Origin of the sequence: Microbacterium sp. CFBP9034, from assembly GCF_034045255.1 — a bacterium.
In the GTDB taxonomy this organism is placed as follows: Bacteria; Actinomycetota; Actinomycetes; order Actinomycetales; family Microbacteriaceae; genus Microbacterium.
This window is the reverse complement of sequence record NZ_JAXCWC010000001.1, coordinates 1,963,072-2,076,773: the sequence shown is the minus strand read 5'-3', so window position 1 is coordinate 2,076,773 and position 113,702 is coordinate 1,963,072. Positions and strand designations below refer to the sequence as shown.

Genomic DNA, 113,702 nt, shown 5'->3' with positions numbered 1-113,702 from the left:
CGAGCGGCTCGGGTGGCGCAGCTTCGCCATCGTCTTCGACTCGATCTGACGGATCCGCTCGCGCGTGACGCCGAACGTGTCGCCGATCTGGTCGAGCGTCTTGGGCTGGCCGTCACCGAGGCCGAAGCGCATGCGGATGACGCCCGCCTCGCGCTCGGAGAGGGAGTCCAGGAGTGACTCGAGCTGTCGCTGCAGCATCGTGAAGCCCACGGCGTCGGCGGGAACCACGGCCTCGGTGTCCTCGATCAGGTCGCCGAACTCGCTGTCGCCGTCCTCGCCCAGGGGCGTGTGGAGCGAGATGGGCTCGCGGCCGTACTTCTGGACCTCGATGACCTTCTCGGGCGTCATGTCGAGCTCGCGGCTGAGCTCCTCGGGCGTAGGCTCGCGGCCCAGGTCCTGCAGCATCTGACGCTGGACGCGCGCGAGCTTGTTGATGACCTCGACCATGTGCACCGGGATGCGGATGGTGCGGGCCTGGTCGGCCATGGCGCGGGTGATGGCCTGACGGATCCACCACGTCGCGTACGTCGAGAACTTGAAGCCCTTGGTGTAGTCGAACTTCTCGACCGCGCGGATGAGGCCCAGGTTGCCCTCCTGGATGAGGTCCAGGAACTGCATGCCGCGGCCGGTGTAGCGCTTGGCGAGCGACACGACCAGGCGGAGGTTCGCGCCGAGCAGGTGGCTCTTGGCGCGCTGACCGTCACGGGCGACCCACTGCAGGTCGAGACCCATCTGCGAGGACTTCTCCGCCGCAGACATGTGCGACAGCTTCTCTTCGGCGAACAGACCCGCCTCGATGCGCATCGCGAGCTCGACCTCTTCGGCCGCGTTCAGCAGCGGAACCTTGCCGATCTGCTTCAGGTAGTCCTTGACGGGGTCGGCCGTGGCGCCGGTGATCATGGTCGAGTAGACCGGCACATCCTCGTCGTCCGACGAGGAGATGACGATGGCACCGGTGGGCAGCGGCTCGGAGAAGGCCGGCTTGGTCTCCGCCTCCTCGTCCTCCTCGTCCTCGGCGGCGGGGGCCGTCTCGGGCTCCTCGACGGGCTCTGCGGCCTTCTTCGCTCCTCGGCGCGCGGCCGGGCGAGCGGGTGCTTCTGTCTCGTCGGCGTCGTCGTCGAGCTCGACGTCGATCTCGACGTCCTCGTCCAGCTCCACGACGTCGTCATCGATGTCGCCGGCGGGCTTCGCCGTCTTCTTGGCGGAAGCCTTGGGGGCGGCCTTGGGGGCGGCCTTCGTCGTCTTGGGGGCGGCCTTCGTCGCCGTGCGGGGCTTCGCAGCGGGCTTGGCCGCGGACTTCGCGGGCGCCTTCGCCGGGGCCGTCGCCGTCGTGGTCTCGTCCGCCTCGGTGTCCTGGGCGGCCGAGCGGGCCTTGGTGTTCGTGCTCGAGGTCACGTTTCGCCTTTCACCAGGAGAGCGCGTACCGCACGCCCCCGGTAGATTTCGGACACTAGTAAGACCCTTGTCAAGTCCTCATTCCGCGGGAAAGGCCCCACGGAATCAGTTGACAACGGGTCAGAGCATCCAGTATCGCATACTTGGGATGCGGTGCCAGCACGCCTGGCGACGCGTCGCACCGCTCATACGGACAACGTCCGCGAGCGCGTCAGAATTCCGCTCAGGAGCCGCGCTTGTCCTCGTCGGCGCTCGGGCCGCTGGCGAGGAATCGCTCCAGCTCCGCAGCCAGCTCATCGGCACTCGGCAGATCGCCGGTGTGGATCATCGGCGTCGCGAGCGTCGAGCCTGCCATGTAGGCGTCGTACCGCTCCTCGAGACCTTGGACCATGCGAGAGAGCTCCTCGCTGTTCGCCACCTGATCCTGCACCTTGGCGAGATACTCGCGGTTCTCTTCGCGCAGCTCTTCCCCGGTGAAGACCAGTCCGGTGGCGACCGTGAGGCTGTCGAGAGCTGCGAGGGCCGCCGCCGGGTACTCGGTGTCGCCCAGATAGTGCGGAATCAGCAGCACGAAGCCGGCGACCCGAACCTCGGCCTCGGCCAGGCGGTACTCGAGCAGGTGGCCGGCGGTCGACGGCACCTGGGTGTGCGGCTGCCAGACCGAGTGCGCCTCGGTGAGGTCGGACCGCGTGCCGCTGACCGTCGTCCCGATCGGGCGGGTGTGCGGCACCGGCATGGGGATCGCGTGGACCCACGTGACGGTGGAGACGCCGTAGTCCTCGACGAAGGCGAGGACCGTGGCGGTGAAGGCGTCCCACCCGAAGTCCGGCTCATACCCGGCGAGAAGCAGGAACGGCTGGCCCAGCGCATCGTGGGCGAAGGAGAGCTCGAGCCGCGGCGGGCGGTAGTCGGTCAGGTGGTCCTGATCGAATGAGATGACGGGGCGACGAGCGCGGTAGTCCAGCAGCACGTCATTGGAGTAGATCACGAGCGGGGTCGGCACGAGATCGTCGCGGAAGTAGTCCACGATGCGGCTCACGGCGCTCCCCGCGTCGGTGAATCCGGTCAGGGCGACCACGAGCGGCAGACCTCGCGGAACTGGGGGCGCGGAGGCCGAACGCTCGAACAGCGGACCGGACAGGGGCATACCCCCATGCTACGAGCCCCGCCACGCCGCCGGGTCGCGGTCGTCCCGCTCAGAGCGAACACCTGGACCTCCCTAGGATGGAGACCATGTCGTTTCCCGACCTCGCGTACAGCGATGCCCCGATCCGAGAGTCCGACGCAGACGCCCTTCTGATCGCACTCCCCCCGCTCGACGGCGAAACCGCCCCCGACCTGACGGACTGGCCCGGCCTCCGAGAAGCTCTCGCCGCGACCGGGTTCACCGGATCCTCCGGTTCGCTGCAGCGTGTCTACGCCCCCGAGTCGACCGCGCTCCCGCTGGCCGTCGTGGGCACGGGTGCTGCTCCGGATGCCGCGGCCCTGCGCGACGCGGTGGGCTCGGCCATCCGCACGCTCACCGGCTTCGAGACGATCGCGGTCGCCGCCCCCTTCGCGGACGCTTCGCTGTGGACCGCCATCGCCGAGGGCGCGGGTCTCGGCGGCTATCGGTTCGACGGGTACAAGTCCGAGACGCCGAAGCCCCGGGCGTCGCGCGTCGTCGTCCACGGGTCCGTTGCGGCCGACGAGTCCGCGCTCGCCGCGATCACCGCCGCCGCCGACGCCGCTGCCCTCGTGAAGGACCTCGTCTCCATCCCCGCCGAGTGGCTCGGCCCGGCCGACTTCGCCGAGCGCGCGATCGCATCCGTCGCCGGACTCCCCGTCACCGTCGATGTGATGGACGAGACGGCGCTGCAGGCCGGCGGGTTCGGCGGCATCCTCGGAGTGGGTCAGGGGTCCGACCGTCCGCCGCGGCTCATCCGCCTCGAGTACGCACCCGAAGGGGCGTCACGTCACGTCGCGCTCGTCGGCAAGGGCATCACCTTCGACACCGGCGGCCTCTCCCTCAAGCCCGCCGCCTCCATGGTCGGCATGAAGTACGACATGTGCGGCGCCGCCACCTCGCTCGCCGTCCTCCGCGCCGTGGCGACGATCGGCGCTCCCGTCAAGGTCACCGCCTGGCTCTGCGTCGCCGACAACATGCCGTCCGGCCGCGCCACCCGGCCCGGCGATGTGCTGCGGATGCTGGACGGCACCACGGTCGAGGTGCTCAACACCGACGCGGAGGGCCGCCTCGTCCTGGCGGACGGCCTGGTCGCAGCGAGCCGAGAGCGGCCCGACCTGCTCATCGACGTCGCCACGCTGACCGGGGCGATCACGATCGCCCTCGGCACCCGGTACGCCGGCGTCATGGGCGACGATGCCGCCGTGACGGCCTACCTCGCCGCCGCCAAGGCCGAGGGCGAGTTCGCCTGGCAGCTCCCGCTCCCGGCCCACATGGTGGAGGACCTCGACAGCCCCATCGCCGACCTTCAGAATGCCAAGATCGGCGACCCCGCGGGCGGCTCTCTCTTCGCCGGACTCTTCCTGCGCCACTTCGTCGGTCGCACGGGCGACGAACCGGACGCTCCCCGGATCCCCTGGGTCCATCTGGACATCGCCGGCGTCGGCATGAACAAGGGCGGCGGCTACGGCTTCACCGACAAGGGCCCCACGGCAGCGACCGTGCGCAGCCTCATCCGTCTCGTCACGACAGAGGAGTCCTGATGACCGAGCACACCTTCGATCTCGTCGTCCTCGGCGGCGGCAGCGGTGGCTACGCCGCCGCCCTGCGTGCCGCCGAGCTGGGCAAGTCCGTGGCCCTCGTCGAGAAGGACAAGGTCGGGGGCACGTGCCTCCACCGCGGCTGCATCCCGACGAAGGCGCTGCTGCACGCCGCCGAGGTGGCCGAGACGGCACGGGATGCCTCGGCCATCGGCATCCGTGCGACGTTCGAGGGCGTCGACCCCGCCGGCGTGCGCGCCTACCGCGAGGGCATCGTGGCGAAGAAGTTCAAGGGTCTCGAGGGGCTCGTCAAGGCGCGCGGGATCACCGTCGTCGCCGGCGAGGGCCGCCTCGAGGCGGGACCGGCCGTCCGCGTCGGCGACGACCTGTACCGCGGCACCGATGTCGTCCTGGCGACCGGCTCGTACAGCCGGAGCCTCCCCGGCCTCGAGATCGGGGGGCGCGTGCTCACGAGCGAGCACGCGCTGGAGCTCGACGAGATCCCGGCTCGCGTCGTCATCCTCGGAGGCGGCGTCATCGGCGTGGAGTTCGCCAGCGTGTGGCGCTCCTTCGGCGTCGACGTCACGATCGTCGAAGCGCTCGACCACCTGGTGCCCAACGAGGACATCGCGCTCAGCAAGGCGCTCGAGCGTGCGTTCCGCCGCCGTGGGATCGCGTCCTCTCTCGGCGTGCGCTTCCAGGGCGTGACGCAGACCGCTGACGGCGTCACCGTGGCCCTCGAGGACGGCAAGACGTTCGAGGCCGACTACCTGCTCGTGGCGGTCGGTCGCGGGCCCGCGACCGCGGGTCTCGGGTTCGAAGAGGCCGGCGTCACGCTGGATCGCGGCTTCGTCGTCACCGACGAGCGCCTGCGCACCGGGGTCGACCACGTGTGGGCCGTCGGCGACATCGTCCCCGGACTCCAGCTCGCCCATCGCGGCTTCCAGCAGGGCATCTTCGTCGCCGAGGAGATCGCGGGCCTGTCGCCCGTCGTCATCCCCGACACGCACATCCCGAAGGTCACGTACAGTCACCCCGAGGTGGCTTCGGTGGGCCTCACTGAGGCCCAGGCAGCAGATGCGCGCGGGGCCGACGGAATCGTCGCCTACGAGTACAACCTCGCCGGCAACGGCAAGAGCGAGATCCTCGGCACATCGGGCATCGTCAAGGTCGTCCGCGTCAAGGACGGCCCGGTCATCGGCGTCCACCTCGTCGGCGACCGCGTCGGCGAGCTGATCACCGAGGGGCAGCTCGCGGTCGGCTGGGAAGCACACCCCGAAGACATCGCGCCCTTCATCCACGCGCATCCGACGCAGAGCGAGGCGCTGGGCGAAGCCTTCCTCGCGCTGGCCGGCAAGCCGCTCCACGCGCTCTGACGCTCGGGCTCCGCGGCATCACTAAGCTAGATCCGATATCCATTCTTAAGGAGACATCGTCATGAGCACTTCCGTGGTCCTCCCCGCTCTCGGTGAGAGCGTCACTGAGGGAACGGTGACCCGCTGGCTCAAGAAGGTCGGCGACACGGTCCAGGCGGACGAGGGTTTGCTCGAGATCTCCACGGACAAGGTCGACACGGAGATCCCGTCGCCCGTCAGCGGTGTCATCGAGGAGATCCTGGTCCAGGAAGACGAGACCATCGAGGTCGGCGCCATCCTCGCGAGGATCGGCGACGGATCGGGTTCGCCCGAGGCCGCACCGCAGCCCGAGTCGGCAGAGCCCGCCCAGGAAGCGGCGCCCGCTCCCGAGGCAGCCCCCGCCGAGCAGGCAGCGCCCGCCGAGCAGCCAGCGCCCGCCGAGCAGGCCGCTCCCCCGGCTGAGGCTGCTCCGGCCGCCGAGCCCGCACCCGCCGCTGAGGCCGCACCCGCCGCCGGTGGCAAGGACGTCGTCCTTCCCGAGCTCGGCGAGAGCGTCACCGAGGGCACGGTCACCCGCTGGCTCAAGCAGGTCGGCGATGACGTCGCCGTCGATGAGCCGCTCCTCGAGATCTCGACCGACAAGGTCGACACCGAGATCCCGTCGCCGTTCGCCGGCAAGCTGCAGGAGATCCTCGCCCAGGAGGACGAGACCGTCGCCGTGGGTGCGGTTCTCGCCCGGATCGGCGACTCCGCCGCCGCTCCCGCCCAGGAGGCCCCCGCACCCGCCGCTGCTCCGGCACCGGCACCCGCCGCTGCTCCGGCACCGGCACCTGCCGCTGCTCCGGCTCCCGCACCCGCCGCAGCACCTGCTCCGGCAGCGGCTCCCGCCCCGGCGCCCGAGCCTGCCCCTGCTGCGGCCGCCCCGGCGCCCGCGCCCGCCCCGGCCGCTGCAGCTCCTTCTGCCGCAACTGCCGCGGACGACTCCGACATCGTCTCCTATGTGACCCCGCTCGTTCGGCGCCTGGCGCAGCAGCAGGGCGTCGACCTCTCGTCGGTCACGGGCACCGGCGTCGGCGGCCGCATCCGCAAGGAAGACGTGCTCAAGGCTGCGGAGGCCGCATCCGCTCCCGCCGCAGCTTCGGCTGCGCCGGCCGCCCCCGCACCCGTCGAGATCTCGCCGCTGCGCGGTACCACCCAGCCGATGTCGCGCCTGCGCAAGGTGCTGGCAGAGCGTGCGGTCGCGTCTATGCAGTCGACCGCTCAGCTGACCACGGTGGTCGAGGTGGACGTGACGAAGCTCGCGAACTTCCGCGACAAGGTGAAGGGCGACTTCCAGGCGAAGACGGGCGACAAGCTGTCGTTCCTGCCCTTCTTCGCCCTCGCGGCCGCCGAGGCGCTGCAGTCGTACCCGGTCATCAACGCGACGGTCGACGGCACCGACATCGTCTACCCGCCGAGCGAGAACCTCTCGATCGCGGTCGACACCGAGCGCGGCCTGCTCACCCCGGTGCTCCGGGATGCCGCGGCCAAGAACCTCGCCCAGATCGCGCACGAGATCGCCGACCTGGCGGCTCGCACCCGTGACAACAAGCTGAAGCCGGACGAGCTCGCCGGCGGCACCTTCACGCTGACCAACACCGGCTCGCGCGGCGCCCTCTTCGACACGCCGGTGGTGTTCCTTCCGCAGTCGGCCATCCTCGGCACCGGTGTCGTGGTGAAGCGGCCCGGAGTGGTCTCGGTCGACGGCAAGGACGCGATCTCCGTCCGCTCCTACGTCTATCTCGCACTGTCGTACGACCACCGCGTCATCGACGGCGCAGACGCGGCACGCTTCCTCGGAGCGGTGAAGACCCGCCTCGAGACCGCCGCGTTCGAGGGCCAGCTCGGCATCTGACGCACCGACTCATGGCTGCTGCCCGACGTCGTGGACGTCGCGCAGCAGCCATGCGTCGTCTGAGCGCGCGATGATGACGAGCTGAGACGCCGCCGCTCCGTCGACGGCGTCGACCCGCAGCACGGCGACGCCCCCGAAGTCGTCGAGCAGTGACACTGCGCGGGCTTCGGCCGGCAGGTCGATCACGCCTGCCGTGAGCGCGGTGGCCGGATCGATCAGGAGTCCCGCCACGCACGGGGGTTCCTCACCGCATGCGCGTCGGCGGTCGAGCAGGTCCGCGGTGATCGCAGCGAGATCCGACCCGGGCGGGACGTCCGCGGTCTCGGCCTGTTCGGCGGTGGGCGCCGGTGCGGGCGGCGACGGGATCGCCGACGGTGTGCTGTCGCTGCTGGGTGCCGTGGACGCGGCGCCGTCCGCGGTCGCGACACCGGCGCCGCCGGCGGGCCACATCAGGCCGACGGCCAGCACCGCGATCGCCGTTGCACCGCCGACGAGCCAGGGGGTGCGGCGGGACTTCCCCGGGGCGCGCGAACGGCGCCAGATCGCCGTGGTGGTGCGCGACACGAGGTCAGCCAGGTCGCCGTCGACGTGACGTACGAGCGACTCCCAGAGCGGCGGGCGGCTCGGGGTCTCCGCCTCGGGCGGATCGGAGCGTTCGAACACCGCCAGTTCACGCGCGGTGCGGGACCCGCTGACCGATGTGGCGAGAGGCAGCGGGTCGCAGATGCGGAACAGCTCGTGCTCGGCGCGTTCGATGTCGGCCGAGGAGACCCGTGGCGATGCGACGGCCGCGATGGCGTCGTCCCAGGCCGAACGCCGCGGCGCGTCGGCGGCCAGCGCGGCGAGCAGTGACGCCGTCTCATCGACCGCGGTCCGGTCCGAGGCATCCGTCGCGAGCACCGGGCGTCCTGCGTCGGTGAGCCACCACTCCCCTGTCGCGCCAGAACGGCCGCCGAGCTGCCCGAAGCCGCGCAGCAGGCTCACACCGAGCGTGATGGATTCCCCCGGCTCCAGGGGCGCGCCCGCGGCCGCGCGTCGGGCAAGGAAGTCGGCGACGCGCTCGGGGCACACCGGAAGGGCGACGTCGTGCCCGTCGGCACGCCGCACGACGTCGAGTGCAGCGAGCACGTGGCCGTCGTGATCGGCGTCCCACCCGATCCAGGTGTCGCCCAGCGCCACCGCGTCGACCAGGACGCACCGCTCGCCGGACGGACGCCAGGTCAGCATGCCCGACCACGGCGCATCGGTCGGCGCGGTGACGGGACGCACCGCACGGTACGGCGCGCGCAGGCTGTCGTCGTCACGGGTCACAGCATCAGCGTCCCGTGAGCGGGATCGCGACGACGGAGGTTGCACGATTCGGTGCACGAGATCGCGGCCCCGGCGCCTGGGGAGGAGCGGATGTCATGCCCCTCGGAAAGGTAGGCTGGACCCCATGGCCGCTCGCACTTCCGCACCCGAGAAGCGCCCCGGGTTCTTCTCCCAGCTCCGCACCCTCTACACGTTCACGCACCAGGCATTCCCCTGGCTGCCATGGCTCCTGGTCGGCGTGCTGATCCTCGGTATCGCCGCCGGCGTCGGTGTGGGCTTCCTCATCCCGCCGGTCGCCCCGTGGAGCGTCGTGCTCTGGGGTGTGACGGGGCTCATGCTCGGCATCCTGGCCGGGCTCATGACCATGACGCGCCTGTCGACCAATGCGATGTACAAGAAGATCGACGGGATGCCGGGCGCTGCCGGCCACGTGCTCTCGACGTCGCTCGGCCGCAAGTGGCAGGCCGCCGACATGCCGGTGGGCGTCAACCCCAAGACCCAGGAGGCCGTCTACCGCGCGGTCGGACGCGGCGGCGTCGTCATCGTCGGCGAAGGCGCACGGGGCCGCCTCACGCGCCTTGTCAACGACGAGCGCTCCAAGGTCCAGCGTGTCGCCTCAGGCGTGCCGGTGACGGTGCTCTACGTCGGGCACGGTGAGGGCGAGGTGTCGATCGCGAAGCTCGCCCCGACGATCAAGGCCCTTCCCAAGACCGTCGACCGTGCGACGATGGCCGCCGTGATCAAGCGGATCGAGTCGGTGTCGCAGACGCTGACGTCCATGCCGATCCCGAAGGGCATCGACCCCACCAAGGTCCGGGCGCCGCGCCCCCGCTGATCCGCCTGGGCCGCCGTCCTGCGTGCGGGAGACGGCTGCGCTAGGCGCGGAGGAGGATCGTTCCGGCGGCCTTGTCATGAAGGCCCCGCTGGTCGACGTCCCAGATCGCCGCAGGAACGACGACGATGAGCAGCAGTGTGCGGAGAACGGGCCGCCACAGGCCGACCCACGCTCCGTCCGCCCGCACCAGGCGCAGTCCGAAGATCCGATGACCGGGACTCCCCTGCAGCGTAGGGATGAAGACGATCTGGATCGCCGCGAAGATCGCGAGGATCGCGAGCGGGTCCCACCCGAAGAACCCGGAGATCAGGTACGCCGCTCCATAGTCGAGGAACAGGGCTCCGACGCGTCGGCCGAGCCGGCCGATGGATCCGCTGCCCTCCCGGGGCAGTCCTAGTCGTTCACCGGGGTACTCGTGCGCGCTCTGGGTCACCTCCCCAGCGTATCCAGGCGCTCGTAACATGCCGGAAACAATGGTGTCACTGCCGGGCAATGCCCCACGGGTAGCGTCCACTGCAAGCGCGTACGCGCGCGGCAGTTCCCGATGCCCTACCTCTGGAGCCTTCATGTTCAAAGATTCATCCGAGGTGCTCAAGTTCATCAAGGACGAGGACGTCAAGTTCCTCGACATCCGTTTCACGGATCTTCCTGGTGTGCAGCAGCACTTCAACATCCCGGCCTCGACCGTTGACGAGGAGTTCTTCACGGTCGGCCAGCTCTTCGACGGCTCCTCGATCCGTGGATTCGCGAACATCCACGAGTCCGACATGCAGCTGATCCCGGATGTCTCGACCGCCTACGTCGACCAGTTCCGCGAGCACAAGACCCTCATCATGGTCTTCGACATCTACAACCCGCGCAACGGCGAGATCTACTCGAAGGATCCGCGCCAGGTCGCCAAGAAGGCCGAGAAGTACCTCGAGTCCACCGGCATCGCCGACACGGCCTTCTTCGCTCCCGAGGCCGAGTTCTACATCTTCGACGACGTCCGCTACGACGTGAAGCAGAACTCGAGCTTCTACAGCGTCGACTCCGAGGAAGGCGCCTGGAACACGGGGCGCTTGGAAGAGGGCGGAAACCTCGCCAACAAGACCCCCTACAAGGGCGGCTACTTCCCGGTCAGCCCGGTCGACAAGCAGGCCGATCTGCGCGACGACATCAGCCTGAAGCTGATCGAGGCCGGACTCATCCTGGAGCGCGCCCACCACGAGGTCGGGACCGGCGGCCAGGCGGAGATCAACTACCGCTTCGACACCATGGTGCACGCGGCGGACGACATCCTGAAGTTCAAGTACATCGTCAAGAACACGGCCGAGCAGTGGGGAAAGACGGCGACGTTCATGCCCAAGCCGCTGTTCGGCGACAACGGCTCCGGCATGCACACGCACCAGTCGCTCTGGCGCGGCGGCGAGCCGCTGTTCTACGACGAGAAGGGCTACGGCGGTCTGTCCGACGTCGCACGCTGGTACATCGGCGGCCTGCTCGCGCACGCCCCCGCCGTCCTGGCCTTCACGAACCCGACGCTCAACAGCTACCGCCGTCTGGTCAAGGGCTACGAAGCCCCGGTCAACCTGGTCTACTCGGCCGGCAACCGCTCGGCGGCCGTGCGCATCCCGATCACGGGCTCCAACCCGAAGGCGAAGCGCATCGAGTTCCGCGCACCCGACGCTTCGGGCAACCCCTACCTCGCCTTCGCGGCGCAGCTCATGGCGGGCCTCGACGGCATCAAGAACCGCATCGAGCCGCACGAGCCGGTGGACAAGGACCTCTACGAGCTTCCCCCCGAGGAGGCCAAGAACATCCCGCAGGTCCCGAACTCGCTGCAGGACTCGCTCGACGCCCTCGCGGCCGACCACGAGTTCCTGCTCGCGGGCGGCGTCTTCACGCCCGAGCTGATCGAGACCTGGATCGAGTACAAGATCGAGAACGAGATCAAGCCGCTGGCTGCTCGCCCGCACCCGTTCGAGTTCGAGCTGTACTACGGCGTCTAGCCGAAGCCCGCACGAATCCGTGGCTCGGTGAGCATCGAGTCCACAGAACGTCAGAGAGAGCCCGTCCCGGTCCGCCGGGGCGGGCTCTTTCGTCCCCGTCGGCCGGTCGGTCAGTCGGGTCTGCGCTGGTGACGCGCCTGCAGGATGAAACCGGCGATGAGGGCCGCGATACCCAGGACGAGGAGAGTCCAGAACCAGATGGTGAGCCCCACCAGGTAGCCGCAGTCTCTGTCAGACCCGCAGTCGCCATCGTCGACCCAGATGGCGATGGCGATGAAGACGAGCACACCGCCGGCGATCATCACGAGCGCCCACAGCTTCTGCATGGCGCACAACGTATCACCGAGCGGCTTTTGCGCGCGGCGGAGGCAGCCGACCCAGCATCCTGAGGTGGAGCATCGCTGAGAAGCGTGCGTCGGCATCGGCGAGGTCGATTCCCGACACCTCCGCGGCCCGCCGCAGCCGGTAGCGGAACGTGTTCGGGTGGACGAAGGAGGCCGCGGCGGCGGCACCGATGTCGCCGAAGTTGTCGAGCCAGGCCTGCAGGGTGTCGACGAGCCGGCCGTCCCCGCGGCGATCGTGCTCGACCAGCCGCCCGACGGGACCGCTCAACTCGTCGCCGCGAGCGGCGATGAGGTCGCGCAGCTCCAGGAGCAGGGACTCGGTCTGCACATCGGCGGCGCGGGCGACGCGGCGGCGCCCGGCGGTCGGGGCAGGCTCCCGCAGCACGCGCAAGACCCGCAGGGCAGCGGCACGCGAGCGAGCGATTCCGGTGATGTCGTCCGCGGGCGGACCCACGGCGACGACGGCGGGCATCCGGCTGCCCACGCGCTCGAGGAAATCTTCGACGACGCGCACCGACCGCTCCTCCGCGGCTTCTCCGGCGGCCGGGAGCAAGCCGTAGGCCGTGTCTCCGACGAGCGCCGTCGCCGACCCGTGCTGCACCGCGGACAGATGCACCGCGAGGGCATCGGTGAACCGCTCCCGCTCGGCGATCGTGAACTCATTCGGGTGCGGCGAGCCTGCCCGCGACTCCGACACGAGGGCCGCGGCGATGACGCACACGCGCTGGCCGGCGAGACTCAGACGGCCGAGGGCGTCTCCGGCGCCTGCTCCGCCTTCGAGCGCCGTGCCCACGAGCTCGGCGCGCAGGCGTCGCTGCACGTCGGCGCCGGCGCGGACACGCAGGAGATGGAGTGCCACGAGTTTCGCCGCATCCCGCAGCGTCGCCGTTCGCTCCGGGGTGAGAGGACCGTCCATCGCGGCCCAGATCGACCCCAGCACCTCGTCGCCCGCGCGGACGGCGATGGCGATGCGCTGCGTCGACACCCCTTCACCGAGTCGGATCGGGTCGACCACGACCGGCCGATCGTCGCGATAGAGGTCGCGGAACACGCCCATCTCGGTGAGGGCACGGGCATACCGCGCGGGCACCTGGCGGCCGATGATCGTCTCGGCGCGCGAGGCGTCGGCTTCCTCTTGACGCCCGGAGAAGGCGAGCACGCGGGACGAGCGGTCTTCGATCGTGATCGGGGCGTCGATGAGCGAGGCGATCGCATTCGCGACGGCGAAGAGGTCGCCGGACGGGAGGCCGCCGAGCGACTCGACCTGCGTCTCGCCGATGTCGTCCTCGGCGAGCAGCGAGCGCAGGAGCGCCGCGAGCTGGGTCCACGTCGCGCCGCGGGCGAGTCCCAGGACCGGGATGCCCTGCGCGTCGGCAGCGGCGCGGACGGCGTCCGTCACCTCGACGGGTGAACGGACCACGAGTGCCGTGACGTCGTGACCGCCGAGGTCGTCCAGCAGCGCGGCGAGGGCGGCCGCGCCCCGTGTGCCGACCCCGAGAACGATCGCGCCGGATGGATACACCGGTTCGTCGGCCGGATCGTGGATGACGACTCCGCCGACGTCACGATCGGGGTCGATGCGCCCGTGGGCGACCTCGAGGAGGGTGATGCCGAGGTCGTCGAGCACGCGTCCGAGGCTCGATCGAGCCAGTCCCCCCTCGCGGCCCGAACTCATGATGGGGAGCATAGCTTCAGACGGGAACCCACTCCACGGCGGTGGTCAGCTCGTCGAGGATCGCGGCGACGGGGGTCACGCCCAGACCCGGTCCGGTGGGCACGTCGAGGCGGCCGTCGCGCATCACGAACGGCTCGGTGATGTCCGTCTCGTAGAACCGCCCGCTCGCCGAGACGTCGCCCGGGAGCGTGAAGCCGGGGAGCGATGCGAGCGCGAGGTTCGCGGCGCGGCCGAGGCCCGACTCGATCATCCCGCCGCACCAGACCGGGATGCCGTGGGCCGTGGCGAGGTCGTGGATGCGGCGGGCCTCCAGGTAGCCGCCGACACGTCCCGGCTTGATGTTGATGACGCTCGTGGCGCCGAGACGGATCGCCGCCGCGGCCGTCTGGGCCGACGTGATCGACTCGTCCAGGCAGATCGGGGTCTTGACGACCTTGGCGAGCTCGGCGTGCCCGAGCACGTCCTCCTCCTCCAGCGGCTGCTCGATGAGGAGCAGGTCGAACGGGTCGAGCTTGGCGAGGTGGCGGGCATCCCCCAGGGTGTAAGCCGTGTTCGCGTCGACCTGCAGCAGCACGTCTCCGAATCGCTCGCGCACCGCGCGGACGACCTGGATGTCCCAGCCCGGCTCGATCTTGAGCTTGATGCGTGCGTAGCCCTCGTCGAGGTATCCCCCGACGGCATCGAGCAGCTGCGGCACCGACTCCATGATGCCGACGGACACTCCGCACGGCACGGAGTCGTGCACCGAGCCGAGCTCACGCGCGAACGAGCGTCCCTCGGCGCGCAGCTCGGCATCCAGCACCGCGGTCTCGAGGGCGGCCTTCGCCATGCGGTGCGCCTTGAACGGCTTGAGCACCTCTCCGATCGAGGTCGCGTCCGCGATTCCGGCCGCGGCGAGAGCCGGAATGAAGAAGCGCTTCATGACGTCGACGGCGCCGTCGGTGTACTCGGGCGAGTAGACGGGGTCAGGAAGCGTGACGCACTCGCCCCAGCCCTCCGCGGCATCCGTCACGGCTCTCACCAGCAGGATGTCGCGCGCCGTCTGCGTCCCGAAAGACGTGCGGAACGGCGAGACGAGCGGCATCGCCACCCGCCGAAGCTCGAAGCCCTCGACCTTCAACGGATGCCTCCGTCTGCGAGCCGCACGACGTACCCCGCGGACCGATCGAAGCCGACGACCTGCCCGCCGGCGCCGAGCAGCGCGGTGAACTGCTCACGCACGCGGCGCCGCCACAGCCGCGCGCTCGCGAGATCGTCGGCACGAAGCCGCTCGATGTCGGGCGGCACCGCGATGGCGACGTACCGGGGACCCGAGGCGTCGACGACGATCGGGTGCGCGGCCGCCGCGGCCTCGACCTCGCCGTCACGCAGCTCCCAGCGCACCAGCAGCCGGTCGGTCTCATCGTCGCCGTTGATCGCATCCCCCATCTCGCCGTAGAAGTTCGTCAGGTACTCCACGGGGCGCGCCCGGAGCTTCGCGACGTTGAAATGGGCGTTGCGGGCGACGAGCGGGTCGAACGTCCACTCGATCGCGTCGATTCCACGGGCGAGGGCCCAGCCGCGCTGATGCAGCTTCATGGCGAATCCGACCGAGCGACCGACGTGGGAAGCGGTGACCCCCGCGATGTGACTGTGCAGTGCACGTCGTTCGGGAGTCGAGTGGAACGCCACCGTCGCTCCGACGAGTTCGGAACCGGCGAACGCCCCCGCGATGTAGTTGCCCGCCTTTCCGAACGCGCGCAGCAGCTCGGGCGGCACCGGCGGATTGTCAGGGCTGCGTCCCCAGATGCTCGACAGCAGCCGGACGACCTCCGCCTGCTCCGAGATGCCGACGATCTCGCGCACCTCAACCCCGGCCGTCTGCGCCGCGCTCTCCGCGGCGGACACCGCGGTCGTGACGGCGGCGTCGGCGAACATCAGATCGGTCATGAGTCCCCCTGCTCATCGGCCGCGAGCTCGTGGATGAGCGCGGTCAGCAGTCGCGTGCGAGGGGCGAGCTCGGCGACGACGACGTGTTCGTGCTCGGCGTGGGCGCCCCCGCCGACGGCTCCCAGGCCGTCGAGGGTCGGCACGCCGATGCCGGCGGTGAAGTTCCCGTCGCTCGCACCCCCGACCGCGACGCCGTCCAACGGCGCCTGCCCGAGGCGCGCGGCATTCGCCTGCGCACGGAGGAAGAGGCTGGCGGATGCCGTGGCCTCGAGCGGCGGACGGTTGATGCCCCCGCGCACCTCGAGGACCGCGCCCGGAGTCACCGGCTCGAGCGCACGGAGTGCGGCATCCACCCGCTCCTGCTCGCCCGCGGTCCGCGCACGCACGTCGACCCAGAGCGACGCTCGCGCGGGGACGGTGTTGGTGGTGGAGCCGGACCCCGCGACGGTCGGGGTCACCGACGTGCCGATCGCGGGGTCCGCGAGCGAGGCCACCGCGAGCACCTTGTGGGCGAGCTCGACGGTCGCATTCACGCCCCTCTCGGGCTCGAGCCCCGCATGGGCTGCGAGCCCGTCCACCACCAGCTCGTAGAGCGAGACCCCCTTGCGCTCGAGCTTCAGGCATCCGCCATCGGCGGACGCCTCGAGCACGAGCACGGCGCGAGCCCCGCGAGCGGTGTCTTCGATGAGCTCCCGTGACCTCGGCGAGCCGATCTCCTCGTCGCCGGTCACCAGGATCGTGACGCCGTCCCGATCGGCGAGCCCCGCGACGGCGTGGAACGCCATCGCCAGCCCGGCCTTCATGTCGAAGCATCCCGGGCCGGAGAGGATCCCGTCGTGCACAGCGAACGGGATCCTCCCCAGCGTGCCGAGCGGCCACACGGTGTCGTGGTGCGCGAGCACCACCACCCGTGTCTCCGCCCCGAAGCGCCAGCGAAGATGCGTGACGCCGTCGACGACGATCCACTCCGGATCGCGGTCGAGGATCTCCCCCCCGATGGCCGCGACGGCGGCGGCGGAGCGCGCCACCGCGGCTCGATCGGCGGAGGGCGACTCGCACTCGACGAGGCGCCGGACAGTGCCGACGAGCGTGTCCGCCGTGACCTCGGCGGGGACGGTGATCATGCCGAGACCGCCACCTTCTCCAGCGTCTCCGCAGCGTCCTCCGTCGCCTCACCGGTCTCCGGCCCCGCAACCTCGCCCGAGATCTTCGGAGTCGCGCGGGCACCGAAGTGGACGTACTCCTCCCCCGTCGGCAGCGAGTAGAACGTGACGGTGATCCAGGTCTGCGTCCCGGGGGGGCGCACCGCGAAGAGGTGATCGTCGAGCGCGACGAGCGGGTATTCGTCGACCGGGTTCGGCTCGAGCTCGGCCAGCGGGCCGAGCAACGTGGTGCGCAGACGCGGCCCGTCCTCGGCCTGGAGCACCTCCATGCGCACGGAGGCGCGCTCGTACGTTCCGACGAACGGCGCGACGTCGACCTCGACCGGCGCGTCTGGGACCGCGACGGGATGCTTCATGTCGAGGCCCGACAGCTCCGCGAAGATCTCGCGATAGAGGTCCTCGTAGAAGTCGTGCGTGTGACCGCCGTTCGTGAGGAGCGTGACGGCGACCCCGGAACCGGGATGGATGCGGAGGAACGCCGCCTGTCCCAGCGTGTTGCCGTCGTGCCCGTACAGGCGCTCCCCGTTCCAGTCGAAGCGGATCCACCCCAGGCCCCAGGAGTCGCCGAGGATGTGCTTGTCGGGCACCTCAGCCTGGAACGCCTGCATCTCGGCGACGGTCTCCTCCCGCAGGATCCGGGTGCCGTCGGCTGCGACGCCGCCCGCCATGTGCAGGCGGGCGAACGCGAGGACATCCTCGGCGCGCGCCGTGATGAGCCCGGCGGGTCCGATTCCGCGCGGCAGCAGCCAGGCGGGCGTGACGATCTGATCGCCCTCGACGTCGACGTGCCCGACCGCCGCGCCATAGAGGATGGCGTCCTCCGGCAGCGTGACGGTGTGGGTCAGGCCGAGCGGCTGGTAGAGGAGCTCGCTCATCGCGGCATCCCACGTCTTGCCCGTGACGACCTCGATGATGCGCCCGAGGATCGAGTAGCCCGAGTTGCAGTACGACCACGTTGCGCCGAGCGGATGGTTCTTGCCGGCCGTGTCGAGCAGGTCGACGTACTTCTCGATGCAGTCGTCTCCGCGGCCGGTGTCGGTGAAGACGTCGCCGTCGAGGCCGCTCGTGTGGGTCAGGAGGTGCCGCACGGTGATCCCGTCGGTGAGCTCGTCGTCGCTCAGCCGGAACCCGGAGATGATGTCCTTGACCTTCGTGTCGAGCGCGATCCTGCCGTCGTCGACGAGCCGCATGACGACACTGGCGGTCCACACCTTCGAGATCGAGCCGATCTGGAAGATCGAGTCCTTCGTCACGGGCGCACCCGTGGCGATGTTCTTGTTCAGCGTGCCGTGGGCGGCGGTCACGACGTCGTCGGCGCGACCGTCGCTCAGCCTCAGGATGCCGAGCTGCGCGCCCGGCACCTTGTGCAGCGAGGCGAGCGCGTCGAGCCGGCGCTGCCAGTGTGCGGCGTCGATCGCCGCGGGGCGGGGGCCCGTGGCATCCGCCGCGTACTGCTCGACCCACTCCACCACACGGGTGTTGTAGTCGATCCGGTGGCTCGGGGTGCCCGTCAGCGGGAACAGGTGGCTGCCGTCGGGGTAGAGCACGAGTCGGGTCGGGATGCCCCGCTCACGCAGCGCGTAGTGCCACTGCTGCGCCTGCCCCACCGGGCATCGGACGTCGGCGCCGCCGTGCAGCACGAGCGTGGGCGTGTGCACCTGGTCGACCTTCGCGTACGGCGACATGGCGGCGAGGCGCTCGCGGTCTTCGGGCTTCCACGGCATCGCGCCGATCTCGAAGACGTTCATCAGGTGGGCCTCGTCGGTCGTCCCGCCCATGCTGGTCAGGTCGCTGACCACGCCACCCGCGACGGCGGCCGCGAATCGGTCGTCGCGGCTCGTGAGGTAGCAGGTCATGAATCCGCCGTAGCTGTAGCCGGTGAGCGCCAGGCGCTTCGGGTCGGCGGCGCCCTCGGCCACGAGCCGGTCGACCGGCTCGAGGAAGTCCTTGGCATCGACCTCGCCCCACCTGCCGTTGACGGCGGTGAAGAACTCCTCGCCGTAGCCGTCGCTGCCGCGCGGGTTCAGCATGAGGACGGTCCACCCTCGGGCCACCAGCTCCTGGTGGTACAGGTGCATGTCGTCGACGGCGCCGTTCCACGCGTTGTGCGGTCCGCCGTGCACGTCGACGAGCAGCGGGGACGGGCCCGCCGCGGGGTCGCGATCGGGGTCGCTCAGCAGCCAGCCCTGGACCGTGATCCCGTCGCTGATCTCGAACTCGCGCGACTCGCGGACGAAGAGCTCGACGTCGTCGGGCGCGGAGCCGTGGGCCGTCAGCACCTGTTCTTCGCCCGAGGCGAGGTCGAGGAGGACGATCTCGCCGAAGGACGTGGGCGTGGCGAGCGCGATGGCCGCGGCATCCCCCGCCACCGACAGCCCCGCGACCACGTTGCCGTCGCCGCCGTGCACGAGGCGCGGCCGGCCGCCCGCGAGCGGCACGGCGAACAGGTGCGTGCAGCCGCGGTCTCGCGCTGCGAAGACGACCTCGCCTGACCCGGAGACCTGCGGGACGCCGCCCGGATAGCCGGGACCGCCCGGCATGATGTTGCGGTCGAGGGATGCTGCGAGCTCGATGCTCTCGCCGGTCGCCACGTCGACGCGGTACAGCCGGGCGATGCCGGTGGGCTCGCCCTTCCAGCCGGCGACGACCATGCTGGTTCCGTCGGGCGTGTAGCCCACGGTCGCCGCCGCGCCGTCCGCGAACGCGACCACCTTCGCCGGCGCAGCCGGGTCGGCCGGGTCGATCACGTGCACGGCTGCGCGGAACGTGAGGTCGTCGACGCCCTTCGGCTTCGCCACGAAGGCGAGCCGCGAGGCGTCCGGCGACCACGCCGGGCTCGACGCGTGCGCGTCGGCGTCGGTGAGCTGCCGAACGTCACCGGACGCGACGTCGAGCACGTGGATCTGCATCCGCACGCCGCGGAGGAACCCTGTGCCGTCCGCCTGGTAGCCGACCTCGTCGATCACGACCGGGCCGCTGCCGCGCTTCGAGCGGTCGTCGTCCGACTCGCCGGCTCCCGCGAACAGGTCGACCGGGGCGGAGAACGCGATGGAGGTTCCGTCGGGGCTCCACACCGCGTCGCCGGCGGCGATCGGCAGGTGCGTGCGCTGCTCCGCCTCCCCGCCCGAGACGGGCAGGGTCCACAGCTGGCCGTCGCGCAGGAACGCGAGCGTCCCCCCATCGGGGGAGAAGACGGGCGCGCTGTCGGCCGCGCCCCGGGTGAGGCGCCGAGGTGCGTGCCCGCGCGCCGTCAGCCACAGCGAACTGGTGGGCCGGTCCGCGTCGAGGTCGATGCCTCCCAGCACGTACGCGACGCGGGTGCCATCGGGAGACAGCGTCGGCTGGCTCGGAACGGTGAGTGCGGCCAGGTCGTCGATACGCAGTCTGCGGGTCACAGGTGCTCTCCTTGCTCGATGGACGGAATCCGGCCGGGGATGGCGGCCAGGAGCTCTCTGGTGTAGTCGTGCTGCGGGTCGGCCAGCACGTCGGCGGTCGGGCCCTCCTCGACGATGCGTCCGCCGCGCATCACGGCGACACGCGATGCGACGTAGCGGACGACCGCGAGGTTGTGCGAGATGAACAGCATCGACAGCCCGAGCTCGGTCTGGAGCTCGCGCACCAGGTTGAGGATCGCCCCCTGGATCGAGACGTCGAGGGCCGAGGTGATCTCGTCGGCGATGAGCACTTCGGGTCGGCCGGCGAGCGCTCGGGCGATGGCGACGCGCTGCCGCTGACCGCCCGACAGCTGCGACGGGTAGGAGCCCGTCCGCGCGGGATCGATGTGCACGAGGTCGAGCAGACGCTCGACCTCGGCCCGCCGGCTCGCGCGGCTGAGCCCCTGGGGCAGGATCTCCGCGACGCTGGCGCCGATGGTCATGCGCGGGTCCAGGGACGAATACGGGTCCTGGAAGACCATCTGCAGCGGGCGGCGCCCGTGGCGCACGTCGATGGGCCGGCCGCCCAGGAGGATGCGTCCCTCCTGGACGGGGATGAGCCCGACCGCTGCGCGCGCGATGGTGGACTTGCCCGAGCCCGACTCCCCCACGAGACCCAGGACCTCGCCGTCGGGCACAGTGAGGCTCACGTCGTCCACGGCCGTCATCGCCGCACGGCCCGTGCCGAAGCGCACCGTGATCCCCTCGAATCGCAACTCGCTCATACGACGACCTCCTCGGTGTCGCGCGCCGGTTCGACGACACGAAGGGGCAGGGGCTCTCCGGCGTGCCAGCAGGCGACGCGGCTGCCCGCAGCATCCGTCACCAGTGCCGGGTCGACCACGCGGCAGTGCGCGTCGGCGAGCGGGCACCGTGCGGCGAAGGCGCATCCCTCCGGCACGTGCGCGGGGTCGACGGGACGGCCGGGAACCGTGGTCAGGGGCTTGCCGAGGTCGGTCTCCATGTGGGGCACCGCCGCGAGCAGGGCCCGGGTGTACGGGTGCCGCGCGTGAGCGAGCTGGGAGCTGGGGAGGTCCTCGACGATGCGTCCGGCGTACATCACCAGCACGCGGTCGCAGATCTCGGCGACAACCGACACGTCGTGGCTGATCAGCAGGATGGCGACATCCTCGTCGTCGCGGATCGCCTTGAGCAGGTCGAGCACCTGCTGCTGGACCGTGACATCGAGAGCCGTCGTCGGCTCGTCGGCGATGATGAGCTTCGGGCTGCCCATGAGCCCCATGCCGATCATCGCCCGCTGGCGCATGCCGCCCGAGAACTCGTGGGGATACTGCCTCGCCCGTTTCTCGGGCTCGGCGATCCGTACCGCTGCGAGGCGATCGACGGCCCGCGCGTGGGCCTGACGGCGGGTCATGCCGTGGTGGTGTCTGGAGACCTCGGCGAGCTGACCGCCCATTCGCTTGGTGGGGTTGAAGCTCGTCATCGGGTCCTGGAACACCATCGCGAGCGAGGTGCCGAGGAGGCGCCGGTGGTCGGCAGGATCGCCATCGAGCAGCTCGGTCCCCACGAAACGCAGGGTCTGGGCATCCACGACTCCCGGTTCTTCGACGAGCTGCGCGATCGAGAGGGCCGTCAGCGACTTGCCCGATCCCGACTCGCCGACGATGCCGACGACCTCGCCGGCCCGCAGCGAGAACGAGACGCCGCGCACGGGCGACACCGGGCCGTGCGCACCGGGGAACGTCACGGTGAGGTCGCGCACCGACAGCACCTCGTCGTCGGCGACGGCGACGGAGGACGTGACCGCCTTCCTGGGCTGCACCGCGGCGAGCTTCGCGACCACGCTGGTCGACTCCAGTCCGAGCGCGCGAGCGGCCGCCTCGCCCACGAGGTTGAAGGCGAGTCCGGCGATCACGACCGCCAGACCCGGGGCGAGCGCCGCGAAGGGATTGATGTAGATGCCGGACAGCCCCTCCATCATGAGGCGGCCCCAGTCGTACTCGGGGGGCTGCACGCCCAGGCCGAGGAACGAGAGCCCCGCGAACGCGAGCAGCGCACCACCGGCGCCGATCGTCGCGTTCACGATCAGCGGCTCGCCGATGTTGGGCATTATGTGGCGGAAGAGGACGCGGAACCGGCCGACCCCGCCGATGCGCGCGGCGGCGACGAAGTCGCGCCCGGCGATCCCCGCGACGAGGGTCTGGCAGAGGCGGCCGAATCCGGGAGCCCCGGCCAGACCGATCGCCATCGTCGCGCCGACCCAGCCGGTCCCGAAGATCACGGCGAAGAAGAGGGCGAGGAGCAGCGCGGGGAAAGCGACTGCGATTCCGACGAGCCACGTCACCGACCTTCCGGCGCGGCCGAGGAGGTACGGCGCGACGCCGAGGATCAGTCCCGCCGTCACGGCGACGAGCGTCGCCGTGAGCGCGAGCACGATCGACAGGCGCGTGGCGACGAGGACACGCAGCAGGAGGTCGCGCCCCAGGCCGTCCGTCCCGATCGGATGCTCGGCCGAAGGCCCGGCGAGGATGTTGTCGGTGTCGATCGCATCGGCCTGCTCGCCCCACAGGATCGGCGCGAAGATCGCGGTCAGCAGGACGATCGCCAGCAGCGTGGCGGCGGTCGCCCCGAGCGGGGTCGAGAGGGTGCGGCGCACGGCGCGCATGTCAGTTCTCCGCCACGGTCGTACGGGGATCGAGCGCGGCGAGCACCGCGTCGACGACCGTGTTGATGATGAGGACGCCCGCGCCGTAGACGAGGACCGTGGCCTGGACCATGGGGTAGTCCTTGGTCTGGATCGCCGAGACGATGGTCGAGCCGAGCCCCGGCCACGCGAAGACGTTCTCGACCAGGACCGTGCCGACGACGAGCGAGCCAAGGAGGAGCCCCGCAAGGGTGAGCGTGGCGGTCACGGCGTTCGGCAGCGCGTGGCTCATGTGGATCCGCCACGCGGGCAGGCGCTTCGCCCGCGCGGTGCGCACGAAGTCGGCGTCGAGCACGCCAAGCATCTCGACGCGGACGATGCGTGCGAGCACCGCCGCTGAGCCGAGCGAGAGCGCGATGACGGGGAGGATGTACGACTCGGGACCGCTGCGGCCGGCGATGGGCAGCCACCCGAGGGTCACCCCGAACACCGCGACCAGCGCCACTCCGAGGAGGAAGTCGGGAATCGCCGAGACGAAGATGCTCCCCGACGCGAAGCCGAGCTCGAGCTTGCGTCCCCGGCCCCGCCTCGTCGCCACGGCGACAGCGACGCCGATCGGCACCGAGACGACGATGGCGAAGAGGAACGCCAGGATGGCCAGGCTCGCGGTGGCGGGCAGCCGCACCGCGATCACGTCGGCGACCGGGAGCCCCGACTGGATCGAGGTGCCGAAGTCGCCCGTGAGGACGCCCTTGAGGTAGTCGACGTACTGCACGATCAGCGGGTCGTTCAGTCCGAGCGACTCGCGCTTCGCCTCGACGAGCTCGGCCGAGGCCGTGGGGCCGAGTGCCGCCCGGACCGGATCGCCCGGGATGAGGTGGATCATCAGGAAGGCCGCGGTCACCAGCACCCAGAGCGACACCAGCAGCCGCCCCGACCGTCGGGCGATGAACCGGAGCCAGCGATGATCGCGGGCGCGGCGCACCTCCCCCGTGGACAGGGCGACTGCTGACGTCATGACTGCGGGGTCCTTCCTGCGACGGTCGCCCGGCGCGCGCGGAGGTGGATGTCGGAGCTCAGCCCGCGATGACGCGGATGCTGGAGGGGATGATCGTGTCGATCATGGTGAACTCGGCGTTCTTGCCGAACGTGTGCACCCCGCTGTTGGCGAAGGGAACCACGTCCGCGGCCTGGAACAGCGCACTCTCGGCGGCGGCCCACGTATCGCAGCCCTCGGTGCCCGGGAGCGTCATGGCCTCGGCGACACCGGCGTCGTAGTCGGCATTCTCGATCCCCGCGAAGTTCGTGCCCTCGGGCGACGCCGGGCCCGAGACGAACCCGATGACCTGGTCGGGGTTGCTGACGTTCAGCGGCACCCACGCGATGTCCCAATCCCCCGTGCCGAAGAGTGCGCCGGTGAGAGTGGACGAGTCGTTCTGGGTGGCCGTCACCTGGACGCCGATCTCCTCCCACGTCTGGACCGCCAGCTCCGCACCGGAGGTGCCGCCCGCGCCGAGCGTGTTCGCGTAGAGGAACGAGAGCGCGAGCTTCTGGCCGTCCTTCTCGCGGACGCCGTCGGACCCTTCGGCCCAGCCTGCCTCCTCGAGCGCGGCCTTGGCCGCCTCGACGTCGGTCTCCGGCACGTTGCCGCTCACGGAGTCGTAGTCGCAGGCAGACGGGGGCACCACCGTGAGTCGCGTGGCCGGGCCGCCCGCGTCGCCGGTGACGACCTTCTGCAGCTCGCCGAGGTCGAGTGCCTGCGTCAGCGCCATGCGCACCGCGGGGTCGCTGGTGACGTGGCCGTCGTTCTGGTTGTACCACTGCTCGCCGAGCAGGGCCTCAACGGTCTGCGAGAAGAGGCCGGCGGCCTCGAGCCGCTGCGCGTCGGGTCCGACGATGGCGGCCGCGTTGACCTCGCCCGACATCACCAGGTTCGCCGCCGTCGTCTCATTGGGGATGATGCGGGCGACCACGGTGGCGGGCAGACCCTTCTCATCGGTGGTGGCGCCGCCGGGGCCCCAGGTGTAGTCCTCGTTGACCTCGTAGGTGTAGTGGTCGTTCTGCACCGCCTCGGTCAGCACGTACGGCCCCGTGCCGAGGGTCGCGCTCGTCAGCTGCGTGCGGTCGGCGAGCCCTGCCTCGCACACCATGGGCACATTCGACAGACCCTGGAGGACGAACGGCGCGGGACCGGCCAGTGTGATGGTCACCGTGCTGCCGTCCGCCGCCGTCGTCGCGCCGGCGGGGAAGAACGATCCGAGGAACGGGCTCTGGTTCGCGGGGTCGGAGACCCAGGCGAGGTTCTCCGCGGCCGTCTCCGCCGTGAACTCCGAGCCGTCCGAGCAGGTGATCCCGTCGTTGAGCGTCAGCGTGACGGTATCGCCCTCCAACGTCCACTCCTTGGCGAGCTGCGACTGGATGTCGCCGTTCTCGTCGAGCGAGACCAGGGCGTCGTAGGCAAAGGCGCTGAGCTGGAAGAGCGCACTCACGGCCGAGGCCTGCGGGTCGAGCGCGCCCGGGTCGGCGACCAGCGAGAGCGTGAAAGTGCCGTCTTCGACGTACTCCGATGCATCGCCGGTCGCACCCCCTCCGGTGCCTCCTCCGGCGCATCCGGCGAGGGCGGCTACGGCGACGATGGCCGTCGTGGCGGCCAGGGCTGGCCTCGTGAACGAGTTCATGCGGGTCTCTCTTCTGCTGGTCGGTGGTGCGGGGGGATGGCGCTGTGATGCGGTGGAGACAGAGCGGGACGCGATGCGCGGGGCGACGACGGGCGTCAGTCCGCGCGCGAGAGCGCCCGGCCGTAGTGGAGGTGCGTGCGGCGGCCGCGGTCGTCCTCGCCCAAGAAGGAGTACACGACGTGCATCTCCTTCATCGTCGGCTCGAGCGCGATGAGCGAGTCCGGGCCGAGACCGATCAGCTGAACGTGCTCGGGCTTCTGACCCATCTCGGCCATGATCCCCTTGGGTGTGCTGTCGAGCCAGACCGCGCCGTCCTCGTCGACGCTGATCGTCATGTCGAACGTCGAGTTCGAGTAGAACCCCAGGAGCGGCGCGGCGTCCACAGGGAACGCCTCCGCGGGAGGCTTCGGGAATCCGTGCAGCTCGACGCCCGAGGCATCCTTCACGATGGGCTTCACGACGTCGTCGAAGAGGCCCATCACGTCGCCGCCGTTGGTGAGCATCGCGACGACGAGGCCCGCATCGGGGATGACCCGGAGGAACGCCGACTGGCCGATGGTGCCGCCGTCGTGGCCGATCACGGTGGGGTCGCCGTCGACGAGGATCTCCCAGCCGAGGCCCCACGCATCCCCCATGCCGGTGAGGCGGGGCAGAGAGACCTGCTTCTCCTGCATGGCCCGCACGGATGCCTCGGACAGCACGCGGGTGCCGTCGGAGGCGACTCCGCCGTCGAGGTGCATCTGGGCGAACGTCACGAGGTCCCTCGGGCGCATGGCGAGCATCGACCCGGCCGGCTCGTTCGACTTGGCGAGCGCCCACACCGGCGCCGGAGTCTCCACCCCGTCTTCGCCGGGCCCCATGTGGCCGACCGCGGCACGGAACAGAATCGCCTCGTAGGCGCTCGGCGCGACGTGCGTGAGTCCGAGAGGGGCGACGAGATGCTCCATGAGCGCCGCCTCCCACGTCTTGCCGCGGAGCACCTCGACGAGGCGGCCGAGCACGCTGAACGCGGCGTTGTTGTAGGAGAAGAACTCGCCGGGCGCGAACACCTGCGGAAGGTCGGCGACGTGCTCGAGGTACTTCTCGATGGCGTCGTCGCCCCGGCCGGTGTCGGTGAACACGTCGCCCTCGAACCCGCCCATGTGGCTCAGCAGGTGGCGGGTGGTGATGGCGGAGGCGGATGCCTCGTCCGCGATCCGGAAGACCGGCAGGTACTGGCGCAGCGGCACGTCCAGGTCGAGCAGCCCGTCGTCGACGAGCTGCATGACGAGCGTCGTCGTCCAGACCTTGGTGACGGAGCCGATCTGGAACACCGAGTCGGGCGTCGCCTCGACCTGGGTCCTCGTGCTGAGCACGCCGGCGGCGGCATCGACGATCTCGCCGTCCTTGAGCACGGCGATCACGGCTCCTGGCACGCCGCGCTCGGCGACAAGACGGGCGAAATCGGTCTGGAGGAACGTGGCAATGTCTTCGGGGGTCCGCATTCCCTCACCCTAAGAACGACCGTGGTCGACGAGTTCGTAGGATCGGACAGACATCGGAGGACGATGTTGTTCTGCAGGACAAGTTTGCCTCCCGCCTCACCAGAAGGATGGACTGCAATGAGTACGACGATCCTCCGCGGTGGCCGCGTCATCGACCCCGCCGCTCGCACCGCGACCATCGCCGACGTCGTGGTGCGGGCCGGACGGGTCGAGTCGGTGTCGACCGAGCACGTCTCCATCGCCGACGCGACGATCGTCGACGTCACGGGGATGATCATCGGACCGGGTTTCGTCGATCTGCACAGCCACGTGCACTCCATCGCCGGTCAGCGGCTTCAGGCGTTCGACGGCGTGACGACGACGCTCGATCTCGAGGCCGGGCTCATGCCCATCGACGTCGCCTACGCCGAGGCTGCGGCAGCTGGGAGAGTGCTCAATTACGGCTTCTCCGCCTCCTGGGCCGATGCGCGCGGCCAGGTGCTGGCCGGTGTCACGCCGACCGCGCAGTTCCACGACTCCGCGGCGCTCCTGGGAATCGCGGAGTGGCAGCGCAGCTCCTCGCCGCGGGAACTCTCGGCGTGGCTGCGCTTGCTCGAGGGAGAGCTCTCCGCCGGCGCGCTCGGGATCGGCGTTCTGCTCGGCTACGCCCCGCGATCCGACCCCGCCGAGTACCTCGCCGTCGCCCGCCTTGCCGCTCGTGCAGGCGCGCCCACGTTCACCCACGTGCGGGAGATCGTCGAGCTCGACCCGACGACGCCTGTCGACGGGTCGCGCGAGGTCACGATCGCGGCGGCCGAGACCGGCGCCGCGATGCACCACTGCCACGTGAACAGCACGTCGCGACGACACGTCGATCGCGTCCTCGAGAACCTCGAATCGGCCCGCTCGGCCGGATCGCGCGTCACCCTCGAGGCGTACCCGTACGGCATGGGCGCCACCAGCGTCGGCGCCGCATTCCTCGCACCGGATCGCCTTCGTGCCACGGGCCTGTCACCGTCGAGCATCGTCATGCTCGGCAGCGGAGAGCGGATCGCCGACGAGCGGAGACTGGCCGAGGTCCGCGCCCTCGACCCCGCGGCGACCTGTTTCGTGGAGTTCCTCGACGAGCGGGATGAGGCGGACCGCGCCCGGCTGCGCCGCGCGCTCGCCTTTCCCGACTCGATCGTCGCGAGCGACGCGATGCCGGTCGAGTGGGAGGACGGCCGCACCGACACTCGCGAGTGGCCGCTGCCGGCCGGAGCGTCCACCCACCCGCGGACCGCGGGCACGTTCGCCCGCAGCCTGCGGCTCATGGTTCGGGAGCACGGGATGTGGGACTGGGTCGAGGCGTTCCGGCGCTGCTCGTACCTGCCGGCCCGAGTGCTCGACGAAGTGGCTCCCGCCATGAGGGCGAAGGGCCGGCTCGAGGCGGGGAGCGACGCGGACCTCGTGGTGATCGATCCCGCCGCGCTCACCGACAACGCCACCGCAGCCGACCCCGTGCGTGTGTCGAGCGGAGTGCGCCATCTCGTCGTGGGCGGCACCTTCGTCATCCGGAACGGCGAGCTCGACCAGAGCGCCTATTCGGGCAGGGCGGTGCGCGGCGAGCCCCGATGATCGCCGACATCGCGGTGCGCAGCAGCTCCCGCTTCTCGGCCGGAAGGCGGCGACTGCTTTACGCCCGAGCTGATAGAGAACTGGATCGAGTACAAGATCGAGAACGAGATCAAGCCGCTGGCCGCACGCCCGCACCCGTTCGAGTTCGAGCTGTACTACGGCGTTTGAGCCTGTTCAACCGCAAAAGGGCCCCGGGAGACCGGGGCCCTTTCGTCTGCACCGGGCCGGCTTGCGAACGGACGCCGCACCGGAGGGGTCAGCAACTGATCAAGACGTTGAACCAGTAGTTCGATGCATTCCCGGCGTTGTCGTCGATGTAGACGTAGGAGATGTTCGTCGACGTGTAAACGCTCGCGATGTATCCCGAGATGTCCGAGTTCGCTGTGCCGACGCAGACGCTGACGTCGCGATCCCACACGAGGGTGTAGGTTCCGGCGGAGTCGTTTGTCGCGGAGAGGAGCCGGCCCGACTGATCCAGCACCGCGCCCGAGGTGCTGATGTACGCCCACATCTGGGGCAGGTAGTACCCGTTGATGTCGAGGATGACGTCGGTCGACGCGTTGTAGTTCTTGACCGTGAGGTCGGTCCCTGCTCCGGGCCGCAGGGTCAGCGTCGTGCCCGCGCCGAGACTCTCCGAACCGTAGTACAGCACGTTCGCTCCAGGCTCCGCGACACCCGCCGGCCATGCCTTGATGCGGCCGGGTCCTGACGGATTGAGCGCGAGGACCGTTGCGGCGACTGCGACAGCACCCTCAGGGATGCCGCACCCGCCGGTGGTGCCACCCTGCGGCGCGAACCCGAACGTGCCGCCCACGTAGTACGACCGCGTTGTCCCGTTGCTGAACCGCCCTCCGCCGGAGCGGGTGTCGACCACGCGGCAGGGGGTGATGGCGACGTATTGCATCTCCGCGGCCGACGGACTGAGCACGGCGTTGGTACTGACATCGCCCTCGCTGCGCTTCGCGTCCGGGTCGGGGGGCTTGGGGTCCACAGCGGGCGCCAACGCCGGCGCCTGTGCTGACTGCGGCGCCGGAGCGGCCGCGGCACCGGCCGAGAAAGCCGCTACGACGAGCAGTGCTGCCGCCCCTGCGGCCGCGAAAGTATGAGTGAGACGAGACATGGCGTACCCCTAGATCGAGAACCGCGTCGATGCGGCGCGGAGCAGCCGAGCCGTAGCGCCTCCTTCAGCCCCAGCACCCCGGCATCGCCGATCATCCTCCCCTATTCGGGACCGCAAAAGCCCCCTGCGGCGTCGCTCCGCGCTGCCCTGCTCAGCCGTAGAAGAGCTTCTCGAAGATGCGTCGAGCCCGACGCGTCGTGCCGAGATAGTCCTCCTCGACCTGCGTCGCCGAGCGCGGGGGGTACTCGAGAAGGCGGCCGATCCCGTCGAGCCGCTTGCGGTCGACCGGAAGCACGTCGCTCGTCTGCCCGGACAGGAGCGTGTTCGCCGACCGCAGCCGGCTCGCCAGGCGCCACGCCTCGCTCAGCCGCTCCACGGCGAGCGACGGGACGAGGCCGGCGTCGCGCGCCGCGCGGAGCGCACCGAGGGTCGACGTCGTCCGCATCCCCGGGACGGCGTGGGCGTGCTCGAGCTGCAGCAGCTGCACCAGCCATTCCACGTCGCTGAGCGAACCCGGTCCGAGCTTGAGGTGACGCGCGGGATCCACGCCCTGGGGCAGGCGCTCACTCTCGACGCGGGCCTTGATGCGCCGGATCTCCCGAAGTGCCTGCTGGTCCACGGACGCGGGGTAGCGCACCTGGTCGGCCAGCTCCATGAAGGCCCGGTTGAGCTTCACGCTTCCCGCCACGCCACGGGCGCGGAGCAGGGCCTGAGCCTCCCACGACAGCGACCACCGGCGGTAGTACTCCGCGTACGAGTCCAGCGAGCGGACGATCGGGCCGCTGCGGCCTTCGGGGCGGAGGTCCGCGTCGAGGTCGAGCGGCACGCGGTGGTCCTCCGAATGCTTCCGGAGCGCGGCGACGAGCTTCACGGCGAGGTCATGCGCGCGCTGCGGATCGACGCTGTTCGCACGGTAGACGTACATCACGTCGGCGTCGGAGCCGAAGCCCAGCTCGCGGCCACCGAAGCGGCCCATCGCGATGACGGAGAAGTCCAGATCGTCGTCTTCGGGCGGCACGATCGTGGGGCGCACCGCTCGGAGGGTGGCCTGAATGGTGACGTCGGTGATCGTGGTGAGCGCCTCGGCGAGCTCCTCGATCGTGACCGTCCCGATGATCGCCGACATCGCGGTGCGCAGCAGCTCCCGCCGGCGCAGTCCTCGGACCGACCGCATGGCGTCTTCGACGGAGCCGTGACGCGCCTGGATCGCACGCGCCTCCTGCTGCAGGGCGACACCCGAGCGCGGTCGCAGCAGCTCGCCGTCGTCGAGCCACGCGGCGGACTCCGGGATCCACTCCATGAGCTCCCCGATGTACCGCGAGCCCGACAGCACCCGGGTGAGGCTCTCAGCCGCAGCGGACGAGTCCCGCAGCATCCGCAGGAACCAGGGGGTGTCCCCCAGCCGCTCGCTCAGCCGGCGGAACGCCAGCAGCCCGAAGTCGGGGTCGACGCCGTCGGCGAACCACCTGATCATCACGGGCATGAGGTGGCGCTGGATCGTCGCCTTGCGGCTGAGCCCGCTCGTCAGCGCGGCGATGTGCCGCAGGGCGCCCGCGGGGTCGGCGAATCCGATGGCCGCGAGACGGTCATGCGCCTGCGCGGTGGACAGCACCCGCTCCTCGGCCGGAAGCGCGGCGACTGCCGAGAGCAGGGGACGATAGAACAGCCGCACATGGATGTCGCGGACCTCGCGCTTGACCGACTCCCACAGCTCCCACACGCCGTCGGCCGTGTCGACGAGACCCGTGGCGCGCGCCAGAACCCGCCGCTCCTCGGGCCGCTCCGGCATCAGATGCGTGCGTCGGAGATGGCGAAGCTGCACCCGGTGCTCGAGCAGGCGCAGCACCCGGTAGTCCCGCGAGAAGGCGGCGGCGTCGGACCTGCCGATGTAGCCCTCGGCGACGAGGGCGTCGAGCGCTTCCAGCGTCCCCCGCTGACGGATGCGGTCGTCGGACAGGCCGTGCACGAGCTGCAGCAGCTGGACGGTGAACTCGATGTCGCGGATCCCGCCGGGGCCGAGCTTCAGCTGGTACGGCACCTCGGCGGCCGGAATGTGCTCGGTGACGCGCTCGCGCATGCGCTGCACGCTGTCGACGAAGTTCTCGCGCGCCGCGCTCGTCCACACCTTCGGCTGCACCGCGGCGACGTACGCCTCCCCGACCTCGACATCGCCGGCGATGTGGCGCGCCTTGAGGAGCGCCTGGAACTCCCAGCTCTTCGCCCAGCGCTGGTAGTAGGCCAGGTGGGACTCCAGCGTCCGGACGAGCGCTCCCTGCTTCCCCTCGGGCCGGAGGTTGGCGTCGACCTCCCACAGCGGCGGCTCGGCCTCGATGCCCGAGATGCCGCGCATGGTCTGCACCGCCAGGCGTGTCGCGATGTCGACGACCCGGCTCTCGCTGATGGGCTCCGGCGCGTTCTCGTCGCCCCCGGCGACGAAGATCACATCCACGTCGCTGACGTAGTTCAGCTCCCTCGCGCCGGTCTTTCCCATGCCGATGACGGCCAGCTTCGCCTGCGCGACCTCCTCGCGGGGGAACAGGCCTGCTCCGGCGGCCCCGCCCGACACTCGAGTACGCGCGACGGCGAGGGATGCCTCCAGCGCGGCGCCCGCGGCATCCGCCAGTCGTGCCGCCACCGGCGCCACCTGGTCCACGGCGGAGGCGCTCAGAAGGTCGAAGGCGGCGATGCGGGCCAGCATCCGCCGATAGCGCACGCGGAGGGCGACCCACGCGGACTCGTCGCCGACGGCCGCGAACCCGTCGACCGCTCCGACGGAGTCCAGCAGCGCATCGCGCAGCTCACCCGAGGACGGGAGCGAGAGGCCTGCCCCGGCGAGGTGGGCCAGTTCGCCCGGCTGGCGGAGGAAGAAGTCCGCGAACCCCGTAGAAGCGCCCAGGAGCGCCCACAGCGACTTCCAGCCGCGCGCGTCGCCCGAGAGGCTCTTGACCGCCGCGGCGTCCCGGCGCGCGATGCGGGCGAGCGCGCCGAGTGCTTCGTCGGGATCCGCCGCGATCGCGGCGCCCGAGATCAGCACGTCGCGCGGGAGCGCGGCATCCGCCTCGAGTTCGGCGAGGAGCGCGTCAGCGTCGCGGAGGCGGCTGAAGCCGAGGCGCGCGAGAAGGGTGAGAGAGCTGGACCGTTCGCTCGCGGACATGCGACGGCTGACGGATCAGAGCATCTCGAGATTGCTCTTGAGCTCGAACTGGGTCACCTGCGAGCGGTATTCCTGCCACTCGCGGCGCTTGTTGAGCAGCACGTAGTTGAAGACCTGCTCCCCGAGCGTCTCGGCGACCAGCTCGGACTCCTCCATGTACTCCAGCGCGTGATCGAGGCTCGCGGGCAGGGGCGCGTAGCCGAGCGCGCGGCGTTCGGCGTCCGTGAGCGACCAGACGTTGTCCTCGGCCTCCGGCGGCAGCTCGTAGCCCTCTTCGATGCCCTTGAGACCTGCCGCGAGCATGAGCGCGTAGGCGAGGTAGGGGTTGGCGGCGGAGTCGAGGGCACGGTACTCGACGCGCGAGGACTGGCCCTTGCTGGGCTTGTACATGGGGACGCGCACGAGCGCGGAGCGGTTGTTGTGGCCCCACGTGATGAAGCTGGGCGCTTCGTCGCCGCCCCACAGCCGCTTGTACGAGTTGACGAACTGATTGGTCACCGCTGCGATCTCGTTCGCGTGGCGGAGAAGCCCCGCGATGAACTGACGGCCCACCTTCGAGAGCTGGTACTGCGCGCCCTCTTCATAGAACGCGTTCACGTCGCCCTCGAACAGCGACATGTGCGTGTGCATGCCGCTGCCGGGCTTCCCGCCGAGGGGCTTGGGCATGAACGTCGCGTACACGCCCTGCTCGATCGCCACCTCCTTGACGACGGTGCGGAACGTCATGATGTTGTCGGCCGTCGCCAGGGCGTCGGCGTACCGCAGGTCGATCTCGTTCTGGCCCGGCCCGCCCTCGTGGTGGCTGAACTCCACCGAGATGCCGAGGTCCTCGAGCATGCGCACGGAGCGGCGGCGGAAGTCGTGCGCCGTGCCCCCGGGGACGTTGTCGAAATAGCCCGCCGAGTCGACCGGCTCGGGGCCGTCGGCGCCGAAGGACGACGACTTCAGCAGGTAGAACTCGATCTCGGGGTGCGTGTAGAACGTGAACCCAGCGTCGGCGGCCTTCGCGAGGGTGCGCTTGAGGACGTGCCTCGGATCGGCCACGGCGGGCTGCCCGTCGGGCGTCGTGATGTCGCAGAACATGCGCGCGGTCGGGTCGATCTCGCCGCGCCACGGCAGGATCTGGAACGTCGTGGGGTCGGGGTGCGCCAGCAGGTCGGACTCGTACGAGCGCGTCAGTCCTTCGATGGCGGAGCCGTCGAAGCCGAGGCCCTCGCTGAACGCTCCTTCGACCTCGGCCGGGGCGATGGCGACCGACTTGAGGGTGCCGATGACGTCGGTGAACCACAGCCGGACGAACTTCACTCCCCGTTCCTCGATCGTCCTCAGAACGAAGTCACGCTGCTTGTCCATCGCATCCTCTCCGGGGTGCCCGATCCGGCCGTAGCCAGACTACTGGTCGTCGCGAGCCTCACCGGACGCCCCACCGCCGCCCCAGGAGTCGTCGCGGGCTTCGTCCTCGGCCCAGGCACGCGACCGGGCGCGCAGGATCTCAGGGGCATTCGCCGCTTCTTCGGGAGTCTCGAACGGGCCCGCACGATCGATCGCCGGCGACTCGTAGCCCTTCTCGACCCCACCCGTCTTGAAGTTGTACCAGTACTTCTCGCTGTCGCTCGTCACGGTGTGCTCCTCGGAGTCCGATCGGCCGGCGGTGGCCTCGGCTCGATCCTACTGACGGCTTCGACCCGCTGGCGCCCGGCCGGCTGGATAGGGTGGGCGCATGGCTTCTCAGGCGACACGCGCCGTCGGCGTGGACATCGGCGGCACGGGGATCAAGGCAGGACTGGTCGATCTCGAGCGCGGCCAGCTCATCAGCGATCGCATCAAGGTCGCGACGCCCGCCGGCGCCGAACCCCAGGACGTGCTCCGCGCCGTCACCGAGGTGCTCGCGACGCTCGGGGTCACCGGCGACGCGATCCCGCTCGGTGTCGCGTTCCCGGCCATCGTGAAGAGAGGTCGCACGCTGTCCGCGGCAAACGTCTCGGAGAAGTGGATCGGATTCGAAGCCGAGAAGTTCTTCGAAGAAGGTCTCGGCCGTGACATCCATTTCGCGAACGACGCCGACGTCGCCGGCGTCGCGGAGGTCCGCTACGGGGCGGCGAAGGACAAGCCCGGCCTCACCATCCTGACGACGCTCGGCACCGGGATCGGCTCGGCGCTGCTCTACAACGGCGTTCTCGTTCCCAACTCCGAGCTCGGCCACGTCCATCGTGCGAAGCACAAGAAGGATGCCGAGGCCTACGCCGCATACTCCGCCATGGAGCGCGAGGCCCTGACGTGGGAGCAGTGGGCGGCGCGACTGCAGTGGTACTACAGCCACATCGAGTTCCTCTTCAGCCCCGACCTCTTCGTGGTGGGCGGCGGCGTCTCCAAGCACGCCGATCAGTTCCTGCCGCTGCTGAAGCTCAACACGCCGATCGTGCCCGCCGTGCACCGCAACAACGCGGGAATCATCGGGGCCGCCGCGCTCGCGCTCGGCTGAGCCCGGACCGAGAGGGCGAATGGGCCGGCCTGTACGCCGGGTTCTGTCCGGGGGCCGAAGCCCCGTGGACGGTCATCTCTCTCGGCGACACGTTGCCGTGCCGCTCTAGCGGCCTACCCGAGGACTCGGCGAGCCGCGTCAGCATCCTCTGTCTGGCCTTGCTCCGGGCGAGGTTTACCTTGCGGGTCGTCTCGCGACGACCCCGGTGGTCTCTTACACCGCCGTTTCACCCTTACCGCGGCCGAAGCCGCGGCGGTCTCTTTTCTGTGGCACTGTCTCGCGGATCACTCCGGGTGGGTGTTATCCACCGCCCTGCCCTGTGGAGCCCGGACGTTCCTCGGCGCGAAGCGGCGAACCGCTCGCGACGCGACCGTCCAGCCGACCCATTCGCGTGTCGATTCTAGTCGCGCAGCGGATGCCGCGGACTCAGGTCTTCGACGCGGTATCGGTGATGTGCACGTCGAGACGGAAGTCCACCGGGAAGTCGCCGAAGAGCAGGCGGCCCGCGGCGGCCGCGGCATCCGTCACCGCCTGCGCGGCCGTCTCGGCCAGCGACTCCGGAGCATGCACGATGACCTCGTCATGCAGGAAGAAGGCGAGGTGCGGGCGCCGCCCGAACACCGGGCCGGAACGACCCGACGCGTGCTCCTCGGGCAGCGGCGGCAGCTCGTAGAGCCGTGCGCGCAGGTCGGCGAGCCACGCCAGCGCCCACTCCGCCGCGGTGCCCTGCACCACGAAGTTGCGGGTGAACCGGCCGCGGTCGCGCGCCCAGCGACGCGCGCGGGTCTCGTCGGCCCCGGATGCCTCGGCCTCGGTGGCCCGTGACTGGGCGCCCGCCCAGACCTCCGAGGGCGGCGGCGAGGTGCGGCCGAGCCAGGTCGACACGTCACCGCCGTCCTCGCCGATCCGCGCCGCGTCGTCGACGAGCCCCATCGCCCTCGGGTACGCCCGGCGAAGCCGCGGCACGAGTCGTCCCGACTCCCCCGTCGTCGCGCCGTACATCGCCCCGAGCAGAGCGATCTTCGCCTCCTGCCGCGTGGCGACGGCGCCGCTGTCCACGATCCCGGCGTAAAGGTCGCGCCCGCGCGCGGCGGCCGCCAGCACGGTGTCGCTCGACATCGCCGCTAGCACGCGCGGCTCGAGCTGCGCCACGTCGGCCACGACGAGCTTCCAGCCCGGGTCGGCGCGCACCGCCTCGCGCAGCTGGCGCGGGAGCTGGAGCGCGCCGCCGCCCGAGGAGGCCCAGCGTCCGGTCACCACGCCGCCCGGGATGTACACGGGCCGGAAGCGCCCGTCGCTCACCCATTCCTCCAGCCAGGCCCAGCCGTTGGCCGACAGCAGTCGCGAGAGCTTCTTGTACTCGAGGAGCGGCTCGATGACCGGATGCTGCTGCTCGGCGAGCTCCCAGCGACTGGTGGACTCGACCAGGACCCCGACGCGGTGCAGGGACCGCAGCAGCTTCGGCTGCGAATCGAGGCTGGCCGCAGGGTCGCCCAGCGCGTCGCGGACCCTCGCCGCCGCGGCGGCGAGGCGCGAGGGCTGTCCGCCTCCCACAGGGCGTTCGCCGAGCGTCTCGACGAGGATGCGATCGTGCTCCGACTCGTCCCAGGGAAGTCCGGCCGCCCGAAGCTCTTCCGCCACGAGCGCGCCGGCCGACTCGGCGGCGACGAGCAGCCGCAGGCGCGACGCATCCGACGATCCCACGACGGCCGAGCGCTGCCGCGCGAACTCCGCGACGGCCTCGTCCAGATCTGCGGGCGGACCGGCCGGAGTCGAGCCTTCGTCGAGATCGAACAGGGTCGCCGCCTGCTCCGGTGTCGCGACGTGGGGCGCGGCATCCCATCCGCTCGGCTCGCGCACGGGGGCGTCGTCCTCGACCAGCGCCGAGGCCCGAAGGATCGCGTGGCAGAGCCGCAGGTCGTGGCAGCGCGCGACCCGCACCCCCGCCGCCAGGAGCGCGGGGTACCACTGCGGCGCGTCGTGCCACACCCACCGCGGCGCCGCCGTCCGCTCCCGCTCGGCGACCCACGCGGACAGGGCGGACGCCGCGATCGGGTGGCGCTCCGTCTCAGCACCCTCGGCATCGAGAAGGGCGGCGGCGACCCCGTCGTCCGTCCGGCCGAGGACGATCCACGCCACATCGTCGGCCAGTTCGACGCTCGAACCCATGCCGATCAAACTAAGCCACGAGCCGGACATCGGCGGAGTTCGCGCTCATCTCAGGCGTATGACGCCGTGTTCCGCCCCAGTGCATAGCCCTCCATGCTATGTATCGACTATGCGGTAGGGTGTGGGGGTCGCGCTGCGGCATCCACGAGGGCGTTCACATGGGTGGGCCTCTCACTATCCGTGGGGAGAATCACTCAATATGAAGCTCAACAAGTTCACGGCGGTGGGTGCCACACTCGCACTCGCCGTCGGATCCGTCGTCGGAATCGGTGCCGCCGCCTACGCGATCGACGTCCCGATCGATGAGATCACCGTCGAGGGCGACACGTACCCCGCCGGTCAGTGGTTCCTCGGCAGCCCTGTCGGCCCGGAGCTGAGCCAGGATGAGACCGGCCTGACCATCCCCGGCCGAAACCAGCTCCTCTATGGCTGGTCCTTCACGGGCGCCGAGGGCGCTGGCACCACGACCGCCGAGTTCACCGCCCTCATCGAAGGCGCGTCGTTCGAGGCGACCGGCGATGCAACGTTCCAGGTGCCGGTCTTCTTCGACCCGGAGGACACTGTCATCAATGAGGGCGACGCCCTGGTGTTCACCACGCTTCGCCCGGCGACGACCGGCTCGCCGCTGACGTCGACCGACTGGATCTCCAGCCGGGCCCTCCCCGCCTTCGGCATCGCCGCCAACACCCCCGTGCCTTTCGCAGACATCGCCGCGCTGTTCGACGAAGCGATCGAATTGGGCGCCGCGCCTGAGATCCTCGCGTTCGGCATCCTGGTCGACGAGGGCGCGACGGTCCTTCTGAACAGCGTGACCTTCGCCGGCGAGACGTGGACCTTCGCGACACCGGTTGACCCCGTCGACCCGCCGGTCGAGCCCGTCGACCCGCCGGCCGAGGTCCCGACCCCGATCCAGGACCCCGCCACCTTCACCGGCTGATCCTCGCGGAGTATCCGCTTTCCATTCGTGTGGCCCGGTCGCGCAAGCGATCGGGCCACACGGCCGTTCCGCCCAGGAAATGACATGCGTTCACCATTCACCGCCGGCAGCGCTCTCCTTGCAACCGGCGTACTCGTTGTTGCACTCGTCGGATGCGGCACCCCTGAGGCGGTGCCCGCACCGCGGGCCACGACTCCGACTCCGACTCCCGTGGTGGTCGTCACTCCCGCTCCGACGGCAACGGTGGCCGCACCCACGAGCAGCGTCGCCGAGGCATCTGTCCCGGTTGTCACGGCCTACGACGCGCCTGACGGCGCCGCCGCCTTCGAGTTCGGCAATCCGATCGACTCGGGCGCGCCGCTCACGTTCTACGTCGAGGAGAAGCAGGGAGAGTGGCTGCACGTCCGGCTGCCCACGCGACCGAACGGGTCGACGGGGTGGATCCGCTCATCGGATGTCCACGTCAAGGCGCTCAGCTACAGCCTTCTCGTCTCGACCGCCGGGCACACCGTCACCCTGCTCAAAGACGACGAGGTCGTGGACACCTTCCCTGCTGCCGTGGGTACGGGTGACACCCCGACACCGCTCGGCGAGTTCTATCTGACCGAGCTGCTGGCACCGACGAACGACGGCTACGGTCCGTTCGCGTACGGGATCTCCGCCTTCTCCGAGGTTCTGAACGAGTTCGGAGGCGGTCCTGGGCAGATCGGCATGCACGGCACGGACGACGCCGCCAGCATCGGACAGTCCGCCAGCCACGGCTGCATCCGCCTGAGCAACGAGGACATCACCATGCTCGCCGGTATGCTGCCGCTCGGCACCCCCATCACCATCGAGTGATCCGGGCGTCCGGGCTACGCGTGCCTGGGTGAGACTGCTACGGGTGTCCGCTGTCGAGATCACGGCGGAAGCTCTCGCGGAGGTCCATCGATTCGTTGGCGGCGGCATCCGCTCGGCCGTTGGAGAGGCGGGGCACCCACTGGAACGCGACGTCTCGGCCGGCGATCACGGTCTTGGCCCGCTTGACGAGCGACTGCATGTCGGGGTGGGAGATCTTCCATCGGCCGGACATCTGCTCGACGACGAGCTTCGAGTCCATCCGCACCTCGACCGATGCCGCGGCGTCGCGCTCGAACGCCGCCTCGAGGCCTGCGATCATGCCGGCGTACTCCGCCACGTTGTTGGTCGCGATGCCCATGTAGACGCCCACGACACTCAGCACCTCGTCGGACTCCGGGTCGACGACCACCGCTCCGCCTGCGGCGATCCCCGGATTGCCGCGCGACCCTCCGTCGGCTTCGACGACGAGGCGTCGGGTCATAGCCCGGATTCGCCGGTGCGCACCAGGATGCTGCCGCACTCGGGGCACATCACCACGGCGTCCTCGGCCGCCTGGCGCAGGACGTTCAGGTCGGTGCCCGAGAGCACCATGTTGCAGCCCTCGCACGTGCGCGCACGAAGGAAGGCGGCGCCGGAGCTGCGGACCGCGAGCTTGTCGTAGAGCGCCAGCAGGTCGGCCGGGATCCCGCCGGCGAGGGCCCCGCGGTCACGGGAGGCCGCCTCGAAAGCGGCGGTCGCCTCGGCCACCACACGCTTCGCCTCGGCGCTGAGCTCGGCGCCCTGCGCATTGGTCTCGGCGATGAGCGCCTCCTGCTCGGCGACCGCGGCGTCGGCGCGCTCGAGCCTCTCCATCACCTCGAGCTCACCGTCCTCCAGGTTGCTCTTGCGCCGCGCCAGCGATGCCAGCTCGCTCTCGAGGCCCTGGGCCTCTTTCGGGTTGCTCGAGGTCGCCAGTCGCTCGGCATCGCGCGCGCTGCGGGCGTCGACCACGGCCACGTCGGACTCGATGCGGGACAGCTCGATCCGCAGGTCGTCGCGTACGCCGAGGCGGGTCGTCAGCTCCTGGGAGAGCGTCTGACGGTGGGCCAGGAGCTCCTGCACTCGCGCGGCCTGCGGCGGATTCCTGCGGGCATGGTCGGCCTTTCGGATGCGGGCATCGAGCTCGGCGATCTCCACGAGGCGGCGCTGGTCGGCGGGGCTGGCGTTCACGCCTCCCAACCTACCCCGGCCATCGACGGCGGAACGGGCAGCCATTAGCATTCAACGATCGATCAGCGACGAAAGGGCCGCATCCCATGAGCGTTCTTCGCACGAAGTCCGTCGAGCAGTCGATCGCCGACACGGACGAACCGGAGTTCCGGCTCAAGAAATCACTGAGCGCCCTCGACCTCACCGTCTTCGGCATCGGCGTCGTGATCGGCGCGGGCATCTTCACGCTCACGGGCAAGGCCGCGCACGAGGTCGCCGGGCCCGCGATCGTCCTCAGCTTCGCCGTCGCCGCGATCGCCTGCGCGCTCGCGGCGCTCTGCTACGCCGAGTTCGCCTCGACGGTCCCGGTGGCGGGGTCGGCCTACACGTTCTCGTACTCGTCGCTCGGTGAGCTGTTCGCCTGGATCATCGGGTGGGACCTCATCCTCGAGATGTTCCTGGGGGCGAGCGTCGTGGCGCAGGGCTGGAGCGCCTATCTCGGCACGCTCATGTCGCAGCTCGGGATGCCGATCCCCGACGCGATCGGGTACGGAGGCACCGTCGATCTGATGGCGATCATCCTCGTCCTGGTGCTCGGCGGACTCATGACCTTCGGCATCAAGGAGTCGCTGCGCGTCAACATGGTGCTTGTCGGCGTGAAGCTGTTCATCGTCCTGTTCGTCATCGTCGCCGGGATCATGTTCATCAACCCCGCCAACTGGCAGCCCTTCATCCCGGAGGCGACGCCGCGCGAGTCCGCATCGGGCCTCACCCAGCCGCTGCTCCAGTTCCTCTCCGGCATCGAGCCGACCGCGTTCGGCGTCGGCGGGATCTTCGCCGGCGCCGCGCTGGTGTTCTTCGCGTACATCGGCTTCGACGTCGTGGCGACGACGGCGGAGGAGACCAGGAACCCGCAGCGCGACCTGCCGATCGGCATCATCGCCTCGCTCGTGATCTGCACCCTGCTGTACTGCGCCGTCGCGCTGGTCGTCACCGGCATGGTGCCCTACCAGGACATCGACTCGGAGGCCGCGCTCGCGAACGCCTTCGTGTTCCACGGGGCGGACTGGATGGCGACGCTCATCTCCGCCGGAGCGGTCGCGGGCCTCACCACGGTCGTGCTCACGCTCATGATCGGCGCCACGCGGATCGTCTTCGCCATGTCGCGCGACGCCCTGCTGCCGGTCGGCCTCGCAAAGGTGCACCCGAAGTTCCGCACGCCCTGGGTCATCTCGATTCTCGTCACCGTGATCGTCGCGGTGGTCGCCGGCTTCACCCCGATCGGCGTCCTCGAGGAGATGGTGAACATCGGGACGCTGTCGGCCTTCGTGCTCGTCGCTGTCGGCGTTATCGTGCTCCGCCGCAAGCGCCCCGATCTCCCGCGCTCGTTCAAGGTGCCGTTCAGCCCGTGGCTCCCCGGACTCTCGGCGCTCATCTGCATCTATCTGATGCTGAATCTGACCGTCGAGACGTGGCTGCGATTCCTCATCTGGCTCGCGATCGGGTTCGTGATCTACTTCGCATACTCCAAGAAGCGGTCACGGATCGGGCAGCCGGGCTACATCGAGTTCGAGCTGCCGCGCGTGGTGTCCCACCCCGAGAGCGACAGCGACGACCGCGACGGGCGGGCCTGAGCGAACGGTGGGCCCTGCCGGGATCGAACCGACGACATCCACGGTGTAAACGTGGCGCTCTACCAGCTGAGCTAAAGGCCCTCGCCGCCCAGTCTAGGAGGTCGTCGTGGGCGACGGCGGGAGTCGATGTGATGCGGGCATCCGCTCCCCCCGCGACTCGGTAGGCTGAGAGACGGTGCGTTGTGCACGGCGGACAAAGCCGGCCCCGCTCCGGTAGCGATTAGCTGGCACGATCTGCCAGACGACGAAAGGTCATCTGTGACTGTCAACGATCAGGATCCGTACTCGCAGGAACCCCTCGACAGCGATCCCGATGAGACCTCCGAGTGGCAGGAATCCCTCCAGCAGCTCGTGCAGGCGAAGGGCCACGGTCGTGGCCGCGAGATCATGCTGAGCCTGCTGCAGACCTCTCACGAGCTGCAGCTCAATGTGCCCCAGGTTCCCACCACGGACTACATCAACACGATCGCGCCCGACAACGAGCCGGAGTTCCCCGGCGACGAGGAGCTCGAGCGACGGTACCGCCGCTGGCTCCGCTGGAACGCCGCGATCACCGTGCACCGTGCGCAGCGCCCCGGCATCGGGGTGGGCGGCCACATCTCCACGTACGCCTCGTCGGCGTCGCTCTACGAAGTCGGCTTCAACCACTTCTTCCGCGGGCTGGACGACCCCAACGGCGGCGACCAGATCTTCATCCAGGGTCACGCCTCCCCCGGCATCTACGCCCGGTCCTTCCTCGAGGGCCGCCTGACGGAGGCTCAGCTGGACGGCTTCCGCCAGGAGAAGTCGAAGGCGCCGGAGGGCATCCCCTCCTACCCGCACCCGCGCCTCATGCCCGAGTACTGGCAGTTCCCGACGGTCTCGATGGGTCTCGGCCCGATCAACGCCATCTACCAGGCGATGACGAACAAGTACCTCACCAGCCGCGGGATCAAGGACGCCTCGAACTCGCGGGTGTGGGCGTTCCTGGGCGACGGCGAGATGGACGAGGTCGAGAGCCGCGGTCAGCTGCAGGTCGCCGCGAACGAGGGCCTCGACAACCTGACCTTCGTCGTCAACTGCAACCTGCAGCGCCTCGACGGCCCGGTGCGCGGCAACGGCAAGATCATCCAGGAGCTCGAGAGCTTCTTCCGCGGCGCCGGCTGGAACGTCATCAAGGTCGTGTGGGGAAGCGGCTGGGACGAGCTGCTGTCCCAGGACACCGACGGCGCCCTCGTGCACCTCATGAACACCACCCCCGACGGTGATTTCCAGACCTACCGCGCCGAGGACGGCGCGTTCATCCGCGAGCACTTCTTCGGGCGCGACGAGCGCACCGCCGCTCTGGTGAAGGACTGGTCCGACGAGGACATCTGGGGCAAGCTCCGCCGCGGCGGCCTGGACTACCGCAAGGTCTACGCCGCGTACAAGGCGGCGTCCGAGCACAAGGGCCAGCCGACCGTCATCCTCGCGAAGACGATCAAGGGCTACGGGCTCGGTCACCACTTCGAGGGCCGCAACGCGACCCACCAGATGAAGAAGATGACCCTGCAGGACCTCAAGTACTTCCGCGACTCGATGCGCATTCCGATCTCCGACGCGCAGCTCGACGAGAACCCGTACCTGCCGCCGTACTACAACCCGGGCGGCAACGACGAGACGATCCAGTACATGCTGGAGCGCCGTCGCTCACTCGGCGGCTTCCTGCCCGAGCGTCGCACGCACCACGTCGGGCTGCAACTGCCCGGAGACGAGGCGTACGCGCTCCCCAAGAAGGGCTCCGGCACGCAGGAGATCGCCACCACGATGGCGTTCGTCCGTCTGCTGAAGGATCTGCTGCGAGCGAAGGACTTCGGGCACCGCATCGTGCCGATCATCCCCGACGAGGCGCGCACGTTCGGAATGGACGCGTACTTCCCGACCGCGAAGATCTACAACCCGCACGGGCAGAACTACACGTCGGTCGACCGCGAGCTCCTGCTGGCCTACAAGGAGAGCCCGCAAGGCCAGATCATCCACGTCGGCATCAACGAGGCCGGCGCGGTCGCGGCCTTCACCGCCGCGGGCACGTCGTACTCCACGCACGGTGAGCCGCTGATCCCGGTCTACGTCTTCTACTCGATGTTCGGCTTCCAGCGCACGGGCGATGCCCAGTGGGCGGCGGGCGACCAGATGGCGCGCGGCTTCATCATCGGCGCCACCGCAGGTCGCACCACGCTGACCGGCGAGGGCCTGCAGCACGCCGACGGCCACTCGCATCTGCTCGCGTCGACGAACCCGGCGACGGTGGCGTACGACCCGGCCTACGGGTATGAGATCGCCCACATCGTGCGCTCCGGCATCGAGCGGATGTACGGCGGCAACCACCCCGACCCCAACGTCATGTACTACCTCACGGTGTACAACGAGCCGCTGGTGCAGCCGGCCGAGCCCGAGGGCGTGGACGTCGACGGCATCGTGCGCGGCATCCACCGCATCTCGTCCCTCGAGGGCGACGGACCCCGGGCGCAGCTCCTCGCGTCGGGTGTGGGCGTGCCGTGGGCGCTCGAGGCCCAGCAGCTGCTGCGCGACGACTGGGGCGTGCAGGCCGACGTCTGGTCGGTCACCTCGTGGAACGAGCTGCGCCGTGACGGCCTCGCCGCCGACGAGCACAACTTCCTCCACCCGGAAGCCGAGCCGCGCACCGCGTACGTGACCGAGAAGCTGAAGGATGCCGCCGGCCCGGTCGTCGCCGTCAGCGACTTCATGCACGCCGTCCAGGACCAGATCCGCCCGTGGGTGACGAACCGCTTCGTCACCCTCGGCGCAGACGGGTTCGGGTTCTCCGACACGCGTGCGGCCGCTCGGCGCTACTTCAAGATCGACGGCCCGTCGGTCGTCGTGCGCACCCTGCAGGCGCTGGCGGCGGACGGCATCGTCGACCGCAGTCTCGCCGCGCAGGCGATCGAGAAGTACCGTCTGCACGATGTGACGGCGGGAACGAGCGGGAACGCCGGCGGCGAGAGCTGACCGGCGCGATGCCCGCCCCCGCCTCGATGGACAAGACCGAGACGCTCGCCTGGCTGCGACGCATCTCGGGTGACCTCGCGACGGCGACCATCCAGCGGCTGGAGGACTCGCTCCCCTGGTACGCCGAGATGCCGCCGGCGCGGCGGTCCGCGGTCGGTCTGGTGGCGCAGGCGGGCATCACCTCGTTCATCTCCTGGTACGAGGACCCCGCCTCCACGCCCTGGATCGCGGCCGACATCTTCCTCGCGGCCCCGCGCGAGCTTCTGCGGAGCGTGAGCCTGACGCAGACGCTGCAGCTGATCCGGGTGACCGTGGAGGTCACCGAGGAGCGGGTCGCCGGAAAGGGCGAGCACCTGCGCGAGGCGATCCTGCTGTACTCGCGCGAGGTGGCCTTCGCCGCCGCCGACGTGTACGCCCGTGCCGCCGAGGCGCGCGGGCTCTGGGATGCCCGGCTCGAGGCGCTGGTCGTCGACTCCATCCTCACCGGCGAAGCCGACGAGGAGCTCCCGAGCAGGATCGCGGCGCTCGGGTGGCACGGCCACGGCGAGGTCGCGGTGCTGGTGGGCACGACACCCCCGCAGTTCGACATCGATCAGCTCCGTCGCACCGCCCGCAAGCTCGGGGTCGACGTCCTCATCGGGGTACAGGGATCCCGCCTGGTGCTCGTCCTCGGCCGCGCGGAGCCGCCGTCACGGCCCGACGACGTGCCGGGCGACCTTCCGTTCACCGAGATCGCGAAGCGCCTGGAGCCGGGGTTCGGCACGGGCTACCTCGTCCTCGGCCCCACCGTGCCGGCTCTCGTCGACGCGGGACAGAGTGCGCGCGGGGCCCTCGCCGGCTTCGCGGTGGCGCGAGCCTGGCGGAATGCCCCGCGCCCGGTCGAGGCCGATGATCTGCTGCCCGAGCGCGCCCTCGCCGGCGATCCGCTCGCCAAGCAGACCCTGGTGGAGCGCATCTACCGCCCGCTGCAGGCGCACAGCGCCGACCTCGTCGCCACCCTGTGGAGCTACCTCGACAACGGGCGCTCGCTCGAGGCGACGGCGCGCGAGCTCTTCGTCCACCCGAACACGGTGCGGTACCGCCTGAAGCGCGTCTCCGACGTCATCGGGTGGGATGCCACGGGCCCGCGTGAGGCGCTGATCCTTCAGACGGCGCTCATCCTCGGGTCGATCGGAACCGACGCCACCCGTCGCCGGCCCCCCGCCACGCGCCGCAACCACCACTGACCTGTACGGCTCTGACAAAGCATTGCGGCATTCTTGTGCCACGATCGCCAGAGGTGCGCGCCTGATCCTTGGGAGGATGGACAAGTGAGAATCGCCGTCTTCCCCGGACAGGGCTCCCAGACCCCCGGCTTCCTGGTCCCCTGGCTCGCGCTCGACGGCTCTGCCGATCGACTGGCCCAGTACTCCGAGTGGTCGGGCGTCGACCTCCTCGCCGCCGGCACCGAGTGGGACGCCGATCGGATCCGCGACACGCAGGTCGCTCAGCCGCTCATCGTCGCGGCGAGCCTCCTCTCCTGGAACGCGCTGCCGTCGACAGACTCGGTCGACGGCGTCGCCGGCCACTCCGTCGGGGAGTTCGCCGCGGCGGCCGCCGCGGGCATCCTGACCGAGGAGGACGCGCTCCGACTCGTCGGCATCCGCGGTCGGGCGATGGCTGAAGCGGCAGCTGCCGAGCAGACCGGCATGAGCGCTGTCATCGGCGGCGACCAGGACGCCGTCGTCGCGCGTCTGGAGGAGCTCGGGCTCACTCCCGCGAACTACAACGGCGGCGGGCAGCTGGTCGCGGCCGGGTCGCTGAACGCGTTGGCCGATCTCACCGCGGCACCCCCCGCCGGCACGCGCGTGATCGCGCTCCAGGTCGCCGGCGCCTTCCACACGGCCTATATGGCCCCTGCTGTCGAGGCACTGCGCGCGGCCGCTGCGACGGTGACCGCATCCGATCCCCGCGTCACGGTGTGGAGCAACAGCGACGGCGCCGCCGTCGGCTCGGGCTCCGCGTTCGTCGACCTGCTGGTCGCGCAGGTCGCCTCGCCGGTGCGGTGGGACCTCAGCATGGCGTCTTTCGCGAACGGGGGTGTGTCGGGCATCGTGGAGCTGTCGCCCGCCGGTACGCTCACGGGGCTCGCCAAGCGGGCACTGCGCGGCGTTCCCGCCGTCGCCGTCAAGACTCCCGACGACCTCGAGGCCGCCGCCGCATTGCTCAGCGGCGCCACCGACGCATGACCGGAGATTCCGCATGACCCCCACGCTCATCCAGCCCACCGGGCCCGCCCATACCCGCATCTACTCGTACGGTGCGTCACGCGGCGAGCTCTCGGTTCCCAACGACGACCTCATCGGCCCGATCGACTCGAGTGACGAGTGGATCCGCCAGCGCACCGGAATCATCACGCGCACGCGTGCGGGTGCCGGCACCGACGCGATCGATCTGGCGACGGATGCCGCGCGCGAGGCCATCGAGCGGTCCGGCGTCGACGCCTCCAAGATCGACGCGGTCATCGTGGCCACGGTCAGCAATCCCAAGCAGACGCCCTCCGTGTCGGCGATCGTCGCCGACCGCGTCGGGTCCAACCCCGCGGCCGCCTATGACATCAACGCCGCCTGCGCCGGCTTCGCCTACGGGGTCGCGCAGGCCGATGCGCTGATCCGAGCCGGAGCAGCCCACTACGCGCTGGTCATCGGCACCGAGAAGCTCAGCGACATCGTCGACCCCGCCGACCGCTCCATCTCCTTCCTCCTCGGCGACGGCGCGGGCGCCGTGGTCATCGGACCCAGCGACACCCCCGGCATCGGTCCCACCGTGTGGGGCTCGGACGGCTCGAAGGCCGAGGCCGTGGGCATGAACCACACCCTGACCGACTTCCGTGATGGCATCGCGCCGTGGCCGACCCTCCGCCAGGAGGGACCCACGGTCTTCCGCTGGGCGGTCTGGGAGATGGTGAAGGTCGCTCGTCAGGCGCTCGAGGCCGCAGGGATCGAGGCATCCGATCTGGCCGCCTTCGTGCCCCACCAGGCGAACATGCGCATCATCGACGAGTTCGCCAAGCAGCTGGGCCTTCCCGAGACGGTGATCATCGGTCGCGACATCGAGACGACCGGCAACACGTCGGCGGCATCGATTCCGCTGGCGACCCACCGCCTGCTGGAGGAGCACCCCGAGCTGAGCGGCGGCCTCGCGCTGCAGATCGGCTTCGGCGCGGGCCTCGTGTTCGGCGCCCAGGTGGTCGTGCTCCCCTGAGCCGCTCTCGCGCCGACTCTAGACTTGACCCCGGACCGCCCGGTCCGGGAACCCCCAACAAACAGGAGACACCCATGGCATTCACCACCGACGAGGTCCTCGCCGGACTCGCCGAGCTCATCACGGACGAGACGGGCATCGCTGCCGACGAGGTCGCACTTGAGAAGTCGTTCACCGACGACCTCGACATCGACTCGATCTCCATGATGACGATCGTCGTCAACGCTGAGGAGAAGTTCGGCGTCACCATCCCGGACGACGAGGTCAAGAATCTCAAGACCGTCGGCGACGCCGTCAGCTTCATCACGTCGAACCAGGCGTAGGACCATCCCGGTGGGGGCCGCGGCCCCCACCGGCCAGCACCCCGAGGACTCTGATCTCCAATGAGCAAACCCCGTATCGTCGTCACCGGCATCGGCGCATCCACCCCTCTCGGGGGGACCGCACCCGAGAGCTGGTCGGGCCTTCTGGACGGCGTGTCCGGCGCCCACACGCTCGAGTACGACTGGGTGCAGGAATACTCCATCCCGGTGACGTTCGCCGCTGAGGCGAAGGTACGGCCCGACACCGTCCTCGAGCGACCCGTCGCCAATCGCCTCGACCCGTCCGCGCAGTTCGCGCTCGTCGCGGCCCAGGAGGCGTGGGATGACGCCGGCCGCCCCGAGGTCGAGCCCGAGCGGTTCGGCGTCGACTTCGCGACCGGGATCGGCGGTCTGCAGACCACGCTCGCCGCGTGGGACACCCTCAAGAGCAAGGGCCCGCGGCGCGTCATGCCCATGAGCGTCCCCATGCTCATGCCCAATGCGCCCGCTGCGGCGGTCTCGATGCATCTCGGTGCACGGGCGTACGCCCGGACGGTGGCGTCGGCCTGCGCGTCGAGCACCGAGTCGCTGGTGAACGCCTACGAGACCATCCGCGACGGCCGCGCCGACGTCGTCATCGCGGGCGGGTCCGAGGCGGTCATCCACGGCCTCACCCTCGCCGCGTTCGCCTCGATGCAGGCGCTCTCCAAGCGCAACGACTCCCCCGAGACCGCGTCGCGCCCGTACAGCGTCGACCGTGACGGCTTCGTCATGGGCGAGGGCGCCGCATGCCTCGTGCTCGAGACCTACGAGCACGCCACGGCGCGCGGGGCGAAGATCTACGGCGAGGTCGTCGGCGGCGGGGTCACCGCAGACTCGTACCACATCACCGCTCCCGAGCCCGAGGGCCTCGGCGCCTCGCGCGCGGTGCGGCTCGCGCTCGAGGCGGCCGGCGCCGAGCCTGATGAGGTCACTCACATCAACGCCCACGCGACGTCGACCCCCACCGGCGACATCGCGGAGTACAAGGCGCTGCTCAGCGTGTTCGGCGACCGCGTGCACGAGATCCCGGTGTCGGCCACCAAGGCGTCGACGGGCCACCTGCTCGGCGGCACCGGTGCGCTCGAGGCGATCTTCACGATCCTGGCTCTGCGCGACCGCGTGGCCCCGCCGACGATCAACATCTCGACGCAGGATCCGGAGATCCCGCTGCACGTCTCGGGGAGCGCGATCCCGCTCGGCGACGGTCCCCAGCTGGCCATCAGCAACTCGTTCGGGTTCGGCGGCCACAACGCGGTCGTGGCGTTCCGCTCCGTCTGACGCTCGGCACCGACGCGAAGACACGAAGACGCCCCCGGGAAGCCACCGGGGGCGTCTGTCGCGTCAGGCGGCGATTCGCTTTCCCGCGACCCGGGGATCCTCTCCGCCGAGCATCGGTAGTCGCGCCTCGCAGCGCCTGAGTCTGTGGGGTTGTCCGGTCAGCCGACCTTGTGCAGCCAGACGACCGTCGCGTCGTCGCTGGCGTGACGGAAGGGCTCGAGCTCCTCGTCCCACGCGGCGCCGAGCGCGACCTGGAGTTCGCGGTGCAGCTCGACGGCGCTGCCGCCTGCGACCTCCATCGCGTACCGGATCCGGTCCTCGCCGATCACGACGTTGCCCGCCGTGTCGGTCTGGGCGTAGTGGATGCCGAGCCCCGGCGTGTGGAGCCAGCGGCCACCGTCGCTGCGCGGAGTGGGATCCTCGGTCACCTCGAAGCGAAGATGCTCCCAACCGCGGATCGCGGTCGCGAGGGCTGCTCCGGTGCCGGCCGCGCCCTCCCAGTAGTACTCGGATCGGCGTGCGCCATGCAGGACGGGCTGCTCGGTCCAGTCGAAGCTGACCGCGCGCCCGAGGGCACGACCAACCGCCCACTCGAGGTGGGGGCACAATGCTCGTGGCGCAGAGTGAATGTAGATCACTCCACGCGCCTGTGGTGTCGCCATGATCTCTCCGTTTCATCAGGTACGTCTTCCCCAACGACCTGATACGGATGCCTGGCGGCTATTCGGTTGTGCTGGGGCCATTATCGCCCACGGCAGCACAGAATCACAAGCATGTGACTCCGCCGTGTCGCCGAACGAGGAAAGCCCCGGTCTGCGGACCGGGGCTTTCTCGATTCAGGATGCCTCGGCTCAGGCCTCGCTCATGGCCTGGATGTCGGCCTGACCCTTGGCCGCGTAGTAGGCCGCGCGTGCCGCGTCCTTGCGCGCCTGCTCCACGTAGCCGGCGTCGAGGATGTCCTGGTCGACCTCGAAGCTCTCCACGCGGTTCACGCCGTGGTACTTCTCGATGTACGCGTCGAGCTCGGGGCCTGACGTCCACGACGTGATGAGGTTGTAGCGGGGTGCGTTGCCGACATGGGTGGCGGCGTGCCACAGGCGCTGCGTGTCGATGATCAGCTGCGCTCCGGCGGGAAGCGCGATGCGCGTCTCGCCGGCGGGATCCGTGCGGTTCTCGCGGAGGACGAAGAAGCTGTCCTTGTCGTCGGTGAGGTTGAAGAAGCCTCGCACGACCCAGCCCGTCCCGTCGGGGTTCAGGCGGTTGTTGTCGTCCTGGTGGAGGTTGTAGAGGCAGTCGCCGTAGGGCGTCGGCTGCAGCTCGATGACGCGGCAGCGACCGACGTTGGCGCCGGGCTCCTGCGCACGTCGGGCGAGGTTGGGGGCCTTCGCGACCTGCGAGTCGATCCAGACGCCGTCCTTGTCGGTGCGCGGCGGCTTGTGGTTCCAGAAGCCGTTGCACTCGATCTCGCCGAAGGCGCTGGCGAGCGGTGCGAAGCGGGTGTCGCCGGAGGACTTCCAGTCGTTGTACTCGATGTCGAGCCACTCCTGCGGATCGAGCTCCTGGTTGTAGCGATCGAGGACGACATAGCCGGTCTCTTCGAGCGCAGCGGATTTGATGTAACCCATGAGGTGGATCAGCCTTTCACTGGGGGCCAGCACGTTTTAACAGGCCCAACTTAGGCAAGCCTACATCGGGCCTCCGGCGTCTCCCGGGTGTCGGAGCCGCGGTTCCCGGACCGCCGGGATCCGCCGAATAGACTTGACGAGCCGGGCGCCGGCCACCCCGCCAGCCCAGACCTCCGAGGAGTCCCGCGAGACGATGGCCACCGCCACGAATGTCGATGCGACCGCCGTCAACACGATCAGCTGGCTGTCCTCCGCCGATTGGACGCTGGTGGTCCCGGTGTACCAGCGGCAGTACCGGTGGGACATCGGAGGCTGCGAGCAGCTGCTGGGCGACATCCGCGCGGTGTCCGATCTCGACGACCGTCACATGCACTTCATCGGGTCGATCCTGTCGTCCCTCAGCACCGAGGGCGGGTCCGCGGAGCTCGTGCTCATCGACGGGCAGCAGCGCATGACGACGCTCATGCTGCTCGTGGCCGCGCTGCACCACACCGTGAAGGATCACGACGCCACCCTCGCGTCCGAGCTGGAGCGCGTGCTCGTGCTCTCGGACGGGCGGGCGCCGAGGACGAAGCTCCGCCCCCATCGTGCGTGGGCCGGCGTCTACGACCGCGTGGTCCTGGACGGCCCGCTCGCGCCGGGTGAGCAGCGCGACTCGCGGTTCGACGACAACTACGCCTTCTTCCGCAGCCAGATCAGCCGGGAAGAGGCGCCTCGCATCTGGCGAGGGCTCCAGAAGCTGGAGCACGTCGCCATCACGCTCGGCACGGGCGCGAACGCCCAGCAGATCTTCGAGAGCCTCAACTCGACGGGCGAGCCGCTCCGGGACCACGAGCTGATCCACAACTACGTCCTGATGGGGCTCTCGCACACCGAGCAGCGTGCGATCGAGGACGACTTCTGGCTGCCCATCGAGCGCAACACCGGCGACGCCATCGCCGCCTTCTGGCGCCACTACCTCGTCATGACCACCGGGCGCGAGGTCACCGTCACGGGTGGTCGCGGGGTCTACGACGCCTTCCGCCAGCGGTTCCCCCGGCTCGAGATCGACGAGCTCCCCGCGCACGCGGCCGAGTGGCGGGAGTTCTCCGCGATCTACCGTGTCCTCCTCGATCCCTTGAATGCGGCGGATGCCGAGATCGGCCGTCACCTCGCCTACGTGAACACTTTCGGCACCGCCATGTACCCCTTGGTCATGCGCGCGTACCGGGACTTCTCGCAAGGCGTGATCGATCGAAGCTCGCTCATCCAGACCCTCGAGCTGGTGCAGTCGCTGCTCCTTCGCCGCACGGTCGTCGGCACCGGCACCGACAGGCTCGTGGCACGTCTGTGCCGTGCGCGCGATGAGGGATTCGACAGTCTGGTCCGGGCGGTCGCGCGCATCACGCCGTCCGACGAGCGCGTCCGCGTGGCCCTGAAGTACTCCGACCTGCCCCAGGCCACCTATGTGCTGGCCCGCCTCGCCGATGTGGTCGCCGAGGGGCTCGAGGTGGAGCACATCTTCCCGCCCTCCCCCGCCGACACATGGACCGGCGACGGCAGCCGTCGCTGGGCGGACTACAGCGAGGACGAGCAGAACAGCCATCGCGCGCTCTCCCAGACACTCGGAAACCTCGCCCTCCTGGAGGATGACCTGGCCGAGCGCGCGTTCGACCGGTCGTTCCCGGAGAAGCGCGCCGTGTATGCCCGAAGTGCGGTGGGCACGACGAGCGTCCTCGGCGAGACGACGGCGTGGAACACCGCGGCGATCGTCGAGCGCTCGGCTCGACTCACCGACCGCTTCATCGAGGTCTGGGAGCGTCCGGGCGCCTCCGGCATCGACGACGACGGGCTGACGCCTATCCTCGACGCCGTCCGCCGGCGCGGCTGGCCGCGCGGGTGGCAGCGCGAGTGGGACTACGTCGAGTACCGCGGCGAGCACTGGGAGGTGTACGACGTCAAGTACCTCTTCAACCGGGTGTTCAAGCGCCTCTGGGCGGACTCGCGCGCCGACGTGATCGCCTACAGCGACCGGCGGGGCGGACCCGTGTACAAGGCCCAGTCGTGGAACGGCCAGTGGGACGTGCTGGACGACGGCAACTCGCTCTACATGGGGTGGGACTCGAGCTACATGCTCACCGCCGTGCAGGGCGTGCTGGACGAAGCAGGACTCGCGCCGGAGGTCTTCGTCAAGTACTCCTACATCGGCGACGCGATGTAGCGGGTGCGCCGGCCGGGGATAGGCTCGGTGCACAGGGGGCGGTGGCCAAGCTGGTCAAGGCAGCGGGCTCATAACCCGACGATCGTGGGTTCAAGTCCCACCCGCCCTACTCAAAAGCGGGCCTCCGCCAGGAGGCCCGCTTTCGCGCTGCACCGCGCTTTCATGCCGCGGGGAGGGTCGCGTGGGAGAATCGCTGCATGGACCTGATCGGGATGCTGGCGCTCGCGGTGGTGGCCGTCGTCACCGTCGTCCTCATCTCCCTCGCCCCGCGGTTCAAGCGGGATCAGCTGCGCAAGCAGTTCGAGGGCAACGCCGGCGGATCGCTCGCCGGCATCGGCTCGGGATTCGACTCGGTGTGGCGCCCGTCTGCTGAGGAGGCCCACGCCGGATGGGAGGCGCAGGTCGAGCTGCCCGCTCCGGCCCCGACCCCCGGCGACAAGGGTCGCATCGAGGACGGCCGCCTGGTCATCCGCGTCGACGATCCTGCGTGATCAGCGGTCCGCGCCGTCGCCCTTGTCCTTGACGGGCGGGTCGGGCCACACCTTCGAGACCGCCTCGGTGACGCGCATCGAGCCCGTCGTGGGGTGCGCGGCGTCGCCGACGCCCGAGCTGCCTCGTGCGATCGGCAGTTCCTTGCTGTCGCTCAGGACCTGCGGGTGATAGCGCGCCAGCTGGAACACACCCCACACGGCGATCGCTCCGACGACGGTGAAGGCGATGTAGACCCACAGCGGCGCGCCGGCGGCCTCGTTGAGGATGATGAGCCCGATCAGGATCGCGACGATCGGGTCGATGACGGTGAGCCCGGCGATCACGAGATCCGGTGGTCCCGACGAGTACGCGGTCTGCACGAAGTACGCTCCGACGATCGCCGTGACAATCAGGGCGCCGACGCACGTCAAGGTCAGCCAATCGAAATCACCGGTCTGGATCCGCGTGATGACGACCTTCGCGAGGGTCGCCACGAACCCGTAGATGACGCCCGCCGCCGTGATGTAGAAGAGCGCGCCCACCTGGTGGCGCTTCCAGATCCACAGCCCGCCGAACACGATCGTGACGACAGCGAGGAGGATCAGGATCGTGATCAGCTGCTGGTTCGACACCGGCGCGTCGGTCGCGTACAGCGCCGCGATGGTGACGAAGACGAAGATGCCGCCGACGCACGCAGCGATCGCGATGAGCGATCGTCTGGTCGGCTTGTGACCGCTGATCTGCGCGTTCAGCAGCGTCGTGATGACGAGGGCGATCGCCCCGAGCGGCTGCACGACGATAAGGGGCGCGTACGACAGTGCGGCGAGCTGGCAGACGATCGCCAGACCGAGCATGACAGTCCCGACGACCCACGAAGGCCGCCTCAGGAGGCGCCACAGCTGACCGCCTGTCAGGCCGCCCGCCCCGCCGGCACCGCTCAGCTGCTCGACCTTCGTCACACCGCGGTGCTGATACTGCGCGCCGAACGACATGAACACGGCGCCCAGGAGCGCCAGCGGGATGCCGATGAGCAGCCCCGGATTCTGGAACACGCCGACGAGCGTGTCACCCACATCCTGAATCTCGTTCGCCGTCCACACCACATCACGACACTAGCCGCCGCCGCCGCTCGGTAGGCTCAAGGCGTGGCCGTTCTGCCGATTCGCATCATGGGTGACCCCGTCCTCCACGCTCCCGCCGGGGTCGTCGAAGAGATCACGGACGAGATCCGCACTCTGGTCGCGGATATGTTCGAGACGATGGATGCCGCACCCGGCGTCGGCCTCGCGGGCCCGCAGGTCGGCGTCCCCCTCCGCATCTACACCTACTCCTACGCCGACGATGTGGGCCTTCCCTGGCGCGGCGTGGTCATCAACCCCGAACTGTGGATGCGTCCGCTGGAGCCGGGCGATCCCGACCCCGACGAGGAGTCCGAGGGGTGCCTGTCATTCCCGGGTGAGCGGTTCCCGCTGCGGCGCTCCGAGGAGGCGCTGGTCACGGGCATCGACCTCGAAGGGGCCCCGGTGCGCATCCAGGTGGACGGATGGCGAGCGCGGATCATGCAGCACGAGTTCGATCACCTCGACGGCATCATCTACGTCGACCGACTGGGCGACAGCGACTGGAAGACGGCTCAGAAGATCGCCCGCAAGCGCGGTTGGGGCCGACCGGGTCACGCCTGGACCCCGGGCATCGACGACATCGACGCCTGACCCGCAGCCGCCGCTCGAGGTTGCCGGGAAATGAAGAACGGCCCGAGGGTGGAGCCCCGAGCCGTTCGCTCCCCGGCTTGGACTCGAACCAAGAACCTATCGGTTAACAGCCGATTGCTCTGCCAATTGAGCTACCGAGGAATGTCCCGCGCTTGCGCCCGGGCAACTCGACCAGCTTAGCAAATGTCAGACCGTGCTCGTGACGTCAGGAGGCGACCAGACGTCGATCCGCTTCCCCGCTCGGCGTCCACAGCAGGTCGTGGGTGCCGTGACCGTAGGCGATGGCATGTCCGGCACGCAGGACCAGCACATCGGAGTCGAGTTCGCGCACGACATCCGTCTGATTCGTCACGATGAGCGCCGACATGTCGTATTCGCGCCGCCGGCGGAGGATGGCGTCGCGGGCCGCCTTGCGCACTTCGATGTCCATGTTCGAGAAGGGCTCGTCGGCGACGAGGAGCTTGGGCTGCAGCACGAGCGCCCGAGCGAGCGCGACGCGCTGGCGCATGCCGGCGCTGAGTTCGTACGGGTACTTCGCGGCGGCGCCGAGCGGCAGCATCAGCTCGTCGAGCAGCGTCGCGACGCGCACGGAGAGGGCGCGCTGGTTCACCCGCCGATCCCGGCTGGTGATGGGTTCGCCGATCACCTCGGACACGGTCAGGCGGGCGGGCAGAGCGGCGCCCGCGGACTGCGGCAGATAGCCGGTGAGATAGGTGAGAAGGCGGTGCGAGCGTCCGGGGTGGCGGACGCCGATGCCTTCGACGACGGCGTCTCCGCCGACGATCGCCAGCCCGGTCTCATCGGATCCCGCCAGCACCGCGGCCAGACTCGACTTGCCCGACCCCGTCGGGCCCATGACGGCGAGGATCCTGCCGTGCGGGAGGGTGAACGACACGCCGTCGACCACGCGCTGGGAGGGACCGCCGCGTCCGGCTCGCGCGATGGAGAGATCCGAGGAGCGGATGGCGACATCGGCGTCTTTTCGACGGGGCATGTGCTCATCCTGCCGTGCGCGGCCCGCAGACGCCAGCCGCGACGCGTCTCAGATATCGGCGGTCAGCTCATCGCGCTGGGCGTCGAGTTCGCGCAGGCGGAGGCGGATGGTCCGTCCCTCGTCGGAGGACGCGGAAACGCGCTGGATGGCGCCCAGCAGTTCGCTCTTCTGGCTCTCCAGGCTCCGGATCACGAGCCGCCGCGCGAGGTCGCTGGCGCTCGAGAGGGCGGCCGTGTCGTCGAGTGCGGGAAAGTCGGCGGCGAGAAGCTCGCCGGCGAGTGAACGGTAGGGCTCGCGCACCGTGCCGATCGCGTCGAGCGCCCACCCGGGCCGCTGCATGTCGCCGGCCTGCCGCACCGCCTGGCGCACCGCATCGAGCGCCGGGTGCCGGAAGGGTGCTTCGAGTGCGCGGGCGATGAGAGCGGCATCCATCCGGTGACCGAACTGGAGGATGCCCATGATGGCGTCGCGCTCGATGGTCACCGCCGCGGTGCGCGGCAGCGACGCGAGCGTGACGCGCACGAGCGGCTCCCCCACGACCTCCTCCGCGGGCACAGCTGCCGGGCCGGACTCGCGTCGACCGCCGGCGCGGGCGGCCCGCTCCACCTCACGGCGCACGTCCTCGGTGTCCATGCCGAGCCTGCGGGCCAGCACCCGGACGTACTCGGGCTGCAGCAGCGCGTCCCGCAGTTCCGCGACGACCGGTGCCGACGCTCGGAGAGCGCCCACCCTGCCCTCCACGCTGGCGAGGTCGAAGCCGGCGATGCGCTGGTCCAGCACGAACTCCACCATGGGGACCTTGTGCTCGATGAGCCCGCGCACGGCCCCGTCGCCGCGCCGGAGGCGCAGGTCGCACGGATCGAGCCCCTCCGGTCCGGTCGCGACATAGGTCTGCGCGTTGAACCGCTTCGCGTCGGCGAAGGCGCGGAGCGCCGCCTTCTGGCCTGCGGCATCCGGATCGAACGTGAACACGACCTCGCCGGCCGTCGAGTCGTCGCCCATCACGCGCCGCAGCACCGTGATGTGGTCGGAGCCGAAGGCGGTGCCGCACGTGGCGATGGCGGTCGTGATCCCGGCCAGGTGGCAGGCCATCACATCGGTATAGCCCTCCACCACGACCACCTGGTGCTCCCGCGAGATGTCGCGCTTGGCGAGGTCGAGGCCGTAGAGCACCTGGGCCTTCTTGTAGATCGTGGTCTCGGGGGTGTTGAGGTACTTGGGGCCCTTGTCGTCGTCGTAGAGGCGGCGGGCGCCGAAGCCGAGGACCTGTCCGGTGACGTCGCGGATGGGCCACACGAGGCGACCGCGGAAGCGGTCGTAGACGCCGCGCTGACCCTGCGAGACGAGGCCCGAGGTGGTCAGCTCCTCGTCGGTGAAGCCCTTGGCCTTCAGCGCGTCGTGCATGCCGGACCACCCCTTGGGCGCGTAGCCGACCCCGAAGTGCGCGGCCGCGCCGGCATCGAAGCCGCGCTCGCCCAGGAACCGGCGCGCCGTGTCGGCCTCGCCGGTCTGCAGCTGCGCGCGGAAGAACTCCGCCGCGGCCGCGTTCGCCGCGAACAGCCGCGTGCGGCCCGTGTGCTCGGGTGCCGCTCCCCCGTCCTCATAGTGGAGCGTGTAGGCGATGCGACCCGCGAGCCGCTCCACGGCCTCGGTGAACGAGACGTGATCCATCTTCGTGAGGAACGAGTAGACGTCGCCCGACTCGCCGCAGCCGAAGCAGTGGTAGAAGCCCGCCTGCGCGCGCACGTTGAAGCTGGGGCTGCGCTCGTCGTGGAAGGGACACAGGCCCTTCATGGCACCGACCCCGGCGTTCTTGAGGGCCACCCGTTCGCCGATGATGTCGGCGATGTTCGTGCGGGCCTTCACCTCCTCCACGTCGGCCTGACGGATCCGCCCCGCCATCAGCGGGCCCCGGGCGCGCGCGTGCCGGGTGACCAGACGCCGATGGACGCCGCATCCAGCTCGCCGACGAGGCGCACGTGCCACGCGATCGCATGCTGGTCGGTGAGGCTCGCCACCTGATCGACGACGACCCGCCGGCGGGCGGCATCCGTCTCGGCCGTGGTGAAGTCCAGGGAGTGCAGGGGGTCGAGTTCCTCGGGACGCTCCCACAGCGCCGACGCCAGTCGCTTGAGGACGCGGCGCTGCTCCTTGTAGAGGTCCTTGCGCCCGTCGATCGAGACGACCACCGCGCCGATGATGCCCTTGAGCACCGCCATCTCGGCCTCGACGACACGCGGAACGACCACGTGCGCACGATACCGGGTGAGCACCGACATGCCGTAGGCGTCCCGCGTGGCGGTGGTCGCCGCACGGGCGAATCGCCCGATCAGGTCGGAGGTGAGGTTCTTCAGCCGCGCCAGCGAGGCGCGGGTGCCGTCGAACGAGCCGATCCACTCCGGCATCCGCATCAGCCGGTACAGGGCGTCTTCGAGCTCGTCGCGTGCGAAGTCGAAGCCGACCCACGACTGGATCGCGGTGAGCAGCGCGGCGTGCTCGGAGACGTCGCTCAGCCGCTGCGGATCGAGGTAGCCGTTGACGACGGCGTCCTCGAAGTCGTGCACCGAGTAGGCGATGTCGTCGGACAGGTCCATGACCTCTGCCTCGATGCAGCGGACGCGTCCGGGGGCGCCGGCGCGCATCCAGCGGAACACGTCCTCGTCATCGGGGTAGACCCCGAACTTCAGGCGCCCGCCGGGATCGGGCAGCGGGTGCGCGGCCGTCCAGGGGTACTTGCACGTCGCGTCGAGGCTCGCGCGGGTGAGGTTGAGGCCGAAGCTGCGTCCCTCCGCGTCGATGACCTTCGGCTCCAGGCGCGTGAGGATGCGCAGCGTCTGCGCGTTCCCCTCGAATCCGCCGACATCCTCGGCCCACTCGTTCATCGCCCGCTCGCCGTTGTGGCCGAACGGCGGATGCCCGAGGTCGTGGCTGAGGCAGGCGGTGTCGACGACATCGGGCGAGAGGCGCAGTGCGGTCGCGAGCTCACGGCCCACCTGAGCGACCTCCAGCGAGTGCGTCAGGCGGTTGCGGGCGAAGTCCGCCGGGCTCGCCGGGCTCAGCACCTGTGTCTTGGCCGCGAGGCGCCGCAGCGCCGCCGAGTGCAGCACCCGGGCTCGATCGCGCGCGAAGTCGTCGCGCTGCGACCGGTGCTCCTCGGCGGAGAAGCGCGCGGCATCCGCCTCGTCGTATCCGATGGGCCGCTCCGACGCGAAGGCCACCGCGGCGGCGCCGTCAGCCGCCACTGTGGTCGAGCTCCGCTTCGGCGAGGGCACAGGATGCCTCGGCTCCGAGGTCGCGGGAGTCCAGCCACCCCTCCGGCAGCGCAGGGCGCTTCGGCGTGCCGGCGCGTCCGCGCTGGCCCTCCGCCGCGGCGCCGGGGTAGGGCGCGTCGAGCTCGAGCGTCGCGAGCAGCTCGTCGATCTCGGCCAGGGTGGAGACGGTCGCGAGCTTGGCGCGGGTGTCACCGCCGACCGGATAGCCCTTGAAGTACCAGGCGACGTGCTTGCGGATGTCTCGGCACCCTCGACCCTCGTCCTCGAAGAACTCGACGAGCAGCTCGGCGTGCCGGCGGAAGGCTCGGGCGACGAACGCGAGCGTGGCGTCGACGGGAGCACCGGATGCCGCGCCCGGCTCGCCGAGCGACCGCGCGAGGTCTCCGAACAGCCAGGGCCGGCCAAGGCATCCGCGTCCGACGACCACCCCGTCGCAGCCGGTCTCGGCCATCATGCGCGCCGCGTCGTCGGCGGACCAGATGTCGCCGTTGCCGAGGACCGGGACGCTCGTCACGACCTCCTTGAGCTTGGCGATCGCCTCCCAGTCGGCCTGGCCGGAGTAGAACTCGGCCGCGGTGCGGGCGTGCAGCGCGACGGCTGCCACACCGGCATCTTCGGCGATGCGTCCGGCGTCGAGATAGGTGAGGTGATCGGCGTCGATGCCCTTGCGCATCTTGATCGTCAGCGGGATGTCGCCCGCGGCGGCCGCAGCGCGCGTGACTATCTCGCGGAAGAGCTCGAGCTTCCACGGCAGTGCCGCCCCGCCGCCCTTGCGGGTCACCTTGGGGACGGGGCATCCGAAGTTCAGGTCGATGTGATCGGCGCGGTCCTCCTCCACGAGGACGCGCACGGCCCCCTCGACGGTGGCCGGGTCGACCCCGTACAGCTGGATCGAACGCGGCGTCTCGGACTCGTGGTGGGTGATGAGGCGCATCGTGGTGGCATTGCGCTCGACGAGGGCGCGGGACGTGATCATCTCGCTCACGTAGAGGCCGGCGCCGTACTCGCGGCAGAGCCGGCGGAAGGCGGTGTTGGTGATCCCCGCCATGGGCGCGAGCACGACGGGCGCATCCAGTTCGATGGGCCCGATGCGGAGCGTGCGCGCGGGGGCAAGGGCAGTGGTCACGTCGTCCATTCTCCCAGAGGAATCCGACCCTTCGCTGAACTCGAGGGCTTAGCCTGGGGAGATGACCGAGGCTATCGCTACCGACCTCCGCAGCATCCCCTTCCAGACGGCGGACGGCGGCACCGCGACCCTCGGCGACTACGACGGTCAGGTGGTGCTCGTCGTGAACGTCGCCTCCAAGTGCGGTCTCACACCCCAGTACGAGCAGCTCGAGAAGCTGCAGCGGGCGTACGCCGACCGAGGCTTCACGGTCCTGGGCTTTCCCTGCAACCAGTTCATGGGGCAGGAGCCGGGCGCGATGGACGAGATCCTGGAGTACTGCTCGGTGACGTGGGGCGTCTCATTCCCGGTCTTCGACAAGGTCAAGGTCAACGGCGGCAAGGCGGCGCCCCTCTACAAGGCGCTCAAGAAGGCTCCGGCCGTCGAGGGCAACAAGGGCCCGATCACCTGGAACTTCGAGAAGTTCGTCCTCACGCCGGGCGGCGACGTGCACCGCTTCCGACCCAACACGAAGCCCGACGACCCCGCGATCGTCCAGGTCATCGAGGAGAATCTGCCCCGCTGATCCGGGGAGACGAAGAGACCCGCCGCGTGTCGCGGCGGGTCTCTTCTCGTCTGATGGCGGTCAGGCGACGACCGGGGCGTCCTCGCGGTGCTCGGCGGAGACCTGCCGGACGATCTGCGCGAAGGCCTCGGCGGGCTGCGCTCCCGAAACGCCGTACTTGCCGTCGATGACGAAGAAGGGCACGCCGTTGATCCCGTACGCGGTGGCCTGTGCCTGGTCGGCGCGCACCGCATCGAGGTAGCGCTCACTGCGGAGTGCCTGGCGCGCGGCCTCGGCGTCGAGCCCGACGTCGGCGGCCAGGGCGACGAGCTCGTCCTCCTGGCCGAGGTGGCGGCCCTCCACGAAGTACGCCGACATCAGCCGCTCAGCGAGTTCGAGCTGTCGGCCATGGTCCTTGGCGAAGTGGAGCAGCTCGTGCGCCTTCACGGTGTTCGTGTGCTTGAGGAGATCGAAGCGGTACTCCAGGCCCGCCTCCGCGGCGACGCCCGTGACGCGCTCCAGCATCTGCCGCGCCTGCTCCGACGAGATGCCCTTGTGCGTGGCGAGGTAGTCCGCCTCGCCGCCGTCGAAGTCGACCGGCGTGTCGGGCGACAGCTCGAACGAGTGGTACACGACCTCCACGGCGGGAGCGTCGTCGTCGGCCGATGCGTCGGCGAGCCCCTTCTCCAGGTTGCGCTTGCCGATGTAGCACCACGGGCAGGCGATGTCGCTCCATACGTCGATCTTGATGGCGTCCGTCATGCTGAGCACAACCGCGCGCCGCCACCGTTCTATTCCGGCGAATGGTCGTTCGGTCCTCACCCGTCGGTCGGCGGGTCCGCGTCCGGAAGGAACCGGAACCGCACCCGCACGTCGTCGTACGCGACCACGATGGTCGAGGCATCCGGAGACCACCGGTCGGGCACGAGATACAGTCGCCCTCCGCCCTGGGCCAGCAGTCGCAGCCCGTAGTACCGGTACCCGTACGTCGGGGCTTCCTCCTCGCCTTCGACGGAATCGGATGCCGAGTCCCCGAGCTCGCGGACCGTGACGTCGTCGTTGCCGGGGTAGAGCCGCTCCGGGGTGTCGAGCACGACGGCAGGGAGGGCCGTGAGGTCGGAGGCGAGCGCTCGCGCCTGGCCGAGACCCCACCACTGCGCGATCGTCGCGGTCGCCCAGAACGTGCCGGCCACCATGACCAGCACGAGCAGCACCACGACGCCGCGGCCGATGCCGGTGCCGCCGAGAGCACGAACCGTCGAGGCGGCGTAGGCGGCGAGCCCGGCGCCGAGCGCGAGGAACAGCGGTGTGAGGAGCTGCCCGTAGTCACCTCCGCCCCCGACCGGCGCTAGGAACGCCAGGAGGATTCCCGCAAGGAGGAACCCGATCCCGATCCATGCGAACACGCCGATCACGCGGCGCTGGGTCGAGACCGGCCGGGTGAGGAGCCGTCGGCGCAGCAGTCGATGACCCACCATGAGCCCCGCCGCGAGCAGCAGCAGGATCATGACCGGGATGAACAGGGCGCCCGGGCTGCGCATCACGAACTCCTGCGAGCTCAGCCCGATGATGTCCACGTCGACGCCGAAGTAGCGGAAGAACTCACGCGTCGAGACATAGCCGAAGTAGAACAGCAGACCGGTGACCAGCGTCAGCGGAGCGACGAACGACGACAGGAAGCCCATCCACTTCTCGAAGCCCAGGCCCGGCTCGGGTGCAGGAGGCGCCGGAGGCACAGCAGGGTCGACGGGATCGACCGGTGACGGTTCGACCGGCTTCGCCTTGGTGCGGCCTCCGAGCCGCGCCATCACGCGCCCTCCGGGGTGTTCACGACGATCGGCGGCCCGGGTACGACGTCGCGTGCGACGACCGCGTCGCAGATCTCCCGCGTCGGGCACTCCAGGGTGCCCGTGAACGTGATCGACGTCCCGTCCTGGAACTCCGCCGTGGGACGCACGACGATGCTGCAGAAGATGCCGGACTCATTCGCCTCGACCGCCGGCATGTCGATGCAGGACCGGTCCGCACCGCTCGTCCCGCAGACGCCGCTCTCCACGTCGAGGCCCCCGCGGTCGGGCACCGCCTGCTCGAAGGTGAAGCGCACGCCTTCGGGAACGGGCTCGCTGCCGCCCCAGAACACCGCGATGGTCTTGCACCAGACGCCGTCCTCGACGATCTCGGCTTCGCCCTGATCGCCGTAGGCGGGTCCGCCGTACTCGGCGACCGGTCCGGTCCGGACGAGGTCCTGCTCGGGATCCTCGTCGCCCTCGCCCTCGCCCTCACCCTCGTCGCCTTCGCCCTCGTCGCCCTCGCCCTCGTCGTCGGTGTCGTCGGCGATGTCGGTGGGACCCTGACTCGTCTCGGTCTGGCCCTCGTCGACCACCGGCCCGGCGCATCCGGCCATCAGCAGGACCGCGGCGATCACAGCTGCTGCGGCGATGGCCGCACCCGATCGCTGCGAACACGACATGGCAGACCTCCCGACCGGCCGCGGTGCGCGGCTCTCATCAGTGGAAGAGCACGGTGACGCTCGCAGGATACGCCCGGCGCGGCATCCGGGACAGTGCCTACAGTGCGGGCGGCGCCGGTGCGTCGACGGCGCCGCCGAACCGCCGGTCTCGGTCCAGGTACAGGCCGATCGCGCGCCACAGCTCGGTGCGCGAGAAGTCCGGCCACAGGGTGTCGAGGAAGACGAACTCCGCATACGCCGATTCCCACAGCAGGAAGTTCGACGTCCGCTGCTCGCCGCTCGAGCGGATGAACAGATCCACATCGGGCATGTCGGGCTGGTAGAGGCGCTTCTGGATCAGCTTCTCCGAGACCGCGGAGGGCTTGAGCCGGCCGGCGGCGATGTCGTCGCCGATCGAGCGCACCGCGTCGACGAGTTCGACGCGTCCGCCGTAGTTCACGCACATGGTCAGCGTGAGGGTGCTGTTGCCGGCCGTCAGACGCTCGGCGAACTGGAGCTCCTTGATGACGCTCGACCACAGTCGCGGCTTGCGACCCGACCAGCGCACGCGGACGCCCCACTCGTTGAGCTGATCGCGACGGCGGTGAAGCACATCGCGGTTGAAGCCCATCAGGAACCGCACCTCGTCGGGCGAGCGCGACCAGTTCTCGGTCGAGAAGGCGTAGACGGACAGATGCTTGACACCTGCCTGGATGGCGCCGGCCACGACGTCCAGCAGAGCGGCCTCGCCGGCCTTGTGGCCCTCGACACGGGTGAGCCCGCGGCGGTTCGCCCAGCGGCCGTTGCCGTCCATGACGATCGCGACATGCTCGGGAACGCTGCCCTGAGGAAACGCCGGCGGATAGAGGCCCGTCCAGTCCACCGGCTTGTACGGCACGGCGTCGCGATGCGTGAACGGCTTCGGGGTCACCGGTCGGCTCCTGTCGGTCCGAAGGAGACATGGGAGAGCGAGCGGATGCCGCGCTCCAGGTGCCACTGCGCGTACGCGGCGATGAGACCCGAAGCGGCGGCGGACGAGCCCGCGGATGCGGCATCCACCATCTCCCACTCCCCCGTCATCAGCGAGTGGAGCAGCACGGCCGTCTCGGCGTGGACGCGCGCTGCGCCCGTGGGAGCGCAGTCGCGGCAGACCATGCCACCCAGCTGCGCGACGAAGGTGTCGTGAGGACCGGGAGCGCCGCAGCGGGCGCACTCGGTCAGGCCCGGCGCCCAGCCCGAGAGCGCCATCGCGCGCAGCAGATAGGAGTCCAGCACGCTCCGCGAGGCGTGCTCGCCCCGGGCGAGGGCGCGGAGGCCCCCGACGAGCAGGAGATACTGCTCCGGCGTGGCCTCGGCCTCGTTGAGTCGGTCCGCGGCCTCGACCATGGCGTGCGCCGAGGTGTAGCGGTCGTAGTGGGCCGCGATGTCGGCCCCGTACGAGCCCAGCGACTCGGCCTGCTGCACGATGTCCAGAGAGCGACCCTTGTACAGCTGCACGTCGGCGACCATGAACGGCTCGAGTCGCGCGCCGAAGCGCGATGACGTGCGGCGCACGCCCTTGGCGACCGCGCGCAGCTTGCCGTGGCGACGGCTGAGCATCGTCAGGATCCGGTCGGCCTCACCCAGCTTGTGGGTGCGCAGAACCACGATCTCGTCGCGGAAGGTGGGCACCAGTCAATTATGGAGCCCGCCTGGTCCCCCAGGCCCGCGCCCCGCGGGCGGCGATCGAGCCCGGCGGGCGGACGCAACCCGGCCCCTCGACGGCTCAGATGAAGAACGTGGTGAGGTGCGCTTGCCCGTCCGCGCTCTTCCACTCGACCAGCAGAGCCGCGATGGCGGGTCCACCGAGCAGGTCCTGGACGACGAATCCGAACCCTTCTCCGGGCTGGACGGACACCGGCAGCGTCGTCGTGAATTTCAGCGTCTTGCCGCCGGACGGCACACGGAGGTCGACGATCTCGATGGGCGCCGGCAGAAGGTTCCGGACGACCGTCCGGGAGCCGCGCGCGACGAGCTCCAGCGGCTCGCTGCCCGGCCCACTCATGCGCGGGGCGAGAGTGGCTTGGTTCCGGGGAAGCTCAACGGTGTCGGAGGCGGACTGCGCGACCTCTCTGAGTCCCCTCCTGGTGCGGAGATCGCGGATGAGTGCGATGACGGCGACCGCGCTCGCGGCGATCGATCCGACGGCGCCCAGGTAGGCGGGAAAGACGCTCGCCCAGAACTCATCCCAGGTCATGGTCGGAGACTACCTCGTCGCCGCGGACGAGCAACGACCAGTCACGTAGTGAACATAATGTAAGCTATTCACTATGTCCGGAACGCAGATCCTCGATACCCTCCTCGCCATCACGCAGGTGCTGCAGGCCGATCAGGAGCGGGAGCTGGACCGCCGCGGTCTGACGACGACGCGCACGCATCTGCTGTGGATCCTCTTCCACGGCGGACCCGCCACCCAGGTGCAGCTCGCCGAGGCGATCGCGGTGACTCCGCGCAATGTCACCGCCCTGGTCGACGCCCTCGAGTCCACCGGCTTCGCCCGACGCGAACCTCACCCGACGGACCGCCGGGCAGTGCTCGTCCACCTCACCGAGCGCGGCCTGTCGATCATGGAGACGATGAACGCCGAGCACACCGCCCTCGGTGCCGACCTCATCGAGGGGCTCGATGAAGAGACCGTCCGCACCGCGCAGCGCGCGCTCGACCATGTCCGCGCCCGGCTCGAAGAGCTGATCGCCGCGCACGAGGAGCGCCTCCACGACGAGGAGGCAGCCCGATGACCGGCGTCGCCGAGCGACCGACGGTGAGCTCCCGCGTGGTGTCGATCGCACGCGCGGCGTGGCGTGCCGAGGTGGGCATGTGGCAGGGCCTCTACCGATGGCTGTTCCGCCGCCCACGCGTGCCCGCCGGCGGCTCGGCCTTCTCCTACCACTCCCCCATCCTCACGATCCTCGTGATCTTCATCGTGCTGTCGGCGGTCGAGATCCCCATCGTCGATCTGATCGTGCACCCGTGGCCGTGGGTGCGCATCCCGCTGCTCGCGCTCGGCATCTGGGGCGTGACCTGGATGCTCGGACTCCTGCTGAGCTATCTCACCCGGCCGCACGCCGTCGGGCCGGAGGGCATCCGCGCGCGAGACGGCGCACACGTCGACATCGATCTGCCGTGGGAGGCGGTCGCATCCGTCGAGCGCTCGCGCGACGTGCTGGAGAAGGCTCCCAAGGTGCGCGACGAGCCCCATGGCCGGACGCTCGCGCTGCGGATGCAGGACGAGACCAACATCCTGATCGTCCTCGAACGTCCCGTCACCGCTCGCCTGGGCGACGAGGTGGTGGAGTTCGACGCCGTGCGGCTCTGGGTCGACGACTCCGACGGCTTCCTGTCGGCGGTGCGCACGCACATCCCCTGACGCGAGCCGACAATGGAGGGGTGAACGAGCCGCTCTTCGTCATCCCGCTGTGGGCGGACCTGATCGCCGTAGGCCTGGGCGGAGTCCAGGGCGCGCTCTTCGCCTCCGGATTCCGGGGGGAACGACGACTGGACCTGCTCGGCGTCGCGATCATCGGCATCGTCGTGGGCATGGGCGGCGGTCTCATCCGCGATCTGCTGCTCAACGTCACGCCCGTCACCCTCCAGAGCAACTGGTACCTGGTCACGGCGACGGGAGCAGCACTGATCGGGATGCTGCTCGCCGGCGTCTTCCAGCGGCTCAACCGTGTGATCGTCGGCCTGGACGCCCTCGTGATGGGATTGTTCGGTGCCTTCGGCACGAGCAAGGCGCTGGCGCTGGGACTCCCGCTGGTGCCCGCCGTCTTCGTCGGAGTCTGCGCCGCGGTCGGCGGCGGCATCCTGCGTGACATGATCATGGGCCTGCCGGTGGGCATCATGCATGTGGGCTCGCTCTACGCCGTCGCGGCGGGGGCCGGCTGCCTCGTACTCGCCACCGCCAACGCGCTCGGGGCCGGTCTCGTCGCCGCTGCGATCGTCGGAATCGTCGTGACCACGGTGATCCGGCTCCTCGCCGTGATCTTCGACATCTCCCTGCCCGAGCAGCGCGCGCTGTACCGGCGCAAGGTCGCCGTCGAGACCTCGACGATCCCCATCGTCAAGCCGTGACGGCGGGCCCGCAGCCGGACCCGCCGTCGTCCAGCGTCACACGCTCGCGAGTGCTCCGGAGCGCTCGCGGGTGCGGATCGCGCGGTTGACGCCCGACACGATCGCCTTGAGCGACGCGGTCGAGATGTCGCCGTCGACGCCCACGCCCCACAGGCGCTCGCCGTCGACTTGGAGCTCGACATACGCCGCGGCCTGGGCGTCGCCGCCCGCGCTGAGGGCGTGCTCGACGTAGTCGTAGACGGTCACGTGGATGCCCTCCTCACGCAGCACCTCCACGAAGGCGGCGACCGGGCCGTTACCGTGGCCGCGGGCCTGCACTTCCTCGTCGCCGTCGCGCAGCTTGACCTCGAGGACGACGTCCCCGGTCATGTCGCTTTGCGTGCGGGTGCTCAGCAGCTCGAAGCGACCCCAGCGGTCGTCGGTGCGCTGAGTCGGCAGGTACTCGTCGCTGAAGATCGCCCAGATCTGGTCGCTGGTGACCTCGCCGCCCTCGGCATCCGTCTTCGCCTGCACGACACCCGAGAACTCGATCTGGAGCTTCCGCGGCAGATCGATCGCGTGATCGGTCTTCAGCAGGTAGGCGACGCCGCCCTTGCCGGACTGCGAGTTGACGCGGATGACCGCCTCATAGGAGCGACCGAGATCCTTCGGGTCGATCGGCAGATACGGAACCGCCCACTCGATCTCGTCCACCGTCACGCCTTCGGCGGCAGCCCGGACCTCCATGGCCTCGAAGCCCTTCTTGATCGCGTCCTGGTGCGAGCCGCTGAAGGCGGTGAAGACCAGGTCGCCGGCCCACGGGCTGCGCTCGTGCACCGGCAGCTGGTTGCAATACTCGGCGGTCCGCTTCACCTGGTCGACGTCGCTGAAGTCGATCTGCGGGTCGATGCCCTGCGTCAGCAGGTTGATCCCCAGAGCGACGAGGTCGACGTTCCCGGTGCGCTCCCCGTTCCCGAACAGGCATCCCTCGATGCGGTCGGCGCCGGCCATGTATCCGAGCTCCGCTGCCGCGATCGCCGTGCCGCGGTCGTTGTGCGGGTGCAGCGACAGGATCACGTTCTCGCGGTGTGCCAGCCGGCGGCTCATCCACTCGATCGAGTCGGCGTAGACGTTGGGCGTGGCCATCTCGACCGTCGCCGGCAGGTTGATGATCACCTTGCGGTCGGGAGTCGGCTCGAAGACCTCGATGACCTGGTTGCAGATGTCGAGGGCGAACTCGAGCTCGGTGCCGGTGTAGCTCTCGGGCGAGTACTCGTAGAAGACCTTCGTCTCGGGGATGCGCTTCTCGAACTCGCGGCACAGTCGTGCACCCTCGAGTGCGATGTCGATGATCCCCTGCCGGTCGGTGCGGAACACGACCTCGCGCTGCAGCACGCTCGTGGAGTTGTACAGGTGCACGATCGCCTGCTTCGCACCGGCGATCGATTCGTACGTGCGCTCGATGAGGTGCGCGCGGGCCTGGGTGAGAACCTGGATCGTGACGTCGTCGGGGATGACCTCGTCCTCGATGAGATGGCGGACGAAGTCGAAGTCGGTCTGGCTCGCCGACGGGAACCCGACTTCGATCTCCTTGTAGCCCATGCTCACGAGCAGATCGAACATGATGCGCTTGCGTTCGGGGCTCATCGGATCGATGAGCGCCTGGTTGCCGTCACGCAGGTCGACGGCGCACCAGCGGGGTGCGACGGTGATGCGCTGGGCGGGCCACGTGCGGTCGGGCAGGTCCACAGCGAGCTGCTCGTGGTACGGCCGATACTTGTGGATCGGCATGGCCGAGGGCTTCTGGGTGTTCTCCATGATGTCGCTCTGTTCTCTCGTCGAGTGGGGGCCGACGACAAGCTCCGCGACGAGGAGGGCCCTAGATCGAGGCCTCGTCGCGGCAGCTAAGGAGAAGCAGAGAGCCTGCACGCATGCGCCCAGGTTACACCCGTCCGCGCGAACGGCGCGAACCACATGATCTGAGACGATCGGCACAGCTGCGACACTGAACGGATATGACACGTCATCGTCGACACCTGCTCGTCGCGCTGGGCGCGGCATCCGTCCTCGCTCTCGCGGGCTGCGCAACGCCTGCCGGCTCAGGCGGAGGCTCCCCCGCCGCGGACGCGCTGCCCGGCGCGTCGCTCGGCTCGCTGTGGCCGGCGCCGCCGGAAGGCGACGTCACCGCCCAGGGCACCGTGATGGATATCGGCGGCGAGGCCGAGCTGTGTCTCGGCGCCGTCGCCGAGTCGTATCCGCCCCAGTGCTCTGGTGTTCCTATCGCGAACTGGACGTGGGAGGGCATCGACGGGTCCGAGACGTCCGGCGATGTCACGTGGGGTGCCTACGCCGTGCAGGGGACCTACGACGGCGAGACCTTCTCGGTGACGCAGCCGCCGATCATGCTCGCGCTCTACGACCCCATGCCGCTGCCGGATGTGACGAACGGCGAGCCCGGCCAGGGCGACGAGGCGACGCTCCTCGAGATCCAGGAGGAGCTGCCCGACATCCTGGGCGAGGCGTATCTGTCGTCCTACCCGGAGAACGGATGGCTCTGGGTCGACGTCGTCTGGGACGACGGGACCTGGCAGGATGCCGCCGACGACGACTACGGCGAGGACGTCGTGTTGATCCGCTCGGCGTTCCGCCCGGTCGGCTAGAAGCCGAGCCGTCCGAGCTGCTTGGGATCGCGCTGCCACTCCTTCGCGACACGGACATGCAGTGCGAGGTACACCCGCGACCCCACCAGGGGCTCGATGCCCGCGCGGGCGCGCCGGCCGACATCGGCGAGGCGCGAGCCCTTGTGGCCGATGATGATCGCCTTCTGGCTGTCGCGCTCCACGACGATGTTGGCGAAGATGTCGGTGAGGTCGGAGTCCTCGCGCGGCCTCATGTCCTCGATCGTCACCGCGATGGAGTGGGGGAGCTCGTCGCGCACGCCCTCGAGGGCGGCCTCCCGGATGATCTCGGCCACGCGGTCCTCGATCGACTCGTCGGTGACGACGCCGGCCTCGTAGAGCCGCGGTCCGACCGGAAGCAGTCCCAGCAGCTCGTCGGTGAGCACGTCGAGCTGCTCGCTGGTGAGGGCGGAGATCGGGATGACGGCGGCCCAGTCCTCGCGGAGCGAGTCCACCTCCATGAGACGCTCCGTGATCTCGTCGCGAGAGGCGGCATCCGTCTTGGTCACGATCGCCACCTTCTTGGCGCGCGGGTAGCCGCTGAGGGATTCGGCGATACGGCGGTCGCCGGGTCCGACCTTCTCAGTGGCGGGAACGCAGAACCCGATCACGTCGACGTCGCCCAGCACCTGCTCGACGAGGCTGTTGAGCCGCTCGCCGAGCAGGGTGCGCGGCTTGTGGATGCCGGGGGTGTCGACGATCACGACCTGCCCGCCGGGCCTGTTCAGGATGCCGCGGATCGCACGCCGCGTCGTCTGCGGCTTGTCGCTCGTGATGGCGACCTTCTCACCGACCAGCGCGTTCGTGAGCGTGGACTTGCCGACGTTGGGGCGTCCGACGAAGGTGACGAAGCCGGAGTGGGTCGTCTCGGTCATGGGCGATCCCCTTTCTTGGAGACGCGCACCTCACCGGTGCGCGGCGACACGATGCGGATCTCGCCCGTGCGCGGGGAACGGCCGGACGCCGTCTCAGTGTGCTCGAGCGCTTCGCCGCGCTCGACGAAGACCGAGGAGATGCCCCGGCCGCGGCCCCGTGAGGCGCCGCCGGTCATGACGAGGCCGGCGTACTCTGCGGTCGCCCCCGGCTGCGGGACGCGTCCCAGCGCCTTGCCGAGGAGTCCGCCGATGGAGTCGACGTCATCGTCTTCGAGGTCGATGCCGAAGAGGTCGCCGACCTCGTCGAGCCCGAGGCGCGCGCTCACCCGGAAGTGGCCGGGCTCGATCTCGGAGACCTCGTCGGAGCGTGGATCGTACTCGTCCGCGATCTCGCCGACGAGCTCCTCGATGAGGTCCTCGAGGGTGACGAGGCCCGATACGCCGCCGTACTCGTCGATCACGAGGCAGACATGCACGGCGTCGCGCTTCATCTGCTGCAGCAGCGTCTCGGCTTTCATGGACTCGGGCACGAACACGGCGGGGCGCGCGATGCGGCTGATCGGGGCATCCCGCCACCCGGTCTCGTCGCGGAAGCCGAACTGCACGAGGTCCTTGAGGTACAGCACGCCCACGACGTCGTCGGCGTCGTCGTCGACGATCGGGACGCGTGAAATGCCCTTGTCGAGGAAGATCGCCATCGCCTCGCGGGTGGAGGCGGAGGCATCCACGGTCACCATGTCGGTCCGCGGCACCATCACCGCCCGCACGAAGGTGTCGGTGAAGTCGAACACCGAGTGGATGAGCTCGCGGTCGTCCTGCTCGATGAGCTCGTTCTCGGCCGCCTCATCGATGATGCTGAGCAGCTGCTCCTCCGACGCGAAGGACGAACCGCGAGACGCGCCGGGGGTGATGCGCGTGCCCAGCGCCACGAGCCCGTGGGCGAGCGGCCCGAGGAGGATGCGCACACCCCGCACGACGGGGGCCGCTCCGCGCAGCAGCGCCTTGGCGTGCTGACGGCCGACGTTGCGCGGGCTCGCGCCCACCACCACGTATGAGACGCCCGTCATGAGCACCGCCGCGGCGACCATCGCCCACCAGATGCTGTCGAACAGCAGCGTGAACGCCACCGTGACGAGCACGGCCGCGGTCGTCTCGGCGAGCACCCGGATGAAGATGACGGCGTTGGCGTGGGCCTCGGGGTCCGCCGCGATGCGCCGCAGCGCCGCCGCGTTGCGCCCGCCGGCGCCGAGCTCTGCCAGATCGGCCCGGGAGGTCACCCCGAGAGCGGCGTCGATGGCGACCATCAGCGCGCCGAAGACGAGCAGCAGCGCCGCGGCGAGGAGCAGAAGAGCAGCGGTCATGCGCGATTTCGGCGACGCTCCACGGCCTGGAAGGCCGTGATGAGCTCGCGCTGCAGCCCGAACATCTCGCGCTCCTCGTCGGGCTCGGCGTGGTCGAAGCCGAGAAGGTGCAGCAAGCCGTGCGTCGTCAGCATCACCAGCTCATCCATCGTGGAGTGCTTCGCGGTGACGGCCTGGGTCTCCGCCACCTGCGGGCACAGCACGATGTCGCCGAGGAGCCCCGCGGGCGTCGGCGCGTCCTCGGTGCCGGGCCGCAGCTCGTCCATCGGAAAGCTCAGCACGTCGGTCGGTCCCGGCTCGTCCATCCACTGCACGTGCAGGGCTTCCATGGCACCCTCGTCGACAAGGAGGATCGCGACATCCGCGTCGGCGCTGATGTGGAGCTCGGAGAAGTTGTTCTCCATGAGGCGCAGGAGCACCGTCTCGTCGACCTGGACGCCCGACTCGTTGTTGATCTCGATCGTCATGAGCGTCCTCGCTTGGGAAGGTGGTCGCGCGGCCCCGACGGGCGTCCGCTGCTGCGGCGCTCGGTGCGGTTCGCGAACTCGGATGCCTCGTCCCGCTCGCGGCGGGCCGCGATCCGACGCTCGTCGTATTCGGTGTACGCGTCGACGATGCGGCCGACCAGGGTGTGGCGCACGACGTCATCGCTCGTGAGGTACGAGAAGTGGATGTCGTCGATGGTGTTCAGCACGCGGGTCACGAGCCGCAGCCCCGACGCCCCCTGCGGCAGGTCGATCTGCGTGATGTCGCCGGTCACGACCATGCGCGTGCCGAAGCCGAGGCGCGTGAGGAACATCTTCATCTGCTCGGGCGTCGTGTTCTGCGCCTCGTCGAGGACGACGAACGAGTCGTTGAGGGTGCGTCCGCGCATGTACGCCAGCGGCGCGACCTCGATCGTCCCGGTGGCCATGAGCTTGGGGACCAGCTCCGGGTCCATCATCTCGTTGAGCGCGTCGTAGAGCGGGCGCAGGTAGGGGTCGATCTTGTCGGTGAGCGTGCCCGGCAGGAAGCCCAGCCGCTCCCCCGCCTCGACGGCCGGGCGGGTCAGGATGATTCTGCTGACCTCCTTGCGCTGCAGCGCCTGCACGGCCTTCGCCATGGCGAGGTAGGTCTTCCCGGTGCCGGCGGGGCCGATGCCGAAGACGATCGTGTTCTCCTCGATCGCGTCGACGTAGGCCTTCTGGCCGAGCGTCTTGGGACGGATCACCTTGCCTCGCGACGTGAGGATGGCCTCGCCGAGCACCTCCGAGGGTCGGGGACCGCCCTCGGTGCGCAGGATCCGGCTCGACGACGACACGTCGGACTCGCCGAGCGAGTGACCCGCCTGGGCCATCGTCAGCAGCTCGTCGACCAGCGAACGGGCGGCGGCGACGGCATCCGCCTCTCCGGTCAGGGTGATCTCGTTGCCGCGGACGTGCACGTCGACGGCGGGATGCTCCTTCTCGACGACGCGCAGGAGACGGTCCTGCGGTCCGAGCAGCTGGACCATCGCGACACCGTCGGCATAGACGCGGTCGATCACAGGTTCATCAGGCACCGATGCTCGCTTCCTCGAGTCCTCCGGCGAGCACATGGGCGTGCACGTGGAAGACGGTCTGGCCCGCGTTCGGGCCGGTGTTGAAGATCAGACGGAAGTCCCCGTCGCCGTGCTCGGCCGCGAGGCTGTTCGCGAGGCCGATGAGTTCGGCGAGGAGATCGGGGTCGCCCGCCGCCAGCTCGACGACGTTCCGGTAGTCCTCGGTCTTGGGGATCACGAGGAGATGCACCGGCGCCTTCGGGGCGATGTCGCGGATGGCGAAGACGTTCTCGGTCTCGGCGACGATCTCGGAGGGGATCTCGCCCGTGCGGATGCGCGTGAAGATCGAAGGCTCGCTCATGGGGCAAGTCTACCGACGGGGGTCGCCGCAGGGCGGGGGGCCGTCGACCGGGCGCGAGTCACCAGCGTCCGAGTGCGGCGTTCACGACCGCGAGGGCGGCCGGTCCCGCCGTCGACGTGCGCAGGACGCTGTCGCCGAGGCGCACGAGCACGGCACCCGCCGACTCGAGCGCCGCGAGCTCCTCCTCGGCGATCCCGCCCTCGGGCCCGACGATCAGCAGGATGTCGCGGCCGTCCGCGCCAGCGGGCTCGATCGCCGTCAGTCGCTCTCGGCCGGACGGCTCGAGGACGAGGGTGCGGGATGCCGCCGCCCGCGCCACGAGGTCCGGCGTCGTCGTGAGAGCCGAGACCTCGGGGATCCAGGCCCGGTGCGCCTGCTTGGCCGCCTCGCGCACGATCGTCGCCCATCGTGCTCGGCCCTTCTCGGCCTTGGCGCCGTCATCCCCGCGGCCTTCCCCGCCCAGCGCGGCGCGCTGCGCCGAGCCTCGGGACGTCTGGACCCAGCGGGACACGCTCCGGCCCGCCTGCCAGGGCACGATCTCGTCGATGCCGAGCTCGGTCGCCGCCTGCACCGCGAGCTCGTCGCGGTCGCCCTTGGCGAGTGCCTGCACGAGCACGACGCGCGGGCTGGGGGCCGCGGCATCCGTGCGGGAATCGATGCGCACGACGACCTCGCGGGACGCGACCGACTCGCAGATTCCCGTCAGCCAGGCGCCGCGGCCGTCGCCGACCGTGACCTGCTCGCCCACGCGCACGCGACGCACGGACGCGGCATGGTGCGCCTCGGCCCCGGTCAGCACGACGGCGTCCCCGGGACCGGCGGTCGTCGACTCGTCGAGGACGAAGTGCAGCGCCACCGGTCAGCCGTTCCGGAAGCGGTCGCGCAGCTTGGCGAACAGACCCTGATGGAACTCCGCGAGATGCGGAGCGGGGGGCTTCGTGCGACGCGCGAAGTCCTCGATGAGCGCCCGCTCCTTGGCGTCGAGGCGGGTCGGCGTCACCACGTGCACGCCGACCCGGAGGTCGCCGCGCTGAGTGCCGCGAAGCGGCGTGATGCCGCGCCCCTTGATCGTGAGCACGTCGCCGGCCTGGACACCGGGGCGCACTTCGAGGTCGACCGGTCCGTCGAGGGACTCGATCGTCGTCGTCGTGCCGAGGATCGCGTCGGGCATGGAGACCTCCAGCGTGGCGAGCAGGTCGTCGCCGTCGCGGCTGAACACCTCGTTGGGTGTGACGGTCACCTCGATGTAGAGATCGCCGTTCGGGCCGCCGGCAGGGCCGACCTCGCCGGAGCCCGGCAGCTGCAGGCGCAGTCCGGTCTCGACGCCGGCCGGGATGTCGAGCGAGACCGTGCGGCGGGCGCGCACGCGGCCCTGGCCCTGGCACGTCGCGCACGGGTACGGGATCGTGGTGCCGTAGCCCTGGCAGACGTTGCAGGGCTGATTGGTGAGCACGTTCCCGAGGAGGCTGCGCACCTGGCGCTGAATGTGCCCCGCACCCTGGCAGATGTCGCACGTGACCGGACTCGTGCCCGGCTGGCAGCACGAGCCCTGGCAGGTCTCGCACAGCACCGCGGTGTCGACCTCGATGTCGCGGTGGACGCCGAACACGACGTCGCCCAACTCCAGCGTGACGCGCACGAGGGCGTCCTGACCGCGCTCGCGACGTGACCTCGGCCGCCCGCCGCGGCCTCCGCCGCCGGCTGCGCCGAAGAACGTCTCGAAGATGTCGTTGAACCCGGAGAAGCCGGCCGAGCCGCCGAACGGGCTGCCATCGCCGCCCATGTCGTAGCGCGCACGCTGCTCCTTGTCGCTGAGCACGTCGTACGCGTGGGTCACCAGCTTGAAGCGCTCGGACGCCTCCTCGCCGGGGTTCACATCGGGATGGAGCTCGCGCGCCAGGCGCCGATACGCCTTCTTGATCTCATCGAGCGTCGCCTCGCGCGAGACGCCGAGGACCTCGTAGTGGTCAGCCACATTCGCCTTCCTGCCCGCAGTCAGCCGCGGGGATCGTGGGTGTGCGCGTCCGCGTCAGCGGCTGCTCTCGTCTTCTTCGAGCATCCGCGTGAGGTAGCGCGCGACGGCTCGTACCGCCGCGAGGTTGGAGGGGTAGTCCATGCGGGTGGGGCCCATGACGCCGACACGGGCGCGTGATCCGGTCGCGTCGTAGTCGCTGGCGACGACGGATGCCTCGGCCAGGCCGAAGGGCTCGTTCTCGCGCCCGATGCTCGCGGCGAGGCCGTTCTCGTCGGCGACCATCTCGCCCATGAGCCGGAGGATCGTGACCTGCTCCTCGATCGCCTCGAGCAGAGGGTAGATGCTCCCCCGGAAGTCCGCCTCGCGCCGGGCGAGGGTCGCGCTGCCGGCCATCACGAGCCGGTCCTGGCGGAACTCGTCGAGCTCTTCCGCGACGACCCGGACGATCGCCGCCGTCGCCGCCTCGTGCGGCGCGGTCATCGCCGCGGCGCTCTCGAGCCGATCCGCGATGCGCTGCAGGCCGTCGCGCACCGAGCGCCCGACCAGCAGCGTCCCGAGCTCGGCGCGGATCCGGCCGAGGTCCGCGTCGTCGAAGTCGTCGCGCACGAACGCCATGCGCTGCGACACCCGGCCGGTGTCGGTGACCACGATGACCAGCATCCGGCCGCCGCCCAGCTGCACGAGCTCGACATGCGACACGTTCGCCCGGGCGAAGGACGGATACTGCACGATCGCGACCTGGCCCGTCAGCTGCGTCAGGGCGCGCACGGTGCGGGCGAGCACGTCGTCGAGGTCGCCGGGATCGCCGAGGAACGACGAGATCGCCGTGCGCTGAGCGGAGCTGAGGGGCCGCACATCGGCGAGATGGTCGACGAAGACCCGATACCCCTTGTCGGTGGGAACCCGGCCGGAGGACGTATGCGGAGCCGCGATCAGGTCTTCATCCTCGAGGAGGGCCATGTCGTTGCGGATGGTCGCCGCAGACACGCCGAACGCATGGCGCTCGACGATCGCCTTGCTGCCGACGGGCTCGCGCGTGTCGACGTAGTCCTCGACGATGGCGCGCAGCACCTGGAGTCCGCGTTCGCTGACCATCCCGCCTCCTCACGCCGCTCTCTGGCACTCGCATGACTGGAGTGCCAATTCTACCGGATGCCCCGGCCTCTGGCGGGGAGCGGAACGCGCCGATCCGGGGGCGATGCCCTCAGTCCGTGAGCGCGCGCACCACGGCGTCGGCGAGCAGCCGGCCCCGGCGGGTGAGGACCACTCGGCCGTGGAGCGCAGACGGCCCGTCCACGAGCCCGTCGGCGATCAGTGCGGCGACCGCATGCCGGCCTTCGCCGAGCAGCTCCGACACCGGCAGCCCCTCGCGGATGCGGGTGCGCAGGAGGACGTTCTCGAGCCCGCGCGCCGTGGCGTCGGGCACCTCGCGCCCTGCGGCGGGCGACTCTCCCGCGGCGAGGCGCTGCGCGTACGCCGCCGGATGCTTCACGTTCCAGAACCGCACACCGCCGACATGGCTGTGCGCACCGGGACCGAAGCCCCACCAGTCCGTGCCCTGCCAGTAGGCGAGGTTGTGCCGAGACCGCTGGGCGTCGTTGCGCGCCCAATTCGACACCTCGTACCACTCGAATCCGGCGGCGGAGAGGAGATCGTCGACGAGCTCGTACATGTCGGCCTGGAGATCGTCGTCCGGCGCCGGCACCTCCCCGCGACGGATCTGCCGCGCCAGCTTGGTGCCGTCCTCCACGATGAGGGCGTAGGCGGAGATGTGATCGGGAGCGAGCTCGATCGCGGTCTCGACCGAAGCCCGCCATTCCGAGAGCGACTCCCCCGGCGCGCCGTAGATGAGGTCGAGGCTGACATCGAGGCCGGCCGCCCGCGCCGCCGCCACTGCCGTGCGCACGTTCGCGGGGTCGTGCGTGCGATCGAGCGCGGCCAGCACGTGCGGAACCGCCGACTGCATGCCGATGGACACGCGGGTGACCCCGGATGCCGCGAGCTCGGCGACGACCGCGTCGTTGACGGTGTCGGGATTGGCCTCGACCGTCACCTCGGCGCCGTCGGCGATGCCGAACGCCTGGCGCACGCCGTCCAGCATCCGCCCGAGGTCTCCGGGCGGGAGGAGGGTCGGCGTTCCGCCGCCGAAGAACACGGTCGATGCCGGGCGCAGCGCCCCAGTGCGCGCGAGGACCTCGCGCCCGAGCGCCACTTCGCGCAGCAGCGTGTCGGCGTACTGATCCTGGCGGGCCCCCCGCAGCTCATCGGAGGTGTACGTGTTGAAGTCGCAGTAGCCGCAGCGGACGCGGCAGAACGGCACGTGCAGGTACACCCCGAAGGCGGTCCCGGGGTCGATGGTCGTCCCGGGCGGGAACGAGCCGTCGGGCGGGACCGGATCGCCGAGAGGAAGCGCGGCGCCCATCAGACGCTCACGCGGGGGTCGTGTACAGCGGGGAGATCGCCCGCAGGTAACGGGTGAAGAGCTCGCGCCGACGGCGACGGATGAGTCCGGGAAGCGCCCTGTAGAGCATGCCGGCCGGCGCGTCGAACGCGCGGACGGTGAACCACACCTCGTCGTTGTCGTACCAGTCGATCATGAACGACTCCTCGCCGCTCACGACCGAATCGCCGACGGTGCCCAGGGCGAAGCCCACGCGTCGCGGCTCCTCGATCGCGAAGATCACGCGGAGCTCGGCATCCGCGCTCAATCCTTTGACTCGGCCGTCGACGCGGATGGTCGTACCGCCGCCGACGTACGGCGTGCCGTCCGCGTCGTAGCGCAGGTCGGACTCCGACCGGCTCGGCGCGATCGGGTGGCCGTCGACGTCGAAGCTCACCCCGGAGTACATCGGGCCGGAGGCGGGCCGCACGTCCTTGAGGGTGAGCCCGGCCCCGCGCTGCGCGGTCCACGACAGCAGGGCCTCGCTCGCCGCCTGGAAGCGCGCCTCGCCGCTGCCGATGCGCCATGATTCCTCGGCCGGGATGCTCCGCTCCGGCGGGAAGTGCATGAGATCCGCCGCCTGCGTCGCCCCCACGGCGGCGTAGTCGACGGTGTCGTCCCGGAAGTTCCCTCGACGCATGACGAAAGCCTACTTCGCGGTCTTTCCCTCGGTGTCGCCCGAGAGTGCGGCGATGAACGCCTCCTGGGGCACCTCGACGCGTCCGACCATCTTCATGCGCTTCTTGCCCTCTTTCTGCTTCTCGAGCAGCTTGCGCTTGCGCGAGATGTCGCCGCCGTAGCACTTGGCGAGAACGTCCTTGCGCATCGCGCGGATCGACTCGCGCGCGATGATGCGGGCGCCGATCGCCGCCTGGATGGGCACCTCGAACTGCTGGCGCGGGATGAGCTTCTTCAGGCGCTCGGTCATCAGCACGCCGTAGGCGTACGCCTTGTCGCGGTGCACGATGGCGCTGAACGCGTCGACCGGCTCACCCTGGAGGAGGATGTCGACCTTCACCAGGTCGGCCTCCTGGTCGCCGCTCGGCTCGTAGTCGAGTGACGCGTAGCCGGCGGTCTTGGACTTCAGGTGGTCGAAGAAATCGAACACGATCTCGCCGAGCGGCATCGTGTAGCGGATCTCGACCCGGTCCTCGCCCAGGTACTCCATGCCGAGCAGCGTGCCGCGCCGCGACTGGCAGAGCTCCATGATCGTGCCGACGTAGTCCTTCGGGGCGAGGATCGCCGCCTTGACCATCGGCTCGGTGACGCTGGCGATCTTGGTGCCGGACGGGAACTCGCTCGGGTTCGTGACCGTGAAGGACTTCTTGTCGTCCGTGATGACCTCGTACGTGACCGAGGGGGCCGTCGAGATGAGGTCGAGTCCGAACTCGCGCTCGAGGCGCTCCGTGATGATCTCGAGGTGGAGGAGACCCAGGAAGCCGCATCGGAACCCGAAGCCGAGGGCGACCGAGGTCTCCGGCTCGTAGTTGAGCGACGCGTCCGAGAGCTTGAGCTTGTCGAGCGCCTCGCGCAGCACGGGATAGTCGCTGCCGTCGATCGGGTAGAGGCCGGAGAAGACCATGGGCTTCGGATCGGTGTACCCGGGCAGCGCCTGCTTCGAGGGCTTCGCGGCGCTGGTGACGGTGTCGCCGACCTTCGACTGGCGCACGTCCTTCACCCCGGTGATGAGGTAGCCGACCTCTCCGACGCCCAGGCCCTTGGTCGGACTCGGCTCGGGTGAGGAGACGCCGATCTCGAGGAGCTCGTGCACGGCGCGCGTCGACATCATCTGGATGCGCTCGCGCGGGCTTAGCGTGCCGTCGATCATCCGCACGTAGGTGATGACGCCGCGATACGAGTCGTACACCGAGTCGAAGATCATCGCCCGGGTGGGGGCATCCGGGTCGCCCTTCGGCGCGGGGATCTGCTGCACCACGTGGTCGAGCAGCTCCTCCACGCCCATGCCGGTCTTGCCGCTGACCCGCAGGACGTCCTCCGGCTTGCCGCCGATCAGGCTCGCGAGCTCCTTGGCGTACTTCTCGGGGTCGGCGGCCGGCAGATCGATCTTGTTGAGCACCGGAATGATCTGCAGATCGTTCTCGAGGGCGAGGTAGAGGTTTGCGAGGGTCTGCGCCTCGATGCCCTGGGCCGCGTCCACGAGCAGGATCGCGCCCTCGCAGGCGGCCAGCGACCGGCTGACCTCGTAGGTGAAGTCGACGTGACCGGGCGTGTCGATCATGTTGAGCGCGTGGGTCACGCCGTCGACCTGCCACGGCATGCGCACGGCCTGGCTCTTGATCGTGATCCCGCGCTCGCGCTCGATGTCCATGCGGTCGAGGTACTGCGCGCGCATGTCGCGGTCGGAGACGACTCCCGTGATCTGCAGCATCCGATCGGCCAGCGTCGACTTGCCGTGGTCGATGTGGGCGATGATGCAGAAGTTGCGGATCAGCTCGGGAGGGGTCGCGGACGGCTCGAGAGGCTTCAGGGCGCGCGGTGACATATCCCGTCGATTCTACGGGTGAGGGGAGCCTCCACCCTGCGCGGTGGCTGTGTCAGGCCGGAGCGGGCAGTCGGCGGAGCCCTTCGAGCAGTGATTCCCGGTCGCTCGCGACGCACACGCGGATCCATCCCTCGCCGGACGCGCCGAACGCGGTGCCGGGCGCCACGGCGACGCCGGCCTCGTCGAGGAACCTCTCGCACCACGCCACGACATCGCCGCCGGACGCGTGCGAGACATCGATCCAGAGGTAGAAGGCGCCGGTCGGCGTGAGGTAGCCGATGCCGCGCCGGTTCAGCTCCGCCATCGCCGCTGCGAGATTGTCGCGGTAGTGCGCCGCCGCGCGCGCGACATCGGCCTGATCGCCGGCGAGTGCGGCCAGCGCCGCTCGCTGCGACGGGGCGTCGACGCAGCTCACGAGCGCCTCCTGCACCCGCAGCATCGTCGGGCGCCATCCGGGCGGCGTCACCAGCCAGCCGACGCGCGCACCCGTCATCGCGAACGTCTTCGATGTGGAGAACACCGTCAGCACGCGCCCGTCGGTGTCGAGAGTGTGCGGGCTGACGTGGGGCGCGCCCCACGTGAAGCGCTCGTACACCTCGTCGCTGATCACCCAGAGGTCGCGCCGCCGGGCCAGCTCCATGAGCTCCTCGAACGTGGCGCGATCGAACGTCGAGCCGAGCGGATTGGACGGTGAGTTCACGATGACGGCCCGCGTCCTCGGCGTCACCAGCGCCTCGAGCTCGTCGAGGTCCGGCTGGAACGCCCGTTCCGGGCGCAGCGCGTAGGGCACCGGCGTCGCCTGCAGCAGATGGGCGTTCATGGTGAAGGTGGTGTAGCCCGGATCGGGGACGAGCACCTCGTCCCCGTGCGCGAGCGTCAGCGCCATCGCCATGTGCAGCGCCTGCGTGGCCCCGACCGTCACCCACACCTGCTCGAGGTCGACGTGGATGCCGTTCTCCCTGGCGAGCTTGGCCACGATCGCCTCGCGCAGCGGCAGGATGCCGCCGTTGGGCGTGTACCGCAGATCGCCGCCGCGCCACGCCTCGGCCGCGACCTCGCGCACCGCAGGCCCGACGATCTCCCCCGGCTCCCCCACCGCGAGGATGATCGTGCCAGGCCGGCGCAGGGCCAGCTCGAGGATGTGCCGCACACCCGACCCGGGCATGCCTGCGATGTGGGCGGCGATCTCGGGCATGCCCGCCATGCTACGACGCCGGTCGGAGGCGTTGACTACCCTGAAGCGATGGTCGTCCAGGTGGTCCTCGTGCACGGCATCCGGACGTCCGCGACGATGTGGCGCTCCCAGGTCGACTATCTCGAGCAGCGCGGCAATCCGGTGGTGGCGGTGGATCTGCCCGGCCACGGGTCGCGCATGAGCGAGGAGTTCACCATCGAGGGGGCCTTCGCCACGATCGACGACGCGGTTCAGGAAGCCGCGACCCGGGGGCCGGTGCTGCTGTCGGGGCACTCGATGGGAGGGCTCCTCTGCGTCGAGTACGCCGGGCGGGAGGATCCCCCGCCCGTCGCCGGGTTCATCGCCGCATCCTGCACGTCGATTCCCCGCGGAGTCGGCCTCGCCACATACCGGGTGCTCACGCGCGGATTCGACTCGCTCCCCGACCGCGGGATGTGGCTGACGAACCGCATGCTCGACCGCATCCTCCCCGACGAGACCCGGCATGACTTCGGCGCCGGCGGATACGCGCTGGACGCGCAGGACATCGCGCTGCGCAGTCTCTCGGTCCTCGACCTGCTCACGGCACTCGGCCGGATCGACGTGCCGCTGTGGTTCGTCAACGGCCAGTACGACCAGCTCCGCATCAACGAGAAGCTGTTCCTGAGGATCGCGCCGCACGCCGAGCTCATCGTCGTCCCCCGCACCACCCATCACGTCACGGTGATGCGCCCCGAGGTGTTCAACGCCGTCCTGCACCTGGCGATCACGACACTCGAACGGACCTGATAGACTCGGTGATTGGCTTGCGTGTGGGTTCTGCCCTCACGACCGTCGAGAAGCAGCCCTCTTCCTGCCGCTCGGCACTCACATTCACTCCGAACGAAAGAACGTCGACACGTGGCGAACATCAAGTCGCAGATCAAGCGCAACAAGACCAACGACAAGGCGCACGAGCGCAACAAGGCCGTCAAGAGCGAGCTGCGCACGCAGGTGCGTCGCACCCGCGAGGCCATCGCCGCAGGCGACAAGGCCGCTGCCGAGCTGGCTCTCCAGAAGGCGACCAAGAAGCTCGACAAGGCCGTGAGCAAGGGCGTCATCCACCAGAACCAGGCCGCCAACCGCAAGTCGGCGATCGCCAAGCAGGTCGCGGCACTCTGACCGTCTCCGGTCGCTGAGCCCGCCTCAGTGCTGCGAAGGCCCGTCCCTCCGGGGGCGGGCCTTCGGCGTTGACGGCCGGCCCGCCAGGGGCCGGGCTCGCTGCTCCAGCCCGCTTCTACTCAGCCGCCGTAGGGTGCCTTCGTCGCGATGACGGTGATGAGCCGCTCGAGGGCGAACACGGAGTCCCGTGAACCGCCCTTGACCTCGGCATCCGCCCTCGCTGCGGCCTGGATCGCCATGCCCAGGGAGGTCTCGTTCCACCCGGTGAGGTCGCGGCGCGCTCGATCGACCTGCCAGTCCTTGAGACCGAGGCGTCCGGCCAGCGCCGCAGCCGGCTCGCGGTTGCCGGCCACGCGCGCCATGGTGCGCAGCTTCATGGCGATCGCCGCCACCAGCGGGACGGGGTCTGCGCCGGACGCCAGGGCGTGGCGGAGGGCGATCAGCGCATCGCCGTAGCGGCCCGCGATCGCCGTGTCGGCGACGGCGAACGCCGACGTCTCGACGCGACCGCCGTAGTAGCGCTCGACGACCTGCTCCGTGATGTCGCCCGGCACATCGGCGATGAGCTGCTGGCACGCCGCCGCGAGCTCGGTGAGATCGTCGGCGAAGGCGGAGACGAGGGCCCGCAGCGCCGGGGCGGCGATGCGCTTCTTGGCGATCTGGAACTCCCCCGCTGCGAAGTCGTAGCGGTCGGAGTCGCGTTTGATCGCCGGGCACGGGATCTCGACGCCCTTGCCCTCACCCGCCCGGACGGCGTCGAGGAGCTTCTTGCCGCGCACGGTCGCGCCGGTGTGACGCAGCACCACCGTCGCACCCTCCTGCGGCATCGCGAGATAGGACACCGCCTCGGACAGGAATGCGTCGGAGCACTTCTCGACGCCGGTCACCCGCACGAGCCTCGGCTCGCCGAACAAGGACGGCGATGTGAGGCCGAGCAGGGATCCTGGGGCGTAGTCGTCGGCGCGGAGGTCGGAGACCTCGAGGCTCGCGTCTTCGGCGCGCAGATAGTCGCGCACGCCGGCGATGGCGCGCTCGGCGCAGACGTCTTCGGGTCCGGACACGAGGACGATCGGTGCGGGCTGGGGGGAACGCCATGAGAGCTGCGGGATCGCGCTGCGCGCCGCCTTCGAAGGAGCGCGTCGCGCGGTCGATGCCATACGCTCAGCCTACCGAGCGCCTCCGACTCAGCCGCCGCGCTCCCGCCACACGGCCACTCCGGTCTCGCTCCCCCAGAGCGCCACGATCCCCTCGACGTCGGTCCGGGCGATTCGGGCACCGACGCCGGACAGCACGGAGAGGATCTCCTCCCGCGGGTGCCCGTAGTCGTTGTCGGCGCCCACGGTCACGAGCGCCACCGCGGGTCGTGCCGTGGCGTAGAGCGCGGCATCCTGATCGGCACTGCCGTGGTGCGCGACCTTGACGATCGCGTAGGGCGGATCCAGTGCGCCGGATGCCACCAGTGCGCGCTGCGGCGACGCCGACAGGTCTCCGAGGAGCAGCGTCGGCGGGATGCCGCCGCCCCGCACATCGAGGATCACGCTGGCGTCGTTGCCGGCCGTGAAGGCACGACTCTGCGGCGGCGGCCACACCACGCGCCAGCGCGCCGCACCCAGGGCGCCGGTCACCCCCGCACGGGCGTCGACCATCCGGGCACCGCCCTCGGCCAGCTCGTAGAGGAGGTGCTCGTCCTCGGCGAGGGCGGGCCCGTGCAGCACCGTTCCCACCCGTCCTACGACCGCGGGGACGCCTCCGGCATGGTCCAGGTCGAAGTGCGTGAGCACCAGGAGGTCGAGGTGGTCGATCCCCGCCCGATCGAGACAGGTCGTCAGCGGCTCGGGCGCCGGCCCGGTGTCGACGAGCGCGACCACGCCGCCCGACCGGAGCAGCACGGCGTCCCCCTGTCCGACGTCGCACGCGAGCACGCTCCACTGCGACGGGAGCGTCCATCGCCCGGCGACCGAGGTGAGCAGGCCTCCCCCGCCGATGATGCCGGCCACGACGGCGACGATGACGGCGGAGGCGAGGCGCGCAGCGCGGCGAGGCCGGGTGGAGCGCCGCAGCGCCACGAGGAGCCCGACCGCGAGGCCCACCGCGCCGAGGGCGGCCGCACCCGGCCACCCCTCGAGCCACGGGACGAGATCGCCCGGAAGCGCGCTGATCGTGGTGGCGGTGGCGGCGATCCAGGATGCCGGCACCCATGCCAGGGCGGCGAGGCCGTCCTGCAGCCACGGGAGGGGCGCAGACAGGCACGCGGCGAGGCCGATGACGGTGGCGACGGGCGCGGCCGGAGCGGCCAGGAGATTCGCCACGACGCCGTACACCGGCACCTGGGGCGCGATCAGCACGAGCAGCGGCCCGCACGCCAGCTGGGCGGCCAGCGGCACGGCCAGAGCCAGCGCCAGCGCGCGGGGCAGACCGCGCGCGAGCCCCCCGGCGAGTGGCCGGGCGAAGAGCAGCAGCGAGGCGGTCGCGACCGACGACAGGGCGAACCCGAGGGATCCGGCGAGCCAGGGATCGACGACCAGCAGCACCCCCACCGCGAGCGACAGGATCGCCATGCCCGCGCCGGGCCGTCCGAGGAGCACCCCGAGCATCGCGACCGCCGCCATCACCCCGGCGCGGACCACGCTGGGCTCGGGAGTGACGAGCACGACGAAGCCGACGAGGGCCACGAGACCGGACGCCACCCGCAGGCTGCGGCGAGCTCCTGCCGCCGCTGCGGCCGCGAAGGCCAGTCCGACGACGAGGGCGCAGTTCGCGCCGGAAACGGCCGTCAGGTGCGACAGGGAGGACTCCTTCATGGCCGTGTCGAGCTCCGCGTCCACAGCCGATGTGTCCCCCACCGCGAGACCGGGCACGAGGCCGGCGCCGTGGCCGGGCAGGCGCTCCGCCGCCGCCACGAGCCTCTGCCGCAGCGCTGCCGTGGTCGAGGCCACCCCGGCTGGCGCCACTCGCACGTCCACTCCGCGCGTTGCGCTCACCACGAGTACCGCCCGCTCCCCCGGCCGGGAGGCACTCGCGGTACCCCGGGCGACGATGACCGCACCCACGTCCAGCAGGCGCCGGTCGGAGACATCGTCCGGCGCGACCCGCACCACGATCTCGACGAGAACCGAGCGCGACTTCTCGCCGGTCTCGATCCTCGTCGCGAGGGCGTCGAACGCCAGCGCGCCGTCGATCCGGCGCTCGACCTTGCCGACGACGGTCGCGGCGACCTCGATCGCCCGTCCGCCCGTCAGCTCGCGTGCAGCCCCGGCGTCGCGAGCGGGCTGCGCGGAAGCGACATGGGATGCCGCGGCCGCCGCAATGCCGAGGGCCAGCACAACGACCAGCGCGGCGTGGCCGGCAACGCGGCGCCCCGGCCTCCTCGAGCGGGCGGCGGCCCCTGCGAGGAGGGCGAGCACGGCGAGCCACAGCACGCCGGCGAGGGCCGGAGCGGCATCCGGAATGTGGATCGCGCAGAGCGCGACGGCCCACGTCCCCGCCGCGACCGGGACGAGCCTCAGGGTGAGCCGCAGCGGCACCGCTCAGACCGTCACGAGGTCGCGGAGGGACTCGAGCATCTTGTCGCCGATCCCCGGCACCGCGAGCAGGTCTTCGATGCTCGTGAAGCGCCCGTTCGCGTCGCGCCAGTCGATGATGCGCTGCGCCATGGCCGGCCCGATGCGCGGCAGCGTGTCGAGCGCGGCGATGTCGGCCGTGTTGAGGTCGACCCGCCCATCCCCCGCCGATTCGGGGCCGGGAGCGACGGCTTCTCCGACGGCCGGCACGTGCAGCTGCTCGCCGTCGGCGATCGGGCGCGCCAGGTTGACGGCCGCCTCGTCGGCGTCCGCGCCGAATCCGCCGGCGGCCGCCACCGCATCGACGACGCGGGCGCCCTCGTGCAGGACGTAGAGACCGGGCACGGCCACGGCTCCCGAGAGGTGCACGTACAGCGCCGCCGGGGTCGCGGCATCCGTCCGTCCTTCGCCGTCGACGACGACCTGCTCCACCGGGGTCGTCGCGCCCCGGAGGATGCCGATCCCCACCGTGACGGCGAGGGCGGCGATCACCAGCACCACGACGGCGCCGAGCCCCAGCCGGCGCCCGGGCGCCGCGCGCTCGGCGTCGCGGGCGGCAGTCACACCCTCACGCTAGGGCGCCCGCCGACCTCGGGAACCGGTGCCACCGGGGCTTGTGGAGGCCAATGTGCGCGGGTGCGCCGGGGAGGAGCCGCGGCGGACGGATCAGTGCGTGCTGAAGCTGACGACCTTCGGCGCGCGCACGACGGCGCGGGTGATCTCGCGGCCGGCGAGCGAGCGCACCACGCGCTCATCCGCACGAGCCAGCCGCTCGAGCTCGGCGGCATCGATCCGCGCAGGAACCTGCAGCGTGGCGCGCACCTTCCCGTCGATCTGCACCACCGAAGTGACGGTGTCCTCGACGAGGAGGGTCGGGTCGGCGTTGCGCCACGGGACGAGCCCGACGAAGCCGTCGTAGCCGAGGATCTCCCACATCTCCTCCGCGAGGTGCGGAGCGAAGAGGTCGAGGATCATCGCGGTCGCCTCGGCCGACTCCCGCACCGCGGGGTCGGCGGGGCCGGCGCCGGAGTCGATGGCCTTGCGCGTGGCGTTGACGAGTTCCATCAAGCGGGCGACGACGACGTTGAACTTCGTCTGCTCGACGAGGCCAGGGGCATCCGCGAGCAGTCGATGAGTCACGCGGCGCAGCGCCGTGTCACCCTCCGCCCAGATGACGTCGGGATCGCTCGTGACGTCCTGCGCGACGCGCCAGGCGCGCGCCAGGAACTTCTGAGCACCCGTCGTGGAGACGTCCTCCCAGTTGATGTCGTCCTCGACCGGACCGGCGAACGCGATCGCGACGCGCACGGCGTCGGCGCCCGGGTCGACCATGCTGGCTGCGAACTCGACGAGGTTGCCCTTGCTCTTGGACATCTTCGAGCCGTCCAGCAGCACCATGCCCTGATTGATCAGGCTGGAGAACGGCTCGGTGAACTCCACGAGCCCCATGTCGAACAGGACCTTGGTGATGAACCTCGCGTACAGCAGGTGCAGGATCGCATGCTCGACGCCGCCGATGTACGAGTCGACCGGAGCCCACTTGTTCGCCTCGCGGGGCGGGAACGCCTGGGTCTCGTCCGACGCGGCGAGGAAGCGCAGGAAGTACCACGAGCTGTCGACGAACGTGTCCATCGTGTCGGGGTCGCGCAGTGCGGGTTCGCCGGTCTCGGGGTCCACGGTCTGCATCCACTCGGTCGCCCCGCCGAGAGGCGAGGTCCCCTTGGGAGCGAGGTCGAGCCCCTGGACGTCGGGGAGGGTGAGCGGGAGCTGGTCCTCCGGTACGGGCACGATGCGCCCGTCCTCGGTGTGGATCATCGGGATCGGCGTGCCCCAGAACCGCTGACGCGAGATCAGCCAGTCGCGCAGGCGGTACGACTTGGCGGCCCGGCCGGTCCCTGCGGCGGCGAGCTGCTCGACCATGCGCGCGATGGCGTTGCGCTTGGACAGGCCGTCGAGGGTGCCCGAGTTGATCATGCGACCCTCGCCCGTGAGAGCGATGCCGGTCTTGGCGGGATCGATCGAGTCGAGCGGTGATTCCTCCCCGCCCGGGTCGATCGGCACACCGTCGTCGTCGAGCTCGATGATCGGGATCGCCCCGGTGACCGGCGCGGTCGTGTCCACCACGACCTTCACGGGCAGGTCGAACGCGCGTGCGAAGTCGAGGTCGCGCTGATCGTGGGCGGGCACGGCCATGACCGCGCCGTGACCGTAATCGGCCAGCACGTAGTCGGCCGCCCAGATCGGGAGCCGCTCGCCGTTGACGGGGTTGATCGCGTAGCGCTCGAGGAAGACGCCGGTCTTGGGGCGATCGGTGCTCTGGCGCTCGATGTCGGTCTCGCGCTGCACGCTCTCGAGGTAGTCCTGGAAGCGCATGCGCACGGCGGTCGACGATCCTGCCGCGAGCTCGGCGGCGAGGTCGCTGTCGGGGGCCACCACGAAGAACGTCGCACCGTGAAGCGTGTCGGGGCGGGTCGAGAACACCGTCACGCGACCCTCGCGGCCCTCGATCTCGAACTCGATGTCGGCGCCGACCGAGCGGCCGATCCAGTTGCGCTGCATCCGGATGACCTTCTGCGGCCAGAAGCCCTCGAGCTGGTTGAGGTCGTCGAGCAGTCGGTCGGCGTAGTCGGTGATCTTGAAGTACCACTGGGTGAGCTTCTTCTTCACGACCTCGGCGCCGCAGCGCTCGCACCGGCCGTCCACGACCTGCTCGTTGGCGAGCACGGTCTGGTCGTTGGGGCACCAGTTGACCGGGCTCTGCTTGCGGTACGCGAGCCCGCGCTCGTACAGGCGCTGGAAGAGCCACTGGTTCCACCGGTAGTAGCCCGGGTCGCTCGTGTGGAGGATGCGGCTCCAGTCGTACGAGGAGCCGTACTCGCGGAAGCTCTTCTTGTGCTGGTCGATGTTGGCGTAGGTCCACTCACGCGGATCCGCTCCCCGCTGGATCGCCGCGTTCTCGGCCGGGAGGCCGAAGGAGTCCCAGCCGATCGGGTTCAGAACGTTGTAGCCGCGGTGGCGCCAGAAGCGCGCCACGACGTCGACGTAGGCGTAGCTCTCGGCGTGCCCCATGTGCAGGTCGCCGGAGGGGTACGGGAACATCCCGAGCACGTACTTGCGGGGGCGCGTGTCCTCGTCCCCGCCGGCGCGGAACGGGTCCTTCTCGGCCCACCGCGCCTGCCACTTCTGCTGGATCGCATAGGCGTCGTAGCCGCCTTCTGCGGGCACGGCGGCGTCGAGCGAGGGAGTGTGTGACACGGGGAGAACCAATCGAAGGAAGCCGGGGGTGCGCAGAGCGCGGTGTCCAGGTTACCGGACCGGCGTCCTCACCAGCCGGGTGGGAGCGCCGCGCCGAGCGCGGCCAGCGGCCCTCGCGCCTTGATGCCCACCTCCGCGACCTCGGCTGCGGCATTCGATCGCCACGTGATCCCGCCGCCGGCGCCGACGTACGCGCCCCCGGGGTGCACGACGATCGAGCGGATCACCATGGCGAGGTCGAGCGCGCCATCGTCGCCGACCCAGCCGAAGCAGCCCGCGAAAACCCCGCGCGGAGCGCCCTCGAGCTCGTGCAGGATCGTCATGGCCGAGAGTTTGGGCGCGCCGGTCATGCTTCCGGCCGGGAAGGCGGCGTCGAGGAGCTCGCCGACCGAGACGCCGGCCCTGAGCGTTCCCGAGACGGTGCTCACGAGCTGGTGGACCGCCGGATAGGACTCCACCGCGAGGAGCGCGTCCACGCCGACCGAGCCCGCATCGCACACGCGGGAGAGGTCGTTGCGCATCAGGTCGACGATCATGACGTTCTCGGCGCGCTCCTTCTCGTCGGTGCGAAGCTCCTCGGCGAGAGCGGCATCGGCGGCGGCATCGGCACTGCGGGGGCGGGTGCCCTTGATCGGACGCGTGCGCACGACTCCCCGCTCCACCTCGAGGAACCGCTCCGGGCTCGCACTGGCGAGTGCGATCGGACCGGAGCGCACCAGCCCCCCATGGTGCGCCGGAGTCGCGGCACGGAGCCGCCGGTAGGCGTCGAGCGGATCGACAGTCGTCACGCTCTGCCCCCGTGACGGCGGATCCTGCAGAGCCTTCGGCGCCTCGATCTCGAACCGGGTCGTCAGGCACAGCTGGTACGCGTCGCCCTCGCGGATCGCGTCACGGCAGCGCTCGATCCGCAGCGCGTAGTCCTCCGCCGTGTGACGCTGGTGCGCGACGGCAGGGGGTGCCGGCGCGAGGGGCGGGGCCGAGGCGACGTCGATCCGGGCGACGGCGGATGCGAGCTCCGCCACGGCGTCCGGCGCGGCGACCGCCCAGCAACGGCCCGCGGCGTGGTCGAACGCCACGAACCGCGACACCCGGATCCACTGCTCCGCCGACGTGTCGGCGTCGAAGTGCGCGGGGGCGCCGGCCCCGGCAGCGGCGTGGTCGTAGTCGAGCCACCCCACCCACCCGCCGCGGAAGCGCCCGGCCGGCCAGGCCTCCCACTCGGGCGAGGTGCAGTCGACCGCCCGGACGGCGTCGGGGTCGTTCTCGGGCTCACCGGTGCCGACCCAGCTCCAGCCGTCCTGGGCGGAGGGGCCGGCGTCGAGCCAGAAGGCGTCATCGTCCCCGGCGTGCAGCGCCAGGAACACGGATGCCGGGTCCACCCACCGCGTCAGCTCCAGGGCGACGAGGGGCTCCGACATCTTCCCAGGCTAGAGGGCGGGCGGTCGTTCTAGGCTCGTGGCGTGAACGAGTTCCTGACGTGGCTGCTCGACGCCGTTCAGAGCGTCGACCCGATCGTCAGGACACTGCTCGCGGGCCTGGCCATCATGCTCGAGACGAGCGTGCTCATCGGTCTGGTGGTGCCCGGTGACACGATCGTGATCGTGGCCGCCACGGCGGTCGCCTCACCGCTCGAGGGCGTGCTGCTGGGCGTCGCCGTCGTCATCGGCGCGCTGATCGGCGAGAGCATCGGGTTCTGGCTGGGCCGCTACCTCGGGCCCAAGATCCGCCATTCCCGCCTGGGACGGAGGATCGGCGAGACGAACTGGGAGCGCTCGGAGCGCTACCTGCGCCGCCGGGGCGGCCCGGCGATCTTCCTCTCCCGCTTTCTCCCGGTCCTCCACTCGCTCGTGCCCCTCACGGTGGGCATGAGCGGCTACTCGTACAAGCGGTTCCTCGCCTGGACCGTACCGGCCTGCGTGATCTGGGCGAGCCTGTACATCTCGGTGGCAGCCGTGGCCGCGGGCACCTACCGCCAGCTCGCCGACCAGCTGCACTACGCCGGCTACATCTTCGTGGCCGTGATCGTCGTCTTCCTCCTCCTCGTCTTCGTCGGCAAGAAGATCATCGAGCGCCTCGAGCGCCGGCACCTCGACCACGCACACGACGAGACGACCACTCGTGCAGGTCTCATCGAGGAGGACGTGGAAGACTGAGAGGATGCCCGAGAACGCATCGACGACCCCTCGCACCAAGGTGCTGTGGTTCGCGCGACTCGAGTACCGCTTCCACTCATGGCGCGAGCGACGCGCCCGGCGGCGGGGCCACACGCCCACCGTGGCCGCGTTCCCGGGCTACGCCGGCCCGGGCTGGGTGCGGGTGCTCGGCCGCGTCATGATCGTCCCGCCCGTCAAGCGCACCGAGTCCGGCGAGTACGCCAGCGTCCGAGGCTGGCGGAGCTTCGTCGCGGTGCCGATCGGCTACGCGCAGGTCACCGTGACGATCGCGGGGATCGACCACGACGTGGTCGCCGACCGCGGCGGCGTGATCGACGTGCGACTGCCCGCGACCCTCGAGCCGGGTTGGCAGACCTTCACGATGTCGGTCGAGGGCGGCGAGCCCATCGAGACCCGCGCCTTCGTCGTGGCGCCCGACGTGACGTTCGGCGTCGTGTCCGACGTCGACGACACGGTCATGGTCACGGCGCTCCCCCGCCCGCTGCTCGCCGCGTGGAACTCCTTCGTGGTCGACGAGCACGCCCGTCAGCCGGTCCCCGGAATGGCCGTGCTCATGGAGCGGGTGGTGCGCGAGAACCCCGGCGCGCCTGTCATCTACCTGTCCACCGGCGCCTGGAACATCGCACCCACGCTCATGCGATTCCTCCGCCGCCACCTGTTCCCGCCGGGCGCGCTGCTGCTCACCGACTGGGGTCCGACCCACGATCGGTGGTTCCGCAGCGGCAAGGCGCACAAGCTCTCCAACCTGCGGCGGCTCGCGGAGGAGTTCCCCCACGTGCGGTGGCTGCTGATCGGAGACGACGGGCAGCACGACGACGAGCTGTACACGACCTTCACCGCCGAGCACCCGGAGAGCGTGGTCGGGGTCGCGATCCGGCGGCTGTCACCCGCCGAGGCCGTGCTCGCGGGTGGGCGGACCGCCGTGAACGACCACAGCGCGGTGGCGGTCCCGTGGGTGACCGAGTCGGACGGCGCGGGGCTCCTCGAGCGTCTCGAGGACGTCGGCGTCGTCCCGCACTGACGTCGGAGCCCCCGCGTAGGCTGACCGCATGTGCGGACGCTTCGTGGTGGCCAGTGCCGGATCAGAGCTCGTCGGCGTGCTGCGGGTCGACGTCGAAGGGGACGACCTCCCCGAGCCGTCGTACAACGTCGCCCCGACCTCGCAGGCGGCGATCGTGCTCGACTCCATCAAGGAGGAGCTGCCGGTGCGACGACTCGAGAGCGCCCGCTGGGGTCTCGTCCCCGGCTGGGCGAAGGATCCGAAGATCGGCGCGCGTGCGTTCAACGCCCGCGCCGAGGAGCTGGAAGACAAGCCGATGTTCCGCTCGGCCCTCGAGAAGCGCCGCGCCGTGGTGCCCACATCGGGCTACTACGAGTGGAAGACCGACGACGGCGTCAAAGTCCCGCACTACATCCACCCGGCTGACGGATCGCCGCTCTTCATGGCAGGCCTCTACGAGTGGTGGCGCGACAAGTCGAAGGCCGACGACGACCCCGACCGCTGGCTGCTCAGCTTCACGATCCTCACGCGCGACGCGATCGGGCGCCTCGGGTCGATCCACGACCGGATGCCGCTGTTCCTCGACCCCGACCACGCGGATGCGTGGCTCGACCCGACCACCGACAACGTGCGTGACGTGCTCGATGCGGCTATCGACGCCGCCCCGGCCCTCGCCGAGACGCTCGACGACCACGTGGTGTCGAAGGCCGTCGGCAACGTGCGCAACAACTCCCCCGAGCTCATCGAACCCGCAGGGGACTGACCCCGCTCCGGGCCGGTGTTCGGACGGCACGCGTATCCTCGAACGGTGCCGATCGCCCCACCCCGTCCCGCCGTGCTGAGCGCGGCGGAGTGGCGCGCCCGCGAGGAAGCCCATGCCGCGCGCGCCGACGAGATGACCGCCGCGCACCGGGCCCGCGCGTCACGCGGGGAGCGGCATCCGGTCGAGGATTTCCTCTTCACGTACTACTCGTACAAGCCGGCCCTGCTGCGCCGCTGGCACCCCGGCGCGGGCAGGGAGCTGGCGGATGCCGCGGCCACCCCGCGTGCGCAGTGGCGGTGGTACGCGTCCGGTGACGCTCCGGGCTCGCTGGTCGTCGACGCGATCGCGATGCGTCAGGACCGAGGCGCTCTCATCACGAACATCGGCCGGATCCTGCGGGCGACCGCGAACCGGACGGGCAGCTTCGGCTGCTTCGGCCTGCACGAGTGGGCAATGGTGTACCGCGAGCCCGGCCACCGGCACGAGGTGCCCCTGCGACTCGGTCAGACGGCGACGGACGCCGTGGTCGAAGCGCACGACCTGCGATGCACCCACTTCGATGCGTTCCGGTTCTTCACCCCGGAGGCCGCGCCGCTCAACCGTGACGAGCCCTCCCGCGAGCGACAGGCCGACCTGGAGCAGCCCGGCTGCCTGCACGCCGGGATGGACCTGTACAAGTGGGCGATGAAGCTCGGACCCCTCGTGCCCGGGGAGCTGCTGCTCGACGCGTTCGCGCTGGCCCGTGACATCCGGACGCTCGACATGCGGGCATCGCCCTACGACCTCACGGCGTGGGGTTATGACCCGGTGCCGATCGAGACCGCACAGGGCAAGGCCGAGTACGTGGCCGCGCAGCGGGTGTTCGCGGAGCGCGGCCGGGCGCTGCGTGCCGGGCTGCTCGACGTCATCGACGCCGACTGACTCAATCCACCGGGGCGCAGTCCGCGCACGGCATCAGGCCCCGCCCGTCGGCGGCGAGCCCCATGCGCAGCACAGCGACCCTCGTCGCCGCCTCGTCGAGCCGCTGGGGATCGAGCTCTCCGGACTCCACGGCCGCGACGATGCCGTCCACGATGTCCGGCGCGGTCCGGGCGTTCGAGAACATGACTGCGAGCACGAGGTCGTTCCCGGCGGCGAGGGCAGAGACGGCATTGGCGACGGGATCGGCGTAGGCGGCGACGCCGGAGCCCTGCAGCATGCCGAGGTCGTCCGTCACGGCGACGCCCCCGAATCCGAGCTCCTCCCGCGCGATGCGGTGCCATTCGGCGGACAGGCTCGCGGGCGCCGGGTCGACCGCGGTGTAGGCGAGGTGGCCGAACATGAGCAGCGCCGCACCGGCGTCGATCCCCGCCTCGAACGGCAGGGCATCCGCTGCCCGCCACCGGGCCTTCGACATTCCGCTCGACGGGATGCCGCTGTGCGAGTCGCCCGGCGCCGCGCCGTGCCCCGGGAAGTGCTTGAGCGTCGACAGCGACTCAGGCGCCTCGCCCTCGACCGCCGCAGCGACACGCTCCGCCGCCGCCTTCGGCGAGGTCCCCAGCGCGCGACGGTAGATGAACGAGCCCGGGTCGTCGGTCTGGTCGGCCACGATGCCGAAGTTGACGCCGATCCCCGCCCGCTGCACGAGCCCCCCGCGGCCCGCGAACGCCTGCTGTGCCGCGGCGGCCGGTTCCCCCTTGAGTGCGAGGGCCGAGGCGAACGCGTCCCCTCCGAGCCGGGAGACGTCTCCGCCCTCCTGGTCCACGGCGATCAGCGGAGGAAAGGCGGGGTCGACCGTCAGTCCGGCCGTGACGGCCCGCACCGCCGCCTCTCCGTCCGGGATGTTGGCCCCCATCAGGATGAAGCCCCCGATGCCCGTCTCCTCCATGTAGTCGCGCAGCGCGGCGGCATCCGTGGTCGGGATGTGTCCCATCACGACCGACGCCGCCTTCTCACGCACCGACATGGCGGCCACCCGAGCGGATGCCGCTGCCTCCAGGTCGCCGTCCGTCGCGGCTTCGACCCGCACCGTCCCGGCATCCGGCGACTCTGCGTCCGCGGACGAAGCGGTGGTCGCAGCCAGCGAGAGCACCGCGCCGAGGGCGATGCCCGCGGCGGCGACCCGGTGCGCAGCTCTCACCCGTCCAGCCTAGGCGCGCGTCGGGCTCGCCGCCTGGGCACCGCCTGGGCACCCGTGGGCCGGGCGTATCAGCCGCAGGTGGAGAAGCCTCCTTCCCACCGAGCGAGGAGGCCGCCATGGGCACCAACTACTCCGGGATCACGCGCCTGGTCGACGACGACGCCGCCGCCGGCAAGCGATGCGCCGACCGCGTGCTGGCGATGCGCACGACGCTGAGGCCGCTCCGCGAGCGCCGTGACGACTCACGGCTGCTCCTGGCGACCTGGAACATCCGCGACTTCGACTCGGGCAAGTTCGGCATGGGCCCCCGCCTTCCGGAGAGCTTCTACTACATTGCCGAGATGCTGTCCGGGTTCGATCTCATTGCCGTGCAGGAGGTCAGTCGCGACCTCGCGCCGCTGCACCGGGTGCTCGACATCCTCGGCCGCGACTGGGACTTCATCGCCACCGACATCACCGAGGGCCGAGGCGGCAACGGCGAGCGGATGGCCTTCCTGTTCAACCGCGACCGCGTGCGCTTCCGCAACATCGCCGGCGAGATCGTCCTCCCCGAGGGCCAGCTCGTGGTCGGGAACAGCGGGGCGGGCGCCGACGAGACCGACCGCGGACTGCAGTTCGCCCGCAGCCCCTTCCTGGTGTCGTTCGCATCCGGCTGGTTCACGTTCTCGCTGTGCACGGTCCACATCTACTTCGGCGACGACACCGGAGCGCCGCTCGAGCGCCGCATCGCCGAGATCGACCGGCTCGCGGCGTTTCTGGCGAAGCGCCAGGACGATGCCCCGCGCCCCGCTGCAGGAGGGGTGGGGAACGTCGAGAACGTCATCGCACTCGGCGACTTCAACGTCGTCAGCCCGCAGCACGGCACGATGCAAGCGCTGCTGCGGCACGGCTTCGAAGTGCCCGCCGCGATCGACGGGTCGCGGATCGCCGACCGGGATCACTTCTACGACCAGATCGCGACACGGGTGAAGGACGACCGGTTCCAGGTCACAGCGGGGGGTATCGAGGCGCCGTTCGCCGACGTGTTCCGCGACGAGGACCTCGAGGTCTACCGTCCGTACTTCGAGCACACGATTCCCCCGGGCGCCGACGACGCCGGCGTCCGCACGGCCTACCGCGCGTGGCGCACCTGGCAGATGTCGGACCACTCGCCGCTGTGGGTGGAGATCCGCACCGACTTCGCCGACGAGTACCTTCGGCCGATCGCCGAGCGCTGATGCTCAGTGCCGCGCGACGATGGCTGCGGCATCCGTCCCCACGGGGAGCACGCCGTACTGGGACCCCCGGTCCTCCCCCAGCCGTGCGGCGATGAACACCTCGGCATCGAGGCTCGGCGCGTGGCGGAGCATGAGGGACGCCTGGAACGCCACGGCGAGCGACTCGGTGAGCCGGCGCGCCTGGGACTGCGCCTCTCCCGCATCGGCGCCACGTAGCGACGTCAGCAGCCCGAGTGCGCGCTCGACGTGGCGGTCGAGAAGAGCCGAGGCACCCGCGGTCACCGTGAGCTCGTCGGCGAACGCGTCGGCGGAGTCGGGGTCGCGGGTGAGCGCGCGCAGCACATCGAGCGCGATGACGTTGCCCGAACCCTCCCAGATCGCCATGACGGGCTGCTCGCGATAGCGCCGCGCGAGAGGGAATCCCTCGGTGTAGCCGTTGCCGCCGAGGCACTCGAGCGCCTCGTACGCGTGCTGCGGCCCGCGCTTGCACACCCAGTACTTCGAGATCGGAGTCGCCAGGCGCCGGAGGGCCACGTCACGATCGGATGCCTCGGCCTCGAACAGCTGGGCCAGGCGCAGGCCTGTGAGCGTCGCGGCCTCGGTGTCGACGGCGAGATCGGCCAGCACACCGGTCATCGCCGGCTGATCGACGAGGAGCGCGCCGAACGCCTCTCGGCCCCGGGCGTGCCACACCGCTTCCGCGACCGACTGCCGCATGCCGGCGGCGGTGCCCAGGACGCAGTCGAGCCGCGTCCGCTGGACCATCTCGATGATCGTCCGGACCCCCCGCCCGGGCTCGCCCAGGACGAACCCGACGGTGCCGTCGAACTCGACCTCCGCCGAGGCGTTCGACCTGTTGCCGAGCTTGTCCTTGAGCCGCTGCAGCCGGAAGACGTTCCGCATCCCGTGCGGCAGCATCCTCGGCACGAACAGGCAGGAGAGGCCCTCGTCCTTCCCGCCCCGGTGCGTCTGCGCGAGCACCAGGAACCCGTCGGACATCGGGGCCGAGCAGAACCACTTGTGGCCGGTCAGCTGATAGGCGTGCCCGCCCATCGAGACGCCGAGCGTCGTTCCGGCGCGCACGTCGGATCCGCCCTGCTTCTCCGTCATCGCCATGCCGATCAGGGCGCTGCTCTTCTGCTCGGTCGTCAGCCGCGGGTCGTACTCGCGTGCGAGCAGCCGAGGCAGCCACTCGTCCGCGACCCACGGCGAGTCGGCGATCGACGCGACGGCGGCATGCGTCATCGACACCGGGCAGGCGTGGCCCGGCTCGACCTGCGCGAAGAGCATGAAGGTCGCCGCACGTGCGACGTGCGCCCCGGGCCGCGGGTCCGCCCACGCCGAGGTGTGGGCGCCGTGAGCGAGGGCCTCGGCGATGACCCGGTGGTAGGACGGGTCGTACTCGACCTCGTCCAGCCGGAACCCCCACCGGTCATGCGCCTGCAGTGTGGGGGTGTGCACGTTCGCGAGCTCGGCGTCGCGCTGGAAGTCCGCCGACCCGACCCGTGCGCCGACGTCTCGGAGCGATTCGTCGGCCCACCCCGCCCCGAACGCGTCGACCGCGGCCACGAGGGGCGCATTGAGCGCGTACTCGTTCACGTCCACACGCCACGGCGGCTGGTTCTCGACATAGTGCGTCGCGGCGCCGATCACACGCTGGCCCCGCGAGAACGTCGTCATGCCCGCTCCGGCTCCTCGGCGAAAGCCAGGGCATACTGCTCCTCGAAGGTGAGCGGGGCGCGTGTGACGATGTCGTGCACGAACTCCAGCTTGCGACGCACGGGCACCGGAATCCTGAAGGGGTAGAGGTCGCCGAAGCCCATCGCACGGTTGATCCGGTTGAAGCCCTGCGACATCCACTCCCAGTCGGTGAGCAGCCGCTGGATGGGCTCGGAGCGGTAGGACTCGAGAGGGACGACGTCGGTGTCGCGCAGATTCGACACCGATGCGTCGAGATTGATGCCGATCACGGCCGCCGTCTGAAGGGTTCCGGTGATGTGGAGGTAGTGCGCCCACGTCTCCGCGAAGTCCTCCCAGGGATGCATGGTGGCGTACTCCGAGATGAAGCTCTCTTTCCAGTTCGCCGGTGCGCCGAGCTTGTAGTGTCGCGAGATCGCGTCGCGGTAGCTCTCGCGCTCATCGCCGAACAGCGCACGGCAGCGAGCCCACAGGTCGTCGTCCGTCAGCAGGACGTTCTGGAAGTAGTGTCCGACCTCGTGGCGCAGGTGGCCGAGCATGGTGCGGTATGGCTCCCCGAGCCTCACCCGAAGGGCCTCGCGCCGGTCGTCGAGGCTCTCCGCCAGGTCGATCGTGATGATGCCGTTCGAGTGGCCGATCATGACGCGCTTGCCGTCGGAGAGGCTCGAGATGAGATCGAAGCCCAGGCCGCCCTTGCGGACGTCCCACGGCACGATGGGCAGCCCGAGGTCGCCGAGCTGGAGGAGCAGTCGCCGCTTCGCCTCTTCCGTCTTGGCGAGCTTCTCCAGCGCGACCGTGTCGTCGGCCGCCGGTCGCCGCCGGGTGAGCCGGCACGAGAAGCAGCGGCCGGCGGGCGCGTCGTCGCGGACCAGCCAGTTGCAAGACCATTCCCGATTGGAGCACGTGTACCAGGCACGGCCTTCGATATCGGCCCTGCCGTTGCGAACACCGTGGAAGAGGCGCGTCTCGATGTTGTAGCCGAGCTCGCCTTCGCAGTTGGGGCACGTCAGTGTGTCCAGGTAGACGAAGTGGCGGCAGTGCGGACAACGAGGCTGTGAGCTCACGGATTCACCGTAGCGCGCCCCGGGGGTCTGGGATCCCCCGTGGCTCACGGAACCTGCTCGAGGCTGATCCGCAGCAGGAAGTCATCGCCGGCACGCGGGCTGCCGCGCCCGTCGGTGTTGTTCGTCAGCAGCCACAGTCCCCCGTCCGGCGCGACCACGACGTCCCGGAGCCGGCCATGCTCGCCCGTCAACGCCGAGATCGGCGCGGGCCCCAGCGACCCGGCGCGAGTGTCGACCACCCACAGCCGCTCTCCGCGCAGCCCCGCGACGAACACGGTCTCGCCGAGCGCGGCGATGCCGCTGGGGCTCGCCTCGTGCGTCGCCCACGCCACCGCGGGATCGACCATGCCGTCCTGCTGCGCGACGCCCTCCACGACCGGCCAGCCGTAGTTCGCTCCCGCCTCGATGCGATTCAACTCGTCCCACGTGTTCTGACCGAACTCGCTGGCCCACATCGCGCCGTCGCTCGTCCACGCGAGCCCCTGCACGTTGCGGTGCCCGATCGACCACGCCGCGTTGTTCCAGGGGTTGCCCGCCGCGGGATCCCCCTCGGCGGTCAGACGCAGGATCTTCCCCCCGAGCGCCTCCGGGTCCTGGGGCGCATCCCGATTCTGGGCGTCGCCCGTGGTGACGTACAGGAACCCGTCCGGTCCGAACGCGATGCGGCCGCCGTTGTGGGTGCTCGCGCGCGGGATGCCCTCGAACACGACGTCGGCCTCGCCGAGGCTCAGGGCACCTTCGTCGCCGAGCAGCGGCATCCGCACCACTCGGTTGTCGTCCCGCGCGCCGTGATAGGCGTACAGCCACCGGTCGTCCCCTTCGGCGTGAAGGGCGATCCCATGAAGCCCGGACTCGCCGCCCGACACCACGTCCGGCACCACCCCTGCGCTGCGCACGCTCCCCGACACGGTGAGCTCGAGCACGCTCCCGTCGTCCCGCTGTGAGATCAGCGCTCCTCCGCCATCGAGCGGGATGACGGACCACGGGGCCGCCAACCCCGACGCCAGCGCCTGCGGCGCACCGGACGGATGCCACCACCCGGTCGCACCCGCCGACGGCGTCGGGACCGGCTCAGGCAGATCCGTCGGTGCCACGCTCGGCGGAACGGCAGTCGGCGGCTGCGCCGGTGAGCACGCGGATGCCGAGGCCGGCCCGAGAAGGAGGCATCCGGCGACGGCGACGAGGCGAACGAGTCTCACGCGGCTGCGGCGGCCGCCTCGACCGCGGCGATGTCGATGCGGCGCATCGTGAGCATCGCCTGGATCGAGCGGTGCGCGGTGTCGGGATCGGGATGCCGGATGAGCTCGATGAGCCGGTCGGGGATGATCTGCCACGACAGCCCCCAGCGGTCCTTGAGCCAGCCGCAGGGCTGCTCTTCGCCGCCGTCGGCCACGAGCGCGTCCCAATAGCGATCCACCTCGCCCTGGTCGGCGCACGAGACGTAGAGCGACACGGCGGCGGTGAACGGGAACTGCGGTCCGGCATCCATCGCGTAGTAGTCGCGCCCGGCGAGCCGGAAGTGCGCGTTCATCACTTTCCCGCCCATTCCGGGCACCTCGTCGGGGTACCGCCCGAGCGACACGATCTCGGACCCGGGGATCAGTCCGGTGTAGAACCTGATGGCGGCTTCGGCATCGTTGTCGAACCAGAGGAACGGGATCACCTCGGTCATCGAACACCTCCTGGAGTCGAGCACCAGCGTGCTCCGTGGAGGGGCGACCGGTCAATGGCCTGAGCGACTGGAAGCCAGCCCGGAAACCAGAAAATCCCTGGCGAACCAGGGATCTCGGTGGACCTGAGGGGACTCGAACCCCTGACCCCCTGCATGCCATGCAGGTGCGCTACCAGCTGCGCCACAGGCCCGGATCGTTGCCCCGCGAGGCAACTCCACAAGCTTACAACACGTCACACGATGCTTCGAACCAAGGCCCTCACTCGGCGGATGCCGCAGCGGGCAGCTCGATCGCGACGACCGGGCAGTCCTTCCACAGGCGCTCCAGGCCGTAGTACATGCGCTCCTCCTCGTGGAAGACGTGCACAACGAGGTCGCCGAAGTCCAGGAGGATCCACCGCGACTCCTGGCGACCTTCGCGGCGCAGCCGCTTGTGTCCGGACTCCAGCAGCTTGTCCTCGATCTCGTCGGCGATGGCGGCGACATTGCGCTCGTTGCGGCCGGTGACGAGCAGGAAGATGTCGACCAGCGGCAGCGGACCCGACACGTCGAGCGCGACGAGATCCTCACCGCTCTTGGAGTCGGCTGCGGCGGCCGCGATCTGCAGCATCTCGTTCGATTGGCTACCGGCGGTCATCAGAGAACTCCTGTCGTGAAAGCGAGAATGAGCACGCCGACCAAGGCCAGTGCGAGCGCGCCCGCGGTGATGGCCAGGGTCAGCATCAGACGGCTGCCCTTCTCCGGCGCCGGAGGCCTGATGACCTCGCCGGCCGTTTTCACCGTGCTGATCGCGGCACTCGCCGCGATCGGGGTCGGCGACGAGTGGGCCGGCAGTTCGCCGTCCACCAGTGTCGCGTCGACCTCTTTGCCGTCGGCGGTGCCTCGGGCGTGTCCTGTGGATCCCAGTCCTTCGGGGAGATTGAGCGTTCCCGTGATCAGCACCTCGCCGGTCGAGCTGAACGGCGCGACCATCGGAGAGACCTCGGGGGCCTGGGAGAGGATGAGCGCGTTCGGCACCGAGATGGAGCCGGTCGTGCGTGAGAGCAGCTGATCGAACGAGGGAGGCAGGTCGGCCTGCTCCGGCTCACCGGCGAGGAGCCCGGCGCCGAAGAGCGGGCTCACGACGCGCTCCTTCTGGGGCTGGTCGCTCTCGCGCGCCTCGATCGGGGCGGGCTGCTCGTCCGCCGCGTCCGTGGTCAGCTGCGCGAACCACGGTGCCTCATCGGCCTCGGACTGCTCCCGGGGCGCGGCGGCCGCGGGCTGGGGTGCGATGACCGGAGCCGGGGCGGTCGCCAGACCGAACAGGTCGTGCATGCCGCTGTTGAGGTTCACCGGCTCGGTCCGCGTGAGGGCGGGCGACTCGATCATCGTCGTGCCGGGAGCGGACGAGTGCGATCCCGAGTGGGCGGCCGCGACCTCGGGCGTGATGACCGGCACGGACGCCGTGCGGATGCGCTCCTGCTGACGAGCCTGACGGCGGGTCAGGGGCGACGCGCCCAGGTCGACCGAGGCATCGGCCACCGGGGCGGGCGGAACGAACACCGGATCGGCGGCGCGCGGCAGGGGGACGGAGGCGATCGGCGCCGGCGGGGCCTCGCGCGGCGCTTCCTGCGCCGGCGGGGTCGGCTCGGGGACCGGCGGGGCGGAGGCGGCTTCTGCCGCGGCCTCGGCGGTGATCACGGGGGTGGACCCCGTGTTGCGGATCTCGCGCATCTGCTTGCGCGTCAGCGGTTGGTTCGCCGGCTGCTCGGGTGTGCTCATTCCTTGCTCCGGTAGAGATGGTGCTTCGCAATGTATTGGACGACCCCGTCTGGAACGAGATACCACACGGGGTGTCCCTGTTCCACGCGGTCACGACAGTCCGTCGACGAGATGGAGAGCGCGGGGATCTCGAGTTGACTCACGTCTTCGCTGGGCAGACCGTCCGTGCTCAGCACGTGTCCTGGACGGGAGACCGCGACGAAGTGCGCGAGGTCCCACAACTCATCATGGTCCCTCCAACTGAGAATTTGCGCTATGGCGTCGGCGCCCGTGATGAAGTACAGCTCCGCATCGGGCCGCTGAGCCTTCAGATCGCGCAGCGTGTCGATGGTGTAGGTGGGGCCGGAGCGGTCGATGTCGACCCGGCTGACGGTGAAACGCGGGTTTGACGCCGTCGCGATCACGGTCATGAGATACCGGTGCTCGCTCGGCGAGACGTCGGACTTCTGCCAGGGCTCACCGGTGGGGACGAACACGACCTCGTCGAGGTCGAACCACTGGGCGACTTCGCTCGCAGCGACGAGGTGACCGTGATGGATGGGATCGAATGTCCCACCCATGACCCCGATCCTCGGGGCGGCCGTCACCGACATGCAGTCGGCCTAGTGGCCGTGCCCCATGTGCTGGACATCGTTCGCGTGCGCCCGCGTGTAGGCCTCGGCCTTCTGCGAGTGGCGGTTGGCGACGTTGCGGTAGGACAGCGTGACGATCGCGAGGGCTGCGAAGACCGCGACCGCGACGATGCCGTAGCCGACGGTCTCGAGAGCGACGTTGCCGTGGTGCTCGGTCTCTTCCGCGGCGAGGGCGACGATCGTGGCGATGGTCATTGTGCTCCGTTCGGGTTCGCCTGGGCTCAGGCCAGCCTTCAGTTTATGCGGTCAGACGCGTACTTGTCCGACGCCCCGCGCGAGCCACTTGGTGCTCGTGAGCTCGGAGAGGCCCATCGGACCGCGTGCATGCAGCTTCTGCGTGGAGATTCCGACCTCGGCTCCGAAGCCGAACTCTCCCCCGTCGGTGAAGCGCGTGGACGCATTCGCCATGACGACGGCGGAGTCCACCTCGGCGAGGAAGCGCTCCGCATGGGCCGGATCCTGCGTGATGATCGACTCGGTGTGATGGGTCGAATAGCGGCGGATGTGGTCGAGCGCCTCGTCGAGGTCGTCCACCACGCGCATCGCGATGTCGAGACTGAGGTACTCGGTCGCCCAGTCCTCGTCGGTGGCCGGAGTGATCCCGTCGGCGAGCGAGGCGACCGTCGCGTCTCCGTGCACGGTGACGCCCTGCGCGCGGAGCGCCTCGACGACCGGCGGCACCAGACGGGGCGCGGCATCCCGGATCACGAGCACCGTCTCGACCGCATTGCAGACGCTCGGGCGCTGGATCTTGGCGTTCACGACGATGTCGCGCGCCCAGTCGAGCGGAGCGGATTCGTCGAGCACGATGTGGACGACGCCCGCACCGGTCTCGATCACGGGCACCGACGACTCGGTGACGACGGTCTCGATCAGCTGGGCGCTCCCGCGCGGGACGAGCACGTCGACCACGCCGCGCGCCTGCATGAGCTCGCGCGCGCCGTCTCTCCCGAAGTCGTCCACGGTCTGGATCGCCTCGGGGTCGATGCCCTGTTCCACCAGGGCGCCGCGCATCGCCTTCACCAGTGCGGCGTTGGTCCGCTCGGCCGCCGATCCGCCGCGGAGCACGACGGCGTTGCCCGACCGGAGGGCGAGCGCGGCGATGTCGACCGTGACGTTGGGTCGGGCCTCGTAGATCGATCCGACGACCCCGAACGGCACTGAGACCTTCGTGAGCGAGACGCCGTTGGCGAGCGTGCGCTCATCGAGCACGCGGCCGACCGGGTCGGGAAGCGCCGCGATGTCGCGCACCGCCGCGGCGAGGGCGGCCACGCGGGACTCATCCAGCCGGAGACGGTCCTGGAGGGCCTCGGAGAGACCGGTGACCCGGCCGCGCTCGAGGTCTTCGCCGTTGGCATCGACGATCTCGCGCGCCGCGGTCTCGATGGCATTCGCGATGCCGAGCAGGGCGTCGCGCTTCTGCTCGTCGCGGAGCAGGCCGATCGCACGCGAGGCCTCCTTGGCGAGCAGCATCCGCTCCCGGGCAGTGGTGGCCGTGGTGGTCATCAGCCCAGCTTATCGACGGCGGTGCGCACGGCGCCCGTGACGACCGGGGCGGTCGGCTCGGGGTTCGGCTGGAACCATGTGCCGATGTCGGCGCCGTTGAGCGCCTCGTCGACCAGGTCGGCGCTCGTGACGAGCACCCCGATTCCGGATGCCGCGGCCAGCCGCGCGGCCGACACCTTGGTCGCCGCGCCGCCGGTGCCGACGCTGTTGACGACCACCGAGCCGAACTCGAACCCGTGCAGGTCGTCGCCGTACGCCACGCGTGTGATGGGCTTCGCGCCCGGCTCGTCCGGCGGCCGCGTGTACAGGCACTCGATGTCGCTCAGGAGGACGAGCGCGTCGGCGCCGATGAGCTGGGCGACCAGAGCCGCCAGCCGGTCGTTGTCGCCGAAGCGGATCTCATGCGTCGCGACCGTGTCGTTCTCGTTGACGATCGGCAGGATGCGGAGGCCGAGCAGGCGCTCCATGGCGCGGCGCGCGTTGGAGCTGTGGGTGGGGTTCTCGAGATCGCCGGCCGTGAGGAGCACCTGGCCGGCGACGATCTGGAACGGGCGCAACGCCGCCTGATAGCGGTAGATCAGCACGTTCTGCCCGACCGCGGCGGCGGCCTGCTGCGTGGCAAGGTCGCTCGGGCGACCGTCGAGCAGGAGGAACGGCATCCCGGTGGCGATGGCGCCCGAGGACACCAGCACGACCTCGGTGCCGCGCGCGTGGGCGGCGGCGAGGGCGTCGACGATCGGCCCGATCTTCTCGGCGTTCTCGCCGCTGATCGACGACGAGCCGACTTTCACCACCACGCGGCGGGCGGCGCGGATGCCGTCCCGCTCGAGTGCGATCACTCGTCGCCCTCCGCGCTCCAGTCCGCCTTCGCCAGCCGTTCCGACTCGAGCTCGGCGCGCGCCTCTGCCTTGGCGTCCATCCGCTCGTGGTAGTGCTCGCGACGCTCCGATGTGGTGCGCCGGTTGCTCTGCAGCAGGCGCGGGTCGGTCCCCCGCGGTGCGGTGGCGAGCTCCGCCACCGAGGTGAGCGAGGGCTCCCAGTCGAAGATGACGCCGTCGCCCTCGCCGATGACGACCGTCGCGCCCGGCGTCGCGCCGGAGCGGAAGAGCTCGTTCTCCACACCGAGCTTCTCGAGGCGATCGGCGAGGTAGCCGACGGCCTCCTCGTTCTGGAAGTCGGTCTGCTGGACCCAGCGCTCGGGCTTCTCGCCGAGGATGCGATAGATGTTGCCGTACGTGCCGCCGTCGATGCGGATCCAGAAGTCCTTCTTGGAGCCGCGCGGCCGGATGACGATCCGCTCGAGCGGGGGTTTCTCGGCGAGCTCGGTGCGGTGGGCGGCGACGATGTCGCCGAGCGCGAACGTCAGCTGGCGGAGGCCCTCGTGGCTCACCGTCGAGATCTCGAACACGCGGAATCCGCGGGCCTCGAGCTCCGGCCGCACGAGCTCGGCGAGATCCTTCGCCTCGGGGACGTCGATCTTGTTGAGCGCGATGAGCTGCGGGCGCTCGAGGAGCGGGACCTGTCCGTCGGGCACGGGGTACGCCTCGAGTTCGGCGAGGATGACGTCGAGGTCGGTCAGCGGGTCGCGGCCGGGGTCGAGCGTCGCGCAGTCGAGCACGTGCACGAGCGCCGTGCAGCGCTCGACGTGCCGCAGGAACTCGAGCCCGAGTCCCTTGCCTTCGCTGGCGCCTTCGATGAGCCCGGGCACGTCGGCGACGGTGAACCGCACGTCGCCGGCCTGGACGACACCGAGGTTCGGGTGCAGCGTCGTGAACGGGTACTCCGCGATCTTCGGCCGCGCGGCGGAGACGGCGGCGATGAGGCTCGACTTGCCGGCGGACGGGAATCCGACGAGCGCCACGTCGGCGACGGTCTTGAGCTCGAGGAGGACATCGCCCTCCCAGCCGGGCGTTCCGAGCAGCGCGAAACCGGGCGCCTTGCGCTTGGGGTTGGAGAGCGCGGCGTTGCCGAGGCCTCCGAGACCACCCGGCGCCGCGACGAAGCGCATGCCGGGCTCGATCAGGTCGACCAGGGTCTCGCCGTCGGGATCCTTCACCACCGTGCCGACCGGCACCGGGAGCACGACGGACTCCCCCAGTGCGCCCGAGCGGTGATCGCCCATGCCGAACCCGCCATTGCCGCCGGAGCGGTGGGGTGAGTGGTGGTACGCCAGCAGCGTGGTCACCTGCGGGTCGGCGACGAGGACGACGTCGCCGCCGTTGCCGCCGTTGCCGCCGTCCGGGCCGGCCAGCGGCTTGAACTTCTCGCGGCGCACGGACACGCAGCCGTTGCCGCCCTTGCCGGCGCTCAGATGCAGCGTTACACGATCCACGAACGTGACCATGCGATCCCCCTCACGGAGAGTCTGGGTGTGACCCAGAGTAAAGGGAAAGGGGCGAGCCGAAGCCCGCCCCTTCCTCGAGAATGTGTGTGCTCCGGGAGTTACTCCGCGGCCACCACGATGTTGACGACCTTGCGGCCGCCCTTCTGGCCGAACTCGACTGCGCCCGGCTCGAGGGCGAACAGCGTGTCGTCGCCACCGCGGCCGACGTTGGCGCCGGGGTGGAAGTGCGTGCCGCGCTGACGGACGATGATCTCGCCGGCGAGGACCTTCTGGCCGCCGAAGCGCTTCACGCCCAGTCGCTGAGCGTTGGAGTCACGACCGTTACGGGTGGAGCTTGCGCCCTTTTTGTGTGCCATCTCTGCGTCTCTTCCTGGACTTACTTGATGCCGGTGACCTTGACGCGCGTGAGGTCCTGACGGTGCCCCTGGCGCTTCTTGTAACCGGTCTTGTTCTTGAACTTCTGGATGACGATCTTGGGACCGCGCTCTTCACCGACGACCTCGGCCGTGACGGTCACCTTCGCGAGCTTGTCGGCGTCGGTCGTGACCGCGTCACCGTCCACGAAGAGGACAGCGGGAAGCTCGAGCGTGTCGCCGATCTTCGCCTTCTGGCGGTCGAGGACGACGATCGTGCCGACCTCCACCTTCTCCTGCCGGCCACCGGCGCGCACTACTGCGTAAACCACTTCACACCTGTTTCTACTGGATGGGAGCGCACGGCTCCGATTGTCTTTGCGAGACTCTGCTCTTGCGAGAAGAGGAAGTCCTTGGTGCGGGAGCGACGGCTGCAGCCGGCTGCTGAGCCTGTCGGCCATCGCCACATCTTTCGAAACGGGACGCACCAAAGGACTACTTTACCGGATGCCGCGACCAACGGCAAAAGCTGGGGCTGCCGTGTCGCACGCGGGTGTGAATAGGATCGCGACGTGGCCATCCTGATCGACGATCCGCGCTGGCCGGCGCACGGCCGGCTGTGGGCTCATCTCGTGAGCGATTCGAACCTGGACGAGCTCCATGAGTTCGCGGCGGCGAACGGGATCCCCCGCCGCGGCTTCGATCTGGACCACTACGACGTGCCGGACGAGGCCCACACGCGCCTGGTCTCAGCCGGTGCGGAGCACGTCGACGGTCATGAGCTTGTTCGCCGTCTCATCGCCTCGGGCCTGCGGGTGACCGCGCGCGAGCGCCGCGCCGGTCGCTGACGCCCCCGGAGGGCGAGCGACCGCGCGGCATCCGCGGTCAGTCCTCGGGCGTGTGAGAGACCGGCGTGCCGGTCAGCGCAGCGGTGCTCACGCGACGGCGTGAGCGTCCCTGACCGGGCGCCTTGGGCTCCGGGAGGGCGCTGAGCACCGAGTCGAGGAGCGCGTCCTTCTCGGTCCGCGGCGCCTTCGTCGACTTCGCGCTGGGCTCGCCGCGCTTCTTGCGCACCTTCTTCGGACGTTCCGCGGGCGCCTCCGCGACGGGTGCGGCGTCCTCCGCCGGCAGCTCGTCATGGTGATGGATCGTCGAGGCGGCGATCTGCGCGAGCGCGGACTTCACACCCTCGGTGATGACATGCGTGCCGTTCGACCCGCCGCCGCCGTTCTGCGCGGGGGCGCTGCCGCGGGTGCGTCGGCCCGACGACGAGGACGACCCGGAGGACGACTGGGGTCCGCGGTGCTTCACGACCGGATCGTGGTGCACGACCACGCCGCGGCCCGCGCAGACCTCGCACGCCTCGCTGAACGTCTCGAGCAGGCCCAGTCCGAGCTTCTTGCGGGTCATCTGCACGAGGCCGAGCGAGGTGACCTCGGCGACCTGGTGCTTCGTGCGGTCGCGGCTCAGGCATTCCACGAGGCGGCGCAGCACGAGGTCGCGGTTGGACTCGAGCACCATGTCGATGAAGTCGACCACGATGATGCCGCCGATGTCGCGCAGCCGCAGCTGGCGGACGATCTCCTCGGCCGCTTCGAGGTTGTTCTTCGTGACGGTCTCCTCGAGGTTGCCTCCGGTGCCGACGAACTTGCCCGTGTTGACGTCGACGACCGTCATCGCCTCGGTGCGGTCGATGACGAGCGAGCCGCCCGAGGGCAGCCAGACCTTGCGGTCGAGCGCCTTCTCGATCTGCTCGGTGACGCGGAACTGGTCGAAGGGATCGTTCTCGCCTTCATAGGCGACGACCCGCTCGAGGAGGTCGGGTGCGACGCTCTCGACGTACTTGGTGATCGTCTGCAGCGCGTCCTCGCCCTGGATGAGCATCTTCGAGAAGTCCTCGTTGAAGACGTCGCGGACGATCTTGACCAGAAGGTCGGGCTCGGAGTGCAGCAGCGCCGGCGCCTGGATCGTCTGCACCTGCGTGCTGACGTGCTCCCACTGGGTGGTGAGGCGCTGCACGTCGAGCGTGAGCTGGTCCTCGGTCGCACCCTCGGCGGCCGTGCGGACGATCACGCCGGAGGATTCCGGAAGGACCTCCTTGAGGATCTTCTTCAGACGCGCGCGCTCGGTGTCGGGGAGCTTGCGCGAGATGCCGTTCATGGCGCCGCCCGGCACGTAGACGAGGTACCGTCCCGGCAGCGAGATCTGGCTCGTGAGGCGCGCGCCCTTGTGTCCGACCGGGTCCTTCGTCACCTGGACGAGCACCTTGTCGCCGGACTTGAGGGCGAGCTCGATGCGTCGCGGCTGGTTGCCGGTCTCGACCGCGTCCCAGTCCACCTCGCCCGAGTAGAGCACGGCGTTGCGGCCGCGGCCGATGTCGACGAACGCGGCCTCCATGCTCGGGAGCACGTTCTGCACGCGGCCGAGGTAGACGTTCCCGATCAGCGAGGCGTCCTGGTTGCGGGCGACGTAGTGCTCGACGAGCACGTTGTCCTCGAGCACCGCGATCTGGATCCGGCCGTTCTTCGAGCGCACGATCATGACGCGGTCGACGGCCTCGCGGCGTGCGAGGAATTCGGCCTCGGTCACAACGGCGCGGCGGCGGCCGGCCTCACGGCCGTCACGGCGGCGCTGCTTCTTGGCCTCGAGGCGCGTGGACCCCTTGATGCGCTGCGGCTCGGTGATGAGTTCGACGGCGCGCTGACGCGGCGGGGCGGGCTCGGAAGGAGCGGATGCCTCGTCCCGGCCCCCCTCTCCCCCGCGACGCCGGTTGCGGCGGCGTGCATTGGCCGACGTGAGCTCCTGTTCGGGCTCCTCGTCGGGCAGGGGCGGAAGCGCCTTGATCTCGGGCGCGTAGAAGAGCAGCTCCGTCGACACGGCCGACACGAAGACTTCGGGCAGCAGGCCCAGCGCCACCGCCGTGACGGGCTTCTCGGGCTCGGGCTCAGACTGCGGCTCGGGCTCCGGCGCTGCCTCGGTCGGCTCCGGCTCGGCCTCGGTGGGCTCCGGCTCGGCAGCGGGCGCCGGCTCGACTGCCACCGGCTCGGTCGCTGCGGGCTCGGCCGACGCGTCCTCGACGACGGCCGCCGTGTCGTCGGTCGCGGGTGCGTCGGCACCCTCCTCCGTCACCTCGACGGACTCGCGGACCGCGTCGACCTCGGCCGCGGCGATCGCCTCGGTGTCCGTGCCAGCGGATGCGGTGGCAGCGTCTGGCGCTAGCGGGGCATCCGATTCGGTCTGGGGGTTGAAGTCTGCATCTGTTCCATCGGCCATCACTGGCTTACTCCCTGCGGGTCGGCACCGCGCGCCGCCCGGCGTGATCTCGTGCGGTGCCGCACCTGCGGTGCCGCGAAACTGAGTCGGTCTGCAGCGGGATCCCGGCTCATGCGGCGGGAGCTCACGCTGCCAAGGGCATTCGTCGCCCTGAAGTCTTCTGGTGATGCGAGTTGCGGCGCGGCCGCGGTCACATCGACAGCCATTATCGCACTTTCCCCGGCCGATTGCTCGTCGGCGGCGCGCCGACTCTTTCCCCTGGCCGCTGCGCGGCATCCGCCCAGTCCTCGATGCCATAATCCGAAGCATGCCCGAGGCCCAGTCGCACACCCGCCCGACCGCCCTGGCGGTATGGCTGATCATCGCCGGAGCGATCGGCTGGTGGGCGGCCTTCTCCCTCACGGTGGAGAAGTTCCATCTGCTGGCGGACCCCGACGCGATCGCGTCGTGCGATTTCGGATTCCTGGTGCAGTGCAGCGCCAATCTGACGTCGGCTCAGGGCAGCGTGTTCGGCTTCCCCAACCCGATCCTGGGACTCACCGGATGGATGGCTCCGATCGTCGTCGGGTTCGCGATCCTCGCCCGCGCCCGCTTCGCCCGCTGGTTCTGGTGGCTGTTCGAGCTCGGCCTGACGTTCGCGTTCGTCTTCGTCATCTGGCTCATCATCCAGAGCATCTACGTGCTGGGAACGCTGTGCCCCTGGTGCATGGTGACGTGGGCCGTCACGATCCCGACCTACTACGTCGTGACGATCCACATCCTGCGCTCCGGCATCCTCCCCGCCCCTGCGGCGATCCGGCGCGGCGCCGACCGGCTCATGGGCTGGGTGCCGCTCCTGGTCGTCGTGAGCTACGCGATCATCGCGATCCTCGCCCAGCTGCGCCTGGACGTGCTGGGCGAGCTGTTCTGATCCGCGCGCGGGTCAGGCGAACCAGATGCCGAGCTCGCGCGCCGCGGACTCGGTGCTGTCGGAGCCGTGCACCAGGTTCTGCTGGACCTTGAGGCCC

The 113,702-nt window shown here is 70.2% G+C and carries 102 protein-coding genes, 4 tRNA genes and 1 other RNA gene (2 of these 107 only partly in view); 34 read left to right on the top strand and 73 right to left on the bottom strand.

The window, feature by feature from the left end; translation table 11 throughout:
* Positions 1-1,395, bottom strand: partial view of an RNA polymerase sigma factor gene (locus SOM19_RS09510; RefSeq protein ID WP_320486277.1) — the 5' portion only. It extends 27 nt beyond the left edge of the window; only the first 1,395 of its 1,422 coding nucleotides appear in the window; the start codon lies at positions 1,393-1,395; the stop codon falls past the left edge of the window.
* Positions 1,396-1,618: 223 nt separating this feature from the next.
* Positions 1,619-2,542 carry a proteasome assembly chaperone family protein gene (locus SOM19_RS09505; protein WP_320486276.1) on the bottom strand — a complete coding sequence of 308 codons (924 nt, stop codon included), beginning with the start codon at positions 2,540-2,542 and terminating at the stop codon, positions 1,619-1,621.
* 86 nt (positions 2,543-2,628) lie between these two features.
* Between SOM19_RS09505 and SOM19_RS09500 the strand changes: the two genes are divergently transcribed.
* The 3 genes from SOM19_RS09500 (at position 2,629) to sucB (ending at position 7,350) form a co-directional block, all read left to right on the top strand.
* Entirely contained in the window at positions 2,629-4,104 is a 1,476-nt protein-coding gene (locus SOM19_RS09500; protein ID WP_320486275.1) for a leucyl aminopeptidase, read from the top strand.
* The gene (gene lpdA / locus SOM19_RS09495; RefSeq protein ID WP_320486274.1) at positions 4,104-5,477 is read left to right on the top strand and encodes a dihydrolipoyl dehydrogenase; all 1,374 of its coding nucleotides are present in this window, start codon (positions 4,104-4,106) and stop codon (positions 5,475-5,477) included. The genes SOM19_RS09500 and lpdA overlap by 1 nt, the downstream gene beginning before the upstream one ends.
* 61 nt (positions 5,478-5,538) lie before the next feature.
* Positions 5,539-7,350, top strand: coding sequence for a 2-oxoglutarate dehydrogenase, E2 component, dihydrolipoamide succinyltransferase (sucB, locus tag SOM19_RS09490; protein ID WP_320486273.1), 1,812 nt, complete (start codon positions 5,539-5,541; stop codon positions 7,348-7,350).
* Between the two features lie 9 nt (positions 7,351-7,359).
* On the opposite strand, the gene SOM19_RS09485 is transcribed toward sucB, so the two are convergent.
* A complete protein-coding gene (locus SOM19_RS09485) occupies positions 7,360-8,661 on the bottom strand; it encodes a hypothetical protein (protein ID WP_320486272.1) in 1,302 nt (433 codons plus the stop codon).
* A 124-nt stretch (positions 8,662-8,785) separates the two neighbouring features.
* On the opposite strand from SOM19_RS09485, the gene SOM19_RS09480 reads away from it, so the two are divergent.
* Entirely contained in the window at positions 8,786-9,496 is a 711-nt protein-coding gene (locus SOM19_RS09480) for a DUF4191 family protein (protein ID WP_320486271.1), read from the top strand.
* Positions 9,497-9,536: 40 nt separating this feature from the next.
* Here the strand turns inward: SOM19_RS09480 and SOM19_RS09475 are convergent, their stop codons facing one another.
* Positions 9,537-9,929: an RDD family protein gene (locus tag SOM19_RS09475; RefSeq protein ID WP_320486270.1), complete on the bottom strand. Its 393-nt coding sequence runs from the start codon at positions 9,927-9,929 to the stop codon at positions 9,537-9,539.
* Positions 9,930-10,062: 133 nt separating this feature from the next.
* On the opposite strand from SOM19_RS09475, the gene glnA (SOM19_RS09470) reads away from it, so the two are divergent.
* Positions 10,063-11,487 (top strand): type I glutamate--ammonia ligase, encoded by a 1,425-nt coding sequence (glnA, locus tag SOM19_RS09470; protein WP_320486269.1) that lies wholly within the window; start codon positions 10,063-10,065, stop codon positions 11,485-11,487.
* A gap of 110 nt (positions 11,488-11,597) precedes the next feature.
* Here the strand turns inward: glnA (SOM19_RS09470) and SOM19_RS09465 are convergent, their stop codons facing one another.
* The 11 genes from SOM19_RS09465 to SOM19_RS09415 form a co-directional block, all read right to left on the bottom strand.
* Complete coding sequence (locus SOM19_RS09465) at positions 11,598-11,813, bottom strand: hypothetical protein (protein WP_320486268.1); 216 nt, start codon at positions 11,811-11,813, stop codon at positions 11,598-11,600.
* Positions 11,814-11,826: 13 nt separating this feature from the next.
* Positions 11,827-13,506 carry a PucR family transcriptional regulator gene (locus SOM19_RS09460; RefSeq protein ID WP_320486267.1) on the bottom strand — a complete coding sequence of 560 codons (1,680 nt, stop codon included), beginning with the start codon at positions 13,504-13,506 and terminating at the stop codon, positions 11,827-11,829.
* Between the two features lie 16 nt (positions 13,507-13,522).
* On the bottom strand, positions 13,523-14,626 hold the full coding sequence (gene menC, locus SOM19_RS09455) for an o-succinylbenzoate synthase (protein ID WP_320486266.1): 1,104 nt from the start codon (positions 14,624-14,626) through the stop codon (positions 13,523-13,525).
* A complete protein-coding gene (locus tag SOM19_RS09450) occupies positions 14,623-15,435 on the bottom strand; it encodes a GNAT family N-acetyltransferase (RefSeq protein ID WP_320486265.1) in 813 nt (270 codons plus the stop codon). Before SOM19_RS09450 ends, menC begins: the two co-directional genes overlap by 4 nt.
* Positions 15,432-16,559: a M20 family metallopeptidase gene (locus tag SOM19_RS09445; RefSeq protein WP_320486264.1), complete on the bottom strand. Its 1,128-nt coding sequence runs from the start codon at positions 16,557-16,559 to the stop codon at positions 15,432-15,434. Before SOM19_RS09445 ends, SOM19_RS09450 begins: the two co-directional genes overlap by 4 nt.
* A complete protein-coding gene (locus SOM19_RS09440; RefSeq protein ID WP_320486263.1) occupies positions 16,556-19,993 on the bottom strand; it encodes a serine hydrolase in 3,438 nt (1,145 codons plus the stop codon). Before SOM19_RS09440 ends, SOM19_RS09445 begins: the two co-directional genes overlap by 4 nt.
* On the bottom strand, positions 19,990-20,757 hold the full coding sequence (locus SOM19_RS09435; RefSeq protein WP_320486262.1) for an ABC transporter ATP-binding protein: 768 nt from the start codon (positions 20,755-20,757) through the stop codon (positions 19,990-19,992). Before SOM19_RS09435 ends, SOM19_RS09440 begins: the two co-directional genes overlap by 4 nt.
* Positions 20,754-22,658 carry a dipeptide/oligopeptide/nickel ABC transporter permease/ATP-binding protein gene (locus SOM19_RS09430; protein ID WP_320486261.1) on the bottom strand — a complete coding sequence of 635 codons (1,905 nt, stop codon included), beginning with the start codon at positions 22,656-22,658 and terminating at the stop codon, positions 20,754-20,756. The genes SOM19_RS09435 and SOM19_RS09430 overlap by 4 nt, the downstream gene beginning before the upstream one ends.
* Before the next feature lies 1 nt (position 22,659).
* The gene (locus tag SOM19_RS09425) at positions 22,660-23,655 is read right to left on the bottom strand and encodes an ABC transporter permease (protein ID WP_320486260.1); all 996 of its coding nucleotides are present in this window, start codon (positions 23,653-23,655) and stop codon (positions 22,660-22,662) included.
* Positions 23,656-23,713: 58 nt separating this feature from the next.
* Complete coding sequence (locus SOM19_RS09420) at positions 23,714-25,315, bottom strand: ABC transporter substrate-binding protein (RefSeq protein ID WP_320486259.1); 1,602 nt, start codon at positions 25,313-25,315, stop codon at positions 23,714-23,716.
* 95 nt (positions 25,316-25,410) lie between these two features.
* Positions 25,411-26,799, bottom strand: a complete 1,389-nt coding sequence (locus SOM19_RS09415) for a serine hydrolase domain-containing protein (RefSeq protein WP_320486258.1) — start codon at positions 26,797-26,799, stop codon at positions 25,411-25,413.
* Between the two features lie 117 nt (positions 26,800-26,916).
* Here SOM19_RS09415 and SOM19_RS09410 point away from each other — a divergent pair, with 117 nt between their 5' ends.
* A complete protein-coding gene (locus tag SOM19_RS09410) occupies positions 26,917-28,395 on the top strand; it encodes an amidohydrolase family protein (protein WP_320486257.1) in 1,479 nt (492 codons plus the stop codon).
* Between the two features lie 256 nt (positions 28,396-28,651).
* Here the strand turns inward: SOM19_RS09410 and SOM19_RS09405 are convergent, their stop codons facing one another.
* From SOM19_RS09405 to SOM19_RS09390, 4 genes are all read right to left on the bottom strand, one after another.
* Positions 28,652-29,515: a hypothetical protein gene (locus tag SOM19_RS09405; RefSeq protein ID WP_320486256.1), complete on the bottom strand. Its 864-nt coding sequence runs from the start codon at positions 29,513-29,515 to the stop codon at positions 28,652-28,654.
* A 151-nt stretch (positions 29,516-29,666) separates the two neighbouring features.
* Positions 29,667-32,669: a bifunctional [glutamine synthetase] adenylyltransferase/[glutamine synthetase]-adenylyl-L-tyrosine phosphorylase gene (locus tag SOM19_RS09400; RefSeq protein WP_320486255.1), complete on the bottom strand. Its 3,003-nt coding sequence runs from the start codon at positions 32,667-32,669 to the stop codon at positions 29,667-29,669.
* A gap of 15 nt (positions 32,670-32,684) precedes the next feature.
* Positions 32,685-34,022 (bottom strand): type I glutamate--ammonia ligase, encoded by a 1,338-nt coding sequence (glnA, locus tag SOM19_RS09395; protein WP_320486254.1) that lies wholly within the window; start codon positions 34,020-34,022, stop codon positions 32,685-32,687.
* A 39-nt stretch (positions 34,023-34,061) separates the two neighbouring features.
* Positions 34,062-34,289, bottom strand: coding sequence for an SPOR domain-containing protein (locus SOM19_RS09390; protein WP_320486253.1), 228 nt, complete (start codon positions 34,287-34,289; stop codon positions 34,062-34,064).
* Between the two features lie 100 nt (positions 34,290-34,389).
* Between SOM19_RS09390 and ppgK the strand changes: the two genes are divergently transcribed.
* Positions 34,390-35,151 carry a polyphosphate--glucose phosphotransferase gene (gene ppgK / locus SOM19_RS09385; RefSeq protein WP_320486252.1) on the top strand — a complete coding sequence of 254 codons (762 nt, stop codon included), beginning with the start codon at positions 34,390-34,392 and terminating at the stop codon, positions 35,149-35,151.
* Positions 35,152-35,167: 16 nt separating this feature from the next.
* Here the strand turns inward: ppgK and rnpB are convergent.
* Positions 35,168-35,537: RNase P RNA component class A (gene rnpB, locus SOM19_RS09380), an RNA gene on the bottom strand.
* Positions 35,538-35,577: 40 nt separating this feature from the next.
* Entirely contained in the window at positions 35,578-37,320 is a 1,743-nt protein-coding gene (locus tag SOM19_RS09375; RefSeq protein ID WP_320486251.1) for a bifunctional 3'-5' exonuclease/DNA polymerase, read from the bottom strand.
* 199 nt (positions 37,321-37,519) lie between these two features.
* Here SOM19_RS09375 and SOM19_RS09370 point away from each other — a divergent pair, with 199 nt between their 5' ends.
* Together SOM19_RS09370 and SOM19_RS09365 are read left to right on the top strand one after the other, a co-directional pair.
* Positions 37,520-38,257, top strand: coding sequence for a hypothetical protein (locus SOM19_RS09370; protein WP_320486250.1), 738 nt, complete (start codon positions 37,520-37,522; stop codon positions 38,255-38,257).
* An 84-nt stretch (positions 38,258-38,341) separates the two neighbouring features.
* On the top strand, positions 38,342-39,097 hold the full coding sequence (locus tag SOM19_RS09365; RefSeq protein WP_320486249.1) for a L,D-transpeptidase family protein: 756 nt from the start codon (positions 38,342-38,344) through the stop codon (positions 39,095-39,097).
* A 37-nt stretch (positions 39,098-39,134) separates the two neighbouring features.
* Here the strand turns inward: SOM19_RS09365 and SOM19_RS09360 are convergent, their stop codons facing one another.
* Together SOM19_RS09360 and SOM19_RS09355 are read right to left on the bottom strand one after the other, a co-directional pair.
* Positions 39,135-39,578, bottom strand: a complete 444-nt coding sequence (locus SOM19_RS09360) for a reverse transcriptase-like protein (RefSeq protein WP_320486248.1) — start codon at positions 39,576-39,578, stop codon at positions 39,135-39,137.
* Positions 39,575-40,306 (bottom strand): zinc ribbon domain-containing protein, encoded by a 732-nt coding sequence (locus SOM19_RS09355; protein ID WP_320486247.1) that lies wholly within the window; start codon positions 40,304-40,306, stop codon positions 39,575-39,577. Before SOM19_RS09355 ends, SOM19_RS09360 begins: the two co-directional genes overlap by 4 nt.
* Before the next feature lie 86 nt (positions 40,307-40,392).
* Between SOM19_RS09355 and SOM19_RS09350 the strand changes: the two genes are divergently transcribed.
* Positions 40,393-41,919, top strand: coding sequence for an amino acid permease (locus SOM19_RS09350; RefSeq protein WP_320486246.1), 1,527 nt, complete (start codon positions 40,393-40,395; stop codon positions 41,917-41,919).
* Between the two features lie 8 nt (positions 41,920-41,927).
* On the opposite strand, the gene SOM19_RS09345 is transcribed toward SOM19_RS09350, so the two are convergent.
* Positions 41,928-42,000, bottom strand: a tRNA-Val gene (locus SOM19_RS09345).
* A 177-nt stretch (positions 42,001-42,177) separates the two neighbouring features.
* Between SOM19_RS09345 and aceE the strand changes: the two genes are divergently transcribed.
* The 6 genes from aceE to SOM19_RS09315 all read left to right on the top strand — a co-directional run bounded on the left by aceE (position 42,178) and on the right by SOM19_RS09315 (position 49,772).
* Positions 42,178-44,907: a pyruvate dehydrogenase (acetyl-transferring), homodimeric type gene (gene aceE / locus SOM19_RS09340; protein ID WP_320486245.1), complete on the top strand. Its 2,730-nt coding sequence runs from the start codon at positions 42,178-42,180 to the stop codon at positions 44,905-44,907.
* An 8-nt stretch (positions 44,908-44,915) separates the two neighbouring features.
* Positions 44,916-46,133 (top strand): PucR family transcriptional regulator, encoded by a 1,218-nt coding sequence (locus tag SOM19_RS09335; protein ID WP_320486244.1) that lies wholly within the window; start codon positions 44,916-44,918, stop codon positions 46,131-46,133.
* 84 nt (positions 46,134-46,217) lie between these two features.
* Complete coding sequence (locus SOM19_RS09330) at positions 46,218-47,135, top strand: ACP S-malonyltransferase (RefSeq protein ID WP_320486243.1); 918 nt, start codon at positions 46,218-46,220, stop codon at positions 47,133-47,135.
* Between the two features lie 13 nt (positions 47,136-47,148).
* Positions 47,149-48,150 carry a beta-ketoacyl-ACP synthase III gene (locus SOM19_RS09325; RefSeq protein ID WP_320486242.1) on the top strand — a complete coding sequence of 334 codons (1,002 nt, stop codon included), beginning with the start codon at positions 47,149-47,151 and terminating at the stop codon, positions 48,148-48,150.
* Positions 48,151-48,224: 74 nt separating this feature from the next.
* Complete coding sequence (locus tag SOM19_RS09320; protein ID WP_320486241.1) at positions 48,225-48,473, top strand: acyl carrier protein; 249 nt, start codon at positions 48,225-48,227, stop codon at positions 48,471-48,473.
* A gap of 60 nt (positions 48,474-48,533) precedes the next feature.
* The gene (locus SOM19_RS09315; protein ID WP_320486240.1) at positions 48,534-49,772 is read left to right on the top strand and encodes a beta-ketoacyl-[acyl-carrier-protein] synthase family protein; all 1,239 of its coding nucleotides are present in this window, start codon (positions 48,534-48,536) and stop codon (positions 49,770-49,772) included.
* Positions 49,773-49,930: 158 nt separating this feature from the next.
* Here SOM19_RS09315 and SOM19_RS09310 read toward each other — a convergent pair whose 3' ends face one another.
* Both SOM19_RS09310 and SOM19_RS09305 read right to left on the bottom strand, forming a co-directional pair.
* Entirely contained in the window at positions 49,931-50,434 is a 504-nt protein-coding gene (locus SOM19_RS09310; protein ID WP_320486239.1) for a DUF3145 domain-containing protein, read from the bottom strand.
* A 189-nt stretch (positions 50,435-50,623) separates the two neighbouring features.
* Complete coding sequence (locus SOM19_RS09305; RefSeq protein WP_320486238.1) at positions 50,624-51,397, bottom strand: hypothetical protein; 774 nt, start codon at positions 51,395-51,397, stop codon at positions 50,624-50,626.
* A 193-nt stretch (positions 51,398-51,590) separates the two neighbouring features.
* Here SOM19_RS09305 and SOM19_RS09300 point away from each other — a divergent pair, with 193 nt between their 5' ends.
* The 3 genes from SOM19_RS09300 to SOM19_RS09290 all read left to right on the top strand — a co-directional run bounded on the left by SOM19_RS09300 (position 51,591) and on the right by SOM19_RS09290 (position 54,088).
* Positions 51,591-53,597 carry a DUF262 domain-containing protein gene (locus SOM19_RS09300; protein ID WP_320486237.1) on the top strand — a complete coding sequence of 669 codons (2,007 nt, stop codon included), beginning with the start codon at positions 51,591-51,593 and terminating at the stop codon, positions 53,595-53,597.
* Positions 53,598-53,632: 35 nt separating this feature from the next.
* Positions 53,633-53,706 (top strand) — tRNA-Ile (locus tag SOM19_RS09295).
* 88 nt (positions 53,707-53,794) lie between these two features.
* Positions 53,795-54,088 (top strand): hypothetical protein, encoded by a 294-nt coding sequence (locus tag SOM19_RS09290; RefSeq protein ID WP_320486236.1) that lies wholly within the window; start codon positions 53,795-53,797, stop codon positions 54,086-54,088.
* Here SOM19_RS09290 and SOM19_RS09285 read toward each other — a convergent pair whose 3' ends face one another.
* The gene (locus SOM19_RS09285; protein WP_414683636.1) at positions 54,089-55,171 is read right to left on the bottom strand and encodes a DMT family transporter; all 1,083 of its coding nucleotides are present in this window, start codon (positions 55,169-55,171) and stop codon (positions 54,089-54,091) included.
* A 42-nt stretch (positions 55,172-55,213) separates the two neighbouring features.
* Between SOM19_RS09285 and def the strand changes: the two genes are divergently transcribed.
* Entirely contained in the window at positions 55,214-55,780 is a 567-nt protein-coding gene (def, locus tag SOM19_RS09280; protein ID WP_320486235.1) for a peptide deformylase, read from the top strand.
* Positions 55,781-55,848: 68 nt separating this feature from the next.
* Here the strand turns inward: def and SOM19_RS09275 are convergent.
* The 5 genes from SOM19_RS09275 to dusB all read right to left on the bottom strand — a co-directional run bounded on the left by SOM19_RS09275 (position 55,849) and on the right by dusB (position 61,181).
* Positions 55,849-55,921, bottom strand: a tRNA-Asn gene (locus tag SOM19_RS09275).
* Between the two features lie 64 nt (positions 55,922-55,985).
* A complete protein-coding gene (locus SOM19_RS09270; RefSeq protein WP_320486234.1) occupies positions 55,986-56,774 on the bottom strand; it encodes an ATP-binding cassette domain-containing protein in 789 nt (262 codons plus the stop codon).
* Between the two features lie 48 nt (positions 56,775-56,822).
* Positions 56,823-58,676, bottom strand: a complete 1,854-nt coding sequence (gene dnaG / locus SOM19_RS09265; protein WP_320486233.1) for a DNA primase — start codon at positions 58,674-58,676, stop codon at positions 56,823-56,825.
* The gene (locus tag SOM19_RS09260; RefSeq protein ID WP_320486232.1) at positions 58,676-60,016 is read right to left on the bottom strand and encodes a deoxyguanosinetriphosphate triphosphohydrolase; all 1,341 of its coding nucleotides are present in this window, start codon (positions 60,014-60,016) and stop codon (positions 58,676-58,678) included. Before SOM19_RS09260 ends, dnaG begins: the two co-directional genes overlap by 1 nt.
* Positions 60,006-61,181 carry a tRNA dihydrouridine synthase DusB gene (dusB, locus tag SOM19_RS09255; protein WP_414683635.1) on the bottom strand — a complete coding sequence of 392 codons (1,176 nt, stop codon included), beginning with the start codon at positions 61,179-61,181 and terminating at the stop codon, positions 60,006-60,008. Before dusB ends, SOM19_RS09260 begins: the two co-directional genes overlap by 11 nt.
* A gap of 52 nt (positions 61,182-61,233) precedes the next feature.
* Between dusB and SOM19_RS09250 the strand changes: the two genes are divergently transcribed.
* Positions 61,234-61,737, top strand: coding sequence for a glutathione peroxidase (locus SOM19_RS09250; RefSeq protein ID WP_320486230.1), 504 nt, complete (start codon positions 61,234-61,236; stop codon positions 61,735-61,737).
* 60 nt (positions 61,738-61,797) lie between these two features.
* Here the strand turns inward: SOM19_RS09250 and SOM19_RS09245 are convergent, their stop codons facing one another.
* The 6 genes from SOM19_RS09245 to SOM19_RS09220 form a co-directional block, all read right to left on the bottom strand.
* Positions 61,798-62,478, bottom strand: coding sequence for a DsbA family oxidoreductase (locus SOM19_RS09245; protein ID WP_320486229.1), 681 nt, complete (start codon positions 62,476-62,478; stop codon positions 61,798-61,800).
* Positions 62,479-62,534: 56 nt separating this feature from the next.
* On the bottom strand, positions 62,535-63,524 hold the full coding sequence (locus SOM19_RS09240) for a hypothetical protein (RefSeq protein WP_320486228.1): 990 nt from the start codon (positions 63,522-63,524) through the stop codon (positions 62,535-62,537).
* Positions 63,524-64,186, bottom strand: a complete 663-nt coding sequence (locus tag SOM19_RS09235; RefSeq protein ID WP_320486227.1) for a hypothetical protein — start codon at positions 64,184-64,186, stop codon at positions 63,524-63,526. The genes SOM19_RS09240 and SOM19_RS09235 overlap by 1 nt, the downstream gene beginning before the upstream one ends.
* 97 nt (positions 64,187-64,283) lie before the next feature.
* Positions 64,284-65,096 (bottom strand): isoprenyl transferase, encoded by an 813-nt coding sequence (locus SOM19_RS09230; protein ID WP_320486226.1) that lies wholly within the window; start codon positions 65,094-65,096, stop codon positions 64,284-64,286.
* Positions 65,093-65,836: a DNA repair protein RecO gene (gene recO, locus SOM19_RS09225; protein WP_320486225.1), complete on the bottom strand. Its 744-nt coding sequence runs from the start codon at positions 65,834-65,836 to the stop codon at positions 65,093-65,095. Before recO ends, SOM19_RS09230 begins: the two co-directional genes overlap by 4 nt.
* Positions 65,837-65,930: 94 nt before the next feature.
* The gene (locus tag SOM19_RS09220) at positions 65,931-66,401 is read right to left on the bottom strand and encodes a hypothetical protein (RefSeq protein WP_320486224.1); all 471 of its coding nucleotides are present in this window, start codon (positions 66,399-66,401) and stop codon (positions 65,931-65,933) included.
* A 73-nt stretch (positions 66,402-66,474) separates the two neighbouring features.
* Between SOM19_RS09220 and SOM19_RS09215 the strand changes: the two genes are divergently transcribed.
* From SOM19_RS09215 to SOM19_RS09205, 3 genes are read left to right on the top strand one after another with little or no spacing between them, the layout of a single operon-like run.
* The gene (locus tag SOM19_RS09215; protein ID WP_320486223.1) at positions 66,475-66,942 is read left to right on the top strand and encodes a MarR family winged helix-turn-helix transcriptional regulator; all 468 of its coding nucleotides are present in this window, start codon (positions 66,475-66,477) and stop codon (positions 66,940-66,942) included.
* On the top strand, positions 66,939-67,571 hold the full coding sequence (locus SOM19_RS09210) for a hypothetical protein (RefSeq protein WP_320486222.1): 633 nt from the start codon (positions 66,939-66,941) through the stop codon (positions 67,569-67,571). Before SOM19_RS09215 ends, SOM19_RS09210 begins: the two co-directional genes overlap by 4 nt.
* A gap of 20 nt (positions 67,572-67,591) precedes the next feature.
* Positions 67,592-68,278: a trimeric intracellular cation channel family protein gene (locus tag SOM19_RS09205; RefSeq protein WP_320486221.1), complete on the top strand. Its 687-nt coding sequence runs from the start codon at positions 67,592-67,594 to the stop codon at positions 68,276-68,278.
* Between the two features lie 36 nt (positions 68,279-68,314).
* Here the strand turns inward: SOM19_RS09205 and leuA are convergent, their stop codons facing one another.
* Positions 68,315-70,075 (bottom strand): 2-isopropylmalate synthase, encoded by a 1,761-nt coding sequence (gene leuA, locus SOM19_RS09200; RefSeq protein ID WP_320486220.1) that lies wholly within the window; start codon positions 70,073-70,075, stop codon positions 68,315-68,317.
* Between the two features lie 197 nt (positions 70,076-70,272).
* Here leuA and SOM19_RS09195 point away from each other — a divergent pair, with 197 nt between their 5' ends.
* On the top strand, positions 70,273-70,917 hold the full coding sequence (locus SOM19_RS09195; RefSeq protein ID WP_320486219.1) for a hypothetical protein: 645 nt from the start codon (positions 70,273-70,275) through the stop codon (positions 70,915-70,917).
* Here SOM19_RS09195 and era read toward each other — a convergent pair.
* The 12 genes from era to SOM19_RS09135 all read right to left on the bottom strand — a co-directional run bounded on the left by era (position 70,914) and on the right by SOM19_RS09135 (position 83,164).
* Complete coding sequence (gene era / locus SOM19_RS09190) at positions 70,914-71,810, bottom strand: GTPase Era (protein WP_320486218.1); 897 nt, start codon at positions 71,808-71,810, stop codon at positions 70,914-70,916. The two genes, SOM19_RS09195 and era, sit on opposite strands and share 4 nt — an antisense overlap.
* Complete coding sequence (locus SOM19_RS09185; protein ID WP_320486217.1) at positions 71,807-73,171, bottom strand: hemolysin family protein; 1,365 nt, start codon at positions 73,169-73,171, stop codon at positions 71,807-71,809. Before SOM19_RS09185 ends, era begins: the two co-directional genes overlap by 4 nt.
* Positions 73,168-73,638: an rRNA maturation RNase YbeY gene (gene ybeY / locus SOM19_RS09180; protein ID WP_320486216.1), complete on the bottom strand. Its 471-nt coding sequence runs from the start codon at positions 73,636-73,638 to the stop codon at positions 73,168-73,170. Before ybeY ends, SOM19_RS09185 begins: the two co-directional genes overlap by 4 nt.
* Positions 73,635-74,663 carry a PhoH family protein gene (locus SOM19_RS09175; protein WP_320486702.1) on the bottom strand — a complete coding sequence of 343 codons (1,029 nt, stop codon included), beginning with the start codon at positions 74,661-74,663 and terminating at the stop codon, positions 73,635-73,637. The genes ybeY and SOM19_RS09175 overlap by 4 nt, the downstream gene beginning before the upstream one ends.
* Positions 74,664-74,703: 40 nt before the next feature.
* Complete coding sequence (locus SOM19_RS09170; RefSeq protein ID WP_320486215.1) at positions 74,704-75,051, bottom strand: HIT domain-containing protein; 348 nt, start codon at positions 75,049-75,051, stop codon at positions 74,704-74,706.
* Between the two features lie 58 nt (positions 75,052-75,109).
* Positions 75,110-75,907 (bottom strand): RsmE family RNA methyltransferase, encoded by a 798-nt coding sequence (locus SOM19_RS09165; RefSeq protein WP_320486214.1) that lies wholly within the window; start codon positions 75,905-75,907, stop codon positions 75,110-75,112.
* 3 nt (positions 75,908-75,910) lie between these two features.
* Positions 75,911-77,026 carry a molecular chaperone DnaJ gene (gene dnaJ, locus SOM19_RS09160; protein ID WP_320486213.1) on the bottom strand — a complete coding sequence of 372 codons (1,116 nt, stop codon included), beginning with the start codon at positions 77,024-77,026 and terminating at the stop codon, positions 75,911-75,913.
* A gap of 54 nt (positions 77,027-77,080) precedes the next feature.
* A complete protein-coding gene (gene hrcA / locus SOM19_RS09155) occupies positions 77,081-78,121 on the bottom strand; it encodes a heat-inducible transcriptional repressor HrcA (protein WP_320486212.1) in 1,041 nt (346 codons plus the stop codon).
* Between the two features lie 109 nt (positions 78,122-78,230).
* Complete coding sequence (hemW, locus tag SOM19_RS09150; protein WP_320486211.1) at positions 78,231-79,448, bottom strand: radical SAM family heme chaperone HemW; 1,218 nt, start codon at positions 79,446-79,448, stop codon at positions 78,231-78,233.
* A 7-nt stretch (positions 79,449-79,455) separates the two neighbouring features.
* Positions 79,456-80,106 (bottom strand): DUF1990 domain-containing protein, encoded by a 651-nt coding sequence (locus SOM19_RS09145; protein ID WP_320486210.1) that lies wholly within the window; start codon positions 80,104-80,106, stop codon positions 79,456-79,458.
* Between the two features lie 9 nt (positions 80,107-80,115).
* The gene (gene lepA / locus SOM19_RS09140) at positions 80,116-81,969 is read right to left on the bottom strand and encodes a translation elongation factor 4 (protein ID WP_320486209.1); all 1,854 of its coding nucleotides are present in this window, start codon (positions 81,967-81,969) and stop codon (positions 80,116-80,118) included.
* 52 nt (positions 81,970-82,021) lie between these two features.
* Entirely contained in the window at positions 82,022-83,164 is a 1,143-nt protein-coding gene (locus tag SOM19_RS09135; RefSeq protein ID WP_320486208.1) for a pyridoxal phosphate-dependent aminotransferase, read from the bottom strand.
* Positions 83,165-83,212: 48 nt separating this feature from the next.
* Here SOM19_RS09135 and SOM19_RS09130 point away from each other — a divergent pair, with 48 nt between their 5' ends.
* Both SOM19_RS09130 and rpsT read left to right on the top strand, forming a co-directional pair.
* Positions 83,213-83,932 (top strand): alpha/beta fold hydrolase, encoded by a 720-nt coding sequence (locus SOM19_RS09130; protein WP_320486207.1) that lies wholly within the window; start codon positions 83,213-83,215, stop codon positions 83,930-83,932.
* Between the two features lie 111 nt (positions 83,933-84,043).
* A complete protein-coding gene (gene rpsT, locus SOM19_RS09125) occupies positions 84,044-84,304 on the top strand; it encodes a 30S ribosomal protein S20 (protein ID WP_320486206.1) in 261 nt (86 codons plus the stop codon).
* Between the two features lie 119 nt (positions 84,305-84,423).
* Here rpsT and holA read toward each other — a convergent pair whose 3' ends face one another.
* From holA to SOM19_RS09100, 5 genes are all read right to left on the bottom strand, one after another.
* Positions 84,424-85,461 (bottom strand): DNA polymerase III subunit delta, encoded by a 1,038-nt coding sequence (holA, locus tag SOM19_RS09120; RefSeq protein WP_320486205.1) that lies wholly within the window; start codon positions 85,459-85,461, stop codon positions 84,424-84,426.
* Positions 85,462-85,488: 27 nt separating this feature from the next.
* Positions 85,489-87,828, bottom strand: coding sequence for a ComEC/Rec2 family competence protein (locus SOM19_RS09115; RefSeq protein ID WP_320486204.1), 2,340 nt, complete (start codon positions 87,826-87,828; stop codon positions 85,489-85,491).
* A 3-nt stretch (positions 87,829-87,831) separates the two neighbouring features.
* The gene (locus SOM19_RS09110) at positions 87,832-88,428 is read right to left on the bottom strand and encodes a ComEA family DNA-binding protein (RefSeq protein ID WP_320486203.1); all 597 of its coding nucleotides are present in this window, start codon (positions 88,426-88,428) and stop codon (positions 87,832-87,834) included.
* 102 nt (positions 88,429-88,530) lie between these two features.
* On the bottom strand, positions 88,531-91,119 hold the full coding sequence (gene leuS / locus SOM19_RS09105; protein ID WP_320486202.1) for a leucine--tRNA ligase: 2,589 nt from the start codon (positions 91,117-91,119) through the stop codon (positions 88,531-88,533).
* Positions 91,120-91,187: 68 nt separating this feature from the next.
* A complete protein-coding gene (locus SOM19_RS09100) occupies positions 91,188-92,537 on the bottom strand; it encodes an anthranilate synthase component I family protein (RefSeq protein ID WP_320486201.1) in 1,350 nt (449 codons plus the stop codon).
* Positions 92,538-92,579: 42 nt separating this feature from the next.
* Here SOM19_RS09100 and SOM19_RS09095 point away from each other — a divergent pair, with 42 nt between their 5' ends.
* The 4 genes from SOM19_RS09095 to SOM19_RS09080 are packed head-to-tail and all read left to right on the top strand — an operon-like array spanning position 92,580 to position 95,977.
* Positions 92,580-93,272, top strand: a complete 693-nt coding sequence (locus tag SOM19_RS09095; protein ID WP_320486200.1) for a DedA family protein — start codon at positions 92,580-92,582, stop codon at positions 93,270-93,272.
* A 4-nt stretch (positions 93,273-93,276) separates the two neighbouring features.
* A complete protein-coding gene (locus SOM19_RS09090) occupies positions 93,277-94,314 on the top strand; it encodes an App1 family protein phosphatidate phosphatase (RefSeq protein WP_320486199.1) in 1,038 nt (345 codons plus the stop codon).
* A gap of 28 nt (positions 94,315-94,342) precedes the next feature.
* Complete coding sequence (locus tag SOM19_RS09085; protein WP_320486198.1) at positions 94,343-95,056, top strand: SOS response-associated peptidase; 714 nt, start codon at positions 94,343-94,345, stop codon at positions 95,054-95,056.
* 45 nt (positions 95,057-95,101) lie between these two features.
* On the top strand, positions 95,102-95,977 hold the full coding sequence (locus SOM19_RS09080) for a 3-methyladenine DNA glycosylase (protein ID WP_320486197.1): 876 nt from the start codon (positions 95,102-95,104) through the stop codon (positions 95,975-95,977).
* Position 95,978: 1 nt separating this feature from the next.
* On the opposite strand, the gene SOM19_RS09075 is transcribed toward SOM19_RS09080, so the two are convergent.
* On the bottom strand, positions 95,979-97,175 hold the full coding sequence (locus SOM19_RS09075; RefSeq protein ID WP_320486196.1) for a glycoside hydrolase family 3 N-terminal domain-containing protein: 1,197 nt from the start codon (positions 97,173-97,175) through the stop codon (positions 95,979-95,981).
* A gap of 116 nt (positions 97,176-97,291) precedes the next feature.
* On the opposite strand from SOM19_RS09075, the gene SOM19_RS09070 reads away from it, so the two are divergent.
* On the top strand, positions 97,292-98,392 hold the full coding sequence (locus SOM19_RS09070) for an endonuclease/exonuclease/phosphatase family protein (RefSeq protein WP_320486195.1): 1,101 nt from the start codon (positions 97,292-97,294) through the stop codon (positions 98,390-98,392).
* Between the two features lie 3 nt (positions 98,393-98,395).
* Here the strand turns inward: SOM19_RS09070 and SOM19_RS09065 are convergent, their stop codons facing one another.
* From SOM19_RS09065 to rplU, 14 genes are all read right to left on the bottom strand, one after another.
* Entirely contained in the window at positions 98,396-100,072 is a 1,677-nt protein-coding gene (locus SOM19_RS09065; protein WP_320486194.1) for an acyl-CoA dehydrogenase family protein, read from the bottom strand.
* Entirely contained in the window at positions 100,069-101,154 is a 1,086-nt protein-coding gene (locus SOM19_RS09060; RefSeq protein WP_320486193.1) for a zinc-binding metallopeptidase family protein, read from the bottom strand. Before SOM19_RS09060 ends, SOM19_RS09065 begins: the two co-directional genes overlap by 4 nt.
* A 44-nt stretch (positions 101,155-101,198) precedes the next feature.
* Complete coding sequence (locus SOM19_RS09055) at positions 101,199-102,353, bottom strand: PQQ-dependent sugar dehydrogenase (protein WP_320486192.1); 1,155 nt, start codon at positions 102,351-102,353, stop codon at positions 101,199-101,201.
* On the bottom strand, positions 102,350-102,826 hold the full coding sequence (locus tag SOM19_RS09050; RefSeq protein WP_320486191.1) for a VOC family protein: 477 nt from the start codon (positions 102,824-102,826) through the stop codon (positions 102,350-102,352). Before SOM19_RS09050 ends, SOM19_RS09055 begins: the two co-directional genes overlap by 4 nt.
* 118 nt (positions 102,827-102,944) lie before the next feature.
* A tRNA-Ala gene (locus SOM19_RS09045) sits at positions 102,945-103,017 on the bottom strand.
* 68 nt (positions 103,018-103,085) lie between these two features.
* Entirely contained in the window at positions 103,086-103,463 is a 378-nt protein-coding gene (gene rsfS / locus SOM19_RS09040; protein WP_320486190.1) for a ribosome silencing factor, read from the bottom strand.
* A complete protein-coding gene (locus SOM19_RS09035) occupies positions 103,463-104,587 on the bottom strand; it encodes a hypothetical protein (RefSeq protein ID WP_320486189.1) in 1,125 nt (374 codons plus the stop codon). The genes rsfS and SOM19_RS09035 overlap by 1 nt, the downstream gene beginning before the upstream one ends.
* Positions 104,584-105,180: a nicotinate-nucleotide adenylyltransferase gene (gene nadD / locus SOM19_RS09030; protein WP_320486188.1), complete on the bottom strand. Its 597-nt coding sequence runs from the start codon at positions 105,178-105,180 to the stop codon at positions 104,584-104,586. The genes SOM19_RS09035 and nadD overlap by 4 nt, the downstream gene beginning before the upstream one ends.
* A 9-nt stretch (positions 105,181-105,189) precedes the next feature.
* Positions 105,190-105,414, bottom strand: coding sequence for a hypothetical protein (locus SOM19_RS09025; protein WP_320486187.1), 225 nt, complete (start codon positions 105,412-105,414; stop codon positions 105,190-105,192).
* Positions 105,415-105,465: 51 nt separating this feature from the next.
* Positions 105,466-106,725 (bottom strand): glutamate-5-semialdehyde dehydrogenase, encoded by a 1,260-nt coding sequence (locus tag SOM19_RS09020; protein ID WP_320486186.1) that lies wholly within the window; start codon positions 106,723-106,725, stop codon positions 105,466-105,468.
* Positions 106,725-107,564, bottom strand: a complete 840-nt coding sequence (gene proB, locus SOM19_RS09015; protein ID WP_320486185.1) for a glutamate 5-kinase — start codon at positions 107,562-107,564, stop codon at positions 106,725-106,727. The genes SOM19_RS09020 and proB overlap by 1 nt, the downstream gene beginning before the upstream one ends.
* Positions 107,561-109,069: a GTPase ObgE gene (gene obgE / locus SOM19_RS09010; RefSeq protein ID WP_320486184.1), complete on the bottom strand. Its 1,509-nt coding sequence runs from the start codon at positions 109,067-109,069 to the stop codon at positions 107,561-107,563. Before obgE ends, proB begins: the two co-directional genes overlap by 4 nt.
* A 98-nt stretch (positions 109,070-109,167) precedes the next feature.
* Positions 109,168-109,425, bottom strand: coding sequence for a 50S ribosomal protein L27 (gene rpmA / locus SOM19_RS09005; RefSeq protein WP_320486183.1), 258 nt, complete (start codon positions 109,423-109,425; stop codon positions 109,168-109,170).
* Positions 109,426-109,445: 20 nt separating this feature from the next.
* Complete coding sequence (rplU, locus tag SOM19_RS09000) at positions 109,446-109,754, bottom strand: 50S ribosomal protein L21 (RefSeq protein ID WP_320486182.1); 309 nt, start codon at positions 109,752-109,754, stop codon at positions 109,446-109,448.
* 240 nt (positions 109,755-109,994) lie between these two features.
* On the opposite strand from rplU, the gene SOM19_RS08995 reads away from it, so the two are divergent.
* Entirely contained in the window at positions 109,995-110,270 is a 276-nt protein-coding gene (locus SOM19_RS08995) for a DUF4031 domain-containing protein (RefSeq protein ID WP_320486181.1), read from the top strand.
* 37 nt (positions 110,271-110,307) lie between these two features.
* Here SOM19_RS08995 and SOM19_RS08990 read toward each other — a convergent pair whose 3' ends face one another.
* On the bottom strand, positions 110,308-112,695 hold the full coding sequence (locus SOM19_RS08990; RefSeq protein ID WP_320486180.1) for an Rne/Rng family ribonuclease: 2,388 nt from the start codon (positions 112,693-112,695) through the stop codon (positions 110,308-110,310).
* A gap of 307 nt (positions 112,696-113,002) precedes the next feature.
* On the opposite strand from SOM19_RS08990, the gene SOM19_RS08985 reads away from it, so the two are divergent.
* Positions 113,003-113,605, top strand: a complete 603-nt coding sequence (locus SOM19_RS08985) for a vitamin K epoxide reductase family protein (RefSeq protein ID WP_320486179.1) — start codon at positions 113,003-113,005, stop codon at positions 113,603-113,605.
* Positions 113,606-113,617: 12 nt separating this feature from the next.
* On the opposite strand, the gene ndk is transcribed toward SOM19_RS08985, so the two are convergent.
* Positions 113,618-113,702: the 3' end of a nucleoside-diphosphate kinase gene (ndk, locus tag SOM19_RS08980; RefSeq protein WP_320486178.1), read on the bottom strand. The gene runs 332 nt beyond the window's last position; only the last 85 of its 417 coding nucleotides appear in the window; the start codon falls outside the window, past its right edge — the gene reads right to left on this strand; the stop codon is at positions 113,618-113,620.

Excerpts from the sequence above, each read along its gene's own strand:
- SOM19_RS09505 (WP_320486276.1), bottom strand. The coding sequence starts at position 2,542 with ATGCCCCTGTCCGGTCCGCTGTTCGAGCGTTCGGCCTCCGCGCCCCCA.
- SOM19_RS09500 (WP_320486275.1), top strand. The coding sequence starts at position 2,629 with ATGTCGTTTCCCGACCTCGCGTACAGCGATGCCCCGATCCGAGAGTCC.
- lpdA (WP_320486274.1), top strand. The coding sequence starts at position 4,104 with ATGACCGAGCACACCTTCGATCTCGTCGTCCTCGGCGGCGGCAGCGGT.
- sucB (WP_320486273.1), top strand. The coding sequence starts at position 5,539 with ATGAGCACTTCCGTGGTCCTCCCCGCTCTCGGTGAGAGCGTCACTGAG.
- SOM19_RS09480 (WP_320486271.1), top strand. The coding sequence starts at position 8,786 with ATGGCCGCTCGCACTTCCGCACCCGAGAAGCGCCCCGGGTTCTTCTCC.
- glnA (WP_320486269.1), top strand. The coding sequence starts at position 10,063 with ATGTTCAAAGATTCATCCGAGGTGCTCAAGTTCATCAAGGACGAGGAC.
- SOM19_RS09465 (WP_320486268.1), bottom strand. The coding sequence starts at position 11,813 with ATGCAGAAGCTGTGGGCGCTCGTGATGATCGCCGGCGGTGTGCTCGTC.
- SOM19_RS09460 (WP_320486267.1), bottom strand. The coding sequence starts at position 13,506 with ATGAGTTCGGGCCGCGAGGGGGGACTGGCTCGATCGAGCCTCGGACGC.
- SOM19_RS09450 (WP_320486265.1), bottom strand. The coding sequence starts at position 15,435 with ATGACCGATCTGATGTTCGCCGACGCCGCCGTCACGACCGCGGTGTCC.
- SOM19_RS09445 (WP_320486264.1), bottom strand. The coding sequence starts at position 16,559 with ATGATCACCGTCCCCGCCGAGGTCACGGCGGACACGCTCGTCGGCACT.
- SOM19_RS09435 (WP_320486262.1), bottom strand. The coding sequence starts at position 20,757 with ATGAGCGAGTTGCGATTCGAGGGGATCACGGTGCGCTTCGGCACGGGC.
- SOM19_RS09430 (WP_320486261.1), bottom strand. The coding sequence starts at position 22,658 with ATGCGCGCCGTGCGCCGCACCCTCTCGACCCCGCTCGGGGCGACCGCC.
- SOM19_RS09425 (WP_320486260.1), bottom strand. The coding sequence starts at position 23,655 with ATGACGTCAGCAGTCGCCCTGTCCACGGGGGAGGTGCGCCGCGCCCGC.
- SOM19_RS09420 (WP_320486259.1), bottom strand. The coding sequence starts at position 25,315 with ATGAACTCGTTCACGAGGCCAGCCCTGGCCGCCACGACGGCCATCGTC.
- SOM19_RS09415 (WP_320486258.1), bottom strand. The coding sequence starts at position 26,799 with ATGCGGACCCCCGAAGACATTGCCACGTTCCTCCAGACCGATTTCGCC.
- SOM19_RS09410 (WP_320486257.1), top strand. The coding sequence starts at position 26,917 with ATGAGTACGACGATCCTCCGCGGTGGCCGCGTCATCGACCCCGCCGCT.
- SOM19_RS09405 (WP_320486256.1), bottom strand. The coding sequence starts at position 29,515 with ATGTCTCGTCTCACTCATACTTTCGCGGCCGCAGGGGCGGCAGCACTG.
- SOM19_RS09400 (WP_320486255.1), bottom strand. The coding sequence starts at position 32,669 with ATGTCCGCGAGCGAACGGTCCAGCTCTCTCACCCTTCTCGCGCGCCTC.
- glnA (WP_320486254.1), bottom strand. The coding sequence starts at position 34,022 with ATGGACAAGCAGCGTGACTTCGTTCTGAGGACGATCGAGGAACGGGGA.
- ppgK (WP_320486252.1), top strand. The coding sequence starts at position 34,390 with ATGGCTTCTCAGGCGACACGCGCCGTCGGCGTGGACATCGGCGGCACG.
- SOM19_RS09375 (WP_320486251.1), bottom strand. The coding sequence starts at position 37,320 with ATGGGTTCGAGCGTCGAACTGGCCGACGATGTGGCGTGGATCGTCCTC.
- SOM19_RS09370 (WP_320486250.1), top strand. The coding sequence starts at position 37,520 with ATGAAGCTCAACAAGTTCACGGCGGTGGGTGCCACACTCGCACTCGCC.
- SOM19_RS09365 (WP_320486249.1), top strand. The coding sequence starts at position 38,342 with ATGCGTTCACCATTCACCGCCGGCAGCGCTCTCCTTGCAACCGGCGTA.
- SOM19_RS09360 (WP_320486248.1), bottom strand. The coding sequence starts at position 39,578 with ATGACCCGACGCCTCGTCGTCGAAGCCGACGGAGGGTCGCGCGGCAAT.
- SOM19_RS09350 (WP_320486246.1), top strand. The coding sequence starts at position 40,393 with ATGAGCGTTCTTCGCACGAAGTCCGTCGAGCAGTCGATCGCCGACACG.
- SOM19_RS09335 (WP_320486244.1), top strand. The coding sequence starts at position 44,916 with ATGCCCGCCCCCGCCTCGATGGACAAGACCGAGACGCTCGCCTGGCTG.
- SOM19_RS09325 (WP_320486242.1), top strand. The coding sequence starts at position 47,149 with ATGACCCCCACGCTCATCCAGCCCACCGGGCCCGCCCATACCCGCATC.
- SOM19_RS09320 (WP_320486241.1), top strand. The coding sequence starts at position 48,225 with ATGGCATTCACCACCGACGAGGTCCTCGCCGGACTCGCCGAGCTCATC.
- SOM19_RS09315 (WP_320486240.1), top strand. The coding sequence starts at position 48,534 with ATGAGCAAACCCCGTATCGTCGTCACCGGCATCGGCGCATCCACCCCT.
- SOM19_RS09310 (WP_320486239.1), bottom strand. The coding sequence starts at position 50,434 with ATGGCGACACCACAGGCGCGTGGAGTGATCTACATTCACTCTGCGCCA.
- SOM19_RS09305 (WP_320486238.1), bottom strand. The coding sequence starts at position 51,397 with ATGGGTTACATCAAATCCGCTGCGCTCGAAGAGACCGGCTATGTCGTC.
- SOM19_RS09300 (WP_320486237.1), top strand. The coding sequence starts at position 51,591 with ATGGCCACCGCCACGAATGTCGATGCGACCGCCGTCAACACGATCAGC.
- SOM19_RS09290 (WP_320486236.1), top strand. The coding sequence starts at position 53,795 with ATGGACCTGATCGGGATGCTGGCGCTCGCGGTGGTGGCCGTCGTCACC.
- SOM19_RS09270 (WP_320486234.1), bottom strand. The coding sequence starts at position 56,774 with ATGCCCCGTCGAAAAGACGCCGATGTCGCCATCCGCTCCTCGGATCTC.
- dnaG (WP_320486233.1), bottom strand. The coding sequence starts at position 58,676 with ATGGCGGGGCGGATCCGTCAGGCCGACGTGGAGGAGGTGAAGGCCCGC.
- dusB (WP_414683635.1), bottom strand. The coding sequence starts at position 61,181 with ATGGACGACGTGACCACTGCCCTTGCCCCCGCGCGCACGCTCCGCATC.
- SOM19_RS09250 (WP_320486230.1), top strand. The coding sequence starts at position 61,234 with ATGACCGAGGCTATCGCTACCGACCTCCGCAGCATCCCCTTCCAGACG.
- SOM19_RS09245 (WP_320486229.1), bottom strand. The coding sequence starts at position 62,478 with ATGACGGACGCCATCAAGATCGACGTATGGAGCGACATCGCCTGCCCG.
- SOM19_RS09240 (WP_320486228.1), bottom strand. The coding sequence starts at position 63,524 with ATGGCGCGGCTCGGAGGCCGCACCAAGGCGAAGCCGGTCGAACCGTCA.
- SOM19_RS09235 (WP_320486227.1), bottom strand. The coding sequence starts at position 64,186 with ATGTCGTGTTCGCAGCGATCGGGTGCGGCCATCGCCGCAGCAGCTGTG.
- SOM19_RS09220 (WP_320486224.1), bottom strand. The coding sequence starts at position 66,401 with ATGACCTGGGATGAGTTCTGGGCGAGCGTCTTTCCCGCCTACCTGGGC.
- SOM19_RS09215 (WP_320486223.1), top strand. The coding sequence starts at position 66,475 with ATGTCCGGAACGCAGATCCTCGATACCCTCCTCGCCATCACGCAGGTG.
- SOM19_RS09210 (WP_320486222.1), top strand. The coding sequence starts at position 66,939 with ATGACCGGCGTCGCCGAGCGACCGACGGTGAGCTCCCGCGTGGTGTCG.
- leuA (WP_320486220.1), bottom strand. The coding sequence starts at position 70,075 with ATGGAGAACACCCAGAAGCCCTCGGCCATGCCGATCCACAAGTATCGG.
- SOM19_RS09195 (WP_320486219.1), top strand. The coding sequence starts at position 70,273 with ATGACACGTCATCGTCGACACCTGCTCGTCGCGCTGGGCGCGGCATCC.
- era (WP_320486218.1), bottom strand. The coding sequence starts at position 71,810 with ATGACCGAGACGACCCACTCCGGCTTCGTCACCTTCGTCGGACGCCCC.
- SOM19_RS09185 (WP_320486217.1), bottom strand. The coding sequence starts at position 73,171 with ATGACCGCTGCTCTTCTGCTCCTCGCCGCGGCGCTGCTGCTCGTCTTC.
- ybeY (WP_320486216.1), bottom strand. The coding sequence starts at position 73,638 with ATGACGATCGAGATCAACAACGAGTCGGGCGTCCAGGTCGACGAGACG.
- SOM19_RS09175 (WP_320486702.1), bottom strand. The coding sequence starts at position 74,663 with ATGGTCCAGCTGCTCGGACCGCAGGACCGTCTCCTGCGCGTCGTCGAG.
- SOM19_RS09170 (WP_320486215.1), bottom strand. The coding sequence starts at position 75,051 with ATGAGCGAGCCTTCGATCTTCACGCGCATCCGCACGGGCGAGATCCCC.
- hrcA (WP_320486212.1), bottom strand. The coding sequence starts at position 78,121 with ATGGTCAGCGAACGCGGACTCCAGGTGCTGCGCGCCATCGTCGAGGAC.
- hemW (WP_320486211.1), bottom strand. The coding sequence starts at position 79,448 with ATGGGCGCCGCGCTTCCTCTCGGCGATCCGGTCCCGCCCGACGGCTCG.
- SOM19_RS09145 (WP_320486210.1), bottom strand. The coding sequence starts at position 80,106 with ATGCGTCGAGGGAACTTCCGGGACGACACCGTCGACTACGCCGCCGTG.
- lepA (WP_320486209.1), bottom strand. The coding sequence starts at position 81,969 with ATGTCACCGCGCGCCCTGAAGCCTCTCGAGCCGTCCGCGACCCCTCCC.
- SOM19_RS09135 (WP_320486208.1), bottom strand. The coding sequence starts at position 83,164 with ATGCCCGAGATCGCCGCCCACATCGCAGGCATGCCCGGGTCGGGTGTG.
- SOM19_RS09130 (WP_320486207.1), top strand. The coding sequence starts at position 83,213 with ATGGTCGTCCAGGTGGTCCTCGTGCACGGCATCCGGACGTCCGCGACG.
- holA (WP_320486205.1), bottom strand. The coding sequence starts at position 85,461 with ATGGCATCGACCGCGCGACGCGCTCCTTCGAAGGCGGCGCGCAGCGCG.
- SOM19_RS09100 (WP_320486201.1), bottom strand. The coding sequence starts at position 92,537 with ATGTCGGAGCCCCTCGTCGCCCTGGAGCTGACGCGGTGGGTGGACCCG.
- SOM19_RS09090 (WP_320486199.1), top strand. The coding sequence starts at position 93,277 with ATGCCCGAGAACGCATCGACGACCCCTCGCACCAAGGTGCTGTGGTTC.
- SOM19_RS09085 (WP_320486198.1), top strand. The coding sequence starts at position 94,343 with ATGTGCGGACGCTTCGTGGTGGCCAGTGCCGGATCAGAGCTCGTCGGC.
- SOM19_RS09070 (WP_320486195.1), top strand. The coding sequence starts at position 97,292 with ATGGGCACCAACTACTCCGGGATCACGCGCCTGGTCGACGACGACGCC.
- SOM19_RS09065 (WP_320486194.1), bottom strand. The coding sequence starts at position 100,072 with ATGACGACGTTCTCGCGGGGCCAGCGTGTGATCGGCGCCGCGACGCAC.
- SOM19_RS09050 (WP_320486191.1), bottom strand. The coding sequence starts at position 102,826 with ATGACCGAGGTGATCCCGTTCCTCTGGTTCGACAACGATGCCGAAGCC.
- rsfS (WP_320486190.1), bottom strand. The coding sequence starts at position 103,463 with ATGACCGCCGGTAGCCAATCGAACGAGATGCTGCAGATCGCGGCCGCC.
- SOM19_RS09035 (WP_320486189.1), bottom strand. The coding sequence starts at position 104,587 with ATGAGCACACCCGAGCAGCCGGCGAACCAACCGCTGACGCGCAAGCAG.
- nadD (WP_320486188.1), bottom strand. The coding sequence starts at position 105,180 with ATGTCGGTGACGGCCGCCCCGAGGATCGGGGTCATGGGTGGGACATTC.
- SOM19_RS09025 (WP_320486187.1), bottom strand. The coding sequence starts at position 105,414 with ATGACCATCGCCACGATCGTCGCCCTCGCCGCGGAAGAGACCGAGCAC.
- SOM19_RS09020 (WP_320486186.1), bottom strand. The coding sequence starts at position 106,725 with ATGACCACCACGGCCACCACTGCCCGGGAGCGGATGCTGCTCGCCAAG.
- obgE (WP_320486184.1), bottom strand. The coding sequence starts at position 109,069 with ATGGTCACGTTCGTGGATCGTGTAACGCTGCATCTGAGCGCCGGCAAG.
- rpmA (WP_320486183.1), bottom strand. The coding sequence starts at position 109,425 with ATGGCACACAAAAAGGGCGCAAGCTCCACCCGTAACGGTCGTGACTCC.
- SOM19_RS08990 (WP_320486180.1), bottom strand. The coding sequence starts at position 112,695 with ATGGCCGATGGAACAGATGCAGACTTCAACCCCCAGACCGAATCGGAT.
- SOM19_RS08985 (WP_320486179.1), top strand. The coding sequence starts at position 113,003 with ATGCCCGAGGCCCAGTCGCACACCCGCCCGACCGCCCTGGCGGTATGG.